Origin of the sequence: Burkholderia anthina, assembly GCF_902498995.1 — a bacterium.
Taxonomy (GTDB): Bacteria; Pseudomonadota; Gammaproteobacteria; order Burkholderiales; family Burkholderiaceae; genus Burkholderia; species Burkholderia anthina.
Genome location: NZ_CABVLY010000020.1, coordinates 1 through 112,153 on the forward strand (window position 1 = coordinate 1; position 112,153 = coordinate 112,153).

The 112,153-nt window shown below is 65.9% G+C and carries 110 protein-coding genes and 1 tRNA gene (1 of these 111 cut by a window edge); 47 read left to right on the forward strand and 64 right to left on the reverse strand.

Annotation, left to right across the window (positions count from 1 at the left end; all coding sequences use genetic code 11):
- Positions 1–282 precede the first annotated feature (282 nt).
- The 6 genes from BME24068_RS23530 to BME24068_RS23555 all read left to right on the forward strand — a co-directional run bounded on the left by BME24068_RS23530 (position 283) and on the right by BME24068_RS23555 (position 5,152).
- Entirely contained in the window at positions 283–861 is a 579-nt protein-coding gene (locus BME24068_RS23530; protein ID WP_034187262.1) for a YqgE/AlgH family protein, read from the forward strand.
- Entirely contained in the window at positions 858–1,307 is a 450-nt protein-coding gene (ruvX, locus tag BME24068_RS23535; RefSeq protein WP_096503379.1) for a Holliday junction resolvase RuvX, read from the forward strand. The genes BME24068_RS23530 and ruvX overlap by 4 nt, the downstream gene beginning before the upstream one ends.
- Entirely contained in the window at positions 1,294–1,821 is a 528-nt protein-coding gene (pyrR, locus tag BME24068_RS23540; RefSeq protein ID WP_096503381.1) for a bifunctional pyr operon transcriptional regulator/uracil phosphoribosyltransferase PyrR, read from the forward strand. Before ruvX ends, pyrR begins: the two co-directional genes overlap by 14 nt.
- A 74-nt stretch (positions 1,822–1,895) precedes the next feature.
- Positions 1,896–2,927 (forward strand): aspartate carbamoyltransferase catalytic subunit, encoded by a 1,032-nt coding sequence (locus BME24068_RS23545; protein WP_096503383.1) that lies wholly within the window; start codon positions 1,896–1,898, stop codon positions 2,925–2,927.
- A gap of 61 nt (positions 2,928–2,988) precedes the next feature.
- Positions 2,989–4,275: a dihydroorotase gene (locus BME24068_RS23550; RefSeq protein WP_174927570.1), complete on the forward strand. Its 1,287-nt coding sequence runs from the start codon at positions 2,989–2,991 to the stop codon at positions 4,273–4,275.
- Positions 4,276–4,294: 19 nt separating this feature from the next.
- A complete protein-coding gene (locus tag BME24068_RS23555; RefSeq protein WP_174927571.1) occupies positions 4,295–5,152 on the forward strand; it encodes a lysophospholipid acyltransferase family protein in 858 nt (285 codons plus the stop codon).
- Between the two features lie 30 nt (positions 5,153–5,182).
- On the opposite strand, the gene BME24068_RS23560 is transcribed toward BME24068_RS23555, so the two are convergent.
- Positions 5,183–6,022: a symmetrical bis(5'-nucleosyl)-tetraphosphatase gene (locus BME24068_RS23560; RefSeq protein ID WP_174927572.1), complete on the reverse strand. Its 840-nt coding sequence runs from the start codon at positions 6,020–6,022 to the stop codon at positions 5,183–5,185.
- A 344-nt stretch (positions 6,023–6,366) separates the two neighbouring features.
- Here BME24068_RS23560 and rfbB point away from each other — a divergent pair, with 344 nt between their 5' ends.
- The 15 genes from rfbB to BME24068_RS23635 all read left to right on the forward strand — a co-directional run bounded on the left by rfbB (position 6,367) and on the right by BME24068_RS23635 (position 25,276).
- Positions 6,367–7,428 (forward strand): dTDP-glucose 4,6-dehydratase, encoded by a 1,062-nt coding sequence (gene rfbB / locus BME24068_RS23565; RefSeq protein ID WP_174927573.1) that lies wholly within the window; start codon positions 6,367–6,369, stop codon positions 7,426–7,428.
- Between the two features lie 11 nt (positions 7,429–7,439).
- Positions 7,440–8,333: a glucose-1-phosphate thymidylyltransferase RfbA gene (rfbA, locus tag BME24068_RS23570; protein WP_174927574.1), complete on the forward strand. Its 894-nt coding sequence runs from the start codon at positions 7,440–7,442 to the stop codon at positions 8,331–8,333.
- Positions 8,318–8,869 carry a dTDP-4-dehydrorhamnose 3,5-epimerase gene (rfbC, locus tag BME24068_RS23575; RefSeq protein WP_174927575.1) on the forward strand — a complete coding sequence of 184 codons (552 nt, stop codon included), beginning with the start codon at positions 8,318–8,320 and terminating at the stop codon, positions 8,867–8,869. The genes rfbA and rfbC overlap by 16 nt, the downstream gene beginning before the upstream one ends.
- Entirely contained in the window at positions 8,862–9,719 is an 858-nt protein-coding gene (gene rfbD / locus BME24068_RS23580; protein WP_174927576.1) for a dTDP-4-dehydrorhamnose reductase, read from the forward strand. Before rfbC ends, rfbD begins: the two co-directional genes overlap by 8 nt.
- Before the next feature lie 73 nt (positions 9,720–9,792).
- Entirely contained in the window at positions 9,793–10,998 is a 1,206-nt protein-coding gene (locus BME24068_RS23585; RefSeq protein ID WP_174927577.1) for a sulfotransferase family 2 domain-containing protein, read from the forward strand.
- 255 nt (positions 10,999–11,253) lie between these two features.
- Entirely contained in the window at positions 11,254–12,699 is a 1,446-nt protein-coding gene (locus BME24068_RS23590) for a mannose-1-phosphate guanylyltransferase/mannose-6-phosphate isomerase (RefSeq protein ID WP_174927578.1), read from the forward strand.
- Complete coding sequence (locus BME24068_RS23595) at positions 12,699–13,493, forward strand: ABC transporter permease (protein ID WP_096503403.1); 795 nt, start codon at positions 12,699–12,701, stop codon at positions 13,491–13,493. The genes BME24068_RS23590 and BME24068_RS23595 overlap by 1 nt, the downstream gene beginning before the upstream one ends.
- A complete protein-coding gene (locus BME24068_RS23600) occupies positions 13,493–14,713 on the forward strand; it encodes an ABC transporter ATP-binding protein (RefSeq protein WP_174927579.1) in 1,221 nt (406 codons plus the stop codon). Before BME24068_RS23595 ends, BME24068_RS23600 begins: the two co-directional genes overlap by 1 nt.
- On the forward strand, positions 14,713–16,170 hold the full coding sequence (locus BME24068_RS23605; protein WP_096503407.1) for a class I SAM-dependent methyltransferase: 1,458 nt from the start codon (positions 14,713–14,715) through the stop codon (positions 16,168–16,170). The genes BME24068_RS23600 and BME24068_RS23605 overlap by 1 nt, the downstream gene beginning before the upstream one ends.
- Positions 16,170–19,814 carry a glycosyltransferase family 4 protein gene (locus BME24068_RS23610; protein WP_174927580.1) on the forward strand — a complete coding sequence of 1,215 codons (3,645 nt, stop codon included), beginning with the start codon at positions 16,170–16,172 and terminating at the stop codon, positions 19,812–19,814. The genes BME24068_RS23605 and BME24068_RS23610 overlap by 1 nt, the downstream gene beginning before the upstream one ends.
- 80 nt (positions 19,815–19,894) lie before the next feature.
- Positions 19,895–20,929 carry a GDP-mannose 4,6-dehydratase gene (gmd, locus tag BME24068_RS23615; RefSeq protein ID WP_096503766.1) on the forward strand — a complete coding sequence of 345 codons (1,035 nt, stop codon included), beginning with the start codon at positions 19,895–19,897 and terminating at the stop codon, positions 20,927–20,929.
- On the forward strand, positions 20,907–21,824 hold the full coding sequence (locus tag BME24068_RS23620; protein ID WP_174927581.1) for an NAD-dependent epimerase/dehydratase family protein: 918 nt from the start codon (positions 20,907–20,909) through the stop codon (positions 21,822–21,824). Before gmd ends, BME24068_RS23620 begins: the two co-directional genes overlap by 23 nt.
- Positions 21,821–22,972: a glycosyltransferase family 4 protein gene (locus BME24068_RS23625; protein ID WP_174927582.1), complete on the forward strand. Its 1,152-nt coding sequence runs from the start codon at positions 21,821–21,823 to the stop codon at positions 22,970–22,972. The genes BME24068_RS23620 and BME24068_RS23625 overlap by 4 nt, the downstream gene beginning before the upstream one ends.
- Before the next feature lie 37 nt (positions 22,973–23,009).
- A complete protein-coding gene (locus BME24068_RS23630) occupies positions 23,010–24,074 on the forward strand; it encodes a glycosyltransferase family 4 protein (protein ID WP_244110673.1) in 1,065 nt (354 codons plus the stop codon).
- Positions 24,071–25,276 carry a glycosyltransferase gene (locus BME24068_RS23635; protein WP_174927584.1) on the forward strand — a complete coding sequence of 402 codons (1,206 nt, stop codon included), beginning with the start codon at positions 24,071–24,073 and terminating at the stop codon, positions 25,274–25,276. The genes BME24068_RS23630 and BME24068_RS23635 overlap by 4 nt, the downstream gene beginning before the upstream one ends.
- Positions 25,277–25,305: 29 nt before the next feature.
- Here BME24068_RS23635 and BME24068_RS23640 read toward each other — a convergent pair whose 3' ends face one another.
- From BME24068_RS23640 to BME24068_RS23670, 7 genes are all read right to left on the reverse strand, one after another.
- Positions 25,306–25,740, reverse strand: a complete 435-nt coding sequence (locus tag BME24068_RS23640; protein ID WP_096503419.1) for a GtrA family protein — start codon at positions 25,738–25,740, stop codon at positions 25,306–25,308.
- Positions 25,737–27,020 (reverse strand): NAD(P)/FAD-dependent oxidoreductase, encoded by a 1,284-nt coding sequence (locus tag BME24068_RS23645; RefSeq protein ID WP_174927585.1) that lies wholly within the window; start codon positions 27,018–27,020, stop codon positions 25,737–25,739. The genes BME24068_RS23640 and BME24068_RS23645 overlap by 4 nt, the downstream gene beginning before the upstream one ends.
- A gap of 4 nt (positions 27,021–27,024) precedes the next feature.
- On the reverse strand, positions 27,025–27,963 hold the full coding sequence (locus tag BME24068_RS23650) for an NAD-dependent epimerase/dehydratase family protein (protein WP_174927586.1): 939 nt from the start codon (positions 27,961–27,963) through the stop codon (positions 27,025–27,027).
- Between the two features lie 43 nt (positions 27,964–28,006).
- Positions 28,007–28,759: an SDR family oxidoreductase gene (locus BME24068_RS23655; RefSeq protein ID WP_174927587.1), complete on the reverse strand. Its 753-nt coding sequence runs from the start codon at positions 28,757–28,759 to the stop codon at positions 28,007–28,009.
- Positions 28,756–30,072 (reverse strand): FAD-binding oxidoreductase, encoded by a 1,317-nt coding sequence (locus tag BME24068_RS23660; protein ID WP_174927588.1) that lies wholly within the window; start codon positions 30,070–30,072, stop codon positions 28,756–28,758. Before BME24068_RS23660 ends, BME24068_RS23655 begins: the two co-directional genes overlap by 4 nt.
- A 3-nt stretch (positions 30,073–30,075) precedes the next feature.
- Positions 30,076–31,500 (reverse strand): UbiA family prenyltransferase, encoded by a 1,425-nt coding sequence (locus tag BME24068_RS23665; protein ID WP_096503427.1) that lies wholly within the window; start codon positions 31,498–31,500, stop codon positions 30,076–30,078.
- A 71-nt stretch (positions 31,501–31,571) separates the two neighbouring features.
- Entirely contained in the window at positions 31,572–33,563 is a 1,992-nt protein-coding gene (locus tag BME24068_RS23670; RefSeq protein ID WP_174927589.1) for a hypothetical protein, read from the reverse strand.
- A gap of 386 nt (positions 33,564–33,949) precedes the next feature.
- Between BME24068_RS23670 and BME24068_RS23675 the strand changes: the two genes are divergently transcribed.
- Genes BME24068_RS23675 through BME24068_RS23685 form a run of 3 tightly spaced genes read left to right on the forward strand, consistent with a single transcriptional unit; the run spans position 33,950 to position 37,833 of the window.
- On the forward strand, positions 33,950–34,915 hold the full coding sequence (locus tag BME24068_RS23675; RefSeq protein ID WP_174927590.1) for a UDP-glucose 4-epimerase family protein: 966 nt from the start codon (positions 33,950–33,952) through the stop codon (positions 34,913–34,915).
- Positions 34,916–34,920: 5 nt separating this feature from the next.
- Entirely contained in the window at positions 34,921–35,937 is a 1,017-nt protein-coding gene (locus BME24068_RS23680; RefSeq protein WP_239007657.1) for an MraY family glycosyltransferase, read from the forward strand.
- A gap of 12 nt (positions 35,938–35,949) precedes the next feature.
- The gene (locus BME24068_RS23685) at positions 35,950–37,833 is read left to right on the forward strand and encodes a polysaccharide biosynthesis protein (RefSeq protein ID WP_174927592.1); all 1,884 of its coding nucleotides are present in this window, start codon (positions 35,950–35,952) and stop codon (positions 37,831–37,833) included.
- A gap of 76 nt (positions 37,834–37,909) precedes the next feature.
- Here the strand turns inward: BME24068_RS23685 and BME24068_RS23690 are convergent, their stop codons facing one another.
- The 5 genes from BME24068_RS23690 to BME24068_RS23710 are packed head-to-tail and all read right to left on the reverse strand — an operon-like array spanning position 37,910 to position 43,339.
- Positions 37,910–39,016 (reverse strand): MraY family glycosyltransferase, encoded by a 1,107-nt coding sequence (locus BME24068_RS23690; protein ID WP_096503437.1) that lies wholly within the window; start codon positions 39,014–39,016, stop codon positions 37,910–37,912.
- Between the two features lie 27 nt (positions 39,017–39,043).
- The gene (gene galE, locus BME24068_RS23695) at positions 39,044–40,066 is read right to left on the reverse strand and encodes a UDP-glucose 4-epimerase GalE (RefSeq protein ID WP_096503439.1); all 1,023 of its coding nucleotides are present in this window, start codon (positions 40,064–40,066) and stop codon (positions 39,044–39,046) included.
- 15 nt (positions 40,067–40,081) lie between these two features.
- Complete coding sequence (locus BME24068_RS23700) at positions 40,082–41,218, reverse strand: glycosyltransferase family 4 protein (RefSeq protein ID WP_174927593.1); 1,137 nt, start codon at positions 41,216–41,218, stop codon at positions 40,082–40,084.
- 43 nt (positions 41,219–41,261) lie between these two features.
- The gene (locus BME24068_RS23705; RefSeq protein ID WP_096503443.1) at positions 41,262–42,086 is read right to left on the reverse strand and encodes a glycosyltransferase; all 825 of its coding nucleotides are present in this window, start codon (positions 42,084–42,086) and stop codon (positions 41,262–41,264) included.
- A complete protein-coding gene (locus BME24068_RS23710; protein WP_174927594.1) occupies positions 42,083–43,339 on the reverse strand; it encodes an oligosaccharide flippase family protein in 1,257 nt (418 codons plus the stop codon). Before BME24068_RS23710 ends, BME24068_RS23705 begins: the two co-directional genes overlap by 4 nt.
- A 245-nt stretch (positions 43,340–43,584) precedes the next feature.
- Here BME24068_RS23710 and BME24068_RS23715 point away from each other — a divergent pair, with 245 nt between their 5' ends.
- The 4 genes from BME24068_RS23715 to waaA all read left to right on the forward strand — a co-directional run bounded on the left by BME24068_RS23715 (position 43,585) and on the right by waaA (position 48,480).
- Positions 43,585–44,979, forward strand: a complete 1,395-nt coding sequence (locus BME24068_RS23715) for a phosphomannomutase/phosphoglucomutase (RefSeq protein ID WP_174927595.1) — start codon at positions 43,585–43,587, stop codon at positions 44,977–44,979.
- A 187-nt stretch (positions 44,980–45,166) separates the two neighbouring features.
- Positions 45,167–46,162: a lipopolysaccharide heptosyltransferase I gene (waaC, locus tag BME24068_RS23720; protein WP_174927596.1), complete on the forward strand. Its 996-nt coding sequence runs from the start codon at positions 45,167–45,169 to the stop codon at positions 46,160–46,162.
- A gap of 43 nt (positions 46,163–46,205) precedes the next feature.
- Entirely contained in the window at positions 46,206–47,090 is an 885-nt protein-coding gene (gene kdoO / locus BME24068_RS23725; RefSeq protein ID WP_174927597.1) for a Kdo hydroxylase KdoO, read from the forward strand.
- Positions 47,091–47,124: 34 nt separating this feature from the next.
- Positions 47,125–48,480 carry a lipid IV(A) 3-deoxy-D-manno-octulosonic acid transferase gene (gene waaA, locus BME24068_RS23730; protein ID WP_174927598.1) on the forward strand — a complete coding sequence of 452 codons (1,356 nt, stop codon included), beginning with the start codon at positions 47,125–47,127 and terminating at the stop codon, positions 48,478–48,480.
- A 59-nt stretch (positions 48,481–48,539) separates the two neighbouring features.
- On the opposite strand, the gene ureG is transcribed toward waaA, so the two are convergent.
- From ureG to hemN, 16 genes are all read right to left on the reverse strand, one after another.
- Positions 48,540–49,187: an urease accessory protein UreG gene (ureG, locus tag BME24068_RS23735; RefSeq protein WP_096503455.1), complete on the reverse strand. Its 648-nt coding sequence runs from the start codon at positions 49,185–49,187 to the stop codon at positions 48,540–48,542.
- A 14-nt stretch (positions 49,188–49,201) separates the two neighbouring features.
- On the reverse strand, positions 49,202–49,882 hold the full coding sequence (locus tag BME24068_RS23740) for an urease accessory protein UreF (RefSeq protein ID WP_174927599.1): 681 nt from the start codon (positions 49,880–49,882) through the stop codon (positions 49,202–49,204).
- Positions 49,869–50,483, reverse strand: a complete 615-nt coding sequence (ureE, locus tag BME24068_RS23745; RefSeq protein WP_174927600.1) for an urease accessory protein UreE — start codon at positions 50,481–50,483, stop codon at positions 49,869–49,871. Before ureE ends, BME24068_RS23740 begins: the two co-directional genes overlap by 14 nt.
- A 17-nt stretch (positions 50,484–50,500) precedes the next feature.
- Positions 50,501–52,207: an urease subunit alpha gene (gene ureC, locus BME24068_RS23750; protein ID WP_174927601.1), complete on the reverse strand. Its 1,707-nt coding sequence runs from the start codon at positions 52,205–52,207 to the stop codon at positions 50,501–50,503.
- A gap of 26 nt (positions 52,208–52,233) precedes the next feature.
- Positions 52,234–52,539: an urease subunit beta gene (locus tag BME24068_RS23755; protein WP_096503463.1), complete on the reverse strand. Its 306-nt coding sequence runs from the start codon at positions 52,537–52,539 to the stop codon at positions 52,234–52,236.
- Positions 52,540–52,552: 13 nt separating this feature from the next.
- Positions 52,553–52,855, reverse strand: a complete 303-nt coding sequence (locus tag BME24068_RS23760) for an urease subunit gamma (protein WP_096503465.1) — start codon at positions 52,853–52,855, stop codon at positions 52,553–52,555.
- A gap of 237 nt (positions 52,856–53,092) precedes the next feature.
- On the reverse strand, positions 53,093–53,968 hold the full coding sequence (locus BME24068_RS23765) for an urease accessory protein UreD (protein WP_174927602.1): 876 nt from the start codon (positions 53,966–53,968) through the stop codon (positions 53,093–53,095).
- A gap of 172 nt (positions 53,969–54,140) precedes the next feature.
- Positions 54,141–54,833 carry an urea ABC transporter ATP-binding subunit UrtE gene (gene urtE, locus BME24068_RS23770; protein WP_096503469.1) on the reverse strand — a complete coding sequence of 231 codons (693 nt, stop codon included), beginning with the start codon at positions 54,831–54,833 and terminating at the stop codon, positions 54,141–54,143.
- Positions 54,834–54,837: 4 nt separating this feature from the next.
- Entirely contained in the window at positions 54,838–55,698 is an 861-nt protein-coding gene (urtD, locus tag BME24068_RS23775; RefSeq protein WP_096503471.1) for an urea ABC transporter ATP-binding protein UrtD, read from the reverse strand.
- Complete coding sequence (gene urtC, locus BME24068_RS23780; protein ID WP_096503473.1) at positions 55,695–56,891, reverse strand: urea ABC transporter permease subunit UrtC; 1,197 nt, start codon at positions 56,889–56,891, stop codon at positions 55,695–55,697. Before urtC ends, urtD begins: the two co-directional genes overlap by 4 nt.
- Positions 56,892–56,897: 6 nt before the next feature.
- The gene (gene urtB, locus BME24068_RS23785; protein WP_174927603.1) at positions 56,898–58,517 is read right to left on the reverse strand and encodes an urea ABC transporter permease subunit UrtB; all 1,620 of its coding nucleotides are present in this window, start codon (positions 58,515–58,517) and stop codon (positions 56,898–56,900) included.
- Positions 58,518–58,661: 144 nt separating this feature from the next.
- Positions 58,662–59,969 (reverse strand): urea ABC transporter substrate-binding protein, encoded by a 1,308-nt coding sequence (gene urtA / locus BME24068_RS23790; RefSeq protein ID WP_174927604.1) that lies wholly within the window; start codon positions 59,967–59,969, stop codon positions 58,662–58,664.
- A 443-nt stretch (positions 59,970–60,412) separates the two neighbouring features.
- The gene (locus tag BME24068_RS23795; protein ID WP_174927605.1) at positions 60,413–60,736 is read right to left on the reverse strand and encodes a rhodanese-like domain-containing protein; all 324 of its coding nucleotides are present in this window, start codon (positions 60,734–60,736) and stop codon (positions 60,413–60,415) included.
- A gap of 11 nt (positions 60,737–60,747) precedes the next feature.
- Entirely contained in the window at positions 60,748–61,404 is a 657-nt protein-coding gene (locus BME24068_RS23800) for a protein-L-isoaspartate O-methyltransferase family protein (RefSeq protein WP_096503481.1), read from the reverse strand.
- Positions 61,405–61,508: 104 nt separating this feature from the next.
- Positions 61,509–61,766, reverse strand: coding sequence for a hypothetical protein (locus tag BME24068_RS23805; RefSeq protein ID WP_096503483.1), 258 nt, complete (start codon positions 61,764–61,766; stop codon positions 61,509–61,511).
- A 72-nt stretch (positions 61,767–61,838) separates the two neighbouring features.
- Entirely contained in the window at positions 61,839–63,230 is a 1,392-nt protein-coding gene (hemN, locus tag BME24068_RS23810) for an oxygen-independent coproporphyrinogen III oxidase (protein ID WP_174927606.1), read from the reverse strand.
- Positions 63,231–63,402: 172 nt separating this feature from the next.
- Here hemN and BME24068_RS23815 point away from each other — a divergent pair, with 172 nt between their 5' ends.
- The 3 genes from BME24068_RS23815 (at position 63,403) to BME24068_RS23825 (ending at position 65,370) form a co-directional block, all read left to right on the forward strand.
- Positions 63,403–63,720, forward strand: a complete 318-nt coding sequence (locus BME24068_RS23815) for a YkgJ family cysteine cluster protein (protein WP_096503770.1) — start codon at positions 63,403–63,405, stop codon at positions 63,718–63,720.
- A gap of 159 nt (positions 63,721–63,879) precedes the next feature.
- Positions 63,880–64,461 (forward strand): DUF1439 domain-containing protein, encoded by a 582-nt coding sequence (locus BME24068_RS23820; protein ID WP_096503487.1) that lies wholly within the window; start codon positions 63,880–63,882, stop codon positions 64,459–64,461.
- 78 nt (positions 64,462–64,539) lie between these two features.
- Entirely contained in the window at positions 64,540–65,370 is an 831-nt protein-coding gene (locus BME24068_RS23825) for an undecaprenyl-diphosphate phosphatase (protein ID WP_096503489.1), read from the forward strand.
- A gap of 114 nt (positions 65,371–65,484) precedes the next feature.
- On the opposite strand, the gene trmB is transcribed toward BME24068_RS23825, so the two are convergent.
- A complete protein-coding gene (gene trmB, locus BME24068_RS23830; RefSeq protein WP_096503491.1) occupies positions 65,485–66,252 on the reverse strand; it encodes a tRNA (guanosine(46)-N7)-methyltransferase TrmB in 768 nt (255 codons plus the stop codon).
- Positions 66,253–66,879: 627 nt separating this feature from the next.
- On the opposite strand from trmB, the gene BME24068_RS23835 reads away from it, so the two are divergent.
- Positions 66,880–68,103, forward strand: coding sequence for a DUF5677 domain-containing protein (locus BME24068_RS23835; RefSeq protein ID WP_203368165.1), 1,224 nt, complete (start codon positions 66,880–66,882; stop codon positions 68,101–68,103).
- 161 nt (positions 68,104–68,264) lie between these two features.
- Here the strand turns inward: BME24068_RS23835 and BME24068_RS23840 are convergent, their stop codons facing one another.
- From BME24068_RS23840 to BME24068_RS23850, 3 genes are all read right to left on the reverse strand, one after another.
- Complete coding sequence (locus BME24068_RS23840) at positions 68,265–69,038, reverse strand: hypothetical protein (protein ID WP_174927607.1); 774 nt, start codon at positions 69,036–69,038, stop codon at positions 68,265–68,267.
- Between the two features lie 409 nt (positions 69,039–69,447).
- A complete protein-coding gene (locus tag BME24068_RS23845) occupies positions 69,448–70,341 on the reverse strand; it encodes a hypothetical protein (protein ID WP_174927608.1) in 894 nt (297 codons plus the stop codon).
- Complete coding sequence (locus BME24068_RS23850; protein ID WP_174927609.1) at positions 70,338–70,661, reverse strand: hypothetical protein; 324 nt, start codon at positions 70,659–70,661, stop codon at positions 70,338–70,340. Before BME24068_RS23850 ends, BME24068_RS23845 begins: the two co-directional genes overlap by 4 nt.
- A 204-nt stretch (positions 70,662–70,865) precedes the next feature.
- Between BME24068_RS23850 and BME24068_RS23855 the strand changes: the two genes are divergently transcribed.
- Both BME24068_RS23855 and BME24068_RS23860 read left to right on the forward strand, forming a co-directional pair.
- Positions 70,866–71,450: a recombinase family protein gene (locus BME24068_RS23855; RefSeq protein WP_174927647.1), complete on the forward strand. Its 585-nt coding sequence runs from the start codon at positions 70,866–70,868 to the stop codon at positions 71,448–71,450.
- Positions 71,451–71,714: 264 nt separating this feature from the next.
- Complete coding sequence (locus tag BME24068_RS23860; protein ID WP_174927610.1) at positions 71,715–72,518, forward strand: Shedu immune nuclease family protein; 804 nt, start codon at positions 71,715–71,717, stop codon at positions 72,516–72,518.
- A 228-nt stretch (positions 72,519–72,746) separates the two neighbouring features.
- Here BME24068_RS23860 and BME24068_RS23865 read toward each other — a convergent pair whose 3' ends face one another.
- Both BME24068_RS23865 and BME24068_RS23870 read right to left on the reverse strand, forming a co-directional pair.
- Positions 72,747–73,052 (reverse strand): hypothetical protein, encoded by a 306-nt coding sequence (locus BME24068_RS23865; RefSeq protein WP_239007975.1) that lies wholly within the window; start codon positions 73,050–73,052, stop codon positions 72,747–72,749.
- An 83-nt stretch (positions 73,053–73,135) separates the two neighbouring features.
- The gene (locus BME24068_RS23870; RefSeq protein ID WP_174927611.1) at positions 73,136–73,519 is read right to left on the reverse strand and encodes a hypothetical protein; all 384 of its coding nucleotides are present in this window, start codon (positions 73,517–73,519) and stop codon (positions 73,136–73,138) included.
- A gap of 46 nt (positions 73,520–73,565) precedes the next feature.
- Here BME24068_RS23870 and BME24068_RS23875 point away from each other — a divergent pair, with 46 nt between their 5' ends.
- On the forward strand, positions 73,566–73,820 hold the full coding sequence (locus BME24068_RS23875) for a helix-turn-helix domain-containing protein (RefSeq protein WP_076605870.1): 255 nt from the start codon (positions 73,566–73,568) through the stop codon (positions 73,818–73,820).
- On the opposite strand, the gene BME24068_RS23880 is transcribed toward BME24068_RS23875, so the two are convergent.
- Positions 73,817–75,832 (reverse strand): site-specific integrase, encoded by a 2,016-nt coding sequence (locus BME24068_RS23880; RefSeq protein WP_174927612.1) that lies wholly within the window; start codon positions 75,830–75,832, stop codon positions 73,817–73,819. The two genes, BME24068_RS23875 and BME24068_RS23880, sit on opposite strands and share 4 nt — an antisense overlap.
- An 84-nt stretch (positions 75,833–75,916) precedes the next feature.
- Positions 75,917–75,991: transfer RNA gene (locus BME24068_RS23885), tRNA-Gly, on the reverse strand.
- Positions 75,992–76,324: 333 nt separating this feature from the next.
- Between BME24068_RS23885 and BME24068_RS23890 the strand changes: the two genes are divergently transcribed.
- Entirely contained in the window at positions 76,325–76,669 is a 345-nt protein-coding gene (locus BME24068_RS23890) for a cupin domain-containing protein (RefSeq protein WP_006752094.1), read from the forward strand.
- Positions 76,670–76,865: 196 nt separating this feature from the next.
- Here BME24068_RS23890 and BME24068_RS23895 read toward each other — a convergent pair whose 3' ends face one another.
- The 3 genes from BME24068_RS23895 to BME24068_RS23905 all read right to left on the reverse strand — a co-directional run bounded on the left by BME24068_RS23895 (position 76,866) and on the right by BME24068_RS23905 (position 80,463).
- Positions 76,866–77,963: a GlxA family transcriptional regulator gene (locus BME24068_RS23895; protein ID WP_239007976.1), complete on the reverse strand. Its 1,098-nt coding sequence runs from the start codon at positions 77,961–77,963 to the stop codon at positions 76,866–76,868.
- Between the two features lie 271 nt (positions 77,964–78,234).
- Positions 78,235–79,629: a GABA permease gene (gabP, locus tag BME24068_RS23900; protein WP_096503519.1), complete on the reverse strand. Its 1,395-nt coding sequence runs from the start codon at positions 79,627–79,629 to the stop codon at positions 78,235–78,237.
- Positions 79,630–80,178: 549 nt separating this feature from the next.
- Positions 80,179–80,463: a hypothetical protein gene (locus BME24068_RS23905; RefSeq protein ID WP_174927649.1), complete on the reverse strand. Its 285-nt coding sequence runs from the start codon at positions 80,461–80,463 to the stop codon at positions 80,179–80,181.
- A gap of 501 nt (positions 80,464–80,964) precedes the next feature.
- On the opposite strand from BME24068_RS23905, the gene BME24068_RS23910 reads away from it, so the two are divergent.
- Positions 80,965–82,125, forward strand: a complete 1,161-nt coding sequence (locus tag BME24068_RS23910; RefSeq protein ID WP_174927613.1) for an enolase C-terminal domain-like protein — start codon at positions 80,965–80,967, stop codon at positions 82,123–82,125.
- 15 nt (positions 82,126–82,140) lie between these two features.
- On the opposite strand, the gene BME24068_RS23915 is transcribed toward BME24068_RS23910, so the two are convergent.
- From BME24068_RS23915 to BME24068_RS23925, 3 genes are all read right to left on the reverse strand, one after another.
- A complete protein-coding gene (locus tag BME24068_RS23915; RefSeq protein WP_174927614.1) occupies positions 82,141–82,767 on the reverse strand; it encodes a LysE/ArgO family amino acid transporter in 627 nt (208 codons plus the stop codon).
- Positions 82,768–82,949: 182 nt separating this feature from the next.
- Positions 82,950–83,291: a DMT family transporter gene (locus BME24068_RS23920; protein ID WP_096503529.1), complete on the reverse strand. Its 342-nt coding sequence runs from the start codon at positions 83,289–83,291 to the stop codon at positions 82,950–82,952.
- A gap of 137 nt (positions 83,292–83,428) precedes the next feature.
- Positions 83,429–84,358, reverse strand: a complete 930-nt coding sequence (locus BME24068_RS23925; protein ID WP_096503531.1) for a LysR substrate-binding domain-containing protein — start codon at positions 84,356–84,358, stop codon at positions 83,429–83,431.
- 170 nt (positions 84,359–84,528) lie between these two features.
- Here BME24068_RS23925 and BME24068_RS23930 point away from each other — a divergent pair, with 170 nt between their 5' ends.
- From BME24068_RS23930 to scpB, 3 genes are all read left to right on the forward strand, one after another.
- Positions 84,529–85,851 (forward strand): MFS transporter, encoded by a 1,323-nt coding sequence (locus BME24068_RS23930; RefSeq protein ID WP_174927615.1) that lies wholly within the window; start codon positions 84,529–84,531, stop codon positions 85,849–85,851.
- Between the two features lie 61 nt (positions 85,852–85,912).
- Entirely contained in the window at positions 85,913–87,136 is a 1,224-nt protein-coding gene (locus tag BME24068_RS23935) for a CaiB/BaiF CoA transferase family protein (RefSeq protein ID WP_096503535.1), read from the forward strand.
- Complete coding sequence (gene scpB, locus BME24068_RS23940) at positions 87,133–87,942, forward strand: methylmalonyl-CoA decarboxylase (RefSeq protein ID WP_174927616.1); 810 nt, start codon at positions 87,133–87,135, stop codon at positions 87,940–87,942. The genes BME24068_RS23935 and scpB overlap by 4 nt, the downstream gene beginning before the upstream one ends.
- A gap of 116 nt (positions 87,943–88,058) precedes the next feature.
- On the opposite strand, the gene BME24068_RS23945 is transcribed toward scpB, so the two are convergent.
- From BME24068_RS23945 to BME24068_RS23955, 3 genes are all read right to left on the reverse strand, one after another.
- A complete protein-coding gene (locus tag BME24068_RS23945) occupies positions 88,059–88,595 on the reverse strand; it encodes a chromate transporter (RefSeq protein ID WP_174927617.1) in 537 nt (178 codons plus the stop codon).
- Positions 88,592–89,203 carry a chromate transporter gene (locus BME24068_RS23950; RefSeq protein WP_174927618.1) on the reverse strand — a complete coding sequence of 204 codons (612 nt, stop codon included), beginning with the start codon at positions 89,201–89,203 and terminating at the stop codon, positions 88,592–88,594. Before BME24068_RS23950 ends, BME24068_RS23945 begins: the two co-directional genes overlap by 4 nt.
- Before the next feature lie 161 nt (positions 89,204–89,364).
- Positions 89,365–90,120, reverse strand: coding sequence for a DeoR/GlpR family DNA-binding transcription regulator (locus BME24068_RS23955; RefSeq protein ID WP_174927619.1), 756 nt, complete (start codon positions 90,118–90,120; stop codon positions 89,365–89,367).
- Between the two features lie 81 nt (positions 90,121–90,201).
- On the opposite strand from BME24068_RS23955, the gene BME24068_RS23960 reads away from it, so the two are divergent.
- The 4 genes from BME24068_RS23960 (at position 90,202) to BME24068_RS23975 (ending at position 92,716) form a co-directional block, all read left to right on the forward strand.
- A complete protein-coding gene (locus BME24068_RS23960) occupies positions 90,202–90,807 on the forward strand; it encodes an NUDIX domain-containing protein (protein WP_174927650.1) in 606 nt (201 codons plus the stop codon).
- An 84-nt stretch (positions 90,808–90,891) separates the two neighbouring features.
- Positions 90,892–91,770, forward strand: coding sequence for an SIR2 family NAD-dependent protein deacylase (locus BME24068_RS23965; protein ID WP_174927620.1), 879 nt, complete (start codon positions 90,892–90,894; stop codon positions 91,768–91,770).
- Positions 91,771–91,955: 185 nt separating this feature from the next.
- On the forward strand, positions 91,956–92,342 hold the full coding sequence (crcB, locus tag BME24068_RS23970) for a fluoride efflux transporter CrcB (protein WP_096503549.1): 387 nt from the start codon (positions 91,956–91,958) through the stop codon (positions 92,340–92,342).
- A 23-nt stretch (positions 92,343–92,365) separates the two neighbouring features.
- Positions 92,366–92,716 carry a DUF190 domain-containing protein gene (locus BME24068_RS23975; RefSeq protein ID WP_096503772.1) on the forward strand — a complete coding sequence of 117 codons (351 nt, stop codon included), beginning with the start codon at positions 92,366–92,368 and terminating at the stop codon, positions 92,714–92,716.
- 7 nt (positions 92,717–92,723) lie between these two features.
- Here the strand turns inward: BME24068_RS23975 and BME24068_RS23980 are convergent, their stop codons facing one another.
- Together BME24068_RS23980 and BME24068_RS23985 are read right to left on the reverse strand one after the other, a co-directional pair.
- Positions 92,724–93,287: a YggT family protein gene (locus BME24068_RS23980; protein ID WP_096503552.1), complete on the reverse strand. Its 564-nt coding sequence runs from the start codon at positions 93,285–93,287 to the stop codon at positions 92,724–92,726.
- Positions 93,288–93,363: 76 nt separating this feature from the next.
- Complete coding sequence (locus tag BME24068_RS23985; RefSeq protein ID WP_174927621.1) at positions 93,364–94,293, reverse strand: Rossmann-like and DUF2520 domain-containing protein; 930 nt, start codon at positions 94,291–94,293, stop codon at positions 93,364–93,366.
- Between the two features lie 516 nt (positions 94,294–94,809).
- On the opposite strand from BME24068_RS23985, the gene BME24068_RS23990 reads away from it, so the two are divergent.
- Positions 94,810–95,097 (forward strand): hypothetical protein, encoded by a 288-nt coding sequence (locus BME24068_RS23990; protein WP_098549498.1) that lies wholly within the window; start codon positions 94,810–94,812, stop codon positions 95,095–95,097.
- Positions 95,098–95,220: 123 nt separating this feature from the next.
- Here the strand turns inward: BME24068_RS23990 and BME24068_RS23995 are convergent, their stop codons facing one another.
- Positions 95,221–95,892: a LysE family translocator gene (locus BME24068_RS23995; RefSeq protein ID WP_174927622.1), complete on the reverse strand. Its 672-nt coding sequence runs from the start codon at positions 95,890–95,892 to the stop codon at positions 95,221–95,223.
- A gap of 56 nt (positions 95,893–95,948) precedes the next feature.
- Positions 95,949–97,505, reverse strand: a complete 1,557-nt coding sequence (locus BME24068_RS24000) for a UbiD family decarboxylase (protein ID WP_096503563.1) — start codon at positions 97,503–97,505, stop codon at positions 95,949–95,951.
- A 596-nt stretch (positions 97,506–98,101) separates the two neighbouring features.
- Here BME24068_RS24000 and BME24068_RS24005 point away from each other — a divergent pair.
- On the forward strand, positions 98,102–99,229 hold the full coding sequence (locus tag BME24068_RS24005; RefSeq protein ID WP_174927623.1) for a lytic transglycosylase domain-containing protein: 1,128 nt from the start codon (positions 98,102–98,104) through the stop codon (positions 99,227–99,229).
- A 117-nt stretch (positions 99,230–99,346) separates the two neighbouring features.
- Here BME24068_RS24005 and BME24068_RS24010 read toward each other — a convergent pair whose 3' ends face one another.
- The 9 genes from BME24068_RS24010 to BME24068_RS24050 form a co-directional block, all read right to left on the reverse strand.
- The gene (locus tag BME24068_RS24010; protein WP_174927624.1) at positions 99,347–100,543 is read right to left on the reverse strand and encodes a pyridoxal phosphate-dependent aminotransferase; all 1,197 of its coding nucleotides are present in this window, start codon (positions 100,541–100,543) and stop codon (positions 99,347–99,349) included.
- Between the two features lie 69 nt (positions 100,544–100,612).
- Positions 100,613–101,050 (reverse strand): transcription antitermination factor NusB, encoded by a 438-nt coding sequence (gene nusB / locus BME24068_RS24015; protein ID WP_014897817.1) that lies wholly within the window; start codon positions 101,048–101,050, stop codon positions 100,613–100,615.
- Positions 101,047–101,568, reverse strand: coding sequence for a 6,7-dimethyl-8-ribityllumazine synthase (ribH, locus tag BME24068_RS24020; RefSeq protein WP_096503569.1), 522 nt, complete (start codon positions 101,566–101,568; stop codon positions 101,047–101,049). The genes nusB and ribH overlap by 4 nt, the downstream gene beginning before the upstream one ends.
- A gap of 53 nt (positions 101,569–101,621) precedes the next feature.
- Positions 101,622–102,764, reverse strand: a complete 1,143-nt coding sequence (ribBA, locus tag BME24068_RS24025; RefSeq protein ID WP_174927625.1) for a bifunctional 3,4-dihydroxy-2-butanone-4-phosphate synthase/GTP cyclohydrolase II — start codon at positions 102,762–102,764, stop codon at positions 101,622–101,624.
- A 190-nt stretch (positions 102,765–102,954) separates the two neighbouring features.
- Complete coding sequence (locus tag BME24068_RS24030; protein WP_174927626.1) at positions 102,955–103,473, reverse strand: DUF1993 domain-containing protein; 519 nt, start codon at positions 103,471–103,473, stop codon at positions 102,955–102,957.
- A 338-nt stretch (positions 103,474–103,811) separates the two neighbouring features.
- Positions 103,812–104,441, reverse strand: a complete 630-nt coding sequence (locus BME24068_RS24035; RefSeq protein ID WP_174927627.1) for a riboflavin synthase — start codon at positions 104,439–104,441, stop codon at positions 103,812–103,814.
- Positions 104,442–104,455: 14 nt separating this feature from the next.
- Positions 104,456–105,577, reverse strand: coding sequence for a bifunctional diaminohydroxyphosphoribosylaminopyrimidine deaminase/5-amino-6-(5-phosphoribosylamino)uracil reductase RibD (gene ribD, locus BME24068_RS24040; RefSeq protein WP_174927628.1), 1,122 nt, complete (start codon positions 105,575–105,577; stop codon positions 104,456–104,458).
- A 15-nt stretch (positions 105,578–105,592) separates the two neighbouring features.
- The gene (gene hemL, locus BME24068_RS24045; RefSeq protein ID WP_174927629.1) at positions 105,593–106,876 is read right to left on the reverse strand and encodes a glutamate-1-semialdehyde 2,1-aminomutase; all 1,284 of its coding nucleotides are present in this window, start codon (positions 106,874–106,876) and stop codon (positions 105,593–105,595) included.
- 160 nt (positions 106,877–107,036) lie between these two features.
- The gene (locus BME24068_RS24050) at positions 107,037–107,489 is read right to left on the reverse strand and encodes a hypothetical protein (protein WP_174927630.1); all 453 of its coding nucleotides are present in this window, start codon (positions 107,487–107,489) and stop codon (positions 107,037–107,039) included.
- Between the two features lie 236 nt (positions 107,490–107,725).
- On the opposite strand from BME24068_RS24050, the gene BME24068_RS24055 reads away from it, so the two are divergent.
- Positions 107,726–108,943 (forward strand): Bcr/CflA family multidrug efflux MFS transporter, encoded by a 1,218-nt coding sequence (locus BME24068_RS24055; protein WP_096503583.1) that lies wholly within the window; start codon positions 107,726–107,728, stop codon positions 108,941–108,943.
- A 12-nt stretch (positions 108,944–108,955) separates the two neighbouring features.
- Here the strand turns inward: BME24068_RS24055 and BME24068_RS24060 are convergent, their stop codons facing one another.
- The 5 genes from BME24068_RS24060 to BME24068_RS24080 form a co-directional block, all read right to left on the reverse strand.
- Complete coding sequence (locus tag BME24068_RS24060; protein WP_174927631.1) at positions 108,956–109,417, reverse strand: type VI secretion system amidase immunity protein Tai4; 462 nt, start codon at positions 109,415–109,417, stop codon at positions 108,956–108,958.
- Between the two features lie 73 nt (positions 109,418–109,490).
- Positions 109,491–109,847, reverse strand: coding sequence for a DUF1493 family protein (locus tag BME24068_RS24065; protein ID WP_098549485.1), 357 nt, complete (start codon positions 109,845–109,847; stop codon positions 109,491–109,493).
- Positions 109,847–110,278: an STM2901 family protein gene (locus tag BME24068_RS24070; RefSeq protein ID WP_096503589.1), complete on the reverse strand. Its 432-nt coding sequence runs from the start codon at positions 110,276–110,278 to the stop codon at positions 109,847–109,849. The genes BME24068_RS24065 and BME24068_RS24070 overlap by 1 nt, the downstream gene beginning before the upstream one ends.
- A gap of 15 nt (positions 110,279–110,293) precedes the next feature.
- Positions 110,294–110,590: a hypothetical protein gene (locus tag BME24068_RS24075; RefSeq protein ID WP_143331667.1), complete on the reverse strand. Its 297-nt coding sequence runs from the start codon at positions 110,588–110,590 to the stop codon at positions 110,294–110,296.
- A 260-nt stretch (positions 110,591–110,850) separates the two neighbouring features.
- Positions 110,851–112,153 carry the 3' portion of a bifunctional transcriptional regulator/glucokinase gene (locus tag BME24068_RS24080; RefSeq protein ID WP_096503591.1) on the reverse strand. The gene runs 626 nt beyond the window's last position, so the window shows 1,303 of its 1,929 coding nt (coding positions 627–1,929); the start codon falls outside the window, past its right edge; the stop codon is at positions 110,851–110,853.

Sequence of the window (112,153 nt, forward strand, 5' to 3'; positions counted from 1 at the left end):
CATGCTGCGCGCCGCGCTGCTGAAGATCGCGGCGGGCGTCGCGCCGCCGGACCTGACCGCGGCGTCCGGCGCGCTCGGCGCGGCGCTCGACCGGGCCTGACCCGCAGCGGGGCGCCTGCACGGCGGCAGCCCTTGTCGCGCGGGCCGGCAACACGCTGCCGACAGCGCCCGCGCGCGTGTTAGAGTGCCGTGTGATCCGCGCGCGTCGTTGCCAGCGTCGCGCGGCGTTGCTTGTTGATCGCGGCCCGGTCAGGTCGCGGCGTCTTTGCTAAAATTCAAACCATGTCAAAGCCTTCCGATCGCATCAATCTCACCAACCAGTTCCTGATCGCCATGCCGAACATGGCGGATCCGACGTTTTCGGGAACGGTGGTCTATCTTTGCGATCACAGCGAGCGCGGTGCGCTCGGCCTCGTCATCAATCGTCCCACCGACATCGATCTCGAATCGCTGTTCAACCGCATCGACCTGAAGCTCGACATCGAGCCGCTGCTGCACATTCCCGTGTACTTCGGCGGCCCGGTCCAGACCGAGCGCGGCTTCGTGCTGCACGAGCCGGTCGAGGGCGCGAACTACAACTCGTCGATGTCGGTCGACGGCGGGCTCGAAATGACGACGTCGAAGGACGTGCTCGAGGCGGTCGCGACGGGCACCGGCCCGAAACGTTTCCTGCTGACGCTCGGCCATGCGGGCTGGGGGGCAGGGCAGCTCGAGGAAGAGATTTCCCGCAACGGCTGGCTGACCGTGGCCGCCGATCCCCGCATCGTGTTCGACACGCCGGCCGAGGAGCGCTTCGAAGCCGCGCTCGGCCTGCTCGGCGTCAGCTCGTCGATGCTGTCCGGCGAAGCAGGGCACGCATGAGTGGCGCGAGCGCGCGCGATGCGACGCTCCTGGCGTTCGACTACGGCGAGAAACGGATCGGCGTCGCGATCGGCAATGCGCTGACGCGCTCGGCCCGGGCGCTCGTCGTGATTCCCAACCTGAATCGTGAGCACCGCTTCAACGCGGTCGGCGAACTGCTGGCCGAATGGCGGCCGGACGCGCTCGTCGTCGGGCTGCCGATGCATCCGGACGGCACGCCGCACGAGATGACGCAGCAGGCCAAGCGCTTCGGCAACCAGCTGAACGGCCGCTTCGGGCTGCCCGTCACGTGGGTCGACGAGCGCTATTCGTCGGTCGAGGCCGAGGCCGGGCTGCGCGAGCGCAACGTGCGCGGCCGCGCGCGGGCCGAGATCCTCGATGCGGAAGCCGCGCGCGTCATCCTTCAACAGTATCTCGATCAATTGTCCGACCATGAGCACCATTGATGCCGACGCGCTCTATCGCGTCCTGCTCGACCAGATCCGCGGCGCATACGGCACGGCCTTCGCCGAACCGGGCGGCCCGCGCCTCGCCGGCATTTACAGCGGCGGCGCATGGCTCGCCGAGCGCCTCGCGCGCGATCTCGGCGCGCCGGCGTTCGGCGTCGTGAACGTCGCGCTGCATCGCGACGACTACGCGAAGAAGGGGCTGCACAGCCAGGCGAGCCCGACGGCGCTGCCGTTCGAGGTCGACGGCGCGCGCATCGTGCTCGTCGACGACGTGCTGTACACCGGCCGCACGGTGCGCGCCGCGCTCAACGAGCTATTCGACTACGGCCGTCCGGCCGCGGTCGAGCTGGCGGTGCTCGCCGATCGCGGCGGCCGCGAGCTGCCGGTTGCCGCGCGCTTCGCGGGCGGCACGCTCGACGTGCCGGCCGATGCGACGCTCGTGCTCGCGCGCGACGAAGCCGCGCAGCTCACGCTGCATATCGAGGCCCACAGCGAGGCGCGCGGCGCCTGAGCGAATCGCGAAACCGTATCCCGGGCCGCCGGTTCACGCCGCGGCCCGTTTGCATAGTTGGAATCACGCACACCATGACCACCGACACCACTGGCCGCACCGGCAATCCCGCGACGGCCGCGAGCCCCGAGCGGTTCCGCTACGGTTTCCTGAAGGGCAACCCGCAGCTCACGAAAAACGGCGAGCTGAAACACCTGCTGTCGATCGAGGGGCTGCCGCGCTCGATCGTCAACCATATTCTCGATACGGCCGAGCAGTTCGTCAGCGTGACGGACCGCGAGGTGAAGAAGGTGCCGCTGTTGCGCGGCAAGTCGGTGTTCAACCTGTTCTTCGAGAACTCGACGCGCACGCGCACGACCTTCGAGATTGCCGCGACGCGCCTGTCGGCCGACGTGCTGAACCTGAACATCAATGCGTCGTCGACGAGCAAGGGCGAGTCGCTGCTCGACACGATCAACAACCTGTCGGCGATGCATGCCGACCTGTTCGTCGTGCGTCACGCGTCGAGCGGCGCACCGTACCTGATCGCCGAGCACTGCGCGCCGCACGTGCACGTGATCAACGCCGGCGACGGCCGCCATGCGCACCCGACGCAGGGCCTGCTCGACATGTACACGATCCGCCACTACAAGCGCGACTTCACGAAGCTGCGCGTGGCGATCGTCGGCGACATCCTGCATTCACGCGTCGCGCGCTCGGACATCCACGCGCTCACCACGCTCGGCGTGCCGGAAGTGCGTGCGATCGGCCCGCGCACGCTGCTGCCGGGCGGTCTCGAGCAGATGGGCGTGAAGGTGTTCCACAACCTCGACGAAGGGCTGAAGGGCGTCGACGTGATCATCATGCTGCGCCTGCAGAACGAGCGGATGAGCGGCGCGCTGCTGCCGTCCGCGCAGGAGTATTTCAAGACCTGGGGCCTGACGCCCGAGCGCCTCGCGCTCGCCGCGCCCGACGCGATCGTGATGCACCCGGGCCCGATGAACCGCGGCGTCGAGATCGATTCGCAGGTCGCCGACGGCCCGCAATCGGTGATCCTCAACCAGGTCACGTTCGGCATCGCCGTGCGGATGGCGGTGATGGGCATCGTCGCCGGCAACAGCGACTGAGCCCGCTTTCGCGCATCCTTGTTCAGGCATTCAACGCAATCAACGCATTCACAGACAGCGCATGAAGATTCATATCCAAGGCGGCACGCTGATCGACCCGGTCGCCGGCACCGAACGGCAGGCCGACGTATTCGTCGCGGACGGCAAGATCGCCGCGCTCGCGGCGGCCGGTACGGCGCCGGCCGGTTTCAACGCGGACAAGACGATCGACGCGGCGGGGCTGATCGTCGCCCCCGGCCTCGTCGACCTGTGCGCGCGGCTGCGCGAGCCGGGCTACGAGCACAAGGCGACGCTCGCGTCCGAGATGGCCGCGGCCGTCGCGGGCGGCGTCACGACCCTCGTGTGCCCGCCGGACACCGACCCCGTGCTCGACGAGCCGGGCCTCGTCGAAATGCTCAAGTTCCGCGCGCGCAACCTGCACCAGGCGAACGTGCATCCGCTCGGCGCGCTTACCGTCGGCCTCAAGGGCGAGGTGATCACCGAGATGGTCGCGCTGACCGAATCGGGCTGCGTCGGCTTCACGCATGCGAACGTGCCGGTGCGCGACACGCAGGTGCTGCTGCGCGCGCTGCAGTACGCGAGCACCTACGGCTACACGACGTGGCTGCGTCCGCTCGACGCGTTCATCGGCCGCGGCGGCGTTGCCGCGAGCGGCGCGCTCGCGTCGCGGCTCGGGCTGTCCGGCGTGCCGGTCGCCGCCGAGACGATCGCGCTGCACACCATCTTCGAACTGATGCGCGTGACGGGCGCGCGCGTGCACCTCGCACGCCTGTCGTCGGCGGCCGGTCTCGCGCTCGTGCGCGAGGCGAAGGCCGAAGGGCTGCCCGTGACGTGCGACGTCGGCGTGAATCACGTGCATCTGATCGACGTCGATATCGGCTACTTCGATTCGCAGTTCCGGCTCGACCCGCCGCTGCGCAGCGAGCGCGATCGCGAAGCGATCCGCGCGGCGCTCGCCGACGGCACGATCGATGCGATCTGCTCCGATCACACGCCGGTCGACGACGACGAGAAGCTGCTGCCGTTCGCCGAAGCGACGCCCGGCGCAACGGGCCTCGAACTGCTGCTGTCGCTCACCGTGAAGTGGGCCGACGAAACCGGCACGCCGCTCGCGCAGGCGCTGCGCCGCATCACGGCCGCACCGGCCGACGTGCTGCAGCTGCCGGCCGGCCGTCTCGCCGAAGGCAGCGTGGCCGACCTGTGCGTGTTCGACCCGCGCGCGCACTGGCGCGTGGAGCCGCGCGCGCTGAAGAGCCAGGGCCACAACTCGCCGTTCCTCGGCTACGAGCTGCCCGGCTGCGTGCGTGCGACGCTCGTGGCGGGGCAGGTCGCGTTCGAGCGCCACTGAACCACGCCGGATCTTCGCCATGATCGCTCTTCGCAAGCTGCGACTCGTTGTTCACCTGCTGCGCGGCATGGCGACCGTCGCGCTGTGCTTTTCGCGCGTGACGCCCGCGCGGCGCGCCGAGATGACGCGTCGCTGGTCGGTCAGGATGTTGCGGATCTGCGGGATGCGCATCGTCGTCCACAACGACGGTGCGCGGCTCGATGCGAGCGCGCTCGTGGTCGGCAATCACGTGTCGTGGCTCGATATCTACGCGATCAATGCGTGGCGGCCGACGCCGTTCGTGTCGAAGGCGGAGGTGCGGCAGTGGCCGGTCGTCGGCTGGCTCGCCGAGAAGCTCGATACCGTGTTCCTGCAGCGTGAAAAGCGCACCGAAGCGATGCGGATCATGCACGAGATGGCCGAGCGCCTGCGCCACGGCGGCTTGATGTGCGTGTTCCCGGAGGGCACGACGTCGGACGGGCAGGCGCTGCTGCCGTTCCATGCGAACCTGTTCCAGTCGGCTGTGTCGGCCGGCTGCGCGGTGCAGCCGGTCTGCCTGATGTACGAGGACGCGCAGCAGCGGCAGTCGGTCGCGCCGGCTTATACGGGCGACCTGTCGCTCGGGAAGTCGCTCGACATGGTGTTGCGCGGCGGCCCGCTGATCGTGCATCTGTACGTGTGCGATCCGATTCCGCCGGGCGGCGATCGCCGCACCACGTCCGCCGCCGCGCGCGACGCGATCGCGGCCGCGCTCGAGACGTTGCAGGCGAAGGTCGGCAAGCCGTCGCCCGAGTCGCTCGCGGAGCTGGAGGCGCATGCCTATCCGGCGACTGAAGTCGGCGCCGGTGCGCCGCACGACGCGGCGACCGACGAACCGGTGCCGGGGCGCGAGAGCTGAAGCGTCGTTGCGCAGCGCGAGCTGCGCGGGCTACTCGCCGCCCGGCGAGCGGCACGCTTCGCACTGCACCTGCGTGACCGTACGCTGTGCCGGATCGGCCGTCAGTCGCACGGCCGACAACTGATTCCCCCATACGCATCCCGAATCCAGCGCGACGACATTGTCGCGCAGCATCAGGCCGAGTGCGGCCCAGTGGCCGAACACGACCGTCACGTCCTGCGTGCGGCGACCGGGTACGTCGAACCACGGCAGGTAGCCGGGCGGCGCGCTGTCGGGGCCGCCATTCGCCTTGAACTCCATCGCACCGTCCGGCGTGCAGAACCGCAAGCGCGTGAATGCGTTGAACGCGACGCGCATCCGGTCGCGCTTCTTCAGATCCGGGCTCCATCGATTCGGCTCGTTGCCGTATAGCTGCCGCAGCGTGTCGCGCCAGTCGGGCGCGCGCAGTGCACGCTGCAGTTCGTCCGCGAGTTCGAGCGCGAGCGTGGCGTCCCATTGCGGCAGCACGCCTGCATGGACCATCAGCATTGCGTGTTCGAAGTGCGCGAACGGACGATGACGAACCCAGTCGAGCAGCGCGTCGGCATCGGGTGCGTCGAGGATCTCGCCGATGGTATCGCCCGGGCGTTCGGCACGAATGCCTGCGGATACCGCGAGCAGATGGAGATCGTGATTGCCGAGCACGACGGTCGCGCGCGGACCCAGGTCGACGAGCGCGCGCAGTGCGGCGAGCGAGCCCGGTCCGCGGTTGACGACGTCGCCCGCGATCCAGAAAGGCGTATCGGCCGGGGCTGAAAGCTCTTCGAACAGCGACTGGAAAGCAGAATGACAGCCTTGAATGTCGCCAATGGCGATGGGGGTGCGGGTCATGAGCGGAAAGTTGTTACAAAACCTATTGCCGAGTGAAAAGCGGGCATGGCGGCAGGGCAGCCGTATGTGCCGTCGTCTGACAGTTTAACCTATTGATTTGGCAAGAAGTTTTGATGGGTCTTCGGGTTCGGAGCACTGTTTCAAGTTGTTAGCGGCATGGCTTTTGCGCAATACCGCTTCCTATAATCGACGCTTCCTTAACAAAATTAGCATTTCATGACTTTGGCGATCTCGGTGAACAGTTAGAATTCCCGCCTTGAGTGACGCGCAAGCTGGCGTCGTCGCTTTCAGAATCTGTGGCGGCACGTGCTCGAGGCCTGCCGTGTATGACTTAAGGGAGCCTCATGATCCTGGTGACGGGCGGCGCGGGTTTTATCGGTGCCAACTTCGTACTCGACTGGCTGCGTCGATCCGACGAAGCCGTGCTCAATGTCGACAAGTTGACCTATGCGGGCAACCTCCGCACGCTGCAGTCGCTCGACGGGAGTCCGAAGCACGTGTTCGCGCGTGTCGATATTTGCGACGGCGCCGCGCTGCGCGCGCTGTTCGACGAACACCAGCCGCGCGCCGTCGTGCATTTCGCCGCCGAGAGTCATGTCGATCGCTCGATCCACGGCCCGGCCGATTTTGTTCAGACCAATGTCGTCGGTACCTTTACGCTGCTCGAAGCCGCCCGCGCGTACTGGAACGATCTCGATGCCGCGGGCAAGAGCGCGTTCCGCTTCCTGCACGTTTCCACCGACGAAGTGTTCGGTTCGCTGTCGTCGACCGATCCGCAGTTCTCCGAAACGACGCCGTATGCGCCCAACAGCCCGTACTCGGCGACGAAGGCCGGTTCCGATCATCTCGTGCGCGCCTATCATCACACGTACGGCATGCCGACGCTGACCACGAACTGCTCGAACAACTACGGTCCGTACCAGTTCCCCGAGAAGCTGATTCCGCTGATGATCGCGAACGCGCTCGCCGGCAAGTCGCTGCCCGTGTACGGCGACGGCCAGAACGTGCGCGACTGGCTGTACGTCGGCGACCACTGCAGCGCGATTCGCGAAGTGCTCGCGCGCGGCGAACTCGGCGAAACGTACAACGTCGGCGGCTGGAACGAGAAGAAGAACCTCGAGGTCGTGCACACGCTGTGCGACCTGCTCGACCAGGCGCGTCCGAAGGCAGCCGGTTCGTATCGCGACCAGATCACCTATGTGACGGACCGTCCCGGCCACGATCGCCGCTACGCAATCGATGCGCGCAAGCTCGAGCGCGAACTCGGCTGGAAGCCCGCCGAGACGTTCGAGACCGGCCTCGCGAAGACGGTCGACTGGTATCTCGGCAACCAGGGCTGGGTCGACGAAGTCTTGTCCGGCGAGTACCGGAAGTGGGTCGAGACGAACTATGCGCAGCGCGCTTGAGGACTGACGTCATGGCACGTAAAGGCATCGTTCTCGCGGGCGGCTCCGGCACCCGGCTGTATCCGATCACGCATGCAGTGTCGAAGCAGTTGCTGCCGGTGTACGACAAGCCGATGATTTATTACCCGCTGTCGACGCTGATGATCGCCGGCATCCGCGACGTACTGATCGTCTCGACACCGCAGGACACGCCGCGCTTCGAATCGATGCTCGGCGACGGCAGCCAGTGGGGGATGAACATCCGGTACGCGGTGCAACCGTCGCCGGATGGTCTCGCGCAGGCGTTCACGATCGGCCGCGATTTCGTCGGCAACGATCCGTCGGCGCTGATCCTCGGCGACAACATTTTCTACGGGCACGATCTCGCGAAGCAGCTCGAGCGCGCGGACGCACAGGACGCGGGCGCGACGGTGTTCGCGTATCACGTGCACGATCCGGAGCGTTACGGCGTCGTCGAGTTCGACGACGAATTCCGCGCGCTGTCGATCGAGGAGAAGCCGGCGAAACCGCGTTCGCACTACGCCGTCACCGGTCTCTACTTCTACGACAACCGCGTGTGCGACATCGCGGCCGACATCAAGCCGTCGCCGCGCGGCGAACTCGAAATCACCGACGTCAATTCGCGCTATCTCGCGGACGGCGCGCTGAACGTCGAGATCATGGGGCGCGGTTATGCATGGCTCGACACCGGCACGCACGATTCGCTGATCGAGGCGGCAGGCTTTATCGCGACGCTGCAGAAGCGGCAGGGGCTCATGGTCGCGTGTCCCGAGGAGATTGCGTACCGCAAGCGCTGGATCGACGAAGAGCAAGTGCTGAAGCTTGCGCAACCGCTGTCGAAGAATGCTTACGGGCAGTATCTCCGGAACCTTCTGACGAATCAGGTCGCATGGCTATCCAGGTAACGGCAACGGCGCTTCCTGAAGTCAGGATCATCGAGCCGAAGGTGTTCGGCGACGCGCGCGGCTACTTCTACGAGAGCTTCAACGGCCGCGAATTCGCGGAACTCGTCGAAACCGGCGTCGAATTCGTGCAGGACAACCATTCGCGTTCGGCGAAGGGCGTGCTGCGCGGGCTGCATTACCAGATCGAACACGCGCAGGGCAAACTCGTGCGCGTGGTCGAGGGCGAAGTGTTCGACGTCGCGGTCGACATCCGGCGCAGTTCGCCGAATTTCGGCAAGTGGGTCGGCGTGACGCTGTCGGCCGACAACCATCGTCAGCTGTGGGTGCCGCCCGGCTTCGCGCACGGCTTCGTGGTGCTGTCGGAGGCGGCGCAGTTCCTGTACAAGACGACCGACTACTGGTTTCCCGAGCACGAGCGCAGCATTGTGTGGAACGATCCGGAGATCGGCATTCAATGGCCGTTCGACGGCGAGCCGGTGCTGGCGGCGAAGGATGCGGCGGGCAAGCCGCTGAACGAGGCCGAAGTCTATGCGTGACGGCGGCCATCGTCAGCCGACGATCCTCGTGACGGGGGTGAACGGCCAGATCGGATTCGAGTTGCTGCGCACGCTGCAGGGGCTCGGCCGCGTGGTGCCGTGCGACAGGTCGATGCTCGACCTGTCCGATCTCGATCGCGTGCGGGCCGTCGTGCGCGAGCTGAAACCGTCGCTGATCGTGAACCCGGCCGCGTATACCGCGGTGGACAAGGCCGAGACCGACATCGACGCGGCACGGCGGCTGAATGCCGACGTGCCGAGCGTGTTCGCGGAAGAACTGGCGCGTATCGACGGCACGCAGGCGCGCCCGTACACGGAAAGCGATGCGACGAATCCCGTGAACGTGTATGGCGCGACGAAGCTGGAAGGCGAGCAGGCGATCGCGGCCGCCGGCTGCGCGCATCTGATTCTGCGCACGAGCTGGGTGTACGGCCGGCGCGGCAGGAATTTCCTGCAGACGATGCTCAAGCTCGGCGCCGAGCGCCAGGCGTTGAACATCGTCGCCGATCAGGTCGGTGCACCGACCTGGGCGAACACCATTGCCGCAGCTACGGCACACATCGTCGCGCAGGGCGCGGCGGCAGCCGACGCGCACTGGTGGGCGCGTTGCACGGGCATCTATCACCTCGCGTCGGCCGGTGCGACTTCGTGGTGCGGCTTTGCCGACGCGATCTTCGCGACCGCGATGGCCGGATGCACGCCGACGGTTGCGCCGATCGCGTCGAGCGACTACCCGACGCCGGCGAAGCGACCGGCCAATTCGAGGCTGGCGCTGGACAAGCTGACCGGGACGTTTGGTCTGCGGATGCCGGACTGGCGCGATGCGCTGCAACTGTGTCTGACCGGGTGATTCAAGGGTTGGGGGTGTACGACGGGCGCGGGCTGGGCGGTTTTGCCGCGACTCTCATTTTCGATTGGTGACAATGCATACGGATCCGGTTTATTTCCTTCATATTCCCAAAACGGGGGGATCGTCGCTCATTTCTTTCCTCGAGGATCAGTACGACAGGGAAGACGTGTGCCCGGCGCAGGTCCTCGAGGAACTGTTCGCGCTGCCGCGGGAATCCGTTGACAGGTACCGGCTGTTTCGCGGGCATCACTGGCACGGCATCGAGTCGTTCGTCGGACGAAACCTGACCCACCTCACGATGCTGCGGGATCCGGTGCAGCGAACGGTGTCGTGGTATCTGCATGCGCAGCGCCACGACGATACGTATCGTCATCGGCGGATGAACGACGAGAAGTGGTCGTTGCTGGATTTCGTTCGGGATCCTGAAACGAACTGGGACATCGTCAATACGCAGACCCTCTTTCTCGCGGCCGACTTCGACTACGAGAAGCTGATGCGCGATCCGATCGGCTACGGTCGCGAGGCGGTCAAGGAATACGCATCGCGCCGGCACGACCGGACGTTGCTCGACCGCGCGAAAAAGCGGCTCGAATCGTTCGCGTTCTTCGGTATCACCGAGCGCATGCGCGATTCGATGAACCTGCTCGCCTATTCGATGAACTTCTGTCCGAGGTTCGCGACGCCGCGGCTCAACACGTCGTCGGACCGGCCGGTCATGCACGGGCTGTCGTTCGAGGAAGTCGACGCGATCAACGAACTGACCGCCCTGGACCAGGAACTCTATGCGTGGGGTTGCGCACTGTTCGAGGAGCGTCATGGCGATATGGTTCGCGCGTTGCTGATCGAGCGTTTCGAACAATCGGACACGTTGCGCAAGAATTCCTGGCATGCGCCGCTTTCGGCGCAGGCAAAGGCCGGAATCGCGGTGACGGTGCTCGACGCGCCGTCGACGGTTGCCGCGGGCGCGTCGTTTTCGGTGCGCGTTCGCTTGTCCAACCGGTCGAACTTTCAACTGGCCAGCCGTGCGCCGACTCCGGTGCACGCGTCGTATCACTGGCTCGACCGCGCGCGCTCGCAGGTCGTGGTGTTCGACGGCGAACGAACGAGGCTGAAGGCCTCCATGATGCCGGGCGAGGCGCAAGATCTGCAGGTGTCGGTCGTGGCGCCGGCCGCGGCCGGGCGCTACGTGCTGCGGCTGACCCTGGTTCAGGAAGGCGTCGCGTGGCTCGACGACGGTCAGTCGGGTGCATTCGGCGATGTCGAGGTGACCGTCCGGTAAGGCCCGTTCGACGGGTACGGCGCTTTTGTCGCCGCCGGCGCAAGCCGGGCCGCCCGATCGCCCGGCGCAGGCATCCGGGCCTTGCGTGGCGGCGGTTCCCGGCGCCCGGCCGGTTCCGAAGGCGGCAGTTCGCCAGCTATAATTCCGGCTTGGTCCGGCCGGTCGCGACCGGCCGGCAGGCACGCCGGTGGTGGTTTGATGTAAGTGGCGAAGGTGTTTGCTTCGCCAGCGGATACTAAATCTGGAGTGAATGTGATGTTAATCCCCGTCATCCTGTCCGGTGGTGCCGGCACGCGGCTTTGGCCCGTCTCCCGCGAAGGGCACCCCAAGCCGTTCATGAAGCTTGCCGACGGCGAGAGCCTGCTGCTGAAGACGTACCGACGGGCAGCCGCGGCGGTCGGCCAAGATGCCGAGTCCGCATGCGCGGAACTGCTGACGGTCACGAACCGCGACTACTACTTCATGAGCAAGGACGAGTTCGTCTGCGCGGCGCTCGGCGATCAGCAATCCGGCGTATTCATGCTCGAGCCGTCCGGCCGGAACACGGCGCCCGCCGTCGCGATGGCGGCGCACCACGTGGCGGAAAAGCACGGGCGCGATGCGCTGATGCTGGTGCTCGCGGCCGATCATCTGGTGCAGGATCAGCAAGGATTCTCCGCAGCCGTTGCAAGCGCGGTCGAACTGGCGAAGCAGGGCAAGCTGGTGACGTTCGGTATCGTGCCGACGTGCCCGGATACCGGCTTCGGCTATATCGAGGCCGGCGAGCAGATCGGCAACGGCCGGGTCGTGCAGCGCTTCGTCGAGAAGCCCGATGCGGCGAAGGCCGCCGAATACCTGGCGACGGGCAATTATCTGTGGAATTCCGGCATGTTCTGCTTCGCGGCGGGCGCCATTCTCGACGAGATGGCCCGTCACGCGCCGGACGTCGCGGCGGCTGCCGAAGCATGCTGGGCGTCGCTGCAAGCCGACAAGGCAACCGCGCAGATGCTCGAGATTCCGGCCGAATCGTTCCAGAAGATGCCCGACATTTCGATCGACTACGCGGTGATGGAGCGCTCGTCGAACGTCGCGGTGGTGCCGTCCAGCTTCGGCTGGAGCGACATCGGCTCCTGGGGTGCGGTGCGCGACCTGGTGGCGCCGGATCAGGACAGCAACCGTGTCGTCGGCGATGCGATCTTCGTCGATAGCCACAATACCTACGTGCAAAGCCCGGATCGCGTGGTCGCGGCAGTCGGCGTGGCCGATCTGATGATCATCGATACGCCGGACGCGTTGCTGGTCGCGCATCCCGATCGCGCGCAGGACGTGAAGCAGGTCGTCGCCCGGCTGAAGAAGCGCAATCACGATGCGTACAAGCTGCATCGCACCGTGAGCCGGCCGTGGGGCACCTACACGGTGCTGGAGGAAGGGCCGCGCTTCAAGATCAAGCGCATCGAGGTCAAGCCGGGCGCGAGCCTGAGCCTGCAGATGCACCATCACCGCAGCGAGCACTGGATCGTCGTGTCGGGGATGGCCAAGGTCGTCAACGGTGACCGCGAAATCTTCGTGCGCACCAACGAGTCCACCTACATCCCGGCCGGGCACAAGCATCGCCTCGAGAATCCGGGCGTGCTGGATCTCGTGATGATCGAGGTGCAGAGCGGCGAATACCTTGGGGAAGACGACATCGTTCGTTTCCAAGATGTGTACGGGCGGGCTTGATGCTGGGCATGCTGAGAGCCCTGTGGGCGTATCGCGGCTTCATCCTGGGAAGCGTCAAGCGGGAATTCCAGTCCAAGTACCGTAATTCCCTGCTGGGCGCCGCGTGGACGGTCCTCAACCCGCTCGCGATGATCGTCGTCTATACGGTGATTTTTTCGCGGGTGATGCATGCCCGGCTGCCGGGCGTCGACAGCGGCTTCGCGTACAGCATTCACCTGTGCGCGGGCGTGCTGCCGTGGGGGATGTTCGTCGAGATCGTCAGTCGCGCGCAGAACGCGTTCATCGAGAACGCCAACCTGATCAAGAAGCTGAATTTTCCCCGGCTGTGCCTGCCGGTGATCGTGGTGGCGAACTCGCTGATCAACTTCGCGATCGTGTTCGGGCTGTTCGTGGTGTTCCTGCTGGTCACCGGCAACTTTCCCGGCGTGGTGTTCGTGGCCGTCATTCCGCTGCTGATCGTGCTGACGCTGTTCGCGATCGGTCTCGGGATCACGCTCGGCGTGCTGAACGTGTTCTTCCGCGACGTCGGGCAGTTCTTCAACATCGTGCTGAATTTCTGGTTCTGGCTGACGCCGATCGTCTATTCGGTCGACATCCTGCCCAAGCAGATCCAGGCCGGGATGCAGTTCAACCCGATGGCATCGCTGGTCGAGTCGTTCCAGGTCGTGATGATGCAGGCCAGGTGGCCCGACTGGTCGCAGCTCTGGTTCGTGACGGCGCTGGGCGTCGGCCTGTGCCTGCTCGGCTTCAGCCTGTTCCGCAAGCATGCGGGCGAAATGGTGGATGAACTCTGATGGGCACCATTACCGTTACCAATCTGGGCAAGGCCTACAAGCAGTATCCGACGCGCTGGTCGCGTCTCGTCGAATGGATGGACCCGCGCCGCAAGCCGCATCACACGCTGCACTGGGTGCTGCGCGACGTGAGCTTCTCGGTGAAGGCCGGCGAGGCGCTGGGCATCATCGGCATCAACGGCGCGGGCAAGAGCACGCTGCTGAAGATGATCGTCGGGACCACGCAGCCGAGCGTCGGCAGCGTGACCATGACCGGCCGCGTTGCCGCGCTGCTGGAGCTCGGGATGGGGTTTCACCCGGACTTCACCGGGCGCCAGAACGTGATGATGGCCGGGCAGCTGCTCGGCTATTCCGTCGACGAGCTGCTCGCGCTGATGCCGGAAATCGAGGCGTTCGCCGAAATCGGCGAATACATCGACCAGCCGGTGCGCGTGTATTCGAGCGGCATGCAGGTGCGTCTGGCGTTCAGCGTCGCGACCGCGCGCCGGCCCGACGTGCTGATCGTCGACGAGGCGCTGTCGGTCGGCGATGCGTATTTCCAGCACAAGAGCTTCGACCGGATCCGCGAGTTCCGCAAACTGGGCACGACGCTGCTGATCGTCGCGCACGACAAGGCGGCGATCCAGGCGATCTGCGATCACGCGATCCTGCTGAATGCGGGACGGCTGGAGATGCAAGGGCCGCCGGAAGTGGTCATGGACTACTACAACGCGATGCTGGCCGACCGCAAGGATCACGAGGTCCGGCAGGAGAAGCTCGAGAGCGGCGCGGTGCAGACGGTGTCCGGCACCGGCGAGGCCGTGATCGACGCAGTCGAGCTGCTGGACGAGTCCGGTCAGCCTATCGAGGTTGCGGGCGTCGGGCAGCCGGTCGCATTGTGCGTCAAGGTCCGGTGCGTGGAGGCGATCCCCGAGCTGGTGGTCGGCTACATGATCAAGGACCGGCTCGGGCAGACGGTGTTCGGCACGAACACGTATCACTTGAAGCAGGTGCTGGTCGGTCTCGATGCGGGACAGACGATCGAGTTGCGCTTTGAATTCACGGCCAATCTCGGCGTCGGCAGTTATTCGGTCGCGGTCGCGCTGCATACGGGCGACGCCCATCTTGCCAACAACTACCAGTGGCGCGATCGCGCGCTGGTGTTCAACGTCGTCAACATCAAAATGCAAGACTTTGTCGGCGTAGCCTGGTTGCCGACGACGGTGCGGAGCTTGCCATAGTGGATAGTTTTTATCGTGCGTTTGAAGATCGGTATCGGGGATCGCGCAAGCTGATCAAAAGCCGGCTGACGAACTACTCGCCCTTCTTTCAGCCGCTCGCGGCACGTTATCCGGGCGGGAAGACCTTCGACCTGGGGTGCGGCCGCGGCGAGTGGCTCGAGCTGATGGTCGAGGCCGGCTTCGAACCGATGGGGGTCGATCTCGACGCGGACATGCTGGAAGCCTGTCGCGAGCGCGGGCTGCCGGTTCAGCAGGGCGATGCGATCGCGTATCTCGCGTCGCTCGAATCGGATAGCCACGCGCTGATCTCGGCGTTTCACGTCGTCGAACACGTGAGCTTCGAGCAGCTGGGTGTGATCGTCGCCGAAGCGCTGCGCGTGCTGAAGCCGGGCGGCCTGCTGATTCTCGAGACGCCGAATCCGGAAAACATCTCGGTGGCGACGACCAATTTCTACATGGATCCGTCGCACCAGAAGCCGATTCCGCCGCTGTTGCTGTCGTTCGTCGCCGAGCATGCGGGCTTCGATCGCGTGAAGGTGGTTCGTCTGCAGGAATCGCCGGAGCTGCGCGATGCCGCGACACCGGTTCAGTTCCTCGACATCGTGCGCGGCGCGAGCCCCGACTATGCGATCGTCGCGCAGAAGAACGTGGAATCGACCGAGGGCGCGTTCGACGAAGCGTTCGGCGCGGAATACGGGCTGACGATCGATACGCTGATCCAGCGTTACGAAACCCGCCTGACGTCGAACGTTTCGCAGATCGGCGGTCGCGTGCAGCAGATGGGTGCGCGGCTTCAATCCATCGAAGGTCAACTGCGGCTCGCGGAAGGGCGGCTGCAGCTCGCCGAGGATCGTAGCAGGTTCGCCGAAGAACAGCGCGTGCTGGCGGAGCAAGTGCTGCGCGAGGTTGAAGCGCGCGCGCAGCATGCCGAGGAACTGGCCAGGCTGGCCAGCTCGCGGGTCGTCGATACGCAACTGCTGCATGTCGAGGATCGGTGCCGGCAGCTCGAGGCGCAGCTCGCACTGGCCGAGAGCAAGCTGCACGAGGCCGAGGCGCGTGCGCAGCACGAGCAGGCCGTGGCCCAGCAGACCCATGCGCATTTGCAGGCCGTCTATCGGAGCACGTCGTGGCGCGTCACCGCGCCGCTGCGGTGGGTGAGCCTCGGCCTGCGCGGCAAGGGACTCGGGCCGCTCAAGCGGGCCGTGAAGCAGCAGGTGAAGCGGGTGGTGCGCTACGCGTACCGGCAGCCCGTGCTGCGCCGGCTCACGGTGGCCGTGCTCAATCGCGTGCCGGGCCTGAAGGCGCGTCTCGTGCCGTACGTGGCGGCCGCAGCGGCCAGCCAGCCCGTCGGCACCGCGTCGACGCATATCCGTATCGACAATCTGGACGCGCATGCGAATCGCATTCACGCGAGCCTGGTCGCTGAATTCGACCGGCTGAAGCAGGAGAAGAACTGATGCGCATTGTTATCGACATGCAGGGTGCGCAGACAGAAAGCCGATTCCGCGGAATCGGCCGCTACGTACTGGGTTTTGCGAAGGGCGTCGCGCGCGTGCGCGGCGAGCACGAGGTCGTACTGGTCCTGAACGGCATGCTGCGCGAATCGATTGAAGCGATTCGCGCGGAGTTCGAGGGGCTGCTGCCCCAGGAAAACATTCGCGTCTGGCAAGCGATCGGACCGGTCGAGGAAGTGATCGACGACAACGTCACGCGCCGGGAAATCGCGGAGCTGAGCTGGGAGTCCTTCCTCGCGAGCCTGCGGCCGGACGTCGTGCACGTCGGCAGCCTGTTCGAAGGCGTGACGGGCTACGGCGTATCCAGCGTCGACCAGCTCGATCACGCAACGCCGGTCAGCGTGACGCTGCACGATCTCATTCCGCTCGTGCATGCGAAGCGATATCTCGACCCGCACCCGGTCACCTCGCGGCACTACTACCGGAAGATCGGCTATTTGCAGAAGGCGGCGCTGCTGCTCGCGAACTCCGAGTTTTCGCGGCAGGAAGGCATCGAGTATCTGGACTATCCGGCCGAGCGGATCATCGCGGTGTCGTCGGCCATCGAGGATTCGTTCAAGCCGATCTCCGTCGATGCGGCCGAGGCCGACCGGCTGCGCCGGCAATTCGGGATCAACGCATCGTTCCTGCTGTACACGGGCGGTGCGGACGAGCGCAAGAACCTGCCGCGACTGATCGAGGCGTACTCGCAGCTGTCCGGCACGCTGCGTGCGAAGGTGCAGTTGGTGTTCGTGGGCAAGATCCCGGAATCCGTCAAGGCCGAGCTCTACAAGCACGCGGCACAGTTCGGCGTCGGAGAGTCCGAACTGAAGTTCACGGGCTTCGTCAGCGATGCGGATCTGCACGCGCTATACGCGATCTGCGACGCGTTCGTCTTCCCGTCGTGGCACGAAGGATTCGGTTTGCCGGTGCTCGAGGCGATGGCGTGCGGTGCGCCCGTCATCTGCGCGCACGCGGGCAGCCTGCCGGAAGTCATGGGCTGGCAGGATGCGATGTTCGACCCGATGGATGTGCCGGCGATGTCGCGCAAGCTGGCCGAGGTGCTGGAGGATCCGGCGTTCCGCCAGAAGCTGCGCGAGCATGGCCTCGTGCAGTCCGGCAAATTTTCGTGGGACGCGGTGGGCCGCCGGGCGTTCGCCGAATGGGAAAAGCTCGCTGCGCCGCCCCGGCCATCGTGGCTCGAGCAGTCCCGTTCCCAGGAGCGCCTGATCGAACTGGTGGCGGCCAAAGCCGCCCGGTCGGCGGATCGCAACATGCTGGTTCCGCTCGCGGCATGCCTCGCGCAGAACGAGAAGACGGGCTATGTCCGGCAGATCCTGGTCGACGTGTCGGAGTTCTGCCAGAACGATGCGGGCACCGGCGTGCAGCGGGTCGTCCGCAACTACCTCGACTGCCTGCTCAAGCATCCGCCGGCAGGGTATCGCGTCGAGCCCGTCTATGCGACGCTGACCCACGGGTATCGGTATGCACGCCGCTTTACCCAGAAGTTCCTCGGCGCACCAGTGGACGAATCGATTCGCGACAGCGACGTGCAATGGCAGCGCGGCGACGTGTTCCTCGGTCTCGACATGCAGCACTCCGTGCAGATCGCGCAGGCGGCCTTCTATCAGAAGCTTCGGCAGCAGGGCGTGTGCGTGAAGTTCCTGGTCTACGACCTGCTGCCCATCGAGTTCCCGGAGTATTTCTTCGACGCGAACCTGAAGACGATGCACGAACGGCTGCTGGCCGTGATGGCCACGACGGACGGCACGATCTGCATTTCCAAGGCGACTTCCGACGCGCTGCTCGCGTGGATTCGCGACAAGAACATCCCGACGTCGCCGAACTTCAGCAGCACGTGGGCGCACATCGGCGTCGATTTCCCGGACGTGGTCGAAGGCGGGCTGCCGCCTGACGCCGCGACGGTGATCGCCGCGATGCAGCGCTGCCCGAGCTTCCTGTGCGTGTCGACCATCGAGCCGCGCAAGAACCAGGCGCAGGTGCTGGAGGCGGTCGAGGCGTTGTGGGCGGCAGGGCAGGACGTCTGCCTGACCTTCGTCGGGCGCCTGGGATGGAAGATGGACGCGCTCGCGGACAAGATGCGCAAGCATCCGGAGTTCGGCAAGCGTCTGTTCTGGCTTGCCGGCGTCGACGACAACTACCTGGTCAGCCTGTACAAGGCGGCCAGCGGGCTGGTCGCCGCCAGCGTCAACGAGGGTTTCGGCCTGTCGCTGATCGAAGCCGCGTACTACGGGCTGCCCGTCATCGCGCGGGACATTCCCGTGTTCCGCGAGGTGGCCGGCGACGGCGCCTATTATTTCGGCGGGAATTCGGCCGGCGAACTGGGCACGGCGCTCGCGGCATGGCTCGAACTGTACCGGCTCGGCCAGCATCCGAAGCCGACCAGCATTTCGTGGCTGAACTGGGAAGACAGCACGGCGCTGCTCGCGTCGCGGCTTCTGGACGGCGTATCGAACACGCGCCAGTTGCTCGTCGATATTTCCGAGCTGGTGCAGCGCGATGCGCGCAGCGGCATCCAGCGCGTCGTGCGCAGCATTCTTCGGGAGTGGGTGCTGCAGCCGCCCGCAGGCTATCGTATCGAGCCGGTGTATGCGACTGCCGACCAGCCGTATCGCTACGCGAGAACGTATATGGCCCGCTTCCTCGGGAAGGAAGACGATTCGCTGACCGACGACCCGATCGAATACGGCCCCGGCGACGTGTTCCTCGGGCTCGATCTCGCGCCGGCGGTCGTGCCGCATTACGCGGGCTTCTATCAGAACCTGCGCGAGCAGGGCGTGCGGGTCAAGTTCGTCGTCTACGATCTGCTGCCGCTACGGGACAACCATTTCGAGCAGCACGTCGTCGACCACTTCGTGCGCTGGCTGGACGTCGTCGCCGAAAGCGACGGTGCGCTGTGCATTTCGAAGGCGGTCGCCGATGAATTCGAGGACTGGATGGCCGGGCGCAAGATCGCGCGGCAGCGTCCGTTCGCGTTGGACTGGTTCCATCTGGGTTCCGATATTGCGAACTCGGTTCCGACCACCGGCATGCCGAAAAACGCGGCGAGCGTGCTGGACGCACTGGCGGCGCGTGCCAGCTTCCTGATGGTGGGCACGCTGGAGCCGCGCAAGGGCCACGCACAGGTGCTGGAGGCTTTCGAGCAGTTGTGGGCGGCCGGCGTCGACGCCAATCTCGTGATTGTCGGCAAGCAAGGCTGGATGATGGACAATCTGGCGAACCGGCTGCGGTCCCACACGGAACGGGACCGCCGGCTGTTCTGGCTGGAGAGCATCAGCGACGAGTTTCTCGAGAAGGTGTATGCAGCGAGCGGTTGCCTGATCGCGGCGTCCACCGGCGAGGGGTTCGGGTTGCCGCTGATCGAGGCGGCTCAGCACGGCGTGCCGATCCTGGCGCGCGACCTTCCGGTCTTCCGCGAGGTGGCTGGCGAGCACGCAGCGTATTTCACGGCAAACGACGCGTCCGCGCTGGCCGGTGCGATTCGCGAGTGGCTGGCCGGGAAGGCGGCGGGCACCATTCCGGTGTCGACCGGCATGCCGTTCCTGTCGTGGCGGCAGAGCGCGGCGATGCTGACCGAAAAAATATAGGGTCGGGGTGAGTCCGACGGTCCGGCTTCACGTGGACCCGGCGTATTGAATAGTTCTGTTGAAACGAGTTTGAGGGGATGATGAAGACTTCCATTATTACCGGCATCACCGGTCAGGACGGTGCCTACCTTGCGCAGATTCTGCTCGAGAAAGGCTATACCGTTTACGGCACCTATCGCCGCACGAGCTCGGTCAACTTCTGGCGCATCGAGGAACTCGGGATCGCCAAGCACCCGAACCTGCATCTGATCGAGTACGACCTGACCGACCTGTCCTCGAGCATTCGTCTGCTGCAGACCACGGGCGCGACGGAAGTCTACAACCTGGCCGCGCAGAGCTTCGTCGGCGTGTCGTTCGACCAGCCGGTCACCACCGCGGAAATCACCGGGATCGGCCCGCTGAACCTGCTCGAGGCGATTCGCATCGTCAACCCGAAGATCCGCTTCTACCAGGCGAGCACGTCGGAGATGTTCGGCAAGGTGCAGGCGATTCCGCAGATCGAGTCGACGCCGTTCTATCCGCGCAGCCCGTATGGCGTGGCCAAGCTGTATGCGCACTGGATCACGGTGAACTATCGCGAGAGCTACGACATCTTTGGCTGCAGCGGGATCCTGTTCAACCACGAGTCGCCGCTGCGCGGCCGCGAATTCGTCACGCGCAAGATCACCGACTCCGTCGCGAAGATCAAGCTCGGCCAGCTCGACGTGCTCGAACTGGGCAACATGGACGCGAAGCGCGACTGGGGCTTCGCGAAGGAATATGTCGAAGGGATGTGGCGCATGCTGCAGGCCGACGAGCCGGACACCTACGTGCTGGCCACGAACCGGACCGAAACCGTGCGCGATTTCGTGCGCATGGCGTTCAAGGCGACGGGCGTCGACCTGGAGTTCAAGGGCAGCGACGTGAATGAAACCGGCGTCGATGTGGCGACCGGCAAGACGCTGGTTCGCGTCAATCCGAAGTTCCATCGCCCGGCCGAAGTCGATCTGCTGATCGGCAATCCGGAGAAGGCGAAGCAGAAGCTCGGCTGGGAGCCGAAGACGACGCTCGAGGAGCTGTGCGCGATGATGGTCGAAGCGGATTTGCGTCGAAATGAACGCGGCTTCTCGTTCTGACGCCCCGCGCGCCCTGGTGACGGGGCTCGGCGGCTTTACCGGCGATTACCTCGCGCAGTCGCTGCGTGCGGCCGGCTATCGCGTGTTCGGCACCGCGCACGGCGTCGAAGCGACGGGTGCCGACATGTACCGCGTCGACTTGTGCGACCGCGCCGCGCTCGCGCAGGTCGTCGCGGACGTGCAGCCTGACGTGGTGGCGCATCTGGCCGCGATCGCATTCGTCGCGCATGGCGACGCCGATGCGATCTATCGCACCAACGTGGTCGGCACGCGCAACCTGCTGGAGGCGCTCGCGAACCTGGAGAACCGTCCGAAGGCGGTCCTGCTGGCGAGCAGCGCCAACATCTATGGCAACGCGGCGGTCGAGGTCATCGACGAATCGGTCGAACCGAATCCGGCGAACGACTACGCGGTCAGCAAGCTGGCGATGGAATACATGGCGCGTCTTTGGCGCGACAAGCTGCCGATCGTCGTCGCGCGTCCGTTCAACTACACGGGCGTCGGCCAGTCGCCGCAATTCCTGCTGCCGAAGATCGTCGGCCATTTCCAGCGCGGCGAGCGCGTGATCGAGCTCGGCAATATCGACGTCGAGCGCGATTTTTCCGACGTTCGGCGCGTGGTGGACGCCTATCGGCGCCTGCTTCAGCTGGCACCGACCGGCTGCGTGTTCAACGTGTGCTCGGGCCGGGCCGTGTCGCTGAAGGCGGTGATCGCGATGATGGAGCAGATCGCCGGCTATTCGATCGAGGTGCGTGTCAATCCGGCATTCGTGCGTGCGAACGAAGTACGCCGGCTGCAGGGTGACGGTGCGCGCTTGCAGGCCGCCGTCGGGCCGCTCGAGGACATTCCGCTGGAAAGCACGCTGCGCTGGATGTTTGGCGGAGGGCGGGGGTGAAAGTCGGTTTCGGCACGACCGCCCTCGCGCGCAGCAGCGCGCATGGCGGTGTCGACGGCATCGGGTCGTATACGCGTGAACTGGGGCGGGCGCTGCTGGCGCACGGCGGGATCGACCTGGTTCCCGCCGGCTTCGGCGCGGTCGTCGGCAGCGATGCATTTCCGGGCGCCCGGCCGCCCGTGAACCTGGGCGGGCACGCGGTCGCGACGGTGCTCGGCGCCGTTACCCCGTGGTCCTGGGTCGACACGCAGGCGTTGCGCGCCGAGCGCGTCGACGTTTTCCATGCGACGGATCACCTGATTCCGAAGCTGTCGGGCACGCCCGTGATCGCAACGCTGATGGATGCCATCCCGTTGTCGCATCCGGAGTGGACGACGGTTCGCCTGGCCGCGCTGCGCCGCTGGCTGCTGCGGCGTTCCGGGCATTGGGCCGATCATGTGATCACGATCTCCGATTATTCGAAGCGCGAAATCGTCGAGCATTTCGGCATCGCGCCCGACCGGATCTCGGTCGTTCCGCTGGGCGTGCATCCGCGCTTCTTCGAGCGGATCGACTCGGACGAGCGGGCCGCGGTGCGGAAGCGGCTCGGCCTGCCCGAGCAGTTCTTCCTGTGCGTCGGCACCTTGCAGCCGCGCAAGAACCTCGAGCGGGTGGTGGACGCCCACGCGAGCCTGCCGGCCGCATTGCGTCGCGATATCCCGCTGGTTATCGTCGGCCGCGCCGGGTGGGGCTGCGACCAGCTCGTCGCGCGCCTGGGCGCGGACGAAAGCGGCAGCGTGCGCTGGCTCCAGTATCTGCCCGACCACGACGTGCGTGCACTGATGCAGTCGGCCACCGCGCTCGTGTTCGCGTCGCTGTGCGAGGGTTTCGGGCTGCCGGTCGTCGAGGCGTTCGCGTCGGGGCTGCCGGTGATCGCATCGAATACGACGTCCGTTCCGGAAGTCGCGGGCGGCGCGGCGATCCTGGTCGACCCCGCCAGCACCGGCGACATCGCCGACGGGATGCGCGCGATCGTCGAGCAACCGGGCAAGGCCGCCGCGCTGCGCGAAGCCGGGCTTGCGCGTGCGCGCGAACTGAACTGGCCGGCCTGCGCGGCGCAGACCCTAGCCGTCTACGACGCTGTCCTGCGCGGGACGCGTCGTTCATGAATGAATTTGCTGCGAGGAGTACCGCGTGAAGTTGGGGGTGGATATCACCTGGATGGTGGGCAACTACCGCGGCATGGGGCGGTTCGCCCGGCAACTGGTGGAGCCGGTCGGCGCGTCGGTCCTGGGCCTCGCGCCGGACGGCGTGAGCGCCGACGAATGGCCGTGCGTGAGCGGCGGCCGCGGTTTCTTCCCGTGGTGGGAGCAGGTCGAGCTGCCGCGCCTTTGCCGGGAACAGAAGCTCGACTATCTGCTGTGCCCGTACAACACGGGGCCGCTGCGATCGATCGGCAACACGCGGCTGATCGCGGTCGTTCACGACCTGATCTACATGAAGCCGTGGAGCGTGCTGCCGCCGGCGAGATCGCTGTACCAGACTGCCGGACGCGTCTATCGCCGGCACGTGGTGCCGCGGCTCGCGCGCCGGGCGGACGTCCTGCTGACCATTTCGCGATTCACGCAGCGTGAGCTGGTGGAGACGCTCGGATTGCGCGAGGCGGACGTACAGGTCATTCCGTGCGCGATTTCGGACGACTGGTTCGCACCGCCGTTGAGCCGCGCGGAGCGCGAGCCGTACCTGTTTACGGTGGCGGGCGAAGTGCCGAGCAAGAACGTCGACCGGCTGCTGCAGGCTTTCGCGGTCGCGCGGCCGGCGCTGGACGACGACGCGCGGCTCCGGATCGCCGGCATCAAGGTCGAGCATCACGCGCATTTTCTCGAGCGCGCGAATGCGCTCGGGATTGCGAGCCACGTCGAACTGCTCGGCTACGTGTCGCGCGACGAACTGCGCGAGCAGTACCGGCGAGCGCGTGCGTTCGTGTTTGCTTCGCTGTTCGAAGGATTTGGGATTCCGCCGCTGGAAGCGATGGCGTCCGGCACGCCCGTCGCGTGCAGCAACACGACGTCGATCCCCGAGATCGTCGGCACCTGCGGCCTGCAGTTCGATCCGTATTCGGTGGAAGACATGGCGGAGCAGATCCGCCAGGTATGGTGCGACGACACGCGCTTCGAGGTGGCGTTCGGCGACGGGATGGACCGTGCGCGGACCTTTTCCGAATCCGCCGTCCGTCCGAAGATCGAGGATTTCTGGGCGCGCCTGTCATGAGCGAAAACAAGAAGAAGCTGCTGGTGCTGACGCCGCGGTTTCCGTATCCGGTGATCGGCGGCGACAAGCTGCGGATCTATCATCTCTGCAGGATGCTGTCGCGCCGTTACTCGCTGACGTTGCTGAGCCTGTGCGACAGTCAGGAAGACATGCATGCCGAAGTGCCGGCCGACGGCGTGTTCGACCGCGTCGAGCGGGTCTTTCTGTCCCGGACGCGTTCGTACGTCAATACGCTGCTCGCGCTGCCCACGCGCACGCCGCTGCAGGTGGCGTACTACCGCAGCAGCGCGTTTGCGGCGGCCGTGTCCCGGCTGCTGCCGTCGCATGACGGCGCGTTCGTGCATCTGGTGCGCTGCGCGGAGTACGTGCGCAAGTCGGACAAACCGCGCGTGCTCGAAATGACCGACGCGATCTCGCTCAACTACAGCCGCGTCAAGCAGCTCAGGAAAGCACGCGGGCTGAAGTCGCGCGTGTTCGGCATCGAGGCGAAGCGCCTGCTCGACTACGAGCGCACGATCGTCGACGACTTCGATCTGTCGGTACTGGTGTCGAAGACCGATCGCGATTACCTGTTTCCCGGCGAGTCGGGCAAACGGGTGATGGTGTGTTCGAACGGCGTGGATCTCTCCGGCCTGCCGTATGCGGCGCGCAGCATGGCGAGCCGCTTGCTGGTGTTCATCGGCGACATGCGCACGGTGCAGAACCAGGACATGTGCCATTACTTCGCCGAAGCGGTGCTGCCGTTGCTGCGCCGGCGTGCCGACTATCGCTTCCGGATCGTCGGCTCCATCGCGCCCGCGCTGGCCGAGCAATTCCGCGCGTACGACGGCGTCGAGGTGACCGGCCGCGTCGAATCGGTCGCGCAGGCCGCGGCCGACGGCGCGATCGGCGTGTGCCCGATGCGGATCGGCGCCGGCGTGCAGAACAAGATCCTCGAATACATGGCGCTCGGGCTGCCGGTCGTCACGACGTCGCTGGGGCACGAAGGGCTGAGTGCGAAAAGCGGGCAGGACCTGCTGATCGCCGATACGCCCGAGGCGTTCGTCGAGCGCATCGAGTGGCTCGTCGCGCATCCGTCGGAGGCTGTGGAGATGGCCGGTCACGCGCGGCAGTTCGTCGAGCGCGAACATGGCTGGATCGAGATGACCCGCGCGCTGGTCGAGCGGGTGGACGCGCTGCTGGCCGCCGGCCCGGCGCGTTAGCCGGGCGGCGGGTATGCCGTCGCGATGGCTCAGCTTTCGTGATGCCGGAAGCTGAACTTCTTGTGGCCGATGTAGCTGGAGAAAACCGGGACGATCACGCCGACCAGGTGGGCGATGTCCCGGTCATGCCAGTGCAGGCCGAGTCGCGGAAAGACGTAGTACGCAAGACCGACGCTGACGAGCCACGTCTGAAACACCGCGACCAGGTTCACCAGCGTGAAGAAGAACGCCGAGCGCCCCGTGGACTGCGTGCTTTTCTTGAAGACGAACAGCTTGGCCAGGATGAACGCCGTGATCATGCCGGTCACATAGGCGACGACGATCGCGGCCGAGTAGGGCATCCACAGGTTGTAGAGAATCCGGCTGCCCCAGTTGACGGCCGCGGCGAAGCCGCCCGTCAGCAGGAACAGCAGGAATTCCCGGGAAACGAGGCCGCGCTTCGCGGTTCGGGCAATGTCGGTCATACCATTCTGGCCATTTCGCGCGCGAGCTCGATGCTCTCGGAGATGCCGCGGTCTTCGGGGTAGTAATACGACGTGTCGGCGACCAGCAGGCCCTGCACGGGCAACTGGATCGGCGGCAGGCGATCGGCGAAGCCAGGCTCGCACACCGGTTGCGCGAAGCGGTAGCGGCTTGCACGCACGTCGATGAAATCGTCGGGCGTGATCGCGGGGTTGATCTTCATCAGGTAGCGCTTCACCTTGTCGATGAAGGCCGTATCCGGCTGCTGGTAGACCGGATGTTCACCCGGCACGTAGAACGGGACGTACACGACGTGCGCATCGAGCGGGCGCAGGTTCGTGTATTCGACGATCCCTGGAATGTCCATGTCCGGATCGTTGGTGTTGAGCCAGAAGTTCTCGGTGACCGGCTTGCGCAGCTTGGCGATCACGCACACCACCGCGACGTTCTTCACGCTCGCGAATTTTTCCAGGATGTCCGTCGGGAGATCGGGCATCACGCGCGGCACGTACGGCAGCGGAATGGTGCTGATGACCTTGTCGAACGCGAGCGACTCGCCGCCCGCCTCGACGCCGGCGACCTTGCCGTTCTCGATCAGCACCTTGCTGACCGGCGTGCCGAGCCGGAATTCGCCGCCGTTCGCTTCGATGTAGCGGCGCATGCCTTCGAGCAGCGTATCCGAGCCGCCGTCGAGGTAGCCGAGTTTTTCCTTGAAGAGGTTGTAGCGCGACCGGCCGATCCGTCGCACGCGGCTCCAGATCCACGCGGCGGAGAGGCTGCGCGCGTGATCGTAGAACTTGTAGTCGAACAGGCGGCGCCACAGCACTTCCCACGCTTCCTCGCCCACCCAGCGGCGAATCCAGCCGGTCGCCTCGAGCTTGTCGAGCGGCTTCCAGTTGTCGCGGCGCGTGCAGAGAAACGCGTGCAGCCCGTAGCGGATCTTCGCGGTCAGGCCGAGCCCCTTGAACTTCAGCAGTGCGATCGGATTGCCCCACGGCTGCACGCGATCCTGGTAGAAGTACCCCATCTTCGTCTCGCGCCAGTGCATCTTGTCTTCGAGGCCGAGCTCCTGCAGCACCTTCAGGAACGCGTGATCGGAAATCGCGTGGAAGTGGTAGTAGCGCTCGATCGAGAGCCCGCCGAAGTCGAAGCATGCGGCCATGCCGCCGACACGGTCGTCTGCCTCGAAGATCACGGGCTTGCGCCCGTCCTTGACGAGCTGGTAGGCAACGCCGAGCCCCATGGGGCCGGCACCGAGGACGGCAATACGGTCTGCGCTCATGGCTTTAGAACTCTAGTGCGATGTGGCTGTAGGTCGGGTCGTTGAAGGTTTCGGTCATGGCCTTGGCGAGCGGCGTGGCCTGGATGCCGAAGATGCCTTCCCAGTCGATCACCTCGAACTCGTCGCCAGCGGTGAGCGCCTTCAACTGATCCGCGGTGAACGGCGGGTTGCTGTCGAACAGCGCGTAGATCTTCAGCAGCACGTAGAACAGGCCGTACGGGATCTTCACGATCGCGCAGCGTGCGTGGGTCGCGCGCTTGATCTGACGAATCAGGTCGATGTAGTCGACGCGCTCGAGCCCCGTGATGTTGAAGGCCTGTCCGGCCTTTCCGGAGCGGATGCAGCTGATGATCACGTTGCAGAAATCGCCGACGTAGAGCGGCTGGCGCATGTAGCGGCCGCTGCCCGGGATCGGGAACACCGGCACGCGGTGCATGAAGCGCGACAGCCAGCCGAGGTGCTTGCGGTCGAACCAGCCGAACATCAGCGTCGGGCGCAGGATCACGCAGTTGATGCCCGATGCGGCCACGATCTCTTCCTGCTCGCGCTTGGTTTCCGTGTACCAGTCGTCCCCCACGGAATTGACCACCGACGAGCTGATATGCACCGTATGGGGAATGGCGTAGCGCTTGATCACCTCGAGCACGTGCTTCGTCGCCGTGATGTTGTTGCGCACGAACGGCTCGCGGGTCGGCGCGCCGATCTGGGCCTGCAGCATGACGACCGTGTCCGCGTGTTCGAAATGCTTGTCCCAGTCGCCCGGCTCGGCGAGATCGGCGAACACGGCGGTGACGTCCGGATGCACCTGGCGCAGCACGTTCAGGTTCGCTTCGTGCTTGTCGAGCACGACGATGTTCGAGTAGCCCTGCTGCTTCAGGCGGGCGACGAGGTTCTGACCGACCAGGCCGGCGCCGCCAGGGAGGACGATACGGGTTTGATTCATGATTTCGGGTGTCTGCATGAGAGGGGCGGGCGCGTCGCGGTCGTTACAGGGACAGGCGCTTGAAGACGAACTGCGGCACCGAGCGGATGATCAGCATGATCAGCGACCAGAAGCACGGCGTATACAGCACGTTCTTCTTCTTCTCGATGGCCCGGGTGATGTCCTTCGCGACCTTCTCCGGCGACGCGACGAGCGGGCCGGGCAGCGGCAGCCCCGCCGTCATCGCGGTGGCCACGAAGCCGGGCTTGATCGTGACGAGGTGGACGCCGGCCTTGTAGAGCCGTGCGCGCAGGCCTTCGCAGAACGTGGCGAGCGCGGCTTTCGCGCTGCCGTACAGATAGTTGGACGGGCGGCCGCGGTCGCCGGCGACCGAGCCGATCACTGCGATCGCGCCGCTTCGTGCCGTCTCGAGCGTGTTCGCGATCGTGGTCAGCAATGCGATCACCGACGTCGCATTGGTGTTGAATTCGCGCACGGCAACGGCAGGGTCGGCCTGGCATAGCGCCTGGTCGGGCAGCGTGCCCGGTGCGACCAGCACGATGTCGGGCGCGCCGTCGAACGCGCGCCGGCAGTCGTCGAGCATCGCGGTGTGCTGCCCCAGCTCGTTGATATCCAGCGTGTGCGTGGCCGCCAGCGTCGCGCCGCGGGCCAGCAGGTCGTCGGCCACTTGTTGCAGGCGCTCAGCGTTGCGCGCGACCAGGAACAGCCGGGCGCCCTGAGCGGCCCAGACGCGTGCACAGGCCATTGCAATGCCTGAGGTCGCACCTACTATCAGTATCTTTTTCTGCATGGTCATGTACGGGTGACGCGATCCCAAAAACGGGAAAGCAGCGCGGGATCGCGCAGGGTTTCGACCTGTTCCCAGTCCGGATAGGCCGTCCGGAAGTCCTGGCCCGTCATATGGGCGTCCTTCGCCGGATAGATTCTTCCCGCGGCCTCGCGGACGATGGTGTCGAGGACGGCAAAGAGCCGGCGGTTCTGTTCGTCGCGCTGTGGAAAATCGAGCGCGAGCGACGTGCCCTCCATCGGGAACGACAGCAGCCCGGGCGACCGGACGTCTCCGCAACGCTTCAACACGGCCAGAAACGATCCGGTTCCGCTGTCGGCGATCGCGCGCAGCATGTCTCGCGTCGCATCGCGGGCCACCGCGCGCGGCACGACGCATTGATATTGCTGGAAGCCGCGGCGCCCGTAGATCCGGTTCCACTCGAGCAGGCCGTCCAATGGATAGAAGTACTGGTCGTAGCTGACGGTGGAGCGGACTTCTCGGGTCTGCTGGCGGTGATAATACAGGCCGTTGAACGCGCGCAGGGTCGCCTTGTTGAAAATCGGCGCCGGAAAGGTGAACGGCACCGTGCGTTTTCCGCGCCGGTCGACTTCCAGCGGCCCCTCGCTCGCATGGTCGCCGATCATGAAGATGCCGCGCCCGAGTTGCTCGCCCCGCCCGAGGCAATCCACCCAGGCGACGCTGTATTCGTGCACGGGATCGTAGGCTTCCGACAGCGCGAAGAACTCGTCGAGATCACCGAAGCGGATGCTGGTCACGTCGATGCGGCTCGACCGGATGGGCATCAACTGGATCTCGGCCCACTGGATCAATCCGGTCAGGCCCAGGCCGCCGATCGTCGCGGCATGGAGCGCCGCGTTCGTGTCCGCCGCGCATTCGAGCATCGCGCCGTCGCTGCGGGCCAGCATGAAGCGGCGCACATGACGGCCGAACGTGCCGCGCACGTGATGGTTCTTGCCGTGCACGTCGTTCGCGATGGCCCCGCCCAGCGTCGCGTATTTGGTCCCGGGCGTGACGGGCAGCATCCAGCCGCGCGGTATCGCGGCTTCCAGAATCTGCTCGAGCGTGATGCCGGGCTCCGCGCGCAGCACGCCCGTTTCCCAGTTCGCGCCGATCAGCCGGTCCAGCGAGCGGGTTCGCAGCACGTGGCCGGAAGCGGCCAGGCAGCTGTCGCCGTAGCTTCTGCCGTTGCCGTAGGCGAGCGTGGTTTCATGCGCGCCGACGACACCTGCCCAGGTTCCGGGCAGGTCGTTGCGCCACGCAACGTCGTGCGGGGTTTGCGGGTGGGCGGGGTAGCGTCCCCATGAAAGCACCGTGCGCATGGTTCAGATCGCCGCCCAGAACACCAGGCCGCACAGGCCGATCACGACCAGGCTCAACCGGTCGCGGACCGCGAAGATGATCGGGTCGTCATGCATGTGGCCGCGGTGCGCGAGGATCCAGGTCCGGCTGATCCAGTAGAGCAGCAGCGGACACGCGAGCCAGATCAGCTGCGGGTGACGGTAGAGGTGTGCGGTCTTCGGGTCCTGGATGTACATCGCCAGCACGAGCACGGACAGATAGCCCGAGGCGCTGCCCAGCGACGAGACCAGTTCGAGATCGCTCGCGACGTAACCGCGGCCGCGCGACTGAGTCAGCCCGCGCTTTTTCATCGACAGCAGTTCCGCGTAGCGCTTGACGAGCGCGAGGCTGAGGAAGATGAACATCGAGAAGGCCAGCAGCCAGAACGTCAGATGTGTCGCGATGGCCGTTGTGCCCGCAACGATCCGCACCGTATAGAGCAGCGCGAGCACGACGACGTCGACCATCACCAGGCGCTTGAGTACCGCCGAGTAGGCCAGCGTCAGCGCGTAGTAGCCGAGCAGCACCGCCGAGAAGCGCCACGGCAGCGCGACGTATGCGAGCGCGAACGCGCCGACGAGCAGCGCAGGAAACGCGGCCAGCCCCCACACGAGCGGCAGCGCGCCGGACGCGAGCGGGCGCCGGCATTTGGTCGGATGGTGCCGGTCGTCCTCGAGATCGAGCAGGTCGTTGAGCAGATAGACGCTCGACGCGCAGAGGCCGAAGGCGACGAACGCCAGCGCCGCATTGACGATCAGGTGGGGCGAGCCCAGCATGTGTCCGGCAAGCAGCGGCACGAAGATCAGCAGGTTTTTCAGCCACTGATGCATGCGCAGCGACCGGGCCCACGTTTTCAGCGCCGGCGGACGGGATTCGAACACACGCTCGACGTTGCCGGCTTTTTCCGCCGCGCGCTTGACGGCGGCCGGTGCGTTGACGACGTACGCACGCTCTGCTGCCTGCCAGACCGGAAGATCGTCGCGCGAGTTGCCGGCATAGTCGAAGCCATGTTCGCCGAAGCGGGCGACGAGCCGGTCCCGTTTCCGATGCGCGGACAGGTTGACCTGGTCGTCGGTCGCCAGGACTTCGTCGAACAGCGCGAGATGCTCGGCGATTGCGTGCGCGTACTTCTCGTGGCTGGCGGTGGCCAGCACGATCGTGCGTCCGTTCGCGCGTTCGTCCTTGAGCCACTCGACGATCTGCGGATCGAACGGCAGCACGCTGACGTCGAGATCGGTCTCGGCGGCCAGCCGCGATTTGAGCACGGGCTTTCCGCCGCGGAGCAGCCACGCGAGCGGCGCGTGGCAACGAAGCGGCGAAGACTTCAGGTAACAGAACCCGGATTCGATCAGGATGTCCGAACGAAGCAGGGTGCCATCGAGGTCAACAACGAGCGGTCTGCCGATCATAGTTAGGTGCTGCAGTGGCGGGTCGAATCAAACAGCATGAGCAGACGGTTTCAAGTACCTTCGAACTCGCGTCAACGGGCGAGGCCGAGTCCGTATAGCGACACGCCGAGTGTGCGCGGATCGTCGGACAGGCCGAGGGATCGGGGAGACACGATGTCGGGATCGACGAAGCGGATATCGAGTCGGCCCTGATCCACCCGTTCGATCGGGATGCGAATCGTCTGCCGCGGCGTGTTGGCGTCGAACGTGGCGTGGTAAGCCGGGGCGTTGTTCACATAGATCGTCAGATGCTGGGCGGAATTCGGGCGCGGCAGGAATGCGCCGAGATCCAGTTGCAGGGTGCCCGAGTATCCGTTGTGTACCTTCAACAGCAGGTGGGCTTCGTTTGCTTGCATCCAGACGAATTGCGATTCGACGGATGACCAGCCGCCATTGAGCACGGATGCGAACAGGCCCGGCTCCTTTTCGGCTGAAATGAAGCCGAGTTCGGCGTAATCGTCAGGATATCTCCTGAGCAGCAGACCCGCTCCGTCGATATCCGTGGGAGCGCGATCGCCCGCCGACGAGTTGGAAACCTCATAACCCGCGTTGTTGGCGATTTCGCTCGGCGTACATTGCGCGTCTTTCGTATAACTAATGTGCCAGTTCTGGTTGATGCAAACCAGATCGGTTCCGGAGCGTTTTGCATAAATCAGGAGCCCCAGGGTCGTCTCCCATATATGTGCGGGGTTCGGCTTGGTGTCCAGATTGAGCACGATTCGCCCGTTCGGCTTCGTCTGCTCGAGCGAGTTGTACAGGTGGGCGATGCCCGGTTCGTTATAGAAATTCGCGTAATCCGGGGTGTTGTTGATCTTGACTACGGTAGCGGCGAGGAGGATCGGTATCGCGATTGTCGCCACCAGCCTCAACGGCCGTGGCGGGCATGCGCGCGTTACCCATGTGACGAGCAGACCCGCCGTCAGTGCGGGAACCGAATAGTAGAAATAGCCGATGTATTTCTGATTCAGTTCATCGACGCCGAACTTCGAGTAAAACAGCATGGCCGCCGTCGCCGCAGCGAGCGTGGCCAGCAAGGCAACGCCGTTGCCGGGAGCGGCGCGCCGCTTGCCGAAAATGGTGCGGGCGAGAATCACGTCCATTGCGAGTACCGCTACAACGAATACCGTGGTGCTTCCCCAATATCCGCCTGAATACCGTAGCATATTGCCGAACGTATTGGCATGATGGTGCCTGCCGAACGAAATATAGCTCGCCACAGGCCCGGGAAAATGGCGGATGGTTTCGATGATCAGCGGAACGAAAAAGAGAAACAAAACGAAAATAGCTCGGGCAACCGCTCGGCCGTTCGTTTTCCAGTATTCACGGGAAAAGATGTACTGGTCGCGTCCCAGCTTGTCACGCTGAAGGTGGTTATAGAGCAGCAGTAACGTGAAAATGATTCCCAGCGTGGACACGAACGACACATGCCCGTTGATCAGGAATCCCGCGCTCAGTGCCAGCGGCAACAGCGCGTCGGTTTTGCCCGATGCGAATCTGGACGCAGCGACCAGCGCGGTCGCAAACGGGAAGAAATAGAGCTCCGGAAACCACATTCCGGCAAAGAACTGGAAATTCTCCCGAGCGACCACGTATAGAAATACGGCCATCATGAGGCCGGCGTAACTTGTCGAGCCGGCGATGGTTCTGAGCATGCGGAAAATGATGGTGATCCATGCGGCGTTATACAGAATCACCGCCACCATTTGCCCGGAGAACGCCGACGGAAGCAGGCGCGTCCAGTCGTGAAAGAGCAATTCGCCGAATGCCAGCACGTACAGAATTGCCGGCCCGGGATGATAGAACCCGACTCGGGAATAATTCCCGACAAATAGATCGAGATGCTTTGCTTTCTGGATCAGAAGGCTATTTGCTGCGAAATCTGTTGCTTCGAGATTGTGAACGTTGATCAAGTGCCAATTGATCAACAGCAACGTGAGCGCAACGGCAAAAAAAATCAATAAGTCAAGAAGAGGGCTGATTTTTATGGATGGATTCTTGATTTGCTGATTTTCGTGTGCGTTCAATATGGATCCCATGGGCAGCTTTATTGTGCAACGCGTCCTAACGCCCGGCGATGCCGGGTCGGCTGTCATATAGTGAAACGGTCGCTATCATGCAGTAAAAAACACGATTTTTCAACCACTTGCGCGCGTATGGATAGTAGTCTGAATGGAATTTGAAAGGGGGTGGTCCGACGCACGGGGTGTGCTGACGTGATCGATTTGTCCGCCCGAGCAGCCGTCCCGGCGAGCTTTTCGCGTTGAGCGCAAGAAGGTGGCGAGGGCAGCCGGTATACTGCCGATCTGTTGGGCATCCCAGCCTGATTCAAGCATGGAAAAGATGCGCTTCGGTCCTGTCGCGCGCCGCGCCCATGCTGCTTCCTCAACCGCTTTGCCTGGAAACATCGCCGATGCATGTCGTGGTAACGGGGGCGAGCGGCTTCGTGGGCCGCGCCCTGTGCCGTACCCTGGTCGAGAACGGTCATCGGGTGACCGGCCTCGTGCGCCGCGCCGGCACCGCGCCGGCCGGCGTCGACGAATGGGTGTACACCGGCCCCGAATTCGCCGATATCGAAACGCAGTGGCCGGCCTCGGCCCGTGACGCCGACTGCGTCGTGCATCTCGCCGCGCGCGTGCATGTGATGAACGACGCCGCTGCGGATCCGGACGCCGCGTTTCGCGCGATGAACGTCGAAGGCACGCTGCGCGTGGCCGCAGCCGCGCACCGGCATGGCGTGCGTCGCATCGTGTTCGTCAGCAGCATCAAGGCCATCGCCGAAACCGACGGCGGCCAGCCGCTGCGCGAGGACAGTCCGGCCCGCCCCGAAGATCCGTACGGCCGTTCCAAGCGCGATGCCGAAGTGCGGCTTCGGCAATTCGGCGACGACACCGGCCTCGAGACGGTGATCGTCCGGCCGCCGCTGGTGTACGGCCCCGAGGTCCGCGCGAACTTCCTGAGAATGATGGACGCAGTATCGCGCGGCGTGCCGCTGCCGCTCGGTGCAATCACCGCGCGCCGCAGTGTCGTCGGCGTCGACAATCTCGTGGACGCGTTGCTGCGCTGCGTGATCGATCCGCGCGCGGCGCGCGAATGCTTCCACGTCGCCGACGACGACGCGCCGTCGGTCGCCGGCCTTCTGCGCATGGTCGGCGACGCGCTCGGCCGGCCGGCGCGGCTCTTTCCGGTGCCGCTCGCCGCGCTGCGGCTCGCCGGTCGCGTGACCGGCCGTCGCGCCGCCATCGACCGCCTGACCAGCAGCCTTCAACTCGATACGAGCCGCGTCCGGCGCGTGCTCGGCTGGCAACCTCCCCATACGACCCGACAGGGTCTCGAAGCGACCGCCGCATGGTATCGTTCGCGCGATACCCAGAACTAACCAACATGTCTTTCCCGATCTCCACGTGGCCGGCCGCGCTCGCGCTGGCCCTGGCCGCGGCCGTCGCATCGACGGCCATCCTGCGCGTGCTGCTTGCGACCGGTCTCGCATGGCGGCTGGCCACCGACATTCCAAACGATCGTTCGCTCCATACGCTGCCGACGCCGCGCGTGGGCGGATGGGGCATCGTGCCCGTATGCGTCGTCGCGCTGCTGGCGCTTGCGCCGCGGCTGGGACTGATCGCGGCCGCGGCAGCGGGGCTTGCCGCGCTGTCCCAGATCGACGACCGGCGCGGGCTGCCGGCGCGCGTGCGGTTCTCCGCACACCTCGCCGCGGTCGTGGCGCTGGTCGCCGTCTATCCCGCCGCCGCGCCGTGGTGGCTGCTGGCCGGCGTGGGCTTCGTGATGGTCTGGCTGACGAACCTGTACAACTTCATGGACGGCGCGGACGGTCTCGCGGGCGGGATGGCGCTGTTCGGCTTCGGCGGCTATGCGGTCGCGGCGCTGGGCGGCGCGAATCCGTCGCCCGACCTCGTCGTGGCCGGCGCGGCTGCCGCCGGCGCGGCGCTCGGCTTTCTTCTGCTGAATTTCCATCCGGCGCGGCTGTTTCTCGGCGACGCCGGTTCGATTCCGCTCGGCTTTCTCGCCGGTGCGCTCGGCTACTGGGGCTGGCGCACGGACGTGTGGCCCATCTGGTTTCCGGCGCTGGTGTTCTCGCCCTTTATCGCAGACGCATCTGTAACACTTTTGAGACGTCTGTTACGCGGAGAAAAGTTCTGGCAAGCGCACCGGGAGCATTATTATCAAAGGATGGTTCGATCGGGGGTTGGCCACCGTCGTACCGCTCTCTATTGGTACCTCATCATGCTCGCAGGCATAATCGTCGCCGTGTGGGCAAAGGGCCGCCCTGAACTGCAGCAGTGGCTGTCGTTCGTTGCTTGGTACGGCGTCCTGGCATGTGTCGGATTGGTGATCGACATGCGTTGGCGCCGGTTTCAGTCGGCCGCAAAAAACAACTCGTGAGGTTTCCCGCCGATGTTGCGATCCAAAGCATCATGGCTGTCGCTGAGTGCTTTCCTGTTCGACCTGATGGCGGTTGTGGCCGCCTGGTTGTTCGCTTATCTCGTCCGTTTCAACGGCAGTATTCCGCCTGACTTCCTGAGCGGCGGTTCGACCGCGCTCTTCTGGGTGCTGCCGGTCTACGCGCTGATGTTCCACGTGTTCGGCCTCTATCGCGGCCTGTGGGTGTTCGCGAGCCTGCCCGATCTGATGCGGATCTCGAAGGCTGTGATCGGCGGCGGCGTGATCGTGATGATCGGCGCCGTGATGTTCCAGCCGTCGCCGATCATTCCGCGCTCGGTGCTGCTCGTGTCGCCGCTGATGCTGTTTCTCGCGATGGGCGGCGCGCGTGCGCTGTATCGTGCGACCAAGGAGTTCTACCTGTACGGCGGACTCGTCGGGCAGGGCAAGCCGATACTGGTGCTCGGCGCGGGGACGGCCGGCGCGAGCCTCGCGCGCGAGCTGTCGCGTTCGGGCGAATGGCGGCTTGTGGGCCTGCTCGACGACGACGTCACCAAGCAGGGCCGCGAAATCTACGGCTACAAGGTGCTCGGCTCGTTCAACGACCTGCAGCACTGGACCGACGCGATGAAGGTCGAGTACGCGATCATCGCGATTCCGTCGGCGTCCGTCGAAACGCAGCGGCGCGTCGCGACGCTGTGCGTGCGCGCCGGCATCAAGGCGATGGTGCTGCCGTCGCTGACCGCGCTGATGCCGGGGCAGGGCTTCCTGTCGCAGGTGCGGAACATCGACCTCGAGGATTTGCTCGGCCGCGATGCGGTGACGATCGACACGCCGCACGTCGAGGCGCTGCTGCGCGGGCGCGTGGTGATGGTGACGGGGGCGGGCGGCTCGATCGGTTCCGAGCTGTGCCGGCAGATCCTCCGCTTCAAGCCGGCGCAACTGGTGGCGTTCGATCTCTCCGAATACGCGATGTACCGGCTCACGGAGGAACTGCGCGAGCGCTTCCCCGACCAGCCGGTGCTGCCGATCATCGGCGATGCGAAGGATTCGCTGCTGCTCGACCAGGTGATGTCGCGCTATGCGCCGCACATCGTGTTCCATGCGGCCGCCTACAAGCACGTGCCGCTGATGGAAGAGCACAACGCGTGGCAGGCGCTGCGCAACAACGTGCTCGGCACGTACCGCGTCGCGCGCGCGGCGATCCGCCACGACGTGCGCCATTTCGTGTTGATCTCGACCGACAAGGCCGTCAATCCGACCAACGTGATGGGCGCGAGCAAGCGGCTGGCCGAAATGGCCTGTCAGGCATTGCAGCAGACGAGCGGGCACACCCAGTTCGAGACGGTGCGTTTCGGCAACGTGCTCGGCAGCGCGGGCAGCGTGATTCCGAAGTTCCAGCAGCAGATCGCGAAGGGCGGCCCGGTGACGGTCACGCACCCCGAGATCACGCGCTTCTTCATGACGATTCCGGAGGCATCGCAGCTCGTGCTGCAGGCCTCGAGCATGGGCCGCGGCGGCGAGATCTTCATCCTCGACATGGGCGAACCGGTCAAGATCGTCGATCTCGCGCGCGACCTGATCCGCCTGTACGGTTTTTCGGAAGGGCAGATCCGCATCGAGTTCACGGGGCTGCGTCCCGGCGAAAAACTCTACGAGGAACTGCTCGCGGACGACGAGGCGACGACGCGCACGCCGCATCCGAAGCTGCGCATCGCCCGCGCGCGCGAAGTGCCGGGCGGCCTGCTCGACGAACTGCTGCCGTGGCTGATGCAGAACCGCGTGCTGAGCGACGACGAGGTGCGGCGCGATCTGCGGCGCTGGGTGCCGGAATACCAGACGACGGTTGCGCCGGTGCTGCAAAGCGTGCCGGCGGTGCGCGCGGTATCGAACGAGTAAGTCACCGTCGTGCGAAACAAAAAAACGCCCCGCGGGGCGTTTTTTTTGTCTGGCGAGAACCGCCGGCCGGCATCGCTCAGTGGCTGCGCTTTTCCTTCCTCACGACCATCCAGCGCGGCACCCGGAACCGCACGATGCTGATGTACAGCCATACGTAGGTGAGCGCGAACAGCACGACGAACACGAACAGGTGCACCGTGTGCCGCCAGAACAGCGTCGCGGGAATCACCGCGATCAGGCACAGCAGCCACAGGTACGGCGACGTCAGCGAGTTGCGGCGCGTGAGATCGTGCGCGTGCTTCGTGCCGACGGCCCAGCGCATCAGCCGCTTGTACACCAGCATGTGCAGATGCACGCCGTCCGGAATGCCGGGCGACATTCCGCGAATGAATTTCTTCCGGTAGATCGAGAAGCAGGTCTCGAAGATCGGGTACATGAACAGCAGCACCGGGTACCACGCGGATACTTCGCGGTTGCGCATCACGAGCATGATCGCGAGCTCGGCAAGCATGAAGCCGATGAAATACGCGCCGCCGTCGCCGAGAAAGATCAAGCCGGCCGGGAAATTCCACAGGAAGAACCCGAGCACCGCGCCCATCATGATGATCGACGCGGACATCACGACCGGGTCGCCGACCTCGAACGCGACGTACGCGAGCGACGCGAACATCATGAAACTGACCATCGACGCGAGCCCGTTGAAGCCGTCGATGATGTTGATCGCGTTCGCCAGCGCCGCGACCGCGAGCACGGTGACGAACGCCGAAATGGCCACGTAGCGGAGCAGGAAGTCGAGCGGCGGCACGCTGATGCGCGTGACCGCGATGTTCAGCAGCCAGAACGCGAGCGCGGCCGCGGCCATCGTGCAGAGCAGCCGCGCGCGCGGCGACACCTTCTTGGTGAGGTCCTCGACGAGCCCCGACAGGAACGCGGGCATCCCGCACGCGACGATGCCGAGGATGCTGCCGGCGATCGTCGGGTAGCGCTGCGTCAGCAGCAGCGCCGACGCGACGACCCCGGTGAGGATCCCGATGCCGCCGACGCGCGGCACCGGCCGCACATGGAATTTCTGCACGCCGGCCAGGTCGCTGTCGATCGAGAATTTCTCGTGCAGATGCGCATAACGCACGATGAACAACGTGACGAGCAGGGAGACGATAAAGCCGGACGCGAAGCTGAGCATGGGATCGCTCGAAAAATGGACAGCGGATTATACAAAACCGCGGGGGTTCCCCTCCTGCCATTTCCAGTGGTCGGCGCACATCTCGTCGATTCCGAGCGTCGCACGCCAGCCGATCAGGTCGGCCGCGGCCTGCGGATTCGCGTAGCACTCGGCGATGTCGCCCGGGCGGCGCGCGACGAGTTCGTACGGCACCGCGCGGCCCGACGCCTTTTCGAACGCGCGCACGACTTCCAGCACGCTGTAGCCCTGGCCCGTGCCGAGGTTCACGACGAAGCTCGCATCGCGCGTCGCGAGCGCGTCGAGCGCGGCGATGTGCCCCTTCGCGAGATCGACGACGTGAATGTAGTCGCGCACGCCGGTGCCGTCCGGCGTCGGATAGTCGGAGCCGAACACGCGCAGCTTCTCGAGCTTGCCGACGGCGACCTGCGCGACGTACGGCATCAGATTGTTCGGGATGCCGGCCGGATCCTCGCCGATCAGCCCGCTCGCATGCGCGCCGACCGGGTTGAAGTAGCGCAGCGTCGCGATCCGCCACGACGGGTCGGACACCTCGAGATCGCGCAGGATCTGCTCGGCGATCAGCTTCGACTGGCCGTACGGGTTGGTCGCGGAGAGCGGGAACGATTCGTCGATCGGCGAGCGCTCCGGCACGCCGTACACGGTCGCCGACGAGCTGAACACGAACTGCCTGACGTTGCGCTCGCGCATGACCTTGAGCACGGCGAGCAGGCCGCCGAGGTTGTTCTGGTAGTACTCGATCGGCTTCGCGACCGATTCGCCGACCGCCTTGAGCGCCGCGAAATGGATCGTGCCGGTGATCGGGTGCGCGTCGAACACCTTCGCGAGCGCGGCTTCGTCGCACACGTCGATCGGGTGGAACGCGGGCGTCCTGCCCGTGATCCGCTCGATGCGCCGCACGGACTCGGCCTTGCTGTTGACGAGGTTGTCGACGATCACGACGTCGTAGCCGTTGTCGAGCAGCTCGACGGCCGTGTGCGAGCCGATGTAGCCCGCACCGCCGGTGACGAGGATGGTGCCTTTAGCGGTCATTGCTGATGCGCTCCTTCAAAGTGTGATGCCCGTCAACGAATGGATGGTCTGTCGGTAACGTTCGACGACATGCTGCTCGTCGAATTCTGCCGCGACTTTTTGTCGGCCGCGTGCACCCATGGCTTCGCGCCCGGCCGTGCCGAGCTCGACCATGCGAATCAATTGTTCCGCGAGGCTCGCGCTGTCGCGCGCGCGGCACAGGAAGCCCGTTTCGCCGTCGGCGACGACGTCGCGGCAGCCCGGCACGTCGGTCGCGACGATCGGGCGGCCCATCGCGGACGCCTCCATCAGCGTGCGCGGCACGCCCTCGCGGTACGACGGCAGCACGACGCAGTCGGCCGCCGCGATATGCGGGCGCACGTCGTGCGCCTCGCCGAGATAGTCGACGACGCCTTCGCCGACCCATGCGTCGACATCCGCGCGGCCGATCGCGCTCGGGTTGTCGACACCGAGCGGCCCGAGCAGCTGGAAGCGCGCGTTCGGGTAGCGCCGGCGCACGACGCGCGCGGCTTCGACGTATTCGCGCACGCCCTTGTCCCACAGCAGCCGGCCGATCAGCACGAATACCGGCGCGTCGCCGGCCGGCAGCGGCACCGGCGCGAACTGTTCGAGATCGACGCCTTCGCCGTGCAGGAGCCGCGCGCGTTCGGGGTGGGCGAGCAGCTTCTCGTCGGTGAAGGTGGCGAGATCGTCGCGGTTCAGGAACCAGACTTCACGCGGGAAGCGGAACGCGAACCGGTACAGGCGCTTCGCGACGCTCGCCGCGCGGCTTTTCTGGATGAAGACATAGCCGAGCCCCGTCGTGACCGCGATCGACGGCACGCGCGCGAGCCACGCCGCGACCGACCCGTAGATGTTCGGCTTGATCGTGTAATGGAACACGAGATCGGGCGCGAGCGCGCGGTAATGGCGCACCAGCGCGGCCAGCGTGCCGAGGTCCTCGCGCGGGCTCGTGCCTTTCGATGCGACCGCGAGCGCGACGTAGCGGCAGCCCATCTGCTCGAGCAGCGGCACGGTGCGGTCGTGCGGTGCGATCACGATGACCTCGGCGCCGCGCGCGACGAGCGCCCGGATCAGCCCTTGGCGGTAGGTGTAGATCGCCCAGGCCGTGTTGCACACGAGCGCGATGCGCAGCGGGGAGGTAGCGGACATGAAAAAAAGGAAAAATAAAGCGTCGAAAATGCCGGCTTGTCGGCTAGGCGGACGGCCGCGCGGCGAACAGCGCCTGCTTGATCCGCTGCAGCGTCCGGTACGGCGTCACGAAATGCAGCAGGTTCTTGGCGAGGCCGGCCCAGTCGTACGGGTTCAGCGCGTTGAAGTGGCGCAGCAGCAGCGACAGGGTCGACATCAGCTGGCGGCGGCGCTTGGTCGCGCTGATCCCGCCCTCGTTGAGCTCGTAGTAAAGGCCGAGCTCCGGCAGGTTCGCGCAATCGTAGCGTTGCATTAACCGTAAAAAAAGATCGAGATCCTCGGCCGCGCGGTACTTCGCGCGATAGTTGCCGACTTCGCGCACGGCATCGATGCGCAGCATGACCGACGGATGGACGAGCGGCGAGCGCAGGAAGCGCGTGCGGCGCAGCGCGCGCGGATCGGCGGGCGGCGTCAGCATGAAGCGCGGCTCGCCGGCGCGCGACACGACCTGGGTCCACATGCCGACGCAGGCCACGCGCGGGTGGGCGTCGAGATACGCACGCTGCTTCGCGAGGCGCTGCGGCGCGGCGAGATCGCCCGCGTCGATCCGGGCCGCATAGCGGAAACCGCGCGCGGCGAGCGCGTCGATGCCGGCCTGGAGCGCGCGCTCGATGCCGCCGTTGCGCGGCATGCGCAGCACCTCGATCTCGAGGCCGGGCAGCGCCGGCGCGACGATCGGCGGCGTGCTGCCGTCGTCGACGATCAGCACGTGAACCGGCGCGTCCTCGCGAAACGACGCGAGGGTCCGGGCGACGTCGTCGTGCCCGTTGTAGGCCGGCATCAGCACGGCCACGTCGTCGAGCGGGAGCGGGCAATCGGGAGACGTCATGGGCGCAGCTTGAAACGAATGTAATAAAAATTAACGGTGGCGGCCGCGACATAGCCGGCCGCGAGCCCGACGAGCGCGCCGTACAGGCCGAGCCGGGGGATGGCGAACACGTTGACGAGCGCGGCGATCGCGAGCGCGAGCACCCATTTCGCCAGCAACACGAATTTTGCTTGATATTTGAGAACGATAAGATTGCCTATCGCCTCGATGCCGGCCGGCACGGACAGCCAGACGGCCCAGCGGAAGATGTCGACCGACGCCTCGTAGCCGTGGCCGAACACCTTGCCGACGATGAGCGGGGCGGCCGCGTCCAGCACCAGTGCGCCGGCCGTCATCAGCGCGGCGGTCATCGCGATCAGCCGGACGATGTTGCGGCGCAGCCGCGCGACGTCCTGCACGCGGTACACGAACGCCGGTGCGATGGTCTGCGCGAGCATCAGCGCGAGCGTGATCCAGTTCTCGTTGAGCTGCTGGGCCGCCGCGTAGCGGCCGAGGTCGGCGAACGACACGTGGCGCTCGAGCATCAGGCGGTCGAGCTTCAGGAACAGGTACATGCAGATCAGGCCGAGCCAGAACACGGTGCCGGCGGTCGCAAAGTGCCTGAACAGCGGTTTGTCGAACGTCCAGCCGAGCGTGCCGCCGTTACGATGGCGGTAGTAGAGCAGCAGCGCGAAGCCGATCGCGGCGGCCTCCAGCGCCCACAGCCACGCGAAGCGGGCCGGGCCGGCGGCCGCGCGCACCAGCAGCCACACGAGCAGCGCCTTCGCCAGCGCCGTGACCATGCTGGTCACGAGCTGCGGCTTGCTGTAGGTCATGCTCTGCAGCCACGCGTTGATCACGCCGACGAACGGCTCGCGAAACACCATCGTGACCGCGAGGCCGGCGAGCATCGCGCCGACGAGCGGATCGAACGCGCCCGCGCCGATCGCGATCCAGGTCGCGACCAGCGCGACGGCGGACACGCCGATCCGCAGCGCGAACGCGCTGCCGAGCACCGCGCCGAGCTGGGCCGGCGGACGCTGGACGATGGTCGGAACCAGGATTTCGGCGCCGCACACCCAGGTGAGCGGCGCCAGTACGAGGAGAAGCGTATTCGCATACTGCCATTTGCCGAACACGTCCGGCCCGAAATAACGGGCCAGAAGGCCGCTGATCGCGATCGCGACGCCGATCTGCGTCAGCCGTTCGAGCCCCAGCCAGACGAGGTTCGCGACGGCCTTCGCGACGTCCGGGTTGCCGAATCGTTTCAGCATGCGGGACAGCCGCACGCGTGCGAAGCAGCCGGGAAGGCGCCCGGGGACGGCAGATTGGCGGCAGCGGCGGAACGGCTAGGCATTAAAATGGGCGCAATGCGCGTCATCAAAACCCGCAATTATAAGTTGGAACGGGGCCGCTCCCGCCGTCCCGTTCCTCGTTGCGCGGAGCCCGCATGTATCATGCCGGGCACACGCACGAGGCGGCCAGATTACTTTTCATGCACGCAACCGAGAGAGAATCGATGATCTCCCAATCCATCTTCAAGGCATATGACATTCGCGGTGTGGTCGGCAAGACGCTCGACGCCGACACGGCGCGCGGGATCGGCCGGGCCTTCGGCAGCGAAGTGCGTGCCCAGGGCGGCGACGCGGTCGTCGTCGCGCGCGACGGCCGCCTGTCGGGGCCCGAGCTCGTCGGCGCACTCGCCGACGGCCTGCGTGCGGCCGGCGTCGACGTCGTCGACGTCGGCATGGTGCCCACGCCGGTCGGCTATTTCGCGGCGAGCGTGCCGCTCGCGCTGAAGGATGGCGAGCGCCGCGTCGATTCGTGCATCGTCGTCACGGGCAGCCACAACCCGCCCGACTACAACGGCTTCAAGATGGTGCTGCGCGGCGCGGCAATCTACGGCGAGCAGATCCAGGCGCTGTACCGCCGCATCGTCGACGCGCGCTTCGAGACGGGCAGCGGCTCGTACGAAGCGTTCGACGTCGCCGACCAGTACCTCGAGCGCATCGTCGGCGACGTGAAGCTCGCGCGCCCGATCAAGCTCGTCGTCGACGCCGGCAACGGCGTCGCGGGCCCGCTCGCCACGCGCCTGTTCAAGGCGCTGGGCTGCACGCTCGTCGAGCGCTTCACCGACATCGACGGCACGTTCCCGAACCACCACCCCGATCCCGCCCATCCGGAAAACCTGCAGGACGTGATCCAGGCGCTGAAGGACACCGACGCCGAGCTCGGCTTCGCGTTCGACGGCGACGGCGACCGCCTGGGCGTCGTCACGAAGGACGGCCAGATCATCTATCCGGATCGTCAACTGATGCTGTTCGCCGAGGAAGTGCTGTCGCGCAACCCGGGCGCGCAGATCATCTACGACGTGAAGTGCACGCGCAATCTCGCGAAATGGGTGAAGGCGAAGGGCGGCGAGCCGCTGATGTGGAAGACGGGCCACTCGCTGGTGAAGGCGAAGCTGCGCGAGACGGGGGCGCCGCTCGCGGGCGAGATGAGCGGCCACGTGTTCTTCAAGGATCGCTGGTACGGCTTCGACGACGGCCTCTACACGGGCGCGCGCCTGCTGGAGATCCTCACGAAGACGGCCGATCCGAGCGCGCTGCTCAACGGGCTGCCGGATGCGATGAGCACGCCCGAACTGCAGCTGTGGCTCGACGAAGGCGAGAACTTCCGCCTGATCGAGAAACTGCAGAAGGAAGCGAAGTTCGACGGCGCCGACGAAGTCGTGACGATCGACGGGCTGCGTGTCGAGTATCCGGACGGCTTCGGCCTCGCGCGTTCGTCGAACACGACGCCGGTGGTCGTGATGCGTTTCGAAGCGGAGACGCGCGAAGGGCTCGAGCGCATCCAGGCGGACTTCCGCCGCGTGCTGACGGCCGCGAAGCCGGACGTCAAGCTGCCGTTCTGAGTGCGCGCGGCCTGCGGGCCGCGGCTGGCGCGACGCCCGGGCCGACGGCCGGGCGATTCGTCGCGCCATTCCCGAAAAAGCGGCGCGCGCGTACTGCGTGCGCCGCTTTTTGTCTGTGTGGTTCACCGGGCGCGATAAAATCGCGTCTTTATGCCTGTCGCCGGCTGTCCGCCGGCGTTTTTTCAGCGTGCAAAAGATCCTGATCGTGCGCGTGTCGTCGCTGGGCGACGTCGTGCACAACATGCCGGTGATCGCCGATATCCGGCGACGCCACCCCGACGCGCAGATCGACTGGCTCGTCGAGGAGAGTTTCGTCGACCTCGTGCGGCTCGTCGACGGCGTGCGTGAAGTGCTGCCGTTCTCGCTGCGTCGCTGGCGCAAGAAGCCGTTGTCGGGCGCGACGTGGCGCGAGATCCGCGCGTTCCGCAAGCGCCTCGCGGCCGAGCAGTACGACCTCGTGATCGATTGCCAGGGCCTCATCAAGACGGCCTGGGTCGCGAGCTGGGCGCACGGCCCGCTCGCCGGCCTCGGCAACCGCACCGACGGCGCGGGCTACGAGTGGCCCGTGCGCTTCTTCTATCGCAAGCGCGTGCCGATCGCGCCGCGCACGCACGTGGTCGAGCGTTCGCGCGAGCTCGTCGCGGCCGCGCTGGGCGACCCGGCGCCGACGCCGGCCGACCCGGTCGACTTCGGCCTCGACACGCGTGCGGCCGCGCTCGCGGTCGCGGCGCTCGGGCTGAACCTGCCGGTGCCGTACGTGGTGTTCGTGCACGCGACGTCGCGCGCCGACAAGCAATGGCCGGACGCCGCGTGGATCGAGCTCGGCCAGGCGCTCGTGCGGCGCGGCGCGTCGCTCGTGCTGCCGTGGGGCAACGACGCGGAGCGCGCGACCAGCGAGCGGCTCGCTCAGGCGTTCGGCGAGGCGGCGATCGTGCCGCCGAAGCTGTCGCTGCCGGCCGTGGTCGGGCTGATCGACGGTGCGGCCGCGACGGTGGGGGTTGATACAGGTCTGGTTCATATCGCGGCCGCGCTGAAGCGTCCGACGGTCGAACTGTACAATTTCTCGACGGCCTGGCGTACCGGCGGCTACTGGTCGCCGAACGTCGTCAATCTCGGCACGGCGGGGCAGCCGCCGTCGATCGCGCAGGTGAAGGCGGCGCTCGCGGGCTTCGGCCTGCTGTAATGCCCGTCATGCCTGCCTTGTCTGTCACGCACGCGAATCGACCATGAGCGAATCCCAGATCATCGAAGTCCCGTCCGCCGACTGGAGCGGACACAACCTGTCGGCGCCGCGCGAGCAGTTGCTGGCCGCGGTCGAGGAAGGCAAGGTGCTGTATTTCCCGCACCTGCGCTTCGCGATCGAAGGCGGCGAGGAAGCGCTGCTCGATCCGGTGCTCGCCGATCCGAAACGCAAGAACATCAGCCTCGCGCCGAACGGCGGCGCGCTCGCCGGCGTGCTCGGCGACAGCGTCACGCAGTCGGCCGTGCGCGCGCTCGTCGCGCGTTTCCAGCATCAGGCGGGCACGCTCGTCGACGGCCTCTTTCCCGAATACCGCGGCAAGCTGCGCGTCGCGCCGACGAGCCTGCGGCTGATGCAGGTCGAGACGCGCCAGACGTCCTGGCGCAAGGACGACAGCCGGCTGCACGTCGACGCGTTCCCGTCGCGGCCGAACTACGGCGAGCGGATCCTGCGCGTGTTCACCAACGTGAACCCGGCCGGCCAGCCGCGCGTGTGGCGCGTCGGCGAACCGTTCGAGGACGTCGCGAAGCGCTTCCTGCCGAAGATCCGGCCGCAGTTGCCGGGCGCGGCGTGGCTGCTGAACCTGCTGCACGTGACGAAGTCGCCGCGCAGCGCATACGACCACCTGATGCTGAACCTGCACGACGGGATGAAGGCCGATCTCGACTACCAGAAAACCTGCCCGCAGCAGACGATGCCGTTTCCGCCGGGCAGCGTGTGGATATGTTTCTCGGATCAGACTTCGCACGCTGTGATGTCCGGCCAGTTCATGCTCGAGCAAACCTTCTTCCTGCCGGTCGACGCGATGGTGCGCCGCGAATGCGCACCGCTCGGCATTCTCGAACGCCTGCAGGGCAGGGCGCTGGTTTGAGCGCGCACCGCATTCGCCGCGCCGGAGCCCGCGCATGCTGAGGGCGATCTATCGCGCGCTGTGGTGGCTCGTCGCGCCGGTCGCCGTCATCCGGCTTTTCGTACGTTCGCGCAAGGAGCGCGGCTATCGCGAGCATGTCGGCGAGCGCTTCGGCCACGTCGCGGGCCGCTCGCCGGACGATCGCGCGCCGCTGGTGTGGGTGCATGCGGTGTCGGTCGGCGAGACGCGCGCCGCGCAGCCGCTGATCGATGCGCTGATGCGCGCGCGTCCCGATGCACGCATCCTGCTCACGCACATGACGCCGAGCGGGCGCGCCACCGGCGAACAGATCTTCGGCGGTCGCGTGCTGCGCTGCTACCTGCCGTACGACATGCCCGGCGCGGTGCGGCGTTTCCTGCGCGCGTGGCGGCCGACGCTCGGCCTCGTGATGGAAACCGAGGTATGGCCGACGCTGATCGACGAGTGCCGCCGCGCGGACGTGCCGCTCGTGCTGACCAATGCGCGGATGTCCGCGCGTTCGTTCCGGCGCGCGGCGAAGTTCGGCACGGCGGCGCGCGACGTGTTCGGCGGTTTCGCGCGCGTGCTCGCGCAGAGCCCGGCCGACGCGGAGCGGCTGTCGTCGCTCGGCGCGCGCAACGTGACGGTGCTCGGCAACCTGAAGTTCGACATGACGACGCCGCCGGAGCTGGCGGCGCGCGGCCACGCGTGGCGCGATGCGATCGGCGCGCGGCCCGTGTGGGTCGCGGCCAGCACGCGCGAGAACGAGGAAGCGCTGGTGCTGCAGGCGTTCGCCGCGATGCGTACGCCCGGCGCGTTGCTGATTCTGGTGCCGCGTCATCCGCAGCGTTTCGCCGAAGTCGAGGCGCTGGTCGAGCGCGGCGGGCTCAAGTGCGTGCGGCGCTCCGCGTGGGCCGCCGATGCGGCCGCGCTTGCCGCCGGCCGCCCGGCGGCCGAACCGCTGCCGGCCGACGTGACGGTGCTGCTCGGCGATTCGATGGGCGAGCTCGGCGCGTACTACGCGGCGGCCGACATCGCGTTCATCGGCGGCAGCCTGCTGCCGCTCGGCGGGCAGAACCTGATCGAAGCGTGCGCGGTCGGCGTGCCGGTGTTGATCGGGCCGCACATGTTCAACTTCACGCAGGCGAGCGCCGATGCGGTCGCGGCCGGCGCGGCGATGCAGGTCGCAGATCCGCTCGATCTCGCGCACGTGCTCGACGCGCTGTTTGCCGACCATGCGCGACGCATCGCGATGGGCGCGGCCGGCGCGGCGTTCGCGTCGCGCCATCGCGGCGCGACGGCGCGTTCGGTCGACGTGCTCGCGGCGCTGCTGCCGCCGGTCGAGCGCGGCGCGCGCGTGACAGATGGCGCGCAGGACGCGTCCGACGACTAGACGCAGGCGGCGCAATGCCGCCGGAGCAGGCGAGGCGGCCGCGTGTGCCGCCTTGCCGCTCAGACCGTCAGCAATCCCTTCCTTTCGATGAACGCGACGACGTCCGCGACGCCGTCGAGCGCCTTCAGGTTCGTCATCACGTAAGGGCGCTCGCCGCGCATCTTCTTCGTGTCGGACGCCATCACGTCGAGGTTCGCGCCGACGAGCGGCGCGAGGTCGGTCTTGTTGATCACGAGCAGGTCGGACTTCGTGATGCCGGGGCCGCCCTTGCGCGGAATCTTCTCGCCGCCCGCGACGTCGATCACGTAGATCGTCAGGTCCGACAGCTCGGGGCTGAAGGTCGCCGCGAGATTGTCGCCGCCCGATTCGATGAACACGATGTCGGCATCGGGAAAGCGCGACAGCATCCGGTCGACGGCTTCGAGATTGATCGACGCATCCTCGCGGATCGCCGTGTGCGGGCAGCCGCCCGTCTCGACGCCCATGATGCGCGCCTCGGGCAGCGCACCCGCGACCGTCAGCAGGCGCTGGTCTTCCTTCGTATAGATGTCGTTCGTGATCGCGACGAGGTCGTACCGCTCGCGCATCGCCTTGCACAGCATTTCGAGCAGCGTGGTCTTGCCGGAGCCGACCGGGCCGCCGATGCCGACGCGCAGCGGCGGCAGTTTCTTGGTGCGGCGGGCGGAGGAGGGAGCGAATGCGTTCATGGCGGGTATCGGATTCAGGAGCGGAACAACCGCGAATACTGGGTTTCGTGTCGCGCGGACAGGATGCCGAGCTGCGGCGCAAAGGTGTTGATCGCGTCGGGCGGCGTGGCGAGCGCGCGGCGCACGGCCGCGTCGATCGTGCCGCGCAGCGCGACGATGATGCGCTGGCCCGCGAGCTGGCCGAGCGGCACAGCCTTCAGCGCGGCCGACGTCTGGTTTTCGACCCAGCCGAACGCGTACGCGGCGAGCGTCGCGTCGGCGCCGGCGTCGTGCGCGGCGGCTGCATAGGCGAATGCGGTCGGCAGCGCGATCGGCGACAGCGACGCGAGCGTCGCGCGGCGCGCGGCATCGCCCCATTCGAGCGACGCGCAGAGCTGCGCGAGCGACCAGCCCATCTGTTCGGTCTCGCGGCGCAGCTCGGCCGATTCGCGGCTCGCGACGAACCACGCGTTCTCGCGTGCCAGCGCATCGGCGTCGTGCGCGTGCCAGCGTGCGAGCTGGTGCGCGAGGAACGGCAGCTCCCCGTGCGCGAGCACGTCGGTCAGCCCGCTCGCGATCCAGTCGCGCGCGGAGTCGGCATCGCGGATCAGGTTCGCGTCGAGCGCGGCTTCGAGTCCCTGCGAATAGCTGAACGCGCCGATCGGCAACGCGGGCGACGCGAGATGCAGCAGCGCGACGAGCTCAGTGGTGGTCATGGCCGTGGTGGCCGTGCGCGCAGCCCGGACCATGCTGATGATCGTGATCGTGATCGTGATCGTGATCGTGCGAGTGCGAGTGGTCGTGGTGCTCGCCGAATACCTGCTGCGCGAGCGCATAGTCTTCGGCGAACGTCGCATCGTGCCCGTGCTTGTGACCGCCGCCGTACGCGCCGGCTTCCGGCTGGAACGGCGCGCGCGTCTCTTCGACCTGCGTGCCGAGCCGGCGCAGCATGTCCGCGAGCACCGGGTCGGCTTCGAGCTTCAGGTAACCGTCGCCGATCTCGACCGGCGTATGGCGGTTGCCGAGGTGGTACGCGGCGCGCATCAGCGTGAGCGGATCGGCCGCACGTACGCGCAGCACCGTTTCGGGGGCGGCGGCGACGCGCACGAGCGCGCCGTCGTCGGCGACCAGCACGTCGCCGTCGCGCAGCACGGTGCCGCGCGGCAGCAGGACCGCGACGTCCTCGCCGGTGTCGAGCGTCGCCGCGAGGCGGCTCTTGCAGCGGGCGTCATAGGCGAGCGTGAGGGTCGGCGCGCGCGCGACGAGCGACGCGGCGAGCTTCACGTTCGGGGCAATGCGTTTGTCGAGGGTGCGCATGGAACGAGAACCGGCAATCAGAACAGGAAATAGCGCTGCGCCATCGGCAGCACCGACGCGGGCTCGCAGGTGAGCAACTGCCCGTCGGCGATCACGTCGTAGGTTTCGGGATCGACGCTGATCGACGGACGCCATGCGTTGTGGATCATGTCGGCCTTCGTCACGTTGCGGCAGTTGCGCACCGGCACGACGCGCTTCGCGAGCCCGTAGCGTTCGGCGATGCCCGCGTCGGCGGCCATTTGCGACACGAAGGTCAGCGACGTGCGCGCGAGCGCACCGCCGCGCGTGGCGAACATCTCGCGGTAGTGCACCGGCTGCGGCGTCGGGATCGACCCGTTCGGGTCGCCCATCTGCGCGACCGCGATCATCCCGCCCTTCAGGATCATCGACGGCTTGATCCCGAAGAACGCCGGCTCCCACAGCACGAGGTCGGCCCACTTGCCGGGTTCGATCGAGCCGACTTCGTGCGCGATCCCGTGCGTGATCGCCGGGTTGATCGTGTACTTCGCGACGTAGCGCTTCGCGCGGAAGTTGTCGTTGCGTGCGCCGTCCTCGGGCAGCGCGCCGCGCTGCACTTTCATCTTGTGCGCGGTCTGCCACGTGCGGATGATCACCTCGCCGACGCGGCCCATTGCCTGCGAGTCCGACGACAGCATCGACAGCGCGCCGAGGTCGTGCAGGATGTCCTCGGCCGCGATCGTCTCGCGGCGGATCCGCGATTCGGCGAACGCGAGATCCTCGGCGATCGACGGATCGAGGTGGTGGCACACCATCAGCATGTCGAGATGTTCCTCGAGCGTGTTGATCGTGTACGGACGCGTCGGGTTGGTCGACGACGGCAGCACGTTCGCCTCGCCGCACACCTTCAGGATGTCGGGCGCATGGCCGCCGCCCGCGCCTTCGGTGTGATACGTGTGGATCGTGCGGCCCTTGAACGCGGCGACCGTCGATTCGACGAAGCCGGCTTCGTTCAGCGTGTCGGTGTGGATCGCGACCTGCGTGTCGGTGTCGTCGGCGACCGACAGGCAGTTGTCGATCGCGGCGGGCGTCGTGCCCCAGTCCTCGTGCAGCTTCAGGCCGATCGCGCCGGCGGCGATCTGCTCGACGAGCGGCTGCGGCAGGCTCGCGTTGCCCTTGCCGAGAAAGCCGAGGTTGATCGGCCAGCCGTCGGCCGCCTGCAGCATCCGCTCCATGTGCCACGGGCCCGGCGTGCAGGTCGTTGCATTGGTGCCGGTGGCCGGCCCCGTGCCGCCGCCGAGCATCGTCGTGACGCCCGACGCGAGCGCCTCGTCGATCTGCTGCGGGCTGATGAAGTGGATGTGGGTGTCGATGCCACCGGCGGTGACGATCAGACCTTCGCCGGCGATCACTTCCGTCGCCGCGCCGATCGCGATCGTCACGCCGGGCTGGATGTCGGGATTGCCGGCCTTGCCGATCGCGGCGATGCGGCCGTGCTTGATCGCGATGTCGGCCTTCACGATGCCCCAGTGATCGAGGATCACCGCGTTCGTGACGACCGTGTCGGGCACGTCGGCGGCCACGCGCTGCGACTGGCCCATCCCGTCGCGGATCACCTTCCCGCCGCCGAACTTCACTTCCTCGCCGTAGATCGTGTAGTCGCGTTCGATCTCGATCAGCAGCTCGGTATCGGCGAGCCGGACGCGGTCGCCCGTCGTCGGCCCGAACATTTCCGCGTACGCGCGGCGGCTCAAGCGTAGTGTCATGTTGCTGTTCCTGAAGAGCGGGGCGCTTACAGCGGCCCCATCACCTTGCCCTGAAAACCGTAGACGACGCGCTCGCCGGCCAGCGCGACGAGCTCGACGGTGCGCGTCTGGCCCGGCTCGAAGCGCACGGCCGTGCCGGCCGCGATGTTGAGCCGGAAGCCGCGCGCGGCCGCCCGGTCGAACGACAGCGCGTCGTTGACTTCGAAGAAGTGGTAATGCGAGCCGACCTGCACGGGGCGGTCGCCGGTGTTCGCGACGACGAGCGAGAGCGTGGCGCGGCCCGCGTTCAGTTCGTGTTCGCCGTCGTCGGTGAGGATTTCGCCGGGGATCATGCGCGGGCCTCGGTCACGGAATCGGGTGGTGGACGGTGACGAGCTTCGTGCCGTCGGGGAAGGTCGCCTCGACCTGGATGTCGGGGATCATCTCGGGGATGCCTTCCATCACGTCGTCGCGCGTGAGCAGCGTCGTGCCGTAGTGCATCACCTCGGCGACGGTCTTGCCGTCGCGCGCCGCTTCCATCAGTGCGGCGGTGATGAACGCGACCGCTTCCGGATAGTTGAGCTTCAGTCCGCGCGCACGGCGGCGCTCGGCCAAAAGGGCCGCCGTGAAGATCAGCAGCTTGTCCTTTTCTCGGGGAGTCAGTTTCATGAAGGCAATCGTTCAGGAAAACGTAATTTTTATCGGTGCGCAGGGTTCCGGCGAATGCGCGGGTCATCGTAGCACCGCGCCGTTTTTCGTGCGTCGTGTATCCGTTATGTAAGCAGCAAGGTATGTGCCATGTCGTCGGCGCGCACGGCCATGCCCGTTGGTGGTGCGCGATGCATGAAGCGCATGCAGCGCCGGCGCCGCGCTGCGCCGAAATGGTGCGCGCCGTGTATGGCGCGCTCAGGTTTGCCAGATTCGCAGCGGCCGTGCGTCGACGCCGTGCACGATCGGCCGCAGGTGCAGCCAGCAGTCGGTGAAGAGGCGCTGCAGCGCTTCCATCGACGTCGACAGCGCGCGCACCAGCACGACGCCGGGCGCCACGCAGGTTGCGCCCGCGCGCAGCGTGTCGTCGAACGGCAGTTGCGCGGCGAGTGCTTCGGCGAGCGCGGCGTCGCACGTGGCGCCGGCCGCCCACAGCGTGCCGTAGGCGGGGAAGCCGGCGAGGCCCTGCAGCGCGCCGCGCAGCGGATCGCGCGCGTCGAGCAGCGCGCGCTCGGTCCACAACGGCCGGCCGTCGGCGTCGACGAGTGCCGACGTGGACGCGATGCGGCCCGCCGACCACGCTTCGCCGGCCGCCTGCCGGCCGAGTTGCGTCGCGTCCCAGCCGATCGCGCTCGCGCCCGCGCCGAGCGTCACCGTGAAGTCGAGCGCGGCATGTGCCGCGTCGAAGAACAGGTTGTTCTGCGGCAGCCAGTCGAGCTTTGCGTGCGCGCCGAGCGCGATGCCGATGCGCTGGGTCGCGTCGAGGCCGTTCGACTTGTACCACTTGGTCGCGCCGGGTGTCGTCAGCACCGCGTGCGTGCCGTCGCCGAGCGCGATGTCGACGTCGAGCCGGTCGCCGCCCGCGACGCCGCCCGGCGGATGGAGGATCACCGCGTGGCAGATCGCATCGCCTTCCGGATACAGCGGCCGCTGCACGCGCAGCGGGCCGTCGTGCAGCCGATGCGCGAGCGTCGTGCGCGCGCCGTGCCGTTCGAAGCCGAGTTCCAGGCGGCCGTGCCACGACTTGGCGATGGCGGGGCGGGACAGCGAGGCGTGGGAGTCGGGTGCGGACATCGGCGGGAAGCGGGAGGACGGAGGAGCAGGCGCGGGCGCGGTGGACGTGGATGCAACCGCAACACTATACGATTCAGCTTTCGCGTGGCTGAACGCGGCGTGGACGACTGGCGGCAGCGCCGACGCTTGCCGGGCCGTTGCCGCCCGGCACCGTCGCGCGCCGTCTGCGTCGCTACACGGCGATCAGCTCGCGCACGCCGTTCGTCTCCATGTCCCGCGCATCGCCGCCCGCGACGATCTCGCCGCGGCTCATCACCCAGTAGCGATCCGCGATCGAGCGCGCGAAGTCGTAATACTGCTCGACGAGCAGCACGGTCATCTTCGATTCGTCGACGAGCTGGCGCAGCGTGCGGCCGATGTCCTGGATGATCGACGGCTGGATGCCCTCGGTCGGCTCGTCGAGGATCAGCAGTTGCGGCTCGCTCATCAGCGCGCGACCGATCGCGAGCTGTTGCTGCTGACCGCCCGACAGGTCGCCGCCGCGCCGGGCGCGCATGTCCTTCAGCACCGGGAACAGGTCGTAAATGCGGTCGGGCACCTTCGACGGCGCGCGGCGGCTTGCCGCGCCGACGAGCAGGTTCTCCTCGACGGTGAGACGCGGAAAGATGTCGCGGCCCTGCGGCACGTACGCGAGCCCGGCGGCGACGCGCGCATACGGCGGCAGCGCGCCGAGCGCCGTGCCGCGCCACGACACGCTGCCGCTTTTCGCGGCGACGACGCCCATCAGGCAGCGCAGCAGCGTGCTCTTGCCGACGCCGTTGCGGCCGAGCAGCACGGTGAGCTTGCCGTCGTCGGCGGCCAGCGTCACGTTGCGCAGGATATGGCTGCCGCCGTAGTACTGGTTCAGTGCATCGATCTTCAGCATCGCATCATCGTCCGAGGTAAGACTCGATCACCGCGTCGTCGCGCTTGACCTGATCGAGCGTGCCTTGCGCGAGCACCGCGCCTTCGGCCATCACCGTCACGCGGCCCGTGTCGCCCGCGAGCGCCGCGACGAAGTCCATGTCGTGCTCGACGACCATCATCGAGCAGGTGCCGCGCAGCGTGTTCAGCAGCGCGGCGAGTTCCATCGTCTCGTGGTCGGTCATCCCGGCGGCCGGTTCGTCGAGCAGCAGGAGCGCCGGGCGCTGCATCAGCAGCATGCCGATCTCGAGCCGCTGCTTCTGCCCGTGCGACAGCTCGCCGGCCGCGCGATACGCGTCGCTTTCGAGGCCGATCAGCGCGAGCGTCTCCTCGATCTTCGCCTGCGCATCGCGGTCGAGCCGCGCGCGCAACGACGCGAGCCAGCCCTTGTCGGTCTGCATCGCCAGTTCGAGGTTTTCCCACACCGGATGCTGTTCGAACACGGTCGGCTTCTGGAACTTGCGGCCGATCCCCGCCCGCGCGATTTCCGGCTCGTTCATCCGCGCGAGGTCGAGCGTCTGGCCGAGAAATACCTTGCCCGCGTCGGGACGCGTTTTGCCGGTGATCACGTCCATCATCGTCGTCTTGCCCGCGCCGTTCGGGCCGATCACGCAGCGCAGCTCGCCCGCGTCGATCTCGAGCGACAGCTTCTTCAGCGCGCGAAAGCCGTCGAAGCTCACTTCGATGTCCTCAAGATAGAGGATCGTGCCGTGCGACGTGTCGATGCCGGGCGGCACGACGCGGCCCATCGACGCGGTGCCGCTGACGGTCAGCCCGTCGTCGTCGGGCGGTGGTGGCGTGAACTGGTAGAGCGCCGTGCCGTTCATCCGCGTTTCCCCTTTGCGAGTAGCGTGTCGACGAGGCCCATGATGCCGCGCGGCAGCAGGAGCGGCACCAGCACGAAGATCAGGCCGAGAAAGAACAGCCAGTATTCGGCGAAGTACGCGGTGAAGAAGCTCTTCGCGCCGTTCACCGCGAACGCGCCGACGATCGGCCCGATCAGCGTGCCGCGCCCGCCCACCGCGACCCAGATCGCCATTTCGATCGAGTTGCCGGGCGACATCTCGCCGGGATTGATGATGCCGACCTGCGGCACGTACAGCGCGCCCGCGATCCCGCACAGCACGGCCGACAGCGTCCACACGAACAGCTTGTACGCGAGCGGGCTGTAGCCGAGGAACATCAGCCGCGTCTCGCCGTCGCGCACCGCGGTGACCACGCGCCCGAGCTTGCTGGCGACGATCGCGCGCGCGACGAGGAACGCGAGCACGAGCGTCGCGAAGGTCAGCAGCAACAGCACCGTGCGCGTGCCGGGCGACGTGATCGGAAACCCGGCGATGCGCTTGAAGTCGGTGAAGCCGTTGTTGCCGCCGAAGCCCGTTTCGTTGCGAAAGAACAGCAGCATCGCGGCGAACGTCAGCGCCTGCGTGATGATCGACAGGTATACGCCCTTCACGCGCGAGCGGAACGTGAAGAAGCCGAACACCCACGCGAGCACGGCCGGCACGAGCACGACCAGCGCGAGCGCCCAGGCGAGATGCTGCGTGCCGCTCCAGTACCACGGCAACTGGTGCCAGTCGAGGAACACCATGAAGTCGGGCAGGTCGCTGCCGTACTTGCCGTCGCGGCCGATCTCGCGCATCAGGTACATGCCGATCGCATAGCCGCCGAGCGCGAAGAACAGCCCGTGGCCGAGGCTCAGGATCCCGCAGTAGCCCCACACGAGATCGAGCGCGAGCGCGGCGATCGCGTAGCACATCAGCTTGCCGGCGAGCGTCATCGCGTACGCGGACAGATGGAACGCGCTCGACTCCGGTGCGACCAGCGCGGCGAGCGGCACGCCGATGCCGATCGCGACGCACAGCGCGACGAGCGCGAGCCATGCGCGGCGCGACAGCAGTGCGGGGCGGGGCGGCAGGCCGAGCGCGAAGCGTTCGCCCGCGCGCGCGGCGGCCGCGGCAGGCTTCGGCGCGTCGGCAACCGGGTTCGACAACGAATCGGTGATTGAAGGTGAAGTCATGTCAGGTCAGGCCTCCGCGCTGCGTCCCTTCGGGGCGAACATGCCCTGCGGACGTTTCTGGATGAACAGCACGATCATCACGAGCACCGCGATCTTCGCGAGCACCGCGCCCCAGAACGGCTCGATCGCCTTGCTGACGAGGCCGAGCCCGAAGCCGCCGAGCACGGTGCCGGCGATCTGGCCGACGCCGCCGAGCACGACCGCCATGAACGAATCGATGATGTAGTTCTGCCCGAGGTCGGGCCCCACGTTGCCGATCTGCGACAGCGCGCAGCCGCCGAGGCCCGCGATGCCCGCGCCGAACGCGAACGCATACGCATCGACGCGCGCCGTCTTCACGCCGACGCACGCCGCCATCCGGCGGTTCTGCGTGACCGCGCGCACGAACAGGCCGAGCCGCGTCTTCGTCAGCACGGCCCACGCGACGAAGACCACCGCGAGCGCGAACGCGAGGATGGCGAGCCGGTTGTACGGCAGGATCAGGTTCTGCATCACGGTCACGCCGCCGCTCATCCACGACGGGTTCACGACCTGCACGTTCTGCGCGCCGAACAGCATGCGGGTCGCCTGGATCAGGATCAGGCTCACGCCGAAGGTCGCGAGCAGCGTTTCGAGCGGGCGACCGTACAGGTGCCGCAGCACGAGCCGTTCGAGCACGATGCCGACCAGTGCGGCCGCCGCGAACGACGCGGGCACCGCGACGAGCGGATACCAGTCGAACGCGGCCGGCGCATAGCGCTGGATCAGCGTCTGCACGACATAGGTTGCGTACGCACCGATCATCAGGAATTCGCCGTGCGCCATGTTGATCACGCCGATCAGCCCGTACGTGATCGCAAGGCCGAGCGCCGCGAGCAGCAGCACGCTGCCGAGCGACAAACCGGCGAACACGGTGCCCGCGATCTCGCCGCGGCGCTGCAGCGTGTGCAATGCATCGAGCCCTTGCTGCGCGGCGTTGCGCACCTGCGCGTCGGGCTCCGCGTAGCTGCCGTCGGCGTTCTTCGCGACGAGCGGGCGCAACTGCTCGATCATGTCGAGATCGTGGCGCGCGGCCACCACCTGCACGGCTTCGAGGCGCTTCGCCGGATCGGCGTCGTGCAGCGCGGCGATCGCCCACAGTGCGTCGAGGCGGCGCTTCAGCGCGGGATCGGTTTCCCTGGCGCGTGCGCGGTCGATCATCGGCTTGAGCGCCGGGTCGGGCGACTTCAGCAGCGCGTCGATCGCGTCGCGACGCGCGGCGACATCGGGCGACGCGAGCGCGAGACCCGACAGCGCGCCGGCGATCTTCGTGCGCAGCAGGTTGTTCAGCATCACCGGCTGCGCGTCGCCGGCCGGCGTCGCGGCCTGCGTGAGCGCATCGTGCGCGGTGTCGCCGGTCTGGATCAGCAGGTGGCCGTCGCCGGTCGCGAGCGCATCGCCGGTCGACAGCGCATTGAGCAGCGCGACGGCGCGCGGATCGGCATCGGTCGCGAGCCGATCGACTGCGGCCGCTTTCGCGTCGAAGTCGTCGCCGGCGAGTGCGGCGGTATCGGCGGCCGTCAGCGCGAATGCGGCGCGCGGCAGCATGCCCGCCAGCGCGGCACAGGCGACGACCGCGACGGCGGCGCGGCGAAAGCGTGTAGGCATCGGGAGATCCTGTCGGGCGTAGGAAAGCGAATTCATGTGGCAGTGCGTGCGCGAGCGCGGTTCGTTACCGTGAGTGCCGGCGGTCGCGCACGTATGTGCAAGCGAAACGCCGCACCGAAGTGCAGCGCTTCGCTTCGCATCGCATCAGGCCAGCGCGGCGCGCTGCCGGCGCAGGAACGCCGGAATCGAGCTGACGATGTCCGGCTTGCCCTGGTTGCCCGCGATGAACGGGCTCCACGGCTGCGCGCGGACCACGGTCTTCGTCTTCCACACGACGTTGAACTGTCCGTCGCCGCGGATCTCGCCGATCATCACCGGCTTGTGCAGGTGATGGTTGCCGTCCATCGCGAGCGTGAAGCCCGACGGCGCGGCGACCGTCTGGCCGATCATCGCGACGCGCACCTTGTCGACATCAGTGCTCTTCGCCTTCTCGACGGCCTGCTTCCACATGTGGATGCCCACATAGGTCGCCTCCATCGGATCGTTGGTCACGCGCTTCGCGCCGCCCGGCAGGTTGTTCGTCTTCACCCACGCGGCGAACTGGTCCTTGAACTTCGTGTTGGTCGGGTTCTTCACCGACATGAAGTAGTTCCACGCGGCGAGATGGCCGACGAGCGGCTTCGTGTCGATCCCGCGCAGTTCCTCCTCGCCGACCGAGAACGCGACCACCGGCACGTCGGTCGCCTTGATCCCCTGGTTGCCGAGCTCCTTGTAGAACGGCACGTTCGAATCGCCGTTGATCGTCGACACCACGGTCGTCTTGCCGCCCTGCGCGAAGTTCTTGATGTTCGCGACGATGGTCTGGTAATCGCTGTGGCCGAACGGCGTGTAGACCTCCTGAATGTCGGCGTCCTTCACGCCCTTCGATTTCAGGAACGCGCGCAGGATCTTGTTGGTCGTGCGCGGATATACGTAATCGGTGCCGAGCAGGAAGAAGCGCTTCGCGCCGCCGCCTTCCGCGCTCATCAGGTATTCGACGGCCGGGATCGCCTGCTGGTTCGGCGCGGCGCCCGTGTAGAACACGTTGCGCGACATTTCCTCGCCTTCGTACTGCACCGGGTAGTAGAGCAGGCCGTTCAGCTCCTCGAACACCGGCAACACCGACTTGCGCGACACCGACGTCCAGCAGCCGAACACGCACGCGACCTTGTCCTGCGTGAGCAACTGGCGCGCCTTCTCCGCGAACAGCGGCCAGTTCGACGCGGGATCGACGACCACCGGCTCGAGCTTGCGGCCCATCACGCCGCCGTTCTTGTTGATGTCGGCGATCGTCATCAGCGCCGTGTCCTTCAACGACGTTTCGGAGATCGCCATCGTGCCCGACAGCGAATGCAGGATGCCGACCTTGATCGGGCCCGTGCCCGCATCGGCCGCGTGCGCGAACGGGCTCTTGCCCGCCAGCGCGAGCGCACCGGCCATCGAACCGAACTTCAACAGACTGCGACGTTTCATCGGGTTCCCCTTGACGTGTTGGATTGGCGTGCGCCGCGACGGCGCCTGCATCGGGGTAACGCAAGGCATGTGCCAGTCGCGCGGATGCACGCCGGGCGTGCCTGTGCGGGGAGGGCGCGGGGCGTCGGCGCGGTGCGCATGACGCGTCGTGCAGCATGCGCGACCCGTTGCGGTGCGTGCGGGCGCAAATGGTGCACGGCGTGCGTTCGTGTTCGAGCGCGGGCATCGCCGGCTGAACGGCGTGCACGATGTGGCGGCTGTCGCGGGCAGCGGGACCGCGCGACATCGTCATCGCATGCTACGGGGGCGGGGGGCGGGGAGTGGGGCAGGGCGAAAACAGAAACGGGCGCGCCATGCGCGCCCGTTCGGCGGATCGGTGCGGCCGGCGGCAGCGTGCCGGTCGACGTGGCGGCGCGCGATGCGCCGCCGGGAAGGTCAGGCGCTCAGTAGCGCGGCACCGACGGATCGACGTTGCGCGACCACGCGTCGATCCCGCCTTGCAGGTTGTACAGCTTCGTGAAACCGCGCGATTCGAGGAACATCGCGACTTGCGCGCTGCGCATCCCGTGATGGCACACGCAGACGATTTCCGCTTCGTCGTCGAGCTCCTCGCTGCGCGCGGGGATCTGCTGCATCGGGATCGACATGCTGCCGGCGATCTGCGCGGTCGAGATTTCCCACGGCTCGCGCACGTCGAGCACGATCGGCGCGGGACGTGCCGAATCGCGAAGCCATTCCGCGAGCATCGCGGGCGTCAGGATCTGCATGGGGCCGCCGCTCAGAACTTGAAGCGCGACGGTTCGATCGCGTTCACGAGGTGGTCGACGTAGGTTTCGAACACGTCGGCGACACGGTACTGCTTGTCGTCGATGCGCGTGATGATCTGCGCCTTCATCACCGGACGGCCGCCGACGAATGCCGACAGGCGGCCGCCGACCTTCAACTGCTCGAGCAGTTGCTGCGGCACGAGCGGCAGGCCGCCGGCGACACAGATCACGTCGTACGGCGCCTTGTCCGCCCAGCCGAGCGACCCGTCGCCGAGCAGGACTTCCGCGTTCGTCACGCCGTCGTTGCGCAGGTTCTCTTCCGCGAACTTCGCGATGGCCGGATCGATCTCGATCGCCGTCACGTGCCGTGCGCGGTGCGCGAACAGCGCGCTCAGGTAGCCGGAGCCCGCGCCGATCACGAGCACGTTCTCGTGCTTCTTGACCGCCAGTTCCTGCAGCACGCGCGCTTCGACGCGCGGGAACAGCATCTTCGCGTGGCCGCCGGGCAGCGGCAGCTCGAGGTCGGCGAACGCGAGATCGCGATGCTCGGGCAAAACATATTTTTCACGCTTGACGATCGACAGCAGACCCAGGACGTCGAGATCCAGCACGTCCCACGGCCGGATCTGTTGTTCGATCATATTGAAACGCGCGTTTTCGATATTCATGGTGTGGTCACGCAGCCAGGTCGGCCGTCAGCGGGGATAGAGAAACTTCGTGATTGTACCAAACGGGGCGGCGACCAAGCCTGCCGGCCGCGTGCAACAGACCTTTACCCTTTGCTCTTCTTGATCTGCGCTTCGAATGCGAGATCCAGCTTGCTCGCCTTGCGCGGTTTTTTGGGGCCGAATTCGTCGACGAACTTGACGAATGCATCGAGCGGCAGCGGCTCGCAGCGCTTCTCGGCGGTGCCGCCGGAGCGGTCGACGAGGTAGAACAGGCCGCCGGCCACCGCGACGGCCGCGAACTGCGGGTTGCCGGAGCGGGTTTTCAGGCGTTCGACTGCGTTGGTTGCTTTGGTGGTGCGCATGGGGCGGGTTCTTGCTGGGGCGTCGAGCCCCTAACTGTATCAAACCCGCCACCCGCCCGCGGCCGCGCGGTGTCAGACGGTGCGCGAATAGCGCTGTTGCGGCGTCTGGCCGAGATACGCGTCGAACGCCATCGCGATATTGCGCACGACCATCCGGCCGGCCGGATGGATCGTCAGGCGGTCGGCGGCGATCGTCAGCAGCGCGTCCTGCTCGAACGGGCGCAGCGCGTCGAGCTCGCGCGCGAAGTGATCGGCGAAGCGGATGCCGTGCGCGGCCTCGATATGCGAGAACGGCAGTTCGAGGTTGCACATGAGCTGCGTGATCACGTCGCGGCGCAGCCGGTCCTCGGGCGTGAGCCGCACGCCGCGCGCGATCGGCAGCCGGCCCGCGTCGAGCGCGGCGCCATAGGCCGGCAGGTCCTTCGCGTTCTGCGCGTAGACGTCGCCGACCTTGCCGATCGACGACACGCCGAAGCCGACGAGATCGGTATCGGCCCGCGTGCTGTAGCCCTGGAAATTGCGCTGCAGCGTGCCGTTGCGCTGCGCGCGCACCAGCTCGTCGGACGGCCGTGCGAAGTGGTCCATCCCGATGTACACGTAGCCGGCCGACGTCAGCATGTCGATCGCGAGGCCGAGCAGCGCGATGCGCGTGGCGGGCGGCGGCAGCGCCGCGTCGTCGATCTGCCGCTGCATCTTGAACAGGTTCGGCATGTGCGCGTAGCCGAACACCGACAGCCGGTCCGGCGCGAGCTCGATGATCGTCTCGAGCGTGCGCGCGAACACGGCGACCGTCTGGTGCGGCAGCCCGTAGATCAGGTCGACGCTGACCGAATGGAAGCCCGTCGCGCGCGCGGCGCTCAACAGGTCGGCCGTCATCGCGAGCGGCTGGATCCGGTTGATCGCCTGCTGCACGACCGGATCGAAGTCCTGCACGCCGAGGCTCAGCCGGTTGAAGCCGATCGTGCGCAGGTGGACGAGCGTCGCGGGCGTGACCGTGCGCGGGTCGATCTCGATGGAGAACTCGGCGTCGGCGTCCGGCGCGAGCGTGAAGTGTTCGCGGGTGGCGGCCATCAGCTCGGCCGTTTCGGCGTCGGACAGGAAGGTTGGCGTGCCGCCGCCCCAGTGGAGCTGCGTGACCGGGCGGGCGGGGTCGAACAGTGCGGCCTGCAACGCCATTTCCCGTTTCAACTGGTCGAGGTACGGGCGTGCGCGGCGGCGGTTGTTCGTCGCGATCTTGTTGCAGCCGCAGTAGAAACAGGCCGTGTTGCAGAACGGGATGTGGACGTACAGCGACAGCTCGCTCGACGACGCACCGGGATCGCTCGCGGCGCGCACGTAGTCGGCCGGGTCGAAATCGTCGCGAAACTGCAGTGCGGTGGGGTACGACGTATAGCGTGGCCCGTTTGCGCCGTATTTCGCAAGCAGATCGGGACGGAACATCGTGTCGGCAGAACCGGAACTCATGGTGGTCTCGCGCTTTCTGGATGCTTTCGAGTATATAAACGCGCGTTTGGCCTGCATTGTGTAATAACGTCGCAGCCGGCGGTGGCACAATGCGCAGTGGGCTGCCGCACCCCGCGTCCGGTTGCCGCACCGTTTTTTGTTGTTCGTTCGAGAGAGCCGAGTGTCCGTCGAAATGCCTGTTCGCCCGGCGCCCGCCGATGTCCCGCCGCCGCATGCGTGTCGCGAGGGGTGCGGCGCGTGCTGCATCGCCCCGTCGATTTCCAGCCCGATTCCGGGCATGCCGGACGGCAAGCCGGCCGGCGTGCGCTGCGTGCAGCTCGGCGACGACCTGCGCTGCCGGATCTTCGGCCGGCCCGAGCGGCCCGCCTGCTGTTCCGGGCTGCAGCCGTCCGCCGAGATGTGCGGTGCGTCGCGCGACGATGCGCTCGCGTGGCTCACGCGCCTCGAAGTCGCGACGCAGCCGTCCGGGGGCGCCCGCCCGGCGCGGTAGCGCGCCGCCGCCGCGCCGTGCGGGCACCGCGTCGGACGCCGTCAGCGCGCGCATGGAACCGCCAGCCCGCGCCGCCGCACTAACGTGGGTCCATTGCCCCGCCATGGGCCGGAGCCGATAGCCAGCCTGCCGCTCCGCCCGACACAGGAGATTTCCAGCATGACCGCACCTTGCACGCCCGGCCGGCGCCGTTTCCTCGCCGTCTGCGCCGGCGCCATCGGCGTGTCGGTATCGCTCGCCGCCTGCGCGTCGACGTTCCCGTTCATCCCCGATCACTACACGTTCTCGCGCGGCGACGTGCAGAAAGCCGTCGCGCGCAAGTTTCCGTACCAGAAGACGGTCGCGCAGGTCGTCGACGTGTCGCTCGTGAATCCGGCCGTCAACCTGCTGCCCGACCAGAACCGCGTTGCCGTGCAGCTCGACGCACACTTCGCGAGCCCGTTCCTGCGCGAACCCGTGAGCGGCAAGTTCACCGTGTCGGGCCAGCTCGCGTACGACGCGCCGAGCCGCTCGGTCGTGCTGAAGGCGCCGGCCGTCGACAGCCTCGTGCTCGACGGCGACGCGCAGATGTATGCGCAACAGGTCGGCGCGGCCGCGGGCCTGCTCGCGACGCAAGTCCTGACCAACTATCCGATCTACACGTTCAAGCCCGAACAACTGCAATTTGCCGGTGTGAACTACGAACCCGGTACAATTACGATTCTTACAAACGGCATACGCGTGGCGATCGTCGAAAAGTGACGATGCACCGCGCGCGGCCGGGTGGGCCGCGGCGGTAATGCGGCCCTTTCTTTCGACCACTTCGGAGTTGGGCCACGGATGGACTGGATCCTGATCTGCAAGGCATTGATCCTCGGCGTTGTCGAGGGGCTGACGGAATTCCTCCCGGTATCGAGTACCGGTCACCTGATCGTTGCCGGCAGCTTCCTGAACTTCAACGACGCGCACGCGAAAACCTTCGACGTCGTCATTCAGTTCGGCGCGATCCTCGCCGTCTGCTGGGAATACCGGCAACGGATCGTATCGGTCGTGTCCGGCCTGCCGGGCCGGCCCGACGCGCGGCGCTTTACGCTGAACGTCGTGATCGCGACGATTCCCGCGATCGCGCTCGGCCTGCTGCTGGAGAAGAAGATCAAGGCCGTGTTGTTCTCGCCGGTGCCGGTCGCGTTCGCGCTCGTCGTCGGCGGCGCGATCATCCTGTGGGCCGAGGCGCGGCAGCGCGAGCGCAGCGAGCCGCCGCGCGTGCAGTCGATCGATGCGCTCACGCCGCTCGATGCGCTGAAGGTCGGCATCGCGCAATGCTTCGCGCTGGTGCCCGGCATGTCGCGCTCGGGCTCGACGATCATCGGCGGGATGCTGTTCGGCCTCGACCGGCGCGTCGCCACCGAATTCTCGTTCTTCCTCGCGATTCCGATCATCTTCGGCGCGACGCTCTATGAAACCGTCAAGGACTGGCAGGCGTTCACGGTCGACTCGATCGGCCTGTTCGCGCTCGGGCTCGTCGCGGCGTTCGTCAGTGCGTTCGTCTGCGTGCGCTGGCTGCTGCGCTACGTCGCGACGCACGATTTCACGGTGTTCGCGTGGTACCGGATCGCGTTCGGCCTGTTCGTGCTGCTCGTCGGCTATAGCGGGTGGCTGAACTGGGCGTGACGCCGGGGTGACGCGGGCGCGTATCCCATGCAAAACGGCCCGATCGGCAGATGCCGGTCGGGCCGTTTTTTCATGGCGCGGCGCGCCGCGTGCGATGCGCCGCTGCGGCGGGATTCAGCTCGCGCGCTTGCGGAACACCAGATCCCACACGCCGTGGCCGAGCCGCAGCCCGCGTCGTTCGAACTTCGTCACGGGGCGGTAGTCGGGGCGCGGCGCGTAGTCGGCGGCCGTGTTTTCGAGCGACGGATCGGCGCCGAGCACTTCGAGCATCTGTTCGGCGTAGTTCTGCCAGTCGGTCGCGCAATGCAGGTACGCGCCGGGTTTCAGGCGCGACGCGAGATGCGCGACGAGCGGCGGCTGGATCAGCCGGCGCTTGTGGTGGCGCGCCTTGTGCCACGGATCGGGGAAGAAGATGTGCACGCCGTCGAGGCTTTCGGGCGCGAGCATGTGCTCGAGCACTTCCACGGCGTCGTGCTGGATGATGCGGATGTTCGGCAGGTCCTGCTCGCCGATCAGCTTCAGCAGCGCGCCGACGCCCGGCTCGTGCACTTCGACGCCGAGGAAGTCGTCGCCCGGGCGGTGTGCGGCGATTTCGGCGGTCGATGCGCCCATCCCGAAGCCGATCTCCAGGATGCGCGGTGCGCTGCGGCCGAATATGGCGTCCCAGTCCGGGATGTCCGGTGCGTACGGCACCACGAAGCGCGGGCCCAGATCGTCGAGCGCGCGGCGCTGGCCGGTCGACACGCGGCCGGCGCGCGTCACGAAGCTGCGGATGCGGCGGCGGTGCAGCGGATTGACTTCGTCGGCGCCGTCGGCGGCTTCGTCGGGAAGGGCGGCATCGTGCGGCGGCTGGCCGGCTTCGTTCGGATCGTCGTGCATCATCGGTGACAGAGAAAGGCTGGGTTCGGGCGAGGGCCCCGTTGCGCAGCAGTGTGGCGGATGAACCGGCACATGGTACAAAAAAGCCGCCTTCGACGAGGCGGCTCATGCGCAGGCTGCAGTGCAGCAGAAAGTGGAGCGGGCGATGGGAATCGAAGGCTCCTACAGCCGCATCCGCAACACTTTGATTTATAAGGAACATGGAGCGGGCAGCACTACCCCATGTCGGATACAAGTGTAGGAGTTTACCAGAGCATTCATGCTCGACAAACTTTTAGGGCGTCGAGGTCGTCGGGACCGGTGCTCGAACCACATGGACACGGGGATGGCTATGCGCAACTTCGTATAAGGATTGACGATCCGTGGGCTCGATTGAAGGACGCGATACCTTGGGTTGGTCGCGGCAGCCCTAGGACCTCCTACTTTTTTGCGAGGCCCGGCTTGTGCGCTCGTCGGCGTTCTGAGGATGGACGTTCGCGACGCTAAGCGAGCCAGGCACGGGGAGCATCCCGAACTGTGAGAGAGAGTTTGGAAAGCGCTCCCTAGCTCGCTCATCGGGTCTGATACCCGTATCATTCGGCCGAAGAACCTAGCCGAGTGGATGGTATGGCCACTATTGGGAATGACAGAATGACGGACAATTCGCATCAGCAAGCGGATGATCAGACGCCCGAAGAACCTAGTGCGCCGAATTTGGACGAAATTATCGATCGGGGCGCACTCGGCCCTGAGCCGTCGGAGTCGTATCTCGAGCGCCTGCGGATGCTCGACGAGATTGTGCGTGAGTGCATCTTCGTTTCTCGTTCCTATGGGGGCATTTCGTCGCCCACCAGCCAACATTTTTATGCGTCAGTTCTGTTCACGCTCATGATTACCAAGTGCGTGAGTCTTCTGATGCTCGCACCGCACACGCCTTGGGCTGAGAAGAAGATCGAGCATTGGGACTATAGCTCGATGACTGGCATTGCTCGCACAATCATCGAACTGCGTGTCGCTTTCTATTATCTGTGCGCGGATCAATGCCCCGAGGACGAATGGCAGTTTCGCTGGAATTTATTTAACCTTCACGATTGCACATCGCGAATCCGCATGTTCGAGGCGCTTGAAGATGCACAACAGGTAGAAGCTTTGCGCGAGACTGCGGAGGAACTTCGATCACGCTTACTCGCAAATCCATTCTTAGCCACCATCGACAAGAAACACCACAAGCGCCTGCTTCATGGTCAGACCGCCTACCTTATGCCAATGGAAGTTATCGCGGAGCGTGCCGGGATTGACCTGAAAACCTTCCGCTGGCTCTATGTGCTGTTTTCGAGTCATGTCCACGCACTGCCCATGTCATTTTATCGGATCGGTCATGCTGGAGACGACCGGGGGCGCGGGCTCCCAAGTCCTTCGGAGGAGGGGTATTCGGCGCTTTGTTTGAGTATGACGGCTACAATTCTCGTTGCGACGAGGGACAACATTCATGACCTGTTTGCGGGTTACAAGTCACCACCACCGCCTTTGGAGCCAGATGTTGCCGAATTGATGGCGAATCCTCCAGCACTTGCTATTGGCGAAGAGCATCTTCACGAGGCTTCGGACACGCTCGCCATGCGCTTCAAGAGAACAGGTGAGATGGCCTACAAGACGACTTTCATATATCGACCGACTGGCGATGAGATACTTGAGCGTGACGATTCTGAGCAGGATGGCGCCGAACTGAAATATTTTGATCCGTATTTCTGGAGTGTGAAACTCAACGGAGGTCCCGCAACGGGTGAGGCTCTAGAAAAGGCGCTCGCTGGGGCGCATGCGTTTCGCATTGACTATTCGGCACGGGAACTGCTGTTCAAGACGGCCGAAGGGTAGGGAATGGACAGATAGTGAGCACCGCCTTTTCGTCTATCCGTAGTTCTGCACCACTAGATCGGAAGGTCAGGAACTGTGGAAGAAACGTAAGCGAGATTTCCGCACATCGAATAGAGAATCGTTCGCAACCCGTGGCCGAGCGCTTTCGCTCTGAACGCGCACTAACGCGGCAATACGATTGACCTGGCGCCGATCAGTGGCGCGGCGGATTCTGACTGAGACTCGTCTTTACCGATCGTGAACGGACCGATGATGGTCTGGATATAGTCGAACCATTTTTCGCCGAGTTTATTCACGAAGGCGTCGAGGCCATCCGACGCACGGTCGCTATACATTGGCGCCCATACAAGACGCGGAACATTGGAGCCGGATAACTCGACATACCGATTTACGGTCATGTAAATGCAGCAGTCGATAGACGAATAAGACGTGGAAAGAATATTTCCCATCAAGGCTCTCACTCGATCGGGACCTAGGGACGCAAACCCGTCATTTACTACTATTGCTATACCGCTGTTGGACTTGATTTTAAAATATTCTTTTGTCTCTTTGATTTGTGCGTTTGCCTTCTTAAGTATGCGCGTCAAAGGTGGCCTGAAGAGGCGGACGTATTCACGAGCGAACCACTGTGGCTCGCCTTTGCCACCAAACAAAGCAGGTCGCCACTCTGGGTCCTCAGCGACAACTCTTTGCATAAGCTCATCAAATCCCTTGGTGAATGCCTGGGAATTGGAGAACTCGGTTTCTATTTCTTTTAGCTCTGCAATAACGCCGTCTTCAAAGAAGGCAAAGTCGGCATTTTGAAAATTACGAGGCTGTGGAATTAGGTCTTCAACTACGGACCCACCGACATGTGCAACAAAGTCCCTCCACGTCTTTTCCACGGGAACGGGGTTATGTGGGCCTGTGTCCCAAAATCCAGGAATTGATGCCATGTTTGCCCTTGTTGTTTAAGTTCGCCCGCAGGCTGGTCGGCGGGCGACTTTGATCAATATACCTCAGCAAGCAACAGTGGAGGTGCTGCGACGAAACAACTGCTCCGTGGCAGCATGCGCCTTCCCCCGGATGCCACGAAGACCCGATCAAACCGGAGGGAACTTCTCTTTCCGCGAGCCCTCCTGTTCCGGAGCCATCCTGAAAGACGGGGAGAAAGACCTAGGGGCGGCGCTAGCCGCCCATGGTTACCCGGATACCTCGTTACTCGGTTACTGGCTACAGGCTACGGAACGCGGGTTTCTTGTAACTCGCTGATGTTATTGGGAAATTATCGGTTCAGCTATCCCTTGACGTATCCCAACAACTATCCCGGAATGTATCCCGGATACTATCCCGAGTTCTGCACCACTAGATCGAAAGGCCCAGATACTTCTCGATTGCATCGACCTTGCGTTTCATGGCCCGCACGTCGATGGGCTTGTTCCCGTGCATACGAGCAACAAGTGACGCTAGCTCGTGCGGTGGGGCGTCGCGCCCGAGCAAATCCATCGCGACGCACACATCAATCCAACCTTCGATGTGGCTGCGCATGTTCCGCTGGCGGCGTGTTGCGTTAGTTAGCTTACTGCGCCGCGCAGCCTTTGAGCGGTCGAGTCGCTTCCATTTTTCGCGCGTCGCGTCTGACTGTATGGCTGCAAGCTCCGCGGCGGTTGCGACATCGATACCTAGCGCTTTCAGCTTTCGTTCGCTCGTCCACTTGGCAAGCGCGAATTCCGTGGCGCCCTTGAAATCAAACGACTCGCCAGTGAAAAGCTCGCGGAAGTCCAGTTCCGTGTCGATCACATATCGGTGTCCACGTTCGTGCAACCAGTGGCAATCGATAATTTGACGGTCTCGCCCTAGAAACTCATCGGGTCCACCTGCGGCGCATATATGGGCAGGTTTTGGAAGTGGCCGAAAGCGAGGGGCAATCTTGCCGCGTCGGTTGAGCGCAAGACCGAGTTGACTAATTTCTACGCGGTGCTGCATGTAGCGCGCAGATGTCGTCGGCGAGGTGAGTGGGCCTGTCAACTCGCGCAGCTTGCCGAGGAGTATGTGGTCGTCCACTTCAGCTAGATGTTCCCATTCATCGCATGGGAACTCGTATGGCCGCGACTCGGTGCGGACCGCAATGCTAGCCGGTCCAACGAGCTTGAGTTGGGACGCACGCGGATGAATCGGTATCGGCAGATCGTCAAGCAGCGAATCCAGGTTGTCTGGCTCCTGCGTAATCATGTCGCGCTGGATCGCTGCTGCGTTCATTTTGATACTCCGGCCTCACTTAAGCTGCGCTCAAACCGATCGCCAATGGTCTCGTAGCCGGGTGCAATGCGCTTGATTCCTTTGACGAGATCATCCGGGCCGTAGCTCGCGAGGAGGTTCGTGCCCAACGCCCATTCCTTACTGTCGCGCGGAAGTTGTTCGAGCCATGTTCGCAGTTCCCAAAGTTCTTCGATATGTGAGGACAACAAACGGTTGACGATGCCCGACTCGGTGAGTTCGGTTGCGTCGGCGAGCCAGGAGAGAAGTTCAGCCGTGGACGTATCCACGGCCAGAGTGATGCGGCGCTTGTCGGTAGCCATGATGTAGTTCCAGAGAGTGATGGGAAACAGCAAATCACACTATATCACACCGGTGTGATATAGTGTGATTTGCGGGGCGTTGGATAATGACCGGTTTCCTACACCTCTCCGCCAGCGGTTGTCAGGATGTTGGAAATATAGCCCTTGGCTTTTCCAACAGGCCGTCCTAATCTGGCAGCGTTTTCTGACAGGGGCGGGCGCAAAATGGCGATCTTTGGATACGGACGAGTCTCAACGGGGCAACAGACGACCGAGAATCAACGGCTTGAACTAGAGGGAGCCGGGTTCGTCGTGGATTACTGGTTCGCGGATCACGGGGTCAGCGGTAAGACATGCGCAAGCGAGCGTCCGGAGTTCGGTCGATTGCTGGAGAAGATTCGCGATGGGGAAACGTTGGTCGTTACGAAACTCGATCGACTCGGGCGTGATGCTGTGGACGTGCTGCAAACCATTCGTGCGCTTGAACAGCGGTCGATAAAGGTGATCGTGACTCAGTTGGGCCAGACCGACCTAACGTCACCCGCCGGGAAGCTGCTGCTGTCGATGTTGGCTTCGGTTGCGGAGATGGAGCGCGATCTATTGATCGAGCGAACGCAAGCCGGACTGGCCCGTGCGCGACAGGAGGGAAAGAAGCTCGGCAGGCCGTCCAAAACCACGCTAGAGCAGCGCCGCGAAATCCGCGAAGGGCTCGGGCGCGGGGAGTCGGTGAGCGCCTTGGCGCGCGCCTATGCTATTTCCAGGGCTACTGTCATTTCGATCCGCGATTCGACTCTGAGCGAGGATGGGTAAAGGGTTGCCGTGCCTGCGACGTTGCGAAAAATGAGTGTCCAGAGTTTTACGACACGTCCGGCCTATTCCGACCTAGAGCAGTTTCTCCAGCAATCGCGGTAAAGTGGCCAGTTGATGCGCGGGCTATACTGTGCTTAATAACTGCACGTGCAACAACCGTGGGCCTTCGGTGATCATAGGATCCACCGATCTGGGCGTTAGGTGGACAATATGGTTGCGGTTTGTTTTGATCTATTTTTTTGTTAAAAGGCACAAATAATATCCATGCGGCTTGATACAGGCGAAATTAAGAAAATCCGTGAAGAATTTATGAGGCTCATGGACGAAGAACATCCTGAGCAGATTTATCAAAAATACATGGAAGATAACACTGCACTTATTCCTCGGGAATTTGTGCAGAATCACGGCATTCATTTCGATATGGTATTTCGAAAGATATCGCTTGCGAGGGATTATGCTCCAGATTTTTTTTACTTGTCAAAAAGTTCTGCGGATTGGAATCTCGTTTTAATTGAGATAGAAAAACCGCGTTCTCGTTATTTTAAAGATAATTCAAACGACCTTCATCCGGAATTTCTGGCAGGATTGGACCAAATTGCCCGATGGCGAGCATGGTTTGATAATTCAGCAAATTTTACGGGATTTGTTGATGGAACCATCGCGCCGGTTCGAGTTCCGGAGATGATGCGACGGAACAAGTGCCATATTAAGTATGTTCTTGTCCATGGTCGGCGGTCGGAGTTTGAAGGTAATGAGTTAAGGCGTGGTCTCATAAGGGCTAGAGAGGCCGATGATTTTCATATAATTTCCTTCGATAGTCTGTTAGAGTCTTTGCATACAAAGGAATCACTCTACCTGTGCGTTCGAAAGAATGAACATGTGGAAATTATTTCAAAAAAATTCATCGACGAATCGGTTTTTTCGTGGATGGATCCGAGTCAATTGAAAATAGTGAATGAGCTCCGCGAAGATATTATTCGGAACAAGAGCCGCTGGTATCACCACAGGTCTGAAGGCGGAATGGTGCTAGACCACGTGCTCCCAAAGGTGGGTTGTTGCACCGTCTAGCAAGGCATCAAAAATAACAGCTAATAGCGCGGCTTAGTTTTCAATGGTGCCAACTATTTTAATTTTCTCCGTTGTCCACTTGTGACCGGTTTTTTGCTTCAGGGATCGACGATTGATCCCTTAAATTGTCTCGCGAGCAGATAAAAATCAGACGCAGCATCTGAATACGCGGCGTAATTCGAGTCGGGGGAGGCATGAGCCAGCGCCGCCCCCGCGTTCTCCCCTCATTTATCGGGTATTCACTTGCTCCTTGTTGGCGATCTTGACCATCTTGCCGTCTTTGTCAAACAGGATGGCGAGGTTCGAAGACGTGCCGCCGAACATTGATGCTTGCGAATACACCCACTGTTGCAACGTGCCGCCATTCGACGTTGCGTTCGTCGCCGTTGGTGCGCCCAGCTTCTCTTGCGCTTGCTGCATCGTCGTCACGCCCGGAATGAATTGGTCGGCGTCATGGATGTCGAATTTGTTCCCCATTGTCATGCAGGCGGTCAGGCTCAAAGCGAGAGCGCCCGCCGCGAATGTCTTTCTCATTGGTCAAGTCTCTTGTCGTGGTGGGCAGCAACAAACGCAACAAGACATGCCCGGAATCTGTTGCGCTATGGCAGCGCTGCGTTTCAGTATTGAGAAACGCAGACTTTGTAAACGGCGCGCTGCAATTCATCGGGCTTGGCGTCCCGCTCGTGTTTGTAGACCAGATCGAGTGCGCCCATGTAGATCCCTCGGAAGTCACGCCGCCAGTCGGGCGGGATCGTTTTTAGGTTTGACTCGAACTTTGCTTGCTCAGTCGCATAGGGCACACCATCGTCCCTGTCTCGGGCCATCTCCAGCGCCATGCGGCTAATCTGAAAACAGATACCCTCGCTGCCAGCCCAGGCGTGACCGGTCGCTACCGGTCCACACATCAGCGTCAGTAGCAGTGGCGCGGTGATACGTCTCGCAGACCGGTGGTTCGCATGTTGTTTTGTCATTTGCAGGGTGGCCGCTTTCAGGGTGGCCATTTTTAGGGTGTGTCGCGATTATACGTGCCCGCCAACAATGCCGTGCATGACGGCAAACACATCACTCAGGAATCGCTTCGGGGCGAGGGTCCGAGAACTGCGGAAAGCTACGACGGGGTTGAGCCAAGAGGCTTTCGCCGACAAGTGCGGCTTCGTGCGTAGCTACATGGGGAAGATCGAGACCGGGAAGGCGAATCCATCCTTGGACTCGATTCAGACGATCGCCGATGCACTGGGCGTGCCGGTCAAGACGCTATTTGAGGAGGACGGTGCGGAGGGCGCACCGTCGGTTCAGGACTAGAGCGGGGGCCAGCTAGCCTTCGCGCCGCTCGCTTCGCGACGCACGCTATCCTTTTGACGTTCGGCGCATCGAATGGCCCGGATACCCTCTGACGCAATGAACGGCGCGATGCCGTCTACTTCAGGGAAGGTAAGCCCATTGATGACTGCGACCAACTGGTCCGCATCCCGGTCCTTCGCATAACGGTTCCAGCTTTCAGTGTCTCCGCGCTGATGCCCTGCAATTTGCGCCATCACCCGTTCCGGGGTGCCTAGACGTTCGGTTGCGGTGAGGAACGTGTGTCTGAACGAGTGAAACGTCTTCATTCCGTTTCGTTCGATGCCGAGCGTTCGTCCCAAGAATCGTTCATTGAACCAAGAACTGGCGGGTTTACCGTAACCTTTGACCGCATCTCGTTTGAGTTCCGGGAATAGACGGGTGTAGCCTGCTTTGCGAAGCGTCTGGACGTATTCCGGCAGCCCGAGTTGGACGAGCCTGTCGTGTAGCGGGACGACGCGTAGCGCATTGATCGTCTTGAGGGATTTGTCGCTCTCGTCAACTTTGTCGGGCCCCATGAGGTTGAAGTCCAGATACCACACGCCGCCGTCCGTCTGGTGGATGTCCGATAGGTATAACTGGCAGAGTTCGTTGATTCGTCCGCCAGTGAAAAGACCGAGCAAGGGCAACCAGTAGTAGTGCGGACGCCAAGTAGTCCAACCCGTGCGGTTGAATGAACCCGCGCCGGTAGCGAACCACTCCTGCGTGAAGATCAACGACAACTCCTGCGACATAAATGCGTGTCGCTCGTCCTGAGCGCGCGGCGCATTGAACCGCCCATCGCCACGCTTGTAGTCGGACGCGGGGTTGAACCGGAGCATGTGCTTACGCTCGCCGAACGCGAGGACTTCGCTAAGGCGTCCAATGTGCCCCTTGATCGTCGCTTCCCGCTTGCGTTCTAGTCCTTCGCGTTCCGCAATGCGGATTAGGTCGTCGAGCGAGTCGGTTCCGAACCGGCGCTTGGCTAGATAGATATCGGAAGGCAGTTGCGCCAAGCGGCTGGCGTATTGGTCGATAGTCTCCAGTTCAATTTCGCCGAGTTCGGGGTCCCCCATCAGGTCACGAAACAGACCTGCTTCTGTAGTCATGCGCCGGGTTTGATCTTCGCCCCATGTGCGACTTCGCGCGTAAAGCTCGAAGAGGCCCCAGAACCGCTTCTTGCCATGCTTGGCCGTGATCGGATCGAATACGACTGGCGTTGGCTCAATGCTTGTCGGGAAGGCGGCTGGGGCAGCGCCAACGGTTGCTGACGGGCTTGGGACCGGCAGCGCAGGTATTGGCGCGCTCGAAACGATCGACGGCGCTGGCGGGGCGGCCGTGGGCGCAGGGCTGAGTGACGCAACGAGCCGGGCGCGAACCTTCGTGACGGCCGTTTTGAGAACGATGCAACGAGCGAGGTCGATGGCTATCGGGTCCTCAAGAAAGACGCCCGCCGACTTGCCGTCGCGGAACACGCCCTCTTGAGACTCCCCGGCAGTGACAACCTGTTGCAGCGTGGCCCGAGGCTCGAGGAGCCGCACGGCTCCGGTGTGGATTGTTCGCTCGCCGGTGGCTTCTACTTCATTCCAGATGAATTCCCCGCCGAAGTCCCGGTCCAGGTCGTTGAGCACGGGCACCCGCCAGCAGGGTTGTCCGTGCAGGTGCGTGAAGACTTGCGCGCAATCGTTGAGCAGTTCATTTGCCAGCAGGCCCGGCTCCATACCGATGGTCCGGGCGGCGTCCGCAAGGGGAATCATGCCCGCGCCGTCGAGCAGCGGGTTTTCCGCCCTCAGTTTTTCGATGTCCAACGTCATGAAGTGCTCGCGCCAATGCGACTGAATCCGGTGGGCGACGAGTTTAGCGGCTTCCCAATCCCGGAGTCGGGTGGACGCATGAATTTCGTTCTTGCCGACTGCTGCGCGCAACCGCTTGGGGACGACGAGCCGGACAACATAGATGCCGCTAGGGCGACGATAGAGGCAGGAGATTTGAGTCACCGTAGGACGCCGATGTAGGAGTCTTGCGGAGATGCTCGTCTGGCACGCACGTAACCCAGTGGCATCAAGGGGCTAGGTGGTGTTTGGAGCGGGCGATGGGAATCGAACCCACGTCATCAGCTTGGGAAGCTGAGGTAATGGCCATTATACGACGCCCGCAGAACGCGTAATTCTACAGGGTTTGGCGGCCGTGTTGCAAGCGAGGCGTTTTGGCCATGCGCAAACGCACTGCGCGTTCCTCGATGGCGGCCCCATTCCCCGGCGATTCCGCGAACGGGGCGGGGCTGTCACGAGGGGCTGAACCAGAACCAGAGATAGCGCCAGGGGCACTCACGCGAATCCGGTCAACGTCGAACGCAACGCGCCTGCCCCGCGCCCGCCAGGCCGCCAGTGTCGAAATTAGACGAGTCGGTGTCGGAAGCATACAAGCCCCGATGTGGCTTTCGAACTAACGTGACAGACCTCTTACCCGATCGTTTGTCTGGAGCCGACATGTCCGATTTCATCACCGTCCTGCGCGAAACCTGCCCGACCCCGGTCCTTGACGCGACCAAGTGGAAGCGCATCGGCGGCGATCCGCACACCGTGAACCTCAACGCGTACCTCTCGAAGGACGGCAGCAAGATCATGGGCACGTGGATCTGCACGCCGGGCAAGTTCGAGGTGAACTACGAGAAGTGGGAGTACTGCCACTTCCTCGACGGCTACTGCATCATCACGCCGGAAGGCGAGGAGGCGGTGCATTTGAAGGCCGGCGACGTGTTCGTGATCGAACCCGGCATGAAGGGGACGTGGGAAGTGGTGGAGACGGTGCGCAAGTACTTCGTGTTCGCCTGAGCGGCCGCGCAGGTTCAACCGACGCATAACGCCGCGGTCCGGATACCCTCGCGATCCGCGGCGTCTCTCGTCCCGGCCCGTGCATGCGGCAAGGGCAGCACGGGCCGTGCACGCATCAAACGATGCGACGATTTCACCGCTTTCCCGTACCCGTGAACCGGGGTTTCAACCGGGACGGCAAGCCGGCGACACCGGCTCAATAAAACTCGTTGCGATTCGGGAACAGCTCGCCCAGTGAGGTGGCGCGCTGCGCCGGATCCGGTATCTCGCTCAAGGCGCCGGGTGCCTGACGCTCGCGATACGCGCTCGGCGACATCCCGTATGCCCGCCGAAACTCGCGCCCCAGATGCGACGCATCGGCAAAGCCGCAGCCCGCCGCGATCTCGGAAATGTTCTTGTCCAGATGCATCAGCATCCATGCGGCCGTACGAATCCGGATCGCCCGATAGCAGGCGGCCGGCCCGCTGCCGGTCGCTTCCCTGAACAGGCGTTCGAGCTGCCGCGCCGAAAGATCGAGCCTGCGCGCCAGCTCGTCGATCGTAATCGAGTGGCTGATGTGTTGCTCCATCAGCAGGATCGCGCGCTTCACCTTCGGATGCGCGTTGGGCGCGACACCGGGCGGATGCGGTTGCGGCGCGCTGACCGTCTCGCGTCCGTCGACCAGCAGGATGCGAAGCGCCTTGTAGACGATCGACGGCTCGATGTGCCGGACCAGGATCGCGGCGGCGACGTCGATCGATGCACGCCCGCCGGAGCAGGTCACGCGCCGCCCGTCCAGCACATAGAGGCGGTCGGACACGACGAGGTTCGCATCGACGGACGGAAACCGCTCGATGAAGTCCCAGTAGTGAAACCAGCTGATGCAGATGCGATGCCCGGCCATCACGCCCGCGCGCGCAAGCGCGAACGCGCCGGTGCAGATGCCGACCAGCATCGAACCCGCCGACGCGGCAGCGCGAATGAATTCCAGCGTGGCCGCGTCGAGTTCCGAGCGGGCATGCAGCAGCCCGCCGACGACGACCACGTAGTCGAACGCCTGGTTCGAACTCAACGATTCCCACGCGGGGATCTGGATGCCGCAACTTGCGCGAACGGGGGAGGTCATGTCTCCCAGGATCGTCCATGACAAGCGGACCGGCCGGCTGTTGTCGCCTTCGTCGGCCGCGAGCCGCAGCACGTCGATCATGCCGGAGAACGCCGTCAGCGTGAAATTCGGCAACAGGATGAAGCCGAACCGGATACGCGTCGGTTTGTCGGATTCCGGGGGGCTTGCGACGGGCGAGGGGTGAGTCATGACGATGCACTGATCGGGTAACTGCTGACGCAGAAGCGGAACAAGGCGCCAGCGCGATTCCAGATGAATCGCAGATGGCCGGCCGACACGGGCCGCGGACTTCGACTCGGGGTTCCGCGCACCCCGGGAACGACGCGGCCCGGACGTCGTCGTCCGGGCCGGGCCGCAAAAATCATCGTTGCGCCAAGGGCGTCGGCGAAGTGCGCGACGCGCACTCGACCGACGGGCAGGCAGCGGTTTCCCGTGCCTGCATTCACGCTCGGGCCAGTCTTCAGGCCGACGATACGCCGCGACGGCCGAGGCTCGATTGCGCGTCGCGGCTACGCTGGTTCAGCCGCGCGGCGATCAGCACGAACACGGCGAGCACGCCGGTCGCGGCAACTTCCATCCGGTGGCCGTTGAGGAACAGCATCGTGACGAGCGTCCCGCAGATGAACAGGATGACCGCCCACGTGAGCCACGGGAACAGCCACATCCGCAGCGTCAGCGCCGCACCGGTCACGTCGAGCATGCGGCGCATCCGCAGTTGCGACACCGCGATCACCAGATACACGAGCAGCGCGATCGCGCCCGACGTTGCGATCAGCACGTTGAACACCTGCTCCGGCACCACGTAGTTCGCGATCACGGTCAGGAACGCGAACGCGGTCGATGCGAGCACGGCCGCGCGCGGCGTGCCGGTCGAATCGGTGCGCTGCAGGAACGCCGGTGCGTCCTTGCGCTTGGCCAGCGAGAACATCATCCGCGACGCGGTGTACAGCGCCGAATTCAGGCAGCTCGCGACCGACACGAGCACGATCACGTCGATGATCGCCTTCGCATGCGGCACGCCGATCAACTCCATCACGCGCTGGTAGGAGCCGTGCACCGGCAGCAGCGGATCGTTCCACGGCACGATCGCGGTGACGAACAGGATCGAGCCGAGATAGAACAGCGAGATGCGCCAGATGACCGAATTCGTCGCGCGCACGATCTGGCGTTCCGGGTTCTCGGATTCGGCCGCGGCAATCGTCACGATCTCGGTGCCGACGAACGAGAACATCGTCATCAGCATGCCCGCGAACACCGCGCCGATCCCGTTCGGCATGAAGCCGCCGTGGCTGACCAGGTTCGAGAAGCCCGATGCGTGGCCGCCCGGCAGCAGCCCGAACACGGCCGCGCCGCCGATCGCGATGAACACGGCGATCGCGACGACCTTGATCAGCGCGAACCAGAACTCGAATTCGCCGTAGTTCTTGACCGAGAAGAGGTTGGTCACCGTCAGCAGCAGCGTGACGCCGAGTGCGAAGACCCAGGTCGCGATGCCCGGGAACCACGCGTTGAGGATGGTGGCCGCGGCCGTCGCCTCGATCGGGATCACGAGCACCCAGAACCACCAGTACAGCCAGCCGATCGTGAAGCCGGCCCAGTGGCCGATCGCGCGATCGGCATAGGTGGAGAACGAACCGCTGTCGGGATGCGCGACGGCCATTTCGCCGAGCATGCGCATCACGAGGACGACGAGCGCGCCCGTCAGCGCGTAGGCGATCAGCGCCGCCGGTCCGGCCGCCGCGATGGCGTGCCCGGAGCCGACGAACAGGCCCGCGCCGATCACGCCCGCGATCGACAGCATCGTGACGTGGCGTTGCTTCAGGCCTGTTGCCAGGCCCGTGTGACTACCGTTCATGTCATCCTCCAATCCATATTTCTATTGTCCGGCCCGCGTTCCGATGAACCGCGCCTTTCCAGGATGGCGACGCGGCGCGTCGGCACGCCGTTGCCAGCCTGGCGACATGTATCTTCTCGACACAAAACCTTGCGATCTAGAAAATATCCGACCGCCACCCATAACAAATGCGACGCACTGTTGATCGGCGACGACACCTTGCATGACCGGAGGCCCGGACGGGCAAACGACGGGACAAAGGCAATTCGATGCGCGCACCTGGATATCGGCGAGCGGCGGCCTTTGCCGAATCCGCGTGCCGGTGGCGTGGAGGCATGCGTGGACGGCGCATCGGCTCGCTGCGGCGGCGGTGGGTGGCCGATGCTGTTCGAGCGTGCGCAGGAAGGGGAGAGAGCGGTCGGATTGCGTCCCGGAGCGTCAGTCGTTCCGTAACGATGCGCGGCGCGTGCGACTCATGCCGCTCACGAGAGCGGGGCAGCCGCAAGGCGCGTCGGCCGGCGTCGCGGAATACGCGCTCGCGTGGCGCTTGAATAGCGTTGACTCGCAGCGTCAGTGCGTGTCGGCGAAGAGCGGTTGCTCGCCGTGATTGCCGTCGATGATGTCTTCCGCATAGCGGATGGACGCCCGGCGCGCTTCACCTGCCGAATCGAACGGTGCGTTGTCGGGCAGCCGGAACGTCTCGCTGCGGGTCAATGTGTCGGCGGTGCCGCGCAGGCAAATCTTCACGGCTGCGTCGAAGCCGCCGTCGTAGTTGTGCGCGTTGCCGTTGCTGGCCGTAACGTGCGGGTAGATCAGCGGATAGATTTCGAAGCCGCGATAGAGATGCATGCTCATGACGAACTCCTCGGTTCGGTCGCGACGAATCGCGCGGACGAACGCATCCGACCGGTATCGCCGCTGCGCGGCGCGACGGGTGGGGTGAAGGGGCAACAGTGCGTGCGGATGAAGGCGCGACGCTGCAAGGGGGCAGACGGCGGGGCGAGCGGTGGGTGCAATGACACGTGCTCGGACGAATTCATCATACGCGCTTCGTATCGGATGTCCATCGGGATGTCGATCGCATCCGCGGCCATGCCGGCGCCGCGCATCGAACGGCTTCGATGGGCTTTCCCGCGCGCCGCGCACGATGAAAATCGGCGTCCGGACGCCATTGGCGTGCGATGCGATTCGGACGACGTCGAACGAGCGCCACGATGCCACGACGCCACGAAATCGCGCCGGCCGCAAGTCTGCAACAGATCGCGCAAGCGCCTATGATGCAGCGATCCGCCCGCCGCGCCGGCCGCATTGCGTGGACGGCATGCGACGGCCGAACGTTTTCCCGGAACCCCGACCATGCGCATCACCGACATCCGCGAGCAAGCGATCCCGGTTTCCCGCTATGCCGATCCGGCGATTCCGTCGGGCGGCCTGACGACGAGCGTCGTCGCGGTCGTCACCGATGTCGTGCGCGACGGTCACCCGGTGACGGGGTACGGCTACGCATCGGTCGGCCGCTACGCGCAGGGCGGGCTGATCCGTGAACGATTCGCGCCGCGCCTGCTGAACGCGGCGGACGCGCTTGCCGACGAGGCCGGCACGAACCTCGATCCGTTTCGCGCATGGCGCGCGATGATGGCGGGCGAAAAGCCCGGCGGACACGGCGAGCGATGCGTGGCGGTCGGCACGCTCGACATGGCGATCTGGGATGCCGCCGCGAAGATCGCGAGCTTGCCGCTGCATCGCTTTCTCGCCGATCGGCTCGCGCGCACGTCGACGCCGCGCGTGCGTGTCTACGCAGGCGGCGGCTATCGCTATCCGCACGACGATCTCGCGCGTCTGACCGACGAGATGCGCCGCATCGCCGATCTCGGCTACACGCACGCGAAGATCAAGATCGGCGGCGCGGATCTCGATCGCGACCGGCGACGTATCGAAGCCGCTGCGGGTTGCCTTGCCGGCAGCGCGCATCTCGCGGTCGATGCGATGAACACGTACGACGCGGCAAGCGGCCGCGCGGCCGCCGCGATGCTGGCGCCGTTTGGTCTCTGGTGGTTCGAGGACATCTGCGATCCGCTGGACCTGCCGCTTCATGCAGGCCTGACCGCGCAATACGCGCCGCCCGTCGCGGCCGGCGAAGCGTTGTTCTCGCTCGCGGAAGCGAAGCTGCTCGAGCGCTACGGCGGCTTGCGCAAGGCGCGCGATTTCCTCGTGTTCGATCCGGTTCATTGCTACGGGCTGTCGGGCTACCTGCAGATCGTCGACCACTTCGTGTCGAACGGCTGGCGGCGCGAGGCGTTCTGGCCGCACGGCGGCCACCTGTTCTCGCTGCAGGTGGTGGCCGCGCTCGGGCTCGGCGGCGCGGAAGTCAATCCGTTCTCGTTTCATCCGTTCAGCGGACTCGCTCACGGCGAAACGGTCGACGCCGGGTATGCGCATGCGCCGCAGGTGCCGGGTATCGGCTTCGAGCTGCATGCGCACGCGTATCGCGCGTTTCGCGCGGTGGCGGGCGGCTGAGCGGCACGGTCGGTTTCAACGCGCATCGATCGCGAAGCGCACGGCAAAGCCGAGCATCGTCACCGCGACGAACAGGTCGAGCATGCGCCACGCCAGCACGCGGGCGAACCACGCGCGGCAGGCGCGCGCACCATACGCGAGCATCAGGAACCATGCGAGCGATGCCGTCATCGCGCCGAGCGCGAACGGCATGCGCGCGGCTGGCGCATGGTTCGCGATCACCGTGCCGATCAGCAGCACGGTGTCGATCCACGCATACGGATTGAGCAGCGAGACGGCCGCGGCCGCGAGCAACGTGCGCGAGCGCGTCGCGCCGTATCCGGCGCCATCGGCATCCACGTGGCCGGGCTGCCGTCGCCGGATCGCGGAGCGCAGCGAGAGCAGGCCGTAACCGGCGAGATACGCGATGCCGGCCCACAGCGCGGCGGACACGATGGCCGGATGATGCAGCAGCAACGACGACAAGCCGTGCGCGCCGAGCACGATCAGCAGCGCGTCGCTGCCCGCGCAGACGATCGCAATGGAGAGCGGATGGGGGCTCGAAATCGAGCGTTTGATGACGAAGGCGTCCTTGGGGCCGACCGACGTGAACAGGCCGGCGCCAAGCAGCAGACCTTCCAGGAAGGCAGAGGTGTCGAGCACGAGCGGGCCGACAACCTCTTAAGCTGAACCGGTGATGGTTACGATGCGACCCACATTAAGGGGCGGCGGAGGGCGTTGTCAATGTTCGGCGCACCATGCCGCGCGGCGCGCGCACGGTGCGCTCGCGCACCCGTCATCTGCCGCCTGCCGCCGCGTTGCGGCGACGAACGCCGCGCATGCCATCAGCCGGCGGCGGCGTCGCCGAGATTGAGCGCGACGAGGGCGCAGACGGTCAACGCGATGCCGACGAGCTTCAGCGACGATACCGATTCATCGAAGCAGACGATGCCGATGACGGCGGTGGCCGCCGTGCTGGCGGCGGCCCAGCTCGCATAGGCGAGCCCCATTTCGACGCGCTTCGTCGCGAGCGCCATCAGCCAGACGGCACTCGCATAGCAGACGATCGTGATGGCGGACGGTAGCGGGCGGGACAGGCCGGCGGAGCATTTCAGGCCGACGGAGCCGAGTACTTCGGCGACAACGCTGATGCCCAGCAAAAGCCAGGCGGACTGGAACGGGGACACGAACGGGCTCCTTCCCCCGACGCTTATACCGAGCGGCGAGGAGAAGAGCAGGTGTCAGCGGTACCCAGGATGACAGGAGCTTAGTGCGTGCGGCGGCGTTGCGCAAGGCACGGGCGATGCACGACGTGCGTCGCGCGTCACGCGTGCCCGGCATTTCCTGCCGCCCACTCCGGCCGGCGTCCGAGCGTGTCGAACAGCGCGACGATTTCCGCCTTCACCTTCTGCACCGCATTGCTGACGAGCGCCGTGTCGTGCCAGCACAGCGACAGGTCGCGCACGAACAGCCGGTGCGCGACCGTCGACAGCTTGAGCTTGCGCTCCTCGATCTCGACGTGCGCGGCCGTCCACGGCAGGATCGTCACGCCGAGCTGCGCCATCACGGCCGCGAACAGGAGCCCGGTCGAACTCGCCTCGAAGCCGATCTGGTACGACAGCCCGGCTTCGCGCATCGCCCAGTCGACGCGGTTGCGGATCGTGTTCGGCGCGCTCGGCAGCACGAGCGGCAGCCGCGCGATCGCGTCGAGCGGAACGGGATCGTCCGGCACCGGAAAGTCGGGCCACGTGATCAGGTACAGCGTTTCGGTCAGCAGCCGGTGAATCGCGATGCCGCGCGTGTCGACCGCATCGACGACGATCGCGAGGTCGAGCCGCGCGCGTTCGAGCAGCGTGTCGAGATCGGCGCTCGGCGCCTCGATCAATTCCAGCATGATCCCCGGATAACGATCGCGCACGGCGCGCGCGAGCGGGATCGCCAGCACGCGCGCGGTGCTCGACGGCATCCCGACCGTCACGCGGCCCTGTGGCGTATCGGCGTCGCGGCGCAGCAGCTCGCGCGTGCCGTCGGCCTGGCGCAGCAGTTCGAGCGCGTGCCGGTACAGCGTGCGGCCCGCGGCCGTCGGCGCGACGCCGCGCACGCTGCGCTCGAGCAGTTGCATCCCGAGATCCTGCTCGAGATTGCGCATCTGCTGGCTGACCGCGGGTTGCGCGACGTGCAGCGCTTCGCTCGCATGCGTGACGTTGCCGCATTCGACGACCTTCACGAAATAGCGCAATTGCCTCAGGTCCATTGCCGCCGCCTCCCGATTCAAACCATAAGCCAATCCGATCGAGCAAGATGAATATCATATTTTTCGACGATCGCTGACATTTCTATACTCGTCTCACAAAAGAGTCCGCAGGCCGGCCATCCCGGACCGGACGCGGCACCGGAGCCGGCTCGGCCGGCAAGGAGACGAAGATGTTCAAGGCGATCGACGCGCCGGCGGCCGGCGCGAAGCCGCGGCGCACGCCGCTCACGCGCGAGCAGGTCAAGGGTTTCTGGGCCGTGTACGCGGGCTGGGTGCTCGACGGCGTGGACTCGGTGATCTACGCGCTCGTGCTGATTCCCGCGCTGACCGAACTGCTGCCGGCGTCCGGCATCGCGGCGACGCCCGCGAATCTCGGGATGTACGGCTCGATCCTGTTCGCGCTGTTCCTGATCGGCTGGGGGCTGTCGTTCATCTGGGGGCCGCTCGCCGATCGCTTCGGCCGCGTGCGCACGCTCGCCGCGAGCATCCTGATCTATTCGGTGTTCACCGGTGCCGCCGCGTTCGTGCACGACGTCTGGGTGCTGGCCGCGTGCCGGCTGATCGCCGGGATCGGCGTCGGCGGCGAATGGGCGCTCGCGGGCACCTACGTCGCCGAGAGCTGGCCGGAGGATCGCCGCAAGATGGGCGCCGGCTACCTGCAGACGGGCTACTACTTCGGTTTCTTCATCGCGGCGTGCCTGAACTACACGATCGGCGCGACCTACGGCTGGCGCGCGATGTTCCTGTGCGGGCTGGCTCCCGCGCTGCTTGCCGTCTTCACCGTGATGCGCGTGAAGGAGCCGGGGCAGTGGCGCCGCCACGACGTGCGCGACGGCGACGTCACGCAGGCGAAGCGCGTGCATCCGCTGCGCGAAATCTTCGCGCCGGCGCTCCTGCGCCGCACGTTGACGAGCGCGAGCCTGGTCGGCGTCGCGATCGTCGGGCTGTGGGCCGGTTCGGTCTACGAGGCGAGCGCGGTCAGCACGCTCGCGGCGCGCGCCGGCATCGACCATATCGGCGCGATGCGGCTCGCATCGGTCGGCGCGGCGATCCTGTCGTGCACGACGATCGTCGGCTGCCTCGTCGCGCCGTGGCTTGCGGAACGGGTCGGCCGGCGCGCCGCGCTCGGCGTGTATTTCGCGGGCATGGCCGCGGCGATCGTGTTCGCGTTCGGCTGGGCGTTCTATCAGCCGAACGGGCTCGGCGCATTCATGGTTTCGCTCGCGTTCCTCGGCTTCTTCGGCGGCAATTTCGCGATCTTCTCGTTGTGGCTTCCGGAGCAGTATCCGACCCGCGTACGGGCGACCGCATTCGCGTTCAATGCATCGGTCGGCCGCTTCATCGGCGCGGGCGTGAACTTCGTGCTCGGCGCCGCGATTCACGGCTACGGCTCGCTCGGCGTGCCGGTCGCGTGGACCGCGGCCGTGTTCGGCCTCGGCATCCTGATCCTGCCGTTCGCCGTCGAAACGCGTCACCAGACACTGCCGGAATGAACGGCGCGCCGGCGTCGTCCGGCTATCAGCAACATCTCGTCATCAATATCAGGAGTCCGGAATGCAGGCATTACAAGGAATCAGGGTCGTCGATCTGAGTCGCGCGCTGTCGGGGCCGTTCTGCTCGATGGTGCTCGCCGATCTCGGCGCCGACGTGGTCAAGGTCGAGTCGGGCCCGAACGGCGACATGAGCCGCGCGTGGGGGCCGTTCGATCGCGGCGTGAGCACGTATTACCTGTCCTGCAATCGCAACAAGCGCGGCATCTGCGTGGATTTCCGGCAGCCGGCCGGCATCGATGTCGTGCGCCGGCTGATCGCGCAGGCCGACGTCGTGATCGAGAACTTCAAGGCCGGCACGATGGACGCGATGGGGCTCGGCTACGACGTACTGAGCGCGCATGATCCGCGGCTCGTGATGGGCAGCGTGACCGCGTTCGGTCCGCGCGGCCCGCTGCGTGACTGGCCGGGTTTCGACCAGATCGCGCAGGGTTACGCGGGGCTGATGAGCCTCACCGGCTTCCCGGACGGCGAACCGACCCGCACGGGTACCGCGATCGGCGATCTCAGCTCGGGGATGTGGGTCGCGACGGGCGTCATCGCCGCGCTGTACGAGCGCGAGCGAACCGGGCGCGGCCAGCACGTCGGCACGTCGCTGCTCGAAAGCCTGGTCGCGCTGCTGAGCGTGCACGGGCAGCGCTATCTGAGCCTCGGCGACGTGCCGCGCCGCACCGGCAACGCGCATGCGGTGATCGCGCCGTATGGCGTGTTCGAGACGGCCGACGGGCCGTTGAACCTCGCGCCGATCACGACCGACATGTGGCTGCGGCTGTGCCAGTTGCTCGAGCTGCCCGAATTGCCGAACGACGCGCGGTTCGCGACCAACGATGCGCGCGTCGCGAACCGCGATGCGTTGAAGGTATTGCTGGAGAGCCGGTTGCGTACGCGCGGCAAGCGCGAATGGACGCAGCGTTTCGTCGAGGCCGGGCTGCCGGCCGGGCCGATTCATACGCTCGACGAGGTGTTCGCCGATTCGCAGCTCGCGCATTGCGGGCTCGTCGAACCGGTCGCGCATCCGACGCTCGGGACGGTGCGTCAGGTCGTGACGCCGCTCGGCGCGATGGGCGACGCCGAGCCGGCGCCGCGTACGCGCCATGCGCCGCCGCTGCTCGGCGAGCATACGGTCGACGTGTTGCGCGAAGCCGGCTACGACGACGATGCGATCGATGCGTTGCTGGCCGAGCGCGCGATCTTCCAGGCCGAAGCCGCAGCGGAGGCCGTGCAATGACGGACGTGACGAAACAGGCGGCGCCGTCGGGCGTGACGGTCGACATGATCGGCGAGCGCATCGCGCGCGTGCGGTTCTCCAATCCCGCGCGGCGTCATGCGCTCGACGCACCGCTCCTCGATCGGCTCGTGACGTGCATCGATGCGCTCGCCGCGCAACGCCCGGCGCCGATCGTGATTCTGTCGAACGACGGCAACGGCGACGTGTGGAGCGCAGGCCACGACCTGCGCGAACTCGCCGACGACCGCGATCCGCTCGCCTACGACAAGCCGCTCGAACGTGCGCTGCGGCGGATCCGGACCTATCCGGGCGCGGTCATCGCGGCGGTCGCGGGCTCCGCATGGGGCGGGGCGGTCGATCTCGTGATGAGCTGCGACCTCGTCGTCGCGGAGCGCGGTGCGCGTTTCGCGATGACGCCCGCGAACATCGGCCTGCCATATTCGACGAGCGGCCTGCTGCGCTTTTACGACAACCTGCCGATTCACGTGCTGAAGGAGATGTTCTTTTGCGCGCAGCCGCTCGATGCCGAGCGCGCCGCCCATCACGGGCTCGTGAACCGGCTCGCGGAAGCCGGCGGCGTGGACGATGCCGCGCTCGATATCGCCCGCACGATTGCCGCGAAGGCGCCGCTCGCGGTGCACGTGGTGAAGGAGCAGTTGCGCGTGCTGCAGGATGCGCGGCCGATGCCGGTCGACGCATTCGAGCGGATCGCCGAGCTGCGTCGGCAGGCATGCGACGGTGCGGATTTCGATGAAGGGTTGCGCGCGTTCGCGGAGCGGCGCGCGCCGGTGTTTCGCGGCATCTAGGTCATGCGGCGGCGTGACATGCGCGTGCGAGCGGCGGCGAAGAAGCGTTGCGTCTTGCTCGCATGCCGGCGCCGGCGCGTGTCGCGCATCGCATCCCGATGCGCGGGCGCTTTCGGTCAGCCGAGCGCGTGTACGCCGATCAGCAGCAACGCGCCGAGGACGATCAGCAGCAGCGCGTGAATGCGCGTGACCATCACGCACACCGTCGACGCAACCGCGATCGCCCGCGCGGGCCAGCCGCCGTCGAGCGCCTGCAGCAGCACCCAGACCGACGCGAGGATCATCCCCGCCGCGACCGGGCGCAGGCCGGCCTCGAGCGCGATCTGCCAACGCGCGCCCTGATGCCGTCGCCACAGGTGCGCGACGCCGTAGATCAGGAACGCGGTCGGCCCGAACAGCGCGAGCGTCGCGATCACCGCGCCCCAGAAGCCCGCGACCTGCCAGCCGATCAGCGTCGCGAGCAGCGAGCCGGGCCCTGGCGCCATCCGCGCGATCGCGAAGTCGTTTACGAACTGCGTGGCCGTCATCCAGTGATGGACGTCGACGACCTGGCGCTGGATGTCGGCGACGATCGCCTGCCCGCCGCCGATCGTCGCGATCGACAGCGGCGCAAACACGCCGAAGAGGGCGGCGTAGCGCGACATCGCATTCATCGGTCGTCGCGCCTCGCAGAGGAAGGCGCCGCGCGGCGGTATTCGAGTGCAACGCTCAGCGTGCCGCCGATCAGCACGGTCCACACGAGCGGCCAGTGCAGCACGGCCACCGACACGAACGTGAGCGTCATCACCGCGAACGGCAGCACGCGGCGCGGCAGCCGGCGCACCGCGGTGATCGCCATCGAGATCGACAGCCCGATTGCCGCGGCGGCCGCGCCGGCGAGCGCGACGTGCGTGAGCGTAAAGCGCGTGAGGGTCGAGAATGCGACGCCGAACAGCACGATCAGCACGGCCGGCGGCGCGATGATGCCGGTGAAGCCGGCCACCGCGCCGCGCCATCCGGCCAGCCGGTAGCCGATCCAGATCGCGAGGTTCTTCACGTTGACGCCCGGCAGCGCCTGCGACAGCGCGAGCCCGTTGAGGAACGCTTCTTCGTCGATCCAGCGCCGCTCGTCCACGAAGTCGCGCATCATGCGCCCGCTCAGCCCGCCGCCGAAGCTGGTCAGGCCGATCTGCGCGAATGCGATGAACAGCGCGAGGACGCCGGGCGACGGTGAATCGCCGTCGGGCGGCGCGGGCGGAGTCGGGGTGGCGGGCGGAAGCATCGGACGGACTGGCGCGACGGTTGGGCAATCGCCCATGGTAGCAAGCGGTGCCTGTCAGCACGCTGACATCGGCGCCGCGAGGTTGTCGGCGCAACGATCGGGGCGCGGTGCCGTCGCCGCCGCGCCGGCGCGAGTCCGTTATCGGCGCAAGCAGGCAGGCGCTAGGCGCGCACGACCGTCACGCCGGCGGCCTCGATCGGCTCGGTCAGCGCTGCGTCGGTTTCCCGTTCGACCACGATGGTCTGCGCGAGCGCAAGCTCGCCGATCACGAACTGCGATGCCGCACGCAGTTTGGACTGCGAGGCCAGCACGACCGTCTCGCCCGCGCGTTCGGCGAGCGCACGCTTGATCGCCGCTTCCTCGAAATCGCCGGTGCTCAGCCCCGCGACCGGATGAACGCCGGTGACACCCATGAAATACAGGTCCGCGTGGATGCGCGCGATGCCCTCCATCGCCGCGGCGCCGACCGACACGATCGAATGCTTGTACAGCCGGCCGCCGATCAGGATCACGTCGATCGACGGATGCGCGGCCAGCGCGACGGCGACGCTCGGGCTGTGCGTGACGATCGTCGCGCGCAGGTCGGGCGGCAACTGGCTGACGAGCAGCGCCGACGTCGTGCCGCCGTCGACGATCGCGACCTGCCCGGGCGCGATCATCTGCGCGGCCCGGCGCGCGATGCGCCGCTTTTCCTCCGGTTCGAGCGCCTCGCGCTGCGCGAACGGCGCGACGGCCGGCGACGCCGGCAGCGCACCGCCGTGCACGCGCTGCAGCAGGCCTTCGGCGGCAAGCTCGCGCAGGTCGCGGCGGATCGTGTCTTCGGACACGCCGAATTGCACGCTCAGTTCGGCGGCCAGCACCTGGCCGTCGCGCGCGAGTGCATCGAGGATCACCTTCTTGCGTTGGGTCGTCAGCATCGGGATTGCACGAAAATTCTTGAAATTGCACGAATATGCACGTTACCATGCGATCCGTCTCTTGTCGAATGGGAGGCCGCCATGGCCGCAACGCGGGACCGCGTCCGCATCGTCGATACGGCGGTGCTGTCCGATGACTGGTATGTGCTGAAGAAGGTGACGTTCGATTTTCTGCGCCGCGACGGCACGTGGCAGCGCCTCAGCCGTGAAACCTACGATCGCGGCAACGGCGCGACCATCCTGCTGCGCAACGCCGCGACGGGCGACGTGCTGCTCACGCGGCAGTTCCGGATGCCGGCGTTCGTCAACGGGCACGACGGGATGCTGCTCGAAGCTGCCGCCGGCCTGCTCGACGATGCGACGCCCGACGCGCGCATTCGCGCGGAAGCCGAAGAGGAAACCGGCTATCGCGTGCGCGGCGTGCGCAAGGTGTTCGAGGCGTTCATGAGCCCGGGTTCGGTCACGGAGAAATTGCATTTCTTCGTCGGCGAATACGATGCGTCGCTGCGCACGGGCGACGGGGGCGGCATCGCGGAGGAGGGCGAGGATCTCGAGGTCGTCGAGATGCCGCTGCAAGCGGCGCTGGACGCCGTCGAGCGCGGCGAGATCGTCGACGCGAAGACGATCATGCTGCTGCAGTACGTCGCGCTGCGGGAGTCCGCGGGCGGGCGCGCCGCGACCGCGTGACGAAGCCGCGGCACGACGCTCGAACGGGCGTATGATCGCGCGACGCCATTCGCGCGCCCCGTTCGACGCTACCGCAGCTCCATCATGTCGCTTGCCGATTCCACGCATTCCCTCGCATCCGCCGACGGCGGCGCCACGCAATTGCCCGCCGAACGCGTCGCGTCCGCCGTCGACGCGCTCGCGCGCGCCGATGCGCTGCTCGTGACGGCCGGAGCCGGCATCGGCGTCGATTCCGGGCTGCCGGACTTTCGCGGCACGGACGGCTTCTGGCGTGCGTATCCGGCGCTGCGTCACGAGCGTTTCGAGTTTCACGAGATCGCGTCGCCGCAGGCATTTCGTGCGCATCCGCAGCTCGCGTGGGGATTCTACGGGCATCGTCTCGGCCTTTACCGGGACACCGTGCCGCACGCGGGCTTCGCGATCCTGCGGCGCTGGATGGATGCGATGCGCAATGGCGGCTTCGTGCTGACGAGCAACGTCGACGGCCAGTTCCAGAAGGCCGGTTTCGATCCGGCGCGGATCGTCGAAATCCACGGTTCGATTCATGCGATGCAGTGCCTGCGCCCGTGCTCGGACGACACGTGGAGCGCGGCGCCATTTACGCCGGACGTCGACACGGCCACGTGCCGGCTGGTCGGCGAGCTGCCGCGCTGCCCGCGTTGCGGCGGCCTCGCACGGCCGAACATCCTGATGTTCGGTGACCGGGGCTGGCTCGGCGCCCGCCATGAAGCTCAGGAGCGCGCGTTCGAGAGCTGGGTCGCGCAGGCGGGGCGGGTGGCTGTCGTCGAGATCGGCGCGGGCACCGCGATTCCGACCGTGCGCATGCTGAGCGAACGGCTCGGCGCCGACGTGATCCGGATCAACGCACGCGAAGCCCATGCGCGCCGTGCGGACGTGATCGGACTGAAGGGCGGCGCGCTCGCGACGCTCGCCGCGCTCGACGCGGCCTGGCAGCGCGAATGAGCCGGCCCGCGACGCAATCTGGCGGGCGCCATTGCGCGCGCCGTCGTTGCAGGCGCGCCGCGAATCCGCATACAGTTCAGCCAGTGCCAGCCGTGCGTGCGCCGTGCGCGTCCGGGAACCGGCATTGCCCCCGGGCGACCGGGGCCGGCGGCTGAACCCAGCCGCATGACCGACCGGGAGCGCCCGTGTTCTATTCGATCGTCGCGATCTTCGTCGGCGCCGGGCTCGGCGCGTTGCTGCGCTGGTTTCTGAGCCTCGCGCTCAACGCGTTCTTCCCTGCCGTGCCGCTCGGCACGCTTGCCGCGAACCTGATCGGCGGCTACGTGATCGGTGTTGCTGCCGTCGTCTTCACGACCCGCGTCGGGCTGCCGCCCGAGTGGCGGCTGTTCGTGATCACGGGTTTCCTCGGCGGGCTCACGACGTTCTCGACCTATTCGGTCGAAGTGATGACGCACGCGGTGCAGGGCGAATTCGGATGGGCGTTTGCGGTGGCTGCCCTACACTTGACTGGATCGTTCACGCTGACGGCGCTCGGCATGTGGACCGCGCGTGCGTGGTTCGCGGCCGCCTGAGCGCGCCGGCACCGGAGGAGGCGATGGACAGGGTCTTCTTGCGCTTCTACGTGCACGAGCACCATCGGCTGCACTGGAAGCCGGTGTGGGAATACTTGCTCGAGGAAGCGAATCGGATGGGTGTCGCGGGCGGTTCCGCGTTTCGTGCGATGGCCGGCTTCGGCCGGCATCGCGTGCTGCACGAGGACCGTTTTTTCGAACTGCAGGGGTCGCTCGCGATCGAGGTCGAATTCATCGTCACCGAAGACGAAGCGCAGCAGTTGCTCGAGCGGCTGTCGCGGGAGAAGGTGCGCGTGTGCTACGCGGTGATTCCGGCACGCTTCGGCGTGATCGATACGCTCGACGCGCCGCCGGCGCAGGGGCCGGCGGCGTAATCCGTCGTCAGATGCCGAACATCGTCAGCGACACGGCGGCGCGCGTGACGATCATCAGCAGCACCTGCACGATCACGAACAGCAGGATCGGCGACAGGTCGATGCCGCCAAGGTTCGGGATGATGCGGCGCAGCGGGTTCAGGAACGGCGCGGTGAGCTGATAGAGGATCGGCATCGCCGGCGAGCGCGGATTGAGCCACGACAGCAGTGCCATCAGGATCGTCATCCAGATCACGAGATTGAGCGCCCACTTCACGACGGTGAGCAGCGCGACCACGACGAGCGTTGCGATCACCGAGGCCGGATCGAAGCCGGCCATCAGGACCATCAGCACGACGTACACGAGCGCCGTGAGCAGCGCGGCGACGATGCTCGCCCAGTCGATGCCGCGCACGCCCGCGATCACGCGACGCAGCGGCAGCACGAGCCAGTTGGTCGCCTGCAGCACGGCTTGCGTGACGGGGTTGTACGGCGGCACGCGGACGGCCTGCATCCAGACGCGCAGGATCAGCGCGGCGCCGAACAGCGTGAAGAGGGTATTGAGCAGAAAACGGGCGATCTCGCCGAACATCGTTGGCATCCTTTTTATACAGTCGAGTAGCGTGCGGCCGCCAACGCCGGATGGCGGCGCATCGGCCGACACCTTATCACGCCTCGTCTTGCGACGGGGAGGGGTGCCCGGTGGTGCGCGCGAGCGACGTTTCGACGGCCTCGGCGAGCGCCGGCAGCGAGGCCGGCGGCGCGGCGCGCTTCGCCGCGAGCGCGACCGCGCGGCGGGTCATCAGTGCATACAGCGTCGCATGATCGCCGCCGCGTGCTTCGAGCAGCGCGAGCTGGCGCTCGACGATGCCGGTGTCGCCGCGCGAGACGGGGCCGGCGAGTGCATTCGCGAGGCCCTTGTCGCGCGCGGTCTCGATCGTGCCGGCGAGCATCGGCAGCAGCGCGCGCAGCGCGGCCTGTTCGTCGAAGCCGATGCCGCGCCACAGCTCGACCGCTTCCGACAGCCCGCACAGTGCGAAGCTCGCCGCGTAGTGCGCCGCCGCGTGATAGAGCATCCGGCCGCCGGCCGGAATCGACAGCGGATGGCAGCCGAGTGCGGCAGCAAGTCGCATCAGCGTCGCGTGCAGCGCGCCGTCGGCTTCGATCGTGACCGAGCAGCCGTCGATGCGGGCGAGGTCGGCGTCCGTGCCGCCGAACAGGTAGAGCGGATGGAAGCCGCCGGTGGCCGCGCCCTGCCGTTTCGCCGGATCGAGCAGGTCGACCGACGATGCGCCGCTGCAGTGGACGAGCGCCTGGCCGGCCGCGCGCGACGCGTCGACATGCAGCGCCGCGGCGGTCGACGCGAGATGGTCGTCGGGAACGGTCAGGAAGATCAGGTCGGCGGCGTCGACGACCTGCTGCGGCGTGTCGACTGCCCGGCAGCCGTCGATATCCGCGGCGAGCGCCTCAGCCGATCCGGCCGTGCGGCTCGCGATCGCGACGACCGGAAAGCCGGCCTGCGCGAAACGTCGTGCGACGCAGCGCGCGAGGCGGCCGGCGCCGATGAAACCGAGGCGGGGTGTGTCGGGGAGGGGCATGGCGGGTCAGGAAGCGGAAACGGCGCAGCCGCCAGTATCGCAGGAATGGTGCGGCGGCCGCGAAAGGGTGGTTTCGGTGCCGATGCGCGGCGGTCGAGGTCGGCACGCGCGACGCGTTCCGGCGCGATGCGCGTATCGGGATCATCGCGGAATGCAGGCCCTTTTATCCGGCCCCGAATCACGTGGCGCCCGCGTCCCTCTTGAATTGTCGGCGTCTTGTCTCAAATTTGTAATCGTTCATTACTGAAGCGCTCCCGCCACACGCATCGGCTCCGGTAAGACTGACCGTCCGGCGCGTTGCGATCTTGCCGTTCGGACGGAATCGCGCGACCGGCAAGGGTTGCCGCGGATGCGCAGGCCCGCGCCGCAGCATCGATGCGACCGCGTGCAATTGCAATTTGCAACAAATGCGCGATACGCGAGGGGCGGGTTTTCGCTACATTGCATCCATGCGACGTGCACGCCCGCCGTTGCCGACAGGAGCGCATAAATGACCGCTCCAGCAGGAGAATCGAAGTGAAAAAGCTCATTCCGTTCATCGCCGCCGCCGCGCTGGGCCTGGGTGCCGCAAGCGCCGCGCAGGCCCACGTGTCGATCGGGGTCGGCATCGGTATCCCGGTCGCACCCGCCTATCCGGTGTACGCACCGCCGCCGCCGGTGTACTACGCGCCGCCGCCTCCGCCTGTCTATTACGCACCGGCGCCGGCCTACTATGCGCCGCCCGTGGTCGTCGGCGGCTACTACGGACGTCCGTACTGGCGGCGTGGTTACGGCGGCTGGGGTCATCACGGCTGGCATCGCTGATCCGTCCCGCGCGGCCTGACCGCGCGCGGCAAAACGGCGCAACGTCCCTCGCGGGGCGTTGCGCCGTTTTTCATTGGGGCGGTGGCAGCGGTCGCGGTTGGGTGCCAGGCCGCCGCATCGCGGTTAGACCGCGTGGGCGATCAGGTCGCGATAGCCGCCGACGATCACGCTGTACGAGAAATACGCGAACAGCAGCGCCGACGCGACGTGGCACGCGCGCATCAGCCCCGCGCCCGCGCGCTTGCGGCCCTGGCTCGCGAGCGTGCACATGAAGAGCGTCCACGCGAGCCCGCCGAGGAAGAAGCCGGACAGGAACACCGACGCCGTCGCCGGCGTGGTCGCACCCGCTTTCGCGATCAGCGCGCCGCCGACCGCCGCGAACCACAGGATCGCGCTCGGCGACGACATCGCGAGCAGCATGCCGCGCATGAAGCTGCGCCGGGCGCTGGCGCGCGGCTGCGGCGCGTCGTCCGCATCGCCGTCGCTGGCCGCGCCGGCCGGCGCGAGCGCTTCGCGCGCCATCTTCCACGTGAGGAACAGCAGCACCGCGCCGCCGCCGATCCACACGATCCAGCGCACCGCCTCGAACTGCAGCAGCACGGCCATCCCGGCGAGCGCGAGCGCCGCGTAGACCAGATCGCCGACGCACGAGCCGACGCCGAGCCAGAAGCCCGGCCGGAAGCCGTGCGACAGCGTCAGCGACAGCATCGCGACATTGACGAGACCGATGTCGAGACACAGCGACAGCGACAGGAAAAACCCGTCGGACAGCATCGAGGCGGGGGGGAAGCTCATCGTCGTTCTTGTTGAGGCGTTCAATGCGCGGGCCGGCGAGCGCCGGCCTCGCGGGCTTACAGTCCGATCTCCTGCCAGAGCCGGTCGACGCGCGCCTTCACGGCGGCATCCATCTCGATCGGGCGGCCCCATTCGCGGTTCGTCTCGCCGGGCCACTTGTTGGTCGCGTCGAGCCCCATCTTCGAGCCGAGGCCCGCGACGGGCGATGCGAAATCGAGATAGTCGATCGGCGTGCTGTCGACCATCACGGTGTCGCGCACCGGATCGACGCGCGTCGTGATCGCCCAGATCACTTCGTTCCAGTCACGGATATTCACGTCCTCGTCGACCACCACGATGAACTTCGTATACATGAATTGCCGCAGGAAGCTCCACACGCCGAACATCACGCGCTTCGCGTGGCCCGCGTAGCTCTTCTTCATCTGGACGATGGCCATCCGGTAGCTGCAGCCTTCCGGTGGCAGGTAGAAGTCGGTGATCTCCGCGAACTGCTTCTGCAGCAGCGGCACGAACACCTCGTTGAGCGCGACGCCGAGCACGGCCGGCTCGTCGGGCGGCTTGCCCGTATAGGTCGAGTGATAGATCGCGTCGCGGCGCATCGTGATGCGCTCGACGGTGAACACGGGAAACCACTCCTGCTCGTTGTAATAGCCGGTGTGGTCGCCGTACGGGCCTTCGAGCGCGTGTTCGTACGCGGCGGACGCGTTGCCGGCCGGACGCGGCGGCGCGCCGGCCGGGGCAGGGGCGGGCGTGCCTTCCTGCGGATGGATGAAGCCTTCGAGCACGATCTCCGCGCGTGCGGGCACCTGCAGCGTGTCGACGCCGGGCGTCAGGCACTTCGCGAGCTCGGTGCGGCTGCCGCGCAGCAGGCCGGCGAACTGATATTCGGACAGCGAATCGGGCACGGGCGTCACGGCGCCCAGCGTCGTGGCGGGATCCGCGCCGAGCACGACGGCGACCGGATACGGCTTGCCCGGGTTCTTCAGCGCGAATTCGCGGAAGTCGAGCGCGCCGCCGCGATGCGCGAGCCAGCGCATGATCAGTTTGTTGCGGCCGATCAGTTGCTGGCGGTAGATGCCGAGGTTCTGGCGGGACTTGTTCGGTCCGCGCGTGACGGTGAGCCCCCACGTGACGAGCGGCCCCGCATCGCCCGGCCAGCAGGTCTGGATCGGCAGCTTGTTGAGGTCGACGTCGGCGCCTTCCCAGACGATCTCCTGGCACGGCGGCGACGACACCGATTTCGGCGCCATGTCCCATACCGCCTTCGCGAGCGACAGCAGCTTGCCGGCGTCCTTCAGGCTCCTGGGCGGATCCGGCTCCTTCAGCGCGGACAGCAGCCGCCCGAGATCGCGCAGCGAGCCGAGCGCGGCATCGTCGCCCGCATCGACGCCCATCCCGAGCGCGACGCGGCGCGGCGTGCCGAACAGGTTGCCGAGCACCGGAAATGCGTTGCCGGGCGGCGCGTTGAACAGCAGCGCCGGGCCGCCGGCGCGCAGTACGCGGTCGCACAGCTCGGTCATTTCGAGCACGGGCGACACGGGTTGCGTAACGCGCCGCAGTTCGCCGAGCGCCTCGAGGCGCTGGATGAAATCGCGTAAGTCTTTGTATTTCATGAAGAAGGTCCGGACCACCCGCATGACGGGCAGCAATGGGCGGGCGCAGCGGCCGGCTGCGGCCCCGAATCGACCGACGATTTTACCCGGGGCGCCGCGCACACGCCCGATAGAGAAAAAAGTTGGCCGCGCGCAAAGCCGCTACGGCAGGGGGACTGACGTTCTGAAGGGTGATTTGAAATTACTTTTTGTTATAATTTCGATGTTTTATAGTGTTGACGATCTATAAAACCCTGCTAGAATCCGCTCACATTGGTTGCAGGGTAAAAGGCTTCGAGCCGCCAATCACCGATCTTTGACGCAGCGCGTCACCGTCCGCCGAAACCTGCACGGCGTATCGACGGCCTTGAGTTGTAGTCCTAGCCAGCGCCACCAGACGCTGGTTTTTTGCGTGAGTGCCATCGCGTATGCCCGCCTCGCCCATTGTGCGAAGGTGCCGGCCCTCTTACACCCTGGCCTCGAACGGTCTTACACCGTTTCTCCGATGCCTGCGCGTCCCAACCAAGGCGCGCGGCGTCGTGATTCCGCGGCGCGTATTCTGTCTCGCCATCGAGCTGAGCGAGCCGCACGAGTCATGTTCATGGGAGATGATCTGAATGAACGCTTGGTTATCGTGGCGTCCCAGTGAGCAGCATGCGCAGTTCGTGCGCGGTGTGCTGCGTCGCGGGACGCGTGTCAGTCACCATCTATTCAGCGTCGTCGGCTGTTGCGCTGTCGCGGTTGCGCTTGCCCTGTGGCTGCTGCCGACCGTGCGCGGTTCGCTCGCGGCGAAGCTGATGCCGGTCGTGTCCGCGGCCGTGCAGGCCGGTCCGGCCCGTCTGCTGACCGGCCATCCGCTGCCGAACTTCGCACCCGCCGGCGCGCAGCCGCAGCAGGACGATCCGCCCGAAACGGATGCGCTCGCAGTCGGCCTCGACGTCGCACCGGAACCCGCCGCGCAGAACGATGCGTCCGATCCGGCCCGCAACGGCCCGTCGCCCGTCGCACTCGCGAAGCTGATTCCGGCCCAGCGGGTGCCGGTCGATGCGCGCGACGATCGCGCGCTCGCGTCGAACCGCCAACAGGCGCTCGTCGCGACCTACCTGTCGCGCCGGTATCGCGTTGCTCAGGAGCCGCTCGGCCAGCTCGTCAAGGCCGCGTTCCAGACCGGTCACGACGTCGGCCTCGATCCGCTGCTGCTGCTGTCCGTGATGGCGATCGAATCGGGTTTCAACCCGTACGCGGAAAGCGGCGTCGGCGCACAAGGCCTGATGCAGGTGATGTCGAAGGTCCATTCCGACAAGTTCGAATATTTCGGCGGTACCGATACCGCCCTGCAGCCGCTCGCGAATCTGCAGGTCGGCGCGCTCGTGCTGAAGGACTGCATCGCACGCGGCGGCTCGCTGGCGACCGGCCTGCGTCTGTACAACGGTTCGACGAACCCGGACGACACCGCATACGGCTCGAAGGTCATGGCCGAACGCGGTCGCTTGCGCGACGTTGCCCACGGCCGCAGCGTGCCGATCAATGCGCCGCAAACGCCGGCTCAGCCGTCGAAGCCGATCGTGACCGCGGCCGTGACGGTAGCGGCAGGCGGCGCGAAGCGCGTGCATGCGACGCTCGACGCCGCACAGCCGCTCGCCGCGAAGGGCACCGCTGCCTCGAAGGGCGCGCCGCAGCAGGACGACGCGAGCGTCGACACCGTGAAGCAGGCGCACGACGACCATTCGGAGCTGGGCGCGTAACGCCAGGCAGCTCCGGCTGGACGATTCAAGGAAAAAGGCACCCGATTCGGGGTGCCTTTTCTTTTTTGCGCGTGCCGCAGGAGGGCGTGCCGGCCGAGACGGGCCCCGGGCCCTGCGTCAGCGCTGACCGAACAGCGTCGCGAGCCGCTCGACGGCCTCTTCGAGGCGCGAGTATGCGGTCGCATAGGACAGCCGGATATAGTCGCGCGGCGCATGCACACCGAAATCCATGCCAGGCACCAGCACGACGCCCGCGTCGTGCAGCATCGCCTGCGTGAGCGCCGCGCTGTCGCCGGCCGCCGGGTGGGCGACGCCGCCGCAGTTCGCATATACGTAGAACGCACCGTCCGGCATCACGGGTACCGTGAAGCCGAGCCGCTCCAGCGCCGGTGCGATGAAGTCGCGGCGACGCTTGAATTCGAGCCGGCGCGCCTCGTAGATATCGAGCGTCGACGGCTCGAAGCAGGCGAGCGCCGCGTGCTGTGCGAGTGCGGAAGGGCAGATGAACAGGTTCTGCGACAGCTTTTCGAAGGTGCCGACGAGCGCCGGCGGCACGACCAGCCAGCCGAGCCGCCAGCCGGTCATGCTGAAGTATTTCGAGAAGCTGTTCACGGTGAGGACGTCGTCGCCGTACGACAGTGCCGACACGGGCGCCGCGTCGTAGCTGAGCCCCTGATAGATCTCGTCGACGATCGTGAAGCCGCCGCGTGCGCGCACGGCTTCGACGATCCGCTTCAGCTCGTCCGGTTCGAGCGACGTGCCGGTCGGGTTCGACGGCGACGCGAGCAGCACGCCGCGCGTGCGGCTGCCCCAGCGCGTGCGGACGTCGTCCGCGGTGAGCTGGAAGCGCGCTTCCGGGCCGCTCGGCACGAGCACCGGACGGCCTTCGGCTGCCGCGACGAAGTGCCGGTTGCACGGATACGACGGATCGGGCATCAGCACCTCGTCGTCGCGGCCGACGAGCGCGAGGCATGCGAGCAGCAGCGCGGCCGACGCGCCGGCCGTCACGACGATCCGTTCGGGGCTGATCTTGAGGCCGTAGGCGCGCGCATAGTGCGCGGCGATCGCTTCGCGCAGCGGCGCGATGCCGAGCGCGCTCGTGTACTGCGTGACGCCGCGGCGCAGCGCGGCCGCGGCCGCCTCGACGACGGGTTCCGGCGCGGTGAAGTCCGGCTCGCCGATACCCATGTGGATAACATCGCGCCCGGAGGACTCGAGCTGCTGTGCCTCCTTCATCAGTTCCATCACGTAGAAGGGCTGGATCGCGTCGACGCGTGCGGCGAGCGTGATGAGCGAATCGGCGGTGGTATTCATGGGGCGGGCGGAGCGGGGAGCGGAGGGAGAACGAAAAACGGGCGCTTGCGCGCCCGTCCAACTACGGAATCAGCCGTTGCGGCGTGCCTGCGTTTCAGCAGGGCGCAGCTTCGCGGCGAGCTTGTCGAGCACGCCGTTGACGTACTTGTAGCCGTCGGAGCCGCCGAACGTCTTCGCGAGTTCGACTGCTTCGTTGATGATCACGCGGTACGGCGTTTCGACATGGTGCGTGAGTTCGAACGTCGCGATCAGCAGCACGGCGCGTTCGACCGGCGACAACTGGTCGACCGGACGGTCGAGCGACGGCGTGAGGGCTTCGACGAGCGTTGCATGCTCGCGAATCACGCCGTGCAGGATCGCGTCGAGCAGCTCCTTGTCGGCCTTGTCGTAACCGAGCGCGCCGCGCAGTTGCGCGTCGATCTCGCCGGAGGACGCGTTCGACAGCAGCCACTGATACAGGCCCTGCGTCGCCAGCTCGCGCGATTGTCGGCGGGCGCTCTTCTTCATGCGCGCTCCTCTTCGTCGTCTTCGTCTTCTTCTTCGTCCTCATCCTCGTCGTCGCCGAGCTGGTCGAGGGCCATCGTCAGGTTGGCCATCTCGACGGCGACGCGTGCGGCGTCACGACCCTTTTCGGTCATGCGCGCGACGGCCTGCTCGTCGTTTTCGGTTGTCAGGACCGCGTTTGCGATCGGCAGGTTGAAGTCGAGGCCGATGCGGGTGATGCCCGCGCCGCTTTCGTTCGACACGAGTTCGAAGTGGTACGTCTCGCCGCGGATCACCGCGCCGAGCGCGATCAGTGCGTCGAACTGGCCGCTTTCGGCGAGCTTTTGCAGCGCGAGCGGGATTTCCAGCGCGCCGGGCACCGACACGAGCAGCACGTCTTCACCGGAGACGCCGAGGCGTTCGAGTTCTTCGACGCATGCATCGGCGAGGCCGTTGCAGACGGGTTCGTTGAAGCGGGATTGCACGATGCCGATACGCAGGCCGTCGCCTTCGAGATTCGGTTGGTATTGTCCGATTTCCATGATCTGGTCCGTGGTGTGGATGAACGGTTATAGGGCGAAAGCGCCGTGGCGGGTTACGCGTTGGACGCCGGGCAGGACTTGGCTTCGCCGCCGGGCATCGGAATGAAGCCCGTGACTTCGAGGCCGTAGCCGGACATGCTGCCCAGCTTGCGCGGATTCGACAGCACCTGCATCTTGCCGACGCCGACATCGCGCAGGATCTGCGCGCCGATGCCGAACGTCTTGAAATCCACCGGCCGGCGCTTGAGCGCGGCGGCCTTCTCTTCCTCGTCGAACGCCTTGAAGACGTCGATCAGGTGTTCCTTCGTGTCGCCGCAGTTGAGCAGCACGATCACGCCGAGGTCGCGCTGCGCGATGTCGCGCATCGCGGCGTCGAGCGTCCACGAGTGGGTCGAGATGCTCGTCTCGAGCAGATCGAGCACCGACAGCGGCTCGTGCACGCGCACCGGCGTGTCGACGTCCGGCGACGGCGTGCCGCGCACCAGCGCGATGTGCGGCGAGCCGCTCGGCTGGTCGCGGTACAGCACCGCGCGGAACTCGCCGTGCGCGGTCTGCATCGTGCGCTCGGCGATCCGCTCGATGATCGATTCGGTGCGGCTGCGGTACTGGATCAGGTCGGCGATCGTGCCGATCTTCAGATCGTGCTCCTTCGCGAACTCGAGCAGGTCGGGCAGGCGCGCCATCGTGCCGTCGTCCTTGATGACCTCGCAGATCACCGCGGCCGGCGTGAGGCCGGCGAGCGCGGTGAAGTCGCAGCCGGCCTCGGTGTGGCCGGCGCGCACGAGCACGCCGCCCGGCTGCGCCATGATCGGGAACACGTGGCCCGGCTGCACGATGTGCTCGGGGCGCACGTCGTGCGCGACCGCCGTGGCGATCGTGTGCGCGCGGTCGGCGGCCGAGATGCCGGTCGTCACGCCTTCGGCCGCTTCGATGCTGACCGTGAAGGCGGTGCCGTACTGGGTGCCGTTGCGATAGGTCATCAGCGGCAGGTGCAGCTGCTTGCAGCGTTCCTGCGTCAACGTCAGACAAATCAGGCCGCGGCCGTACTTGGCCATGAAGTTGATCGCTTCCGGCGTGACGAATTCGGCGGCGATCACGAGATCGCCTTCGTTTTCGCGGTCTTCTTCGTCGACCAGGATCACCATCCGGCCGGCTTTCAACTCCGCGATGATGTCGAGCGTGGAGGCGAGCGTCATAAGGGGGCGAGAAAGAGGAAAGTGCGTATTTTACGCCAGCCGGACCGCGTTTCGGCTGGCACCGGCTGTGCGCGGCCGGCGAGCGCGCCGCAAAGCGATGCAACCGGCTTCCGGCACGGGGCCGTTCATGCTGCCGCGGCCCGCCCGCGCAAGCGGGCGGCCGCGAGCCGGGCCGGGCCCCGGCGGTGCGTCACGCGTGCTCGTTGCGGCCGCCGAGATAGTCCAGCTTGCCGAGTTCGACGCCGCTGTGGCGCAGGATGTCGTACGCGGTCGTCACGTGGAAGAAGAAGTTGGGCAGCACGAAGTTCAGCAGGTACGACTGGCCGGTGAATTCGATCGGGCCGACGCGCATCTTGAGCACGATCTGGCGCGTTTCGCTGCCGTCGATCTGCGCGGCGTCGAACCCTTTCAGATAGTCGATCGTTTTCTGGATGCGCGCGTGCAGCTCGTCGAAGCTCTGCTCGACGTCCGGGTAGCTCGGGATATCGGTGCCGGCGAGCCGCGCGGCGCAGCCCTTGGCCGTGTCGGTCGCGATGTAGACCTGGCGGACGAGCGGCAGCATGTCCGGATAGAGGCGTGCGCCGATGAACACCGACGGGTCGATCTGCTTCTCGGCCGCATGCGCCTGCGCCTTGCCGAGGATGTGCTGCAGGTTGGTGAGGCCGCGGATCAGGACGGGCAGCGAAGCCTGGTACATCGAGATGGACATGGGGACGACTCCTTGAGGAAGAGGGGCAGCCGGTGCGCGGCGCGCCGTGTGTCGCGGCGCCGAAACCGCTGCCGTTGCATCTTAGCGCGACGCGATGACCCGTGCGCGTCGTTGGCCGTTCGGCCAGGTGTCGGGACGGACCGGGGCACGGGCGTCGAGCGATCGGCCCGTCGCGAGGCAGGGAAGCGCGGGCGGAATCAGGGTAGCCGGGCGAGCCGGACGCAGACGGCCGGCGAATGGTCCGGCACGGCCGGAACGAGGCGGCTTCCGCTCGTCCTCCGGGCAACGTCGGGCCGAACCGCCCGCCGCCGTTCTGTTTGCCGGCGGGAACCGGTCAGTCAGTCCTGGTGCACGCCCTGCGACGCCGACATTATCCGCTCGACATACCGCGCAATCATGTCGACTTCGAGATTGACCTTGTCGCCGGCCTTCACGTGCCGCAGCGTCGTGACTTCGACCGTATGCGGAATCAGGTTGATCGAGAATTCGCAGCCGTCCGCGCGATCGTCGACCGTGTTGACGGTCAGGCTCACGCCGTTGACCGTGATCGAACCCTTGTACGCGAGATAGCGGCCAAGCTCGCGCGGCGCGACGATCCGCAGTTCGTGCGATTCGCCGACCGGCGCGAAGCGCGTCACGGTGCCGAGGCCGTCGACGTGGCCCGACACGATGTGGCCGCCGAGCCGGTCGTGCGCGCGCAGCGCCTTCTCGAGGTTCACGTCGCCCGGCTGCGCGAGGCCGACCGTGCGGTTCAGGCTTTCGCGCGACACGTCGACGTCGAAGCCGGCTTCGGTCTTTTCGATCACCGTCATGCACGCGCCCTGGATCGCGATGCTGTCGCCGAGCGCGACATCGGCGAGGTCGAGGCCGCCTGCCTGCACGGTCAGGCGCACGCCCGCGTCGGCCGATGCGCCCAGCGGGCTGATCGATTCGATGCGGCCGACGGCCGCGACAATTCCCGTAAACATCGTGGCGATCCCGTTCAGTGAGTGGCGGGGGACGGCGCGATACGCGCCAGGATCCGCAGATCGTCGCCGATCCGCTCGACGCTGTGGAACGCGAGTCGCGTACGGGCGTCGAGGCTCGCCGGCGCGGCGAGGTCGAACATGCCGGCCGCGTCGCTGCCGAGCAGGCTCGGCGCGAGATAGACGAGCAGCTCGTCGACGCACTGTTCGCGCAGCAGCGAGCCGTTCAGCTTGTGGCCCGCCTCGACGTGCAGCTCGTTGACGCCGCGCGCGCCGAGCGCCGCCAGCATCGCGGGCAGGTCGACCTTGCCGTGCGCGTTCGCGAGCGGCACGATTTCCGCGCCGCGCGACTTCAGCACGTTCGCGCGGACTTCGCCGGCCGCATCGAGCCGGCCGCAGAAGATCAGCAGCGGCGGGCCTTCGAGCAGGCGCGCATCGAGCGGCAGGTCGAGGCGGCTGTCGACCAGCACGCGTTGCGGCTGGCGCGGCGTGTCGATGCCGCGCACGGTCAGGAGCGGGTTGTCCTCGCGCACGGTGCCGATGCCGGTGAGGATCGCGCACGCGCGTGCGCGCCACGCATGACCGTCGAGGCGCGCGGCCTCGCCGGTGATCCACTGGCTTTCGCCGGACGGCAGCGCGGTGCGGGCGTCGAGCGACGCGGCCGTCTTCATCCGTACCCACGGCCGGCCGCGCGTCATCCGCGACACGAAGCCGATGTTCAGTTCGCCCGCTTCGTTCGCAAGCAGCCCGCAGCGCACGTCGACGCCCGCATCGCGCAGCATCCCGAGGCCGCGCCCCGACACCTGCGGGTTCGGGTCTTCCATCGCCGCGACGACCTTCGCGACGCGCGCTTCGATCAGCGCGTTCGCGCACGGCGGCGTGCGGCCGAAGTGGCTGCACGGCTCGAGCGTCACGTACACGGTGGAGCCGGCGACGTCATGGCCGCGCGCACGCGCATCCTTCAGCGCCTGCACTTCCGCGTGGTCCTGGCCGGCCGGCTGCGTGAAGCCTTCGCCGATCACGTCGCCGTCCTTGACGATCACGCAGCCGACGCGCGGATTCGGCGCCGTCGTATACATGCCGCGCGCCGCGAGTGCGAGCGCACGCTCCATGTGGGCGAAATCGGTATCCGAGAACATGCGCGCGGACCCGGGTCAGGCGGCGAGTGCCGCGAACGCGCGGCGCGCGGCCGCGAGCGTCGCGTCGATCACCGCGTCGTCGTGCGTGCTCGACACGAAGCCGGCCTCGTACGCGGACGGCGCGAAGTACACGCCTTCGTCGAGCATCAGGTGGAAGAAGCGGTTGAAGCGCTCGATGTCGCTCTTCGTGACTTCCGCGAAGCTGGTCGGCACGCGCTCGGCGAAGTACAGGCCGAACATCGCGCCGATCGAGTCGGCCGCGAACGGCACGCCGGCCGCGCGCGCTTCGGCCGCGAGGCCGTCGGCGAGGCGCTTCGTCTGCGCGGTGAGCGCGTCGTAGAAACCCGGCGCCTGGATCAGTTGCAGCGTTTTCAGGCCCGCGGCGACCGCGATCGGGTTGCCCGACAGCGTGCCGGCCTGGTACACGCCGCCGAGCGGCGCGAGGTGGGCCATGATGTCGCGGCGGCCGCCGAACGCGGCAGCCGGCATCCCGCCGCCGATCACCTTGCCGAGGCAGGTGAGGTCGGCCGTGATCCCGTAGTACGCCTGCGCGCCGCCGAGCGCGACGCGGAAGCCGCACATCACCTCGTCGAAGATCAGCACCGCGCCGTGCTTCGTGCACAGCGCGCGCAGCGCGTTCAGGAACTCCGGCGTGCCGCGCACGAGGTTCATGTTGCCGGCGACCGGCTCGACGATCACCGCGGCGATCTCGTCGCCGAACGCGCCGAATGCTTCTTCCAGCGCGGCGACGTTGTTGTATTCGAGGACGGTCGTGTGCTTCGCGATGTCGGCGGGCACGCCGGCAGACGTCGGGTTGCCGAACGTCAGCAGGCCCGAGCCGGCCTTCACCAGCAGGCTGTCCGCGTGGCCGTGATAGCAGCCCTCGAACTTCACGATGCGGCTGCGGCCGGTGAAGCCGCGCGCGAGACGCAGCGCGCTCATCGTGGCTTCCGTGCCGCTCGACACCATCCGCACCTGTTCGATCGACGGCACGAGCTTGCAGATTTCCTCGGCGATCTCGATCTCGGCCTCGGTCGGCGCGCCGAACGAGAAGCCGTCGGCAAGCACGTTCTGCACGGCCGACAACACGTCCGGATGGACGTGGCCGACGATCATCGGGCCCCACGAGCCGATGTAGTCGATGTACTGCTTGCCGTCGGCATCCCAGAAATACGGGCCTTGCGCGCGCGACACGAAGCGCGGCGTGCCGCCGACCGAACGGAAGGCGCGCACCGGCGAGTTGACGCCGCCCGGAATGGTCTTCTGGGCGCGTTCGAAGAGGATCTGATTGTTGGACATGAGCGAAACCTGCGAGAGAAGGGCGCGGGGGCCTGTGCACGGGCCGCGGCGCCTGGGCGGAACGATCGTCCGATTGTACCGGAGACGCGCGCGGCGGGCCCGCGGCGGGGTCTGCGGCCTTTCGGCGCGTTGGGGAAACCGAGGTATCGATCCGGCCCGTTTATCGTGGCGGCTTGCGCTTGCCGGTCAGCTCGGCCCAGCGCTTCTCGAGCGGGCCTTCGACCATCGGCTTGATCGACGTGCCGGAACTTTGCGCATCCCAGGTCTGCACCGAGTACGGATGCACGCGCAGCGCGTCGCGCGGGATCACGACGTCCAGATGGGCGTCGACCAGCCAGTCGTAGACGAAGTCGATGCACAGCCGGTAGCCGCGCTTGGTCGCCGGATCGGGCACTTCATAGGGCGCGCGCGTCACGTAGCCCGAACCGAACACGCCCTTCGGCTCCTTCGCGACGCGATGCAGGAACACGCGGTCGCCCGGCAGGATGCCGCGCGCGAAGCCGCAACCCCAGACGTCGTGCACGGCCTCGCCGGCCTTCACGCGCGCGGCGACGTCGGGCAGTTCGGGCCACGGCCATTTCTTGGGGCTCCAGATCAGCAGGAAAGCGGTCATCGGTTCGGTCGTGCGGTTGAATAGGTCAGACGAGAGCGCGGCAGAGTCGCAAGCTTAATCGAATCCACCCGCGACCCGCATGCGCGGCGCTCGCCGGCCTTGCGCCGCAGGGCGGCCGGCGGCATGCGAGAAAGTTGCGCGTACAATCATGGGCCTGGGCGCGCCGCATGCGGCGCGGCCTCCCGTCTTCAACGCCCGCGTGCCCCGATGCGCGCGGGCTCCCAATCCGGATACCCATGTCCCACGTCGTCCGGCGCCGGCCCGATGCCCGGCTGATCCTGTTGCTCGGCGCGCTCGCCGCCTGCGGGCCGATCGCTACCGACATGTACCTGCCGAGCCTGCCGTCGATTGCCGACGGTTTCTCCGTGAGCCCCGGCGCCGCGCAGCGCACGCTGACGAGCTTCATGGCCGGCTTCTCGATCGGCATGCTGCTGTACGGTCCGCTGTCCGATACGTGGGGGCGCCGCCCGGTGCTGCTCGGCGGCATCGCGCTGTTTACGCTCGCCAGCATCGGCTGTTTCGTGTCGGGCTCGATCGACATGCTGATCTTCGTGCGCTTCCTGCAGGCGCTCGGTGCGGGCGCCGCGTCGGTGCTCGCCCGCGCGATCGCGCGCGACGCGCACGAGCCGACCGATGCGGCGAAGGTGCTGTCGATGGTCGCGATCGTCACCGCGGTCGGGCCGTTGCTCGCGCCGCTGATCGGCGGCCAGATCCTGCGCTTCGCCGGCTGGCGCGGCGTGTTCGTCGTGCTGGCCGTATTCGGCGCGCTGTGCGCGGCGACCGCGTACCTGCGCGTGCCCGAAACCTGGCCGAAGGAGCGTCGCAAGAGCGCGGCCGTGCTCGCGTCGTTCGCATCGTACGGGCGGATCCTGTCCGATCCGGTCGCATGGGGGCACATGCTGTGCGGCGGGATGGCGTTCGCGTCGATGTTCTCGTACATCACCGCGACGCCGTTCGTGTACATCGAGTATTTCCACGTATCGCCGCAGCACTACGGGCTGCTGTTCGGCCTGAACGTCGTCGGGATCATGATCGGCAACTTCGCGAACACGCGGCTCGTCGGCCGCATCGGCTCGCTGCGCATCATCGCGGCCGCGTCGCTCGTGAGCTGCATTGCGTCGCTCGCGGTCGCGCTCGTCGCGCTGACGGGGTGGGGCGGGCTGTGGTCGATCGTCGTGTGCCTGTTCTTCGTCGTCGGCGTGGTCGGGATCCTGTCCGCGAACTGCACGACCGACCTGATGCATCGCTATCCGCACAACGCGGGCGCGTCGGCGGCCGTGTTCGGCGCGATGCAGCTCGCGCTCGGCGCGCTCGCGAGCGTCGCGATCGGCGTACTGGCCGACGGCACGCCGTTCGCGATGGGCGTGACGATCGGCATCGCGGGCGTGCTGTGCTTCGTCGGCCGCTATCTGGTGCTGCGCTGGCATGGGCGGCCCGTGCCGGCCGGGGCTTGATTCACGTCCGCATTATTTGGCGCGGTCTGACGAGCGATTGTCGAGTCGATAGCTACGCTTCGAGTTGATCACGAACCGCTTGACCTGGGCATCGAGTTCCTGGCTGTGGTACAGGTCCAGGCATTTCAAGAAATCAAACCTGACGCCTTTGATTTCGGATTCGACGATCGGATTGCGATAGTCGCGTGCAAGAAAACGATTGACCAGCGATTTGCTCGCGTCGGGGTTCCGTTCCAGATCGAAGTCGGTCCAGTCCATCAGTGCACTGGCGCTGCTTCCCGCGTCCATCGTCGCGGACGGTTCATTCCGATAAGCGGTCGCGATGCATTCGGCGAGCACCATGTCCTTGTAGTTCTGCGCGTAGGTTCGGGCGCCGGCTTGCGGCGACGACGTTGTATCTGTTGCATGGCCCGATTGCGCCGCTAACGTCAGTGCCCCCAGCATCGCATACCGGAGCAGCGGATTTTGTCTCATGGCAGACTCCAGCGGTGTGCACCGATCCAACACATCGCCTAAAAAACAAACCGGTCTATTTGGCGAGGTGCAATCAGCGCGGCAGACTTTCCAAGCGCTGATGGTTCCATTCTCCATCCAAAATAGCCTGATAGAGCATGCCTAGAGTCAGTGGTACTTTGTCATATTTTTCTCGGCGTTTTCTGGAGAAAGCCATCCGTGCCACTTCAATCAAGCTAAAGCCCTCTCCTGAGAAGTAGCGATTGAACTCAAAATCTCCAACTTGCACCGGAAATTTATCGAAGAAGCTCTCCATAAACTCGACCGCATCGTCGCCAGTGATATCCAAATCACCCTCGACGGCATGATCTTTTGTGAGAATTTTTTTGGGACTAACACCGGCCTCCCTTCTCACAAAATCCTCAAACTCGTTCCATGTAAACTGGCTCATCAGAACACCTTGTCCTCAGGCTTAACAAGCGCGTTATAGCGCGACACGGAACGAATGCTGATCATCGTGACATCGTTGGCAGCAATGACCCAGCCAACGACAGGAACCGCGCGCCCAACGAAAACCCCAATGTTTCTTACCAGAATGAACCTCAAGCGCTTAACGCTGGCGTTGGTCAGCGTCGGGAGGATCTTCTTCTTCAAATCGTAGTCCAGATACTTGCGACTCAATATCGACGCAACAGAAGTACCCGGCGTGGTACCAAAGGGCTTTGCTCGTGTTGGCAGCCAATTTTGACCGGCCACAATGGCAACCACTGCTGCTACATCGTCAACACCAAGCTCCTTGCATGTCTCGTCGATAAAGACAAGGAAAAACAGCTCCATCGGCGCGAGATTTCGATGTGTACCAAAGTCATAGGTGTTGTTCATTATAGTATTCCTCTCTCAGGCTATCGACGAGGCTGAAGCCACGAAGAGAACGATCCCCTGCCTATCGTCCAGGGTGCGGCCTCCCAGCGAAGGCGGGAATTTGATCACTCCTGCTTTGCCCCATCGCTGGATATTGGTGGCCACGTTGCCCCAATCGTTCGCGCAACCTTCTCCGCAGAATTTATCGGGGCGTAAATTCGCATTGCTGCTGCCCATGCGGCTGAAAAACGTGGTCTCGGCATATCCCTCTCCGCAAACTGGATGAACGTGATGCTGTCGATGCCAATCCGGGGTCTTTGAGAAACGCATCATTTCTCGCGTCGGACCGAGATGGCGACATCACACGGAGTGAAGGAATTTACCGAGCCTGGGCAACGGCTGACAATTGGACTGGTTCGAAAATGGACGTGTGTACGAACGTATGACGTCACGCGCAGCCATCGGCAGAAGGCGCGTCGATGATTGCCGAGTCGCTGTGGTTTGTGGCGGCGCCGCTCATGCGAAACACCCCGAACGCCGGGCCTGAATCCAGCGTTCGGGGTGTCGTGCACCGATGGTGTTTCGCCGAAGCGTCAGTCCCGCGCGACGTCCTTCGCGCCCGGCGACGCACCGTGGCTCAACCAGTCGAGCACGTCGGCCGTTTCGTCGTCGCTCGCGCGTGCCCGCGCCTGCGCGACGGCCTCGGGCAGCTCGCCGTTCGTCGACGCGCGGCGGATCGCGACGCCCACCGCGAGGATGTCGATCATCAGCAGATGCAGGATCCGCGAGATCATCGACAGCTGCGACTCGCGCATCTCGATGTGGTCGGTCTCGAGCGCGACGGTCGCGCGCTTCGCGAGCGGCGTGTTGCTCGACGTGATCGCGATCACCTTCGCGCCGGCCTGCATCGCGACCTCGAGCACGCGCAGCAGCTCGGGCGCGCGTCCCGACTTCGACACCGCGACGATCACGTCGCCCTTGCCGAGCAGCGCAGCCGACGCGGCCTGCATGTACAGGTCGCCGTACGCGATCGTCGGAATCCCGAACCGGAAGAACTTGTAGTGCGCGTCCTGCGCGACGATGTTCGAGTTGCCGAGCCCGTAGAACTCGATGCGGCGCGCACTGTTCAGGATCTCGATCGCGTTTTCGACATGCTCGAAATTCAGGTGCTCGCGCAGTTGCAGGATCGCGGATACCGTGTTGTCGAGCACCTTCGCGCCGAAGTCGGTGGCCGTATCGCCGAGATGCACCTGGCTGTGGCTCATCGGGATCGTGCCCGTGAGGCCGGTCGCGAGCTTCAGCTTGAAGTCCGACAGCCCCTGGCAGCCGAGCGAGCGGCAGAAGCGGATCACCGTCGGCTGGCTCACGTCCGCCTTGCGCGCGATGTCGACGATCGGATCGTTGATGATCGAGCGCGGATGGTTCAGCGCGAGATCGGCGACGCGGCGCTCGGCCGGCGTCAGCGCGTCGCGCATCTGCCGGATCCGCTCGAACACGGCCGACGATGCGCCGCCCGAACGGTTCGACAACTGCTCCGCGAGAATCGCCGATACGCCGAGGAACGCCGGATATTCGGCGGTGATCAGGTAGGTCGGAATGTTCTCGAGATAGTGCGTGAAGCGGCCCTTCGCCTCGAAGCGCTCGCGAAACGACGAGCGCGTGAACAGTTCGCCGAGCTTCAGTGCGACGCCGCCACCGATATAGACGCCGCCGAGCGCGCCGAGCGTGAGCGCGACGCTGCCCGCGAACGCGCCGAGGATCCCGCAGAAGCATTCGACCGTCTCGAGCGCGAGCGCGTCGCCGGTATGCGCGCGCTCGACGATCTCGACCGTGTCGACGGTGGCGGCGACGCGCTTCTTGTCGCGCGCGGCGAGCGCGCGATAGATGATCTCCATG

Coding starts and splice junctions, on each gene's coding strand:
- BME24068_RS24005 (WP_174927623.1), top strand. CDS start 98,102: ATGAACGCTTGGTTATCGTGGCGTCCCAGTGAGCAGCATGCGCAGTTC.
- hemN (WP_174927606.1), bottom strand. CDS start 63,230: ATGAGTTCCGGTTCTGCCGACACGATGTTCCGTCCCGATCTGCTTGCG.
- BME24068_RS23675 (WP_174927590.1), top strand. CDS start 33,950: ATGCATGTCGTGGTAACGGGGGCGAGCGGCTTCGTGGGCCGCGCCCTG.
- urtC (WP_096503473.1), bottom strand. CDS start 56,891: ATGACTTCACCTTCAATCACCGATTCGTTGTCGAACCCGGTTGCCGAC.
- BME24068_RS24060 (WP_174927631.1), bottom strand. CDS start 109,417: ATGAGACAAAATCCGCTGCTCCGGTATGCGATGCTGGGGGCACTGACG.
- BME24068_RS23930 (WP_174927615.1), top strand. CDS start 84,529: ATGTTCAAGGCGATCGACGCGCCGGCGGCCGGCGCGAAGCCGCGGCGC.
- BME24068_RS23870 (WP_174927611.1), bottom strand. CDS start 73,519: ATGGCCACCCTGAAAGCGGCCACCCTGCAAATGACAAAACAACATGCG.
- BME24068_RS24030 (WP_174927626.1), bottom strand. CDS start 103,473: ATGTCCATCTCGATGTACCAGGCTTCGCTGCCCGTCCTGATCCGCGGC.
- BME24068_RS23855 (WP_174927647.1), top strand. CDS start 70,866: ATGGCGATCTTTGGATACGGACGAGTCTCAACGGGGCAACAGACGACC.
- BME24068_RS23690 (WP_096503437.1), bottom strand. CDS start 39,016: ATGCTCAGCTTCGCGTCCGGCTTTATCGTCTCCCTGCTCGTCACGTTG.
- urtA (WP_174927604.1), bottom strand. CDS start 59,969: ATGAAACGTCGCAGTCTGTTGAAGTTCGGTTCGATGGCCGGTGCGCTC.
- BME24068_RS23985 (WP_174927621.1), bottom strand. CDS start 94,293: ATGCCCCTCCCCGACACACCCCGCCTCGGTTTCATCGGCGCCGGCCGC.
- BME24068_RS23645 (WP_174927585.1), bottom strand. CDS start 27,020: ATGAGCGCAGACCGTATTGCCGTCCTCGGTGCCGGCCCCATGGGGCTC.
- BME24068_RS23890 (WP_006752094.1), top strand. CDS start 76,325: ATGTCCGATTTCATCACCGTCCTGCGCGAAACCTGCCCGACCCCGGTC.
- BME24068_RS23800 (WP_096503481.1), bottom strand. CDS start 61,404: ATGAATATCGAAAACGCGCGTTTCAATATGATCGAACAACAGATCCGG.
- BME24068_RS23860 (WP_174927610.1), top strand. CDS start 71,715: ATGCGGCTTGATACAGGCGAAATTAAGAAAATCCGTGAAGAATTTATG.
- rfbD (WP_174927576.1), top strand. CDS start 8,862: ATGCGTGACGGCGGCCATCGTCAGCCGACGATCCTCGTGACGGGGGTG.
- BME24068_RS23980 (WP_096503552.1), bottom strand. CDS start 93,287: ATGTTCGGCGAGATCGCCCGTTTTCTGCTCAATACCCTCTTCACGCTG.
- BME24068_RS23995 (WP_174927622.1), bottom strand. CDS start 95,892: ATGAGCTTCCCCCCCGCCTCGATGCTGTCCGACGGGTTTTTCCTGTCG.
- BME24068_RS23715 (WP_174927595.1), top strand. CDS start 43,585: ATGATCTCCCAATCCATCTTCAAGGCATATGACATTCGCGGTGTGGTC.
- BME24068_RS23560 (WP_174927572.1), bottom strand. CDS start 6,022: ATGACCCGCACCCCCATCGCCATTGGCGACATTCAAGGCTGTCATTCT.
- BME24068_RS23955 (WP_174927619.1), bottom strand. CDS start 90,120: ATGCTGACGACCCAACGCAAGAAGGTGATCCTCGATGCACTCGCGCGC.
- BME24068_RS23925 (WP_096503531.1), bottom strand. CDS start 84,358: ATGGACCTGAGGCAATTGCGCTATTTCGTGAAGGTCGTCGAATGCGGC.
- ribH (WP_096503569.1), bottom strand. CDS start 101,568: ATGGAAATCGGACAATACCAACCGAATCTCGAAGGCGACGGCCTGCGT.
- BME24068_RS23620 (WP_174927581.1), top strand. CDS start 20,907: ATGAACGCGGCTTCTCGTTCTGACGCCCCGCGCGCCCTGGTGACGGGG.
- BME24068_RS23685 (WP_174927592.1), top strand. CDS start 35,950: ATGTTGCGATCCAAAGCATCATGGCTGTCGCTGAGTGCTTTCCTGTTC.
- BME24068_RS23805 (WP_096503483.1), bottom strand. CDS start 61,766: ATGCGCACCACCAAAGCAACCAACGCAGTCGAACGCCTGAAAACCCGC.
- BME24068_RS24035 (WP_174927627.1), bottom strand. CDS start 104,441: ATGTTTACGGGAATTGTCGCGGCCGTCGGCCGCATCGAATCGATCAGC.
- BME24068_RS23765 (WP_174927602.1), bottom strand. CDS start 53,968: ATGTCCGCACCCGACTCCCACGCCTCGCTGTCCCGCCCCGCCATCGCC.
- BME24068_RS23850 (WP_174927609.1), bottom strand. CDS start 70,661: ATGGCTACCGACAAGCGCCGCATCACTCTGGCCGTGGATACGTCCACG.
- BME24068_RS23895 (WP_239007976.1), bottom strand. CDS start 77,963: ATGACTCACCCCTCGCCCGTCGCAAGCCCCCCGGAATCCGACAAACCG.
- BME24068_RS23950 (WP_174927618.1), bottom strand. CDS start 89,203: ATGCTTCCGCCCGCCACCCCGACTCCGCCCGCGCCGCCCGACGGCGAT.
- BME24068_RS23710 (WP_174927594.1), bottom strand. CDS start 43,339: ATGCTGAAACGATTCGGCAACCCGGACGTCGCGAAGGCCGTCGCGAAC.
- BME24068_RS23705 (WP_096503443.1), bottom strand. CDS start 42,086: ATGACGTCTCCCGATTGCCCGCTCCCGCTCGACGACGTGGCCGTGCTG.
- urtD (WP_096503471.1), bottom strand. CDS start 55,698: ATGAACGGCACGGCGCTCTACCAGTTCACGCCACCACCGCCCGACGAC.
- BME24068_RS23585 (WP_174927577.1), top strand. CDS start 9,793: ATGCATACGGATCCGGTTTATTTCCTTCATATTCCCAAAACGGGGGGA.
- BME24068_RS23660 (WP_174927588.1), bottom strand. CDS start 30,072: ATGCGCACGGTGCTTTCATGGGGACGCTACCCCGCCCACCCGCAAACC.
- rfbA (WP_174927574.1), top strand. CDS start 7,440: ATGGCACGTAAAGGCATCGTTCTCGCGGGCGGCTCCGGCACCCGGCTG.
- BME24068_RS23555 (WP_174927571.1), top strand. CDS start 4,295: ATGATCGCTCTTCGCAAGCTGCGACTCGTTGTTCACCTGCTGCGCGGC.
- BME24068_RS23840 (WP_174927607.1), bottom strand. CDS start 69,038: ATGGCATCAATTCCTGGATTTTGGGACACAGGCCCACATAACCCCGTT.
- BME24068_RS23760 (WP_096503465.1), bottom strand. CDS start 52,855: ATGAAACTGACTCCCCGAGAAAAGGACAAGCTGCTGATCTTCACGGCG.
- pyrR (WP_096503381.1), top strand. CDS start 1,294: ATGAGCACCATTGATGCCGACGCGCTCTATCGCGTCCTGCTCGACCAG.
- ribBA (WP_174927625.1), bottom strand. CDS start 102,764: ATGACGCTCGCCTCCACGCTCGACATCATCGCGGAGTTGAAAGCCGGC.
- ribD (WP_174927628.1), bottom strand. CDS start 105,577: ATGTTCTCGGATACCGATTTCGCCCACATGGAGCGTGCGCTCGCACTC.
- BME24068_RS24000 (WP_096503563.1), bottom strand. CDS start 97,505: ATGAAATACAAAGACTTACGCGATTTCATCCAGCGCCTCGAGGCGCTC.
- ureG (WP_096503455.1), bottom strand. CDS start 49,187: ATGAACGCATTCGCTCCCTCCTCCGCCCGCCGCACCAAGAAACTGCCG.
- BME24068_RS23960 (WP_174927650.1), top strand. CDS start 90,202: ATGGCCGCAACGCGGGACCGCGTCCGCATCGTCGATACGGCGGTGCTG.
- BME24068_RS23655 (WP_174927587.1), bottom strand. CDS start 28,759: ATGACCATGCAGAAAAAGATACTGATAGTAGGTGCGACCTCAGGCATT.
- BME24068_RS24075 (WP_143331667.1), bottom strand. CDS start 110,590: ATGATGCGTTTCTCAAAGACCCCGGATTGGCATCGACAGCATCACGTT.
- BME24068_RS23795 (WP_174927605.1), bottom strand. CDS start 60,736: ATGCAGATCCTGACGCCCGCGATGCTCGCGGAATGGCTTCGCGATTCG.
- BME24068_RS24065 (WP_098549485.1), bottom strand. CDS start 109,847: ATGAGCCAGTTTACATGGAACGAGTTTGAGGATTTTGTGAGAAGGGAG.
- nusB (WP_014897817.1), bottom strand. CDS start 101,050: ATGAAGAAGAGCGCCCGCCGACAATCGCGCGAGCTGGCGACGCAGGGC.
- urtB (WP_174927603.1), bottom strand. CDS start 58,517: ATGCCTACACGCTTTCGCCGCGCCGCCGTCGCGGTCGTCGCCTGTGCC.
- BME24068_RS23595 (WP_096503403.1), top strand. CDS start 12,699: ATGCTGGGCATGCTGAGAGCCCTGTGGGCGTATCGCGGCTTCATCCTG.
- BME24068_RS23845 (WP_174927608.1), bottom strand. CDS start 70,341: ATGAACGCAGCAGCGATCCAGCGCGACATGATTACGCAGGAGCCAGAC.
- BME24068_RS23865 (WP_239007975.1), bottom strand. CDS start 73,052: ATGAGAAAGACATTCGCGGCGGGCGCTCTCGCTTTGAGCCTGACCGCC.
- scpB (WP_174927616.1), top strand. CDS start 87,133: ATGACGGACGTGACGAAACAGGCGGCGCCGTCGGGCGTGACGGTCGAC.
- BME24068_RS23975 (WP_096503772.1), top strand. CDS start 92,366: ATGGACAGGGTCTTCTTGCGCTTCTACGTGCACGAGCACCATCGGCTG.
- BME24068_RS23650 (WP_174927586.1), bottom strand. CDS start 27,963: ATGAATCAAACCCGTATCGTCCTCCCTGGCGGCGCCGGCCTGGTCGGT.
- ureC (WP_174927601.1), bottom strand. CDS start 52,207: ATGACACTACGCTTGAGCCGCCGCGCGTACGCGGAAATGTTCGGGCCG.
- ruvX (WP_096503379.1), top strand. CDS start 858: ATGAGTGGCGCGAGCGCGCGCGATGCGACGCTCCTGGCGTTCGACTAC.
- BME24068_RS23875 (WP_076605870.1), top strand. CDS start 73,566: ATGACGGCAAACACATCACTCAGGAATCGCTTCGGGGCGAGGGTCCGA.
- gabP (WP_096503519.1), bottom strand. CDS start 79,629: ATGAACGGTAGTCACACGGGCCTGGCAACAGGCCTGAAGCAACGCCAC.
- BME24068_RS23910 (WP_174927613.1), top strand. CDS start 80,965: ATGCGCATCACCGACATCCGCGAGCAAGCGATCCCGGTTTCCCGCTAT.
- galE (WP_096503439.1), bottom strand. CDS start 40,066: ATGACCGCTAAAGGCACCATCCTCGTCACCGGCGGTGCGGGCTACATC.
- BME24068_RS24050 (WP_174927630.1), bottom strand. CDS start 107,489: ATGACCGCTTTCCTGCTGATCTGGAGCCCCAAGAAATGGCCGTGGCCC.
- kdoO (WP_174927597.1), top strand. CDS start 46,206: ATGAGCGAATCCCAGATCATCGAAGTCCCGTCCGCCGACTGGAGCGGA.
- BME24068_RS23545 (WP_096503383.1), top strand. CDS start 1,896: ATGACCACCGACACCACTGGCCGCACCGGCAATCCCGCGACGGCCGCG.
- gmd (WP_096503766.1), top strand. CDS start 19,895: ATGAAGACTTCCATTATTACCGGCATCACCGGTCAGGACGGTGCCTAC.
- BME24068_RS23680 (WP_239007657.1), top strand. CDS start 34,921: ATGTCTTTCCCGATCTCCACGTGGCCGGCCGCGCTCGCGCTGGCCCTG.
- BME24068_RS24055 (WP_096503583.1), top strand. CDS start 107,726: ATGTCCCACGTCGTCCGGCGCCGGCCCGATGCCCGGCTGATCCTGTTG.
- BME24068_RS23640 (WP_096503419.1), bottom strand. CDS start 25,740: ATGACCGACATTGCCCGAACCGCGAAGCGCGGCCTCGTTTCCCGGGAA.
- rfbC (WP_174927575.1), top strand. CDS start 8,318: ATGGCTATCCAGGTAACGGCAACGGCGCTTCCTGAAGTCAGGATCATC.
- trmB (WP_096503491.1), bottom strand. CDS start 66,252: ATGATGCACGACGATCCGAACGAAGCCGGCCAGCCGCCGCACGATGCC.
- BME24068_RS23835 (WP_203368165.1), top strand. CDS start 66,880: ATGACGGACAATTCGCATCAGCAAGCGGATGATCAGACGCCCGAAGAA.
- BME24068_RS23590 (WP_174927578.1), top strand. CDS start 11,254: ATGTTAATCCCCGTCATCCTGTCCGGTGGTGCCGGCACGCGGCTTTGG.
- hemL (WP_174927629.1), bottom strand. CDS start 106,876: ATGTCCAACAATCAGATCCTCTTCGAACGCGCCCAGAAGACCATTCCG.
- rfbB (WP_174927573.1), top strand. CDS start 6,367: ATGATCCTGGTGACGGGCGGCGCGGGTTTTATCGGTGCCAACTTCGTA.
- BME24068_RS23935 (WP_096503535.1), top strand. CDS start 85,913: ATGCAGGCATTACAAGGAATCAGGGTCGTCGATCTGAGTCGCGCGCTG.
- BME24068_RS23600 (WP_174927579.1), top strand. CDS start 13,493: ATGGGCACCATTACCGTTACCAATCTGGGCAAGGCCTACAAGCAGTAT.
- BME24068_RS23965 (WP_174927620.1), top strand. CDS start 90,892: ATGTCGCTTGCCGATTCCACGCATTCCCTCGCATCCGCCGACGGCGGC.
- BME24068_RS23820 (WP_096503487.1), top strand. CDS start 63,880: ATGACCGCACCTTGCACGCCCGGCCGGCGCCGTTTCCTCGCCGTCTGC.
- ureE (WP_174927600.1), bottom strand. CDS start 50,483: ATGCGCACCCTCGACAAACGCATTGCCCCGAACGTGAAGCTCGCCGCG.
- BME24068_RS23610 (WP_174927580.1), top strand. CDS start 16,170: ATGCGCATTGTTATCGACATGCAGGGTGCGCAGACAGAAAGCCGATTC.
- BME24068_RS23700 (WP_174927593.1), bottom strand. CDS start 41,218: ATGTCCGCTACCTCCCCGCTGCGCATCGCGCTCGTGTGCAACACGGCC.
- waaA (WP_174927598.1), top strand. CDS start 47,125: ATGCTGAGGGCGATCTATCGCGCGCTGTGGTGGCTCGTCGCGCCGGTC.
- BME24068_RS24010 (WP_174927624.1), bottom strand. CDS start 100,543: ATGAATACCACCGCCGATTCGCTCATCACGCTCGCCGCACGCGTCGAC.
- BME24068_RS23815 (WP_096503770.1), top strand. CDS start 63,403: ATGCCTGTTCGCCCGGCGCCCGCCGATGTCCCGCCGCCGCATGCGTGT.
- BME24068_RS23665 (WP_096503427.1), bottom strand. CDS start 31,500: ATGATCGGCAGACCGCTCGTTGTTGACCTCGATGGCACCCTGCTTCGT.
- BME24068_RS23825 (WP_096503489.1), top strand. CDS start 64,540: ATGGACTGGATCCTGATCTGCAAGGCATTGATCCTCGGCGTTGTCGAG.
- BME24068_RS23550 (WP_174927570.1), top strand. CDS start 2,989: ATGAAGATTCATATCCAAGGCGGCACGCTGATCGACCCGGTCGCCGGC.
- urtE (WP_096503469.1), bottom strand. CDS start 54,833: ATGCTGAAGATCGATGCACTGAACCAGTACTACGGCGGCAGCCATATC.
- BME24068_RS23945 (WP_174927617.1), bottom strand. CDS start 88,595: ATGAATGCGATGTCGCGCTACGCCGCCCTCTTCGGCGTGTTTGCGCCG.
- BME24068_RS23905 (WP_174927649.1), bottom strand. CDS start 80,463: ATGAGCATGCATCTCTATCGCGGCTTCGAAATCTATCCGCTGATCTAC.
- BME24068_RS24070 (WP_096503589.1), bottom strand. CDS start 110,278: ATGAACAACACCTATGACTTTGGTACACATCGAAATCTCGCGCCGATG.
- BME24068_RS23635 (WP_174927584.1), top strand. CDS start 24,071: ATGAGCGAAAACAAGAAGAAGCTGCTGGTGCTGACGCCGCGGTTTCCG.
- BME24068_RS23530 (WP_034187262.1), top strand. CDS start 283: ATGTCAAAGCCTTCCGATCGCATCAATCTCACCAACCAGTTCCTGATC.
- BME24068_RS23740 (WP_174927599.1), bottom strand. CDS start 49,882: ATGACCACCACTGAGCTCGTCGCGCTGCTGCATCTCGCGTCGCCCGCG.
- BME24068_RS23755 (WP_096503463.1), bottom strand. CDS start 52,539: ATGATCCCCGGCGAAATCCTCACCGACGACGGCGAACACGAACTGAAC.